101 protein-coding genes are annotated in these 92,940 nt (G+C 62.6%); 41 read left to right on the top strand and 60 right to left on the bottom strand.

All coding sequences use genetic code 11. From position 1 onward, the window contains the following. From MTX36_RS21850 to MTX36_RS21765, 18 genes are all read right to left on the bottom strand, one after another. On the bottom strand, window positions 1-920 hold a 920-nt coding region (locus MTX36_RS21850; protein ID WP_243621736.1), incomplete at its 3' end, for a type IV secretory system conjugative DNA transfer family protein. Between the two features lie 88 nt (window positions 921-1,008). Next, window positions 1,009-1,269, bottom strand: a complete 261-nt coding sequence (locus MTX36_RS21845) for a hypothetical protein (protein WP_156779027.1) — start codon at window positions 1,267-1,269, stop codon at window positions 1,009-1,011. A 24-nt stretch (window positions 1,270-1,293) separates the two neighbouring features. After that, window positions 1,294-1,545: a hypothetical protein gene (locus MTX36_RS21840; protein ID WP_065353077.1), complete on the bottom strand. Its 252-nt coding sequence runs from the start codon at window positions 1,543-1,545 to the stop codon at window positions 1,294-1,296. Beyond that, entirely contained in the window at window positions 1,546-1,848 is a 303-nt protein-coding gene (locus MTX36_RS21835) for a hypothetical protein (protein WP_219468676.1), read from the bottom strand. After that, window positions 1,845-3,575, bottom strand: a complete 1,731-nt coding sequence (locus MTX36_RS21830) for a hypothetical protein (RefSeq protein ID WP_219468679.1) — start codon at window positions 3,573-3,575, stop codon at window positions 1,845-1,847. Before MTX36_RS21830 ends, MTX36_RS21835 begins: the two co-directional genes overlap by 4 nt. 31 nt (window positions 3,576-3,606) lie before the next feature. After that, window positions 3,607-5,097, bottom strand: a complete 1,491-nt coding sequence (locus MTX36_RS21825) for an SCO6880 family protein (RefSeq protein ID WP_042925332.1) — start codon at window positions 5,095-5,097, stop codon at window positions 3,607-3,609. 55 nt (window positions 5,098-5,152) lie between these two features. After that, the gene (locus tag MTX36_RS21820; protein ID WP_219468681.1) at window positions 5,153-6,700 is read right to left on the bottom strand and encodes a hypothetical protein; all 1,548 of its coding nucleotides are present in this window, start codon (window positions 6,698-6,700) and stop codon (window positions 5,153-5,155) included. Beyond that, window positions 6,694-7,548 (bottom strand): hypothetical protein, encoded by an 855-nt coding sequence (locus MTX36_RS21815; RefSeq protein ID WP_065353074.1) that lies wholly within the window; start codon window positions 7,546-7,548, stop codon window positions 6,694-6,696. The genes MTX36_RS21820 and MTX36_RS21815 overlap by 7 nt, the downstream gene beginning before the upstream one ends. Window positions 7,549-7,576: 28 nt before the next feature. Then, the gene (locus tag MTX36_RS21810; RefSeq protein WP_166813051.1) at window positions 7,577-8,227 is read right to left on the bottom strand and encodes a hypothetical protein; all 651 of its coding nucleotides are present in this window, start codon (window positions 8,225-8,227) and stop codon (window positions 7,577-7,579) included. Between the two features lie 44 nt (window positions 8,228-8,271). After that, entirely contained in the window at window positions 8,272-8,538 is a 267-nt protein-coding gene (locus MTX36_RS21805; RefSeq protein ID WP_064075286.1) for a hypothetical protein, read from the bottom strand. Next, window positions 8,535-8,858 (bottom strand): hypothetical protein, encoded by a 324-nt coding sequence (locus MTX36_RS21800; RefSeq protein WP_019750045.1) that lies wholly within the window; start codon window positions 8,856-8,858, stop codon window positions 8,535-8,537. The genes MTX36_RS21805 and MTX36_RS21800 overlap by 4 nt, the downstream gene beginning before the upstream one ends. A gap of 18 nt (window positions 8,859-8,876) precedes the next feature. Further along, window positions 8,877-9,566 (bottom strand): hypothetical protein, encoded by a 690-nt coding sequence (locus tag MTX36_RS21795; RefSeq protein WP_219468684.1) that lies wholly within the window; start codon window positions 9,564-9,566, stop codon window positions 8,877-8,879. Next, window positions 9,563-10,150, bottom strand: a complete 588-nt coding sequence (locus MTX36_RS21790; protein WP_243621735.1) for a hypothetical protein — start codon at window positions 10,148-10,150, stop codon at window positions 9,563-9,565. The genes MTX36_RS21795 and MTX36_RS21790 overlap by 4 nt, the downstream gene beginning before the upstream one ends. Further along, complete coding sequence (locus tag MTX36_RS21785) at window positions 10,147-11,844, bottom strand: peptidoglycan DD-metalloendopeptidase family protein (RefSeq protein ID WP_083197738.1); 1,698 nt, start codon at window positions 11,842-11,844, stop codon at window positions 10,147-10,149. The genes MTX36_RS21790 and MTX36_RS21785 overlap by 4 nt, the downstream gene beginning before the upstream one ends. Before the next feature lie 93 nt (window positions 11,845-11,937). Beyond that, window positions 11,938-13,545, bottom strand: a complete 1,608-nt coding sequence (locus MTX36_RS21780) for a cutinase family protein (protein ID WP_243621732.1) — start codon at window positions 13,543-13,545, stop codon at window positions 11,938-11,940. A 26-nt stretch (window positions 13,546-13,571) separates the two neighbouring features. Continuing rightward, on the bottom strand, window positions 13,572-14,429 hold the full coding sequence (locus MTX36_RS21775) for a hypothetical protein (protein ID WP_219468690.1): 858 nt from the start codon (window positions 14,427-14,429) through the stop codon (window positions 13,572-13,574). Continuing rightward, the gene (locus MTX36_RS21770) at window positions 14,426-15,499 is read right to left on the bottom strand and encodes a hypothetical protein (protein WP_219468693.1); all 1,074 of its coding nucleotides are present in this window, start codon (window positions 15,497-15,499) and stop codon (window positions 14,426-14,428) included. Before MTX36_RS21770 ends, MTX36_RS21775 begins: the two co-directional genes overlap by 4 nt. 83 nt (window positions 15,500-15,582) lie before the next feature. Next, a complete protein-coding gene (locus MTX36_RS21765) occupies window positions 15,583-16,794 on the bottom strand; it encodes an insoluble domain protein (protein ID WP_219468696.1) in 1,212 nt (403 codons plus the stop codon). A gap of 682 nt (window positions 16,795-17,476) precedes the next feature. Here MTX36_RS21765 and MTX36_RS21760 point away from each other — a divergent pair. From MTX36_RS21760 to MTX36_RS21720, 9 genes are all read left to right on the top strand, one after another. Beyond that, complete coding sequence (locus MTX36_RS21760; protein WP_099698589.1) at window positions 17,477-17,923, top strand: helix-turn-helix transcriptional regulator; 447 nt, start codon at window positions 17,477-17,479, stop codon at window positions 17,921-17,923. Window positions 17,924-18,094: 171 nt separating this feature from the next. Further along, complete coding sequence (locus MTX36_RS21755) at window positions 18,095-18,535, top strand: helix-turn-helix domain-containing protein (protein WP_054832128.1); 441 nt, start codon at window positions 18,095-18,097, stop codon at window positions 18,533-18,535. Between the two features lie 21 nt (window positions 18,536-18,556). Then, on the top strand, window positions 18,557-19,096 hold the full coding sequence (locus tag MTX36_RS21750) for a hypothetical protein (RefSeq protein WP_219468700.1): 540 nt from the start codon (window positions 18,557-18,559) through the stop codon (window positions 19,094-19,096). Beyond that, window positions 19,093-20,205 (top strand): MAB_1171c family putative transporter, encoded by a 1,113-nt coding sequence (locus MTX36_RS21745; RefSeq protein ID WP_308124371.1) that lies wholly within the window; start codon window positions 19,093-19,095, stop codon window positions 20,203-20,205. The genes MTX36_RS21750 and MTX36_RS21745 overlap by 4 nt, the downstream gene beginning before the upstream one ends. Further along, window positions 20,202-21,254: an NAD(P)/FAD-dependent oxidoreductase gene (locus MTX36_RS21740; RefSeq protein ID WP_243621731.1), complete on the top strand. Its 1,053-nt coding sequence runs from the start codon at window positions 20,202-20,204 to the stop codon at window positions 21,252-21,254. Before MTX36_RS21745 ends, MTX36_RS21740 begins: the two co-directional genes overlap by 4 nt. 158 nt (window positions 21,255-21,412) lie before the next feature. Further along, window positions 21,413-21,607 carry a hypothetical protein gene (locus tag MTX36_RS21735; protein WP_042925531.1) on the top strand — a complete coding sequence of 65 codons (195 nt, stop codon included), beginning with the start codon at window positions 21,413-21,415 and terminating at the stop codon, window positions 21,605-21,607. A 192-nt stretch (window positions 21,608-21,799) separates the two neighbouring features. After that, window positions 21,800-23,683 carry a hypothetical protein gene (locus tag MTX36_RS21730; protein ID WP_243621730.1) on the top strand — a complete coding sequence of 628 codons (1,884 nt, stop codon included), beginning with the start codon at window positions 21,800-21,802 and terminating at the stop codon, window positions 23,681-23,683. A 315-nt stretch (window positions 23,684-23,998) separates the two neighbouring features. Next, window positions 23,999-24,772 (top strand): ParA family protein, encoded by a 774-nt coding sequence (locus tag MTX36_RS21725; RefSeq protein ID WP_182262794.1) that lies wholly within the window; start codon window positions 23,999-24,001, stop codon window positions 24,770-24,772. Window positions 24,773-24,901: 129 nt separating this feature from the next. Then, window positions 24,902-25,189 carry a hypothetical protein gene (locus MTX36_RS21720; protein WP_099698583.1) on the top strand — a complete coding sequence of 96 codons (288 nt, stop codon included), beginning with the start codon at window positions 24,902-24,904 and terminating at the stop codon, window positions 25,187-25,189. Between the two features lie 105 nt (window positions 25,190-25,294). Here MTX36_RS21720 and MTX36_RS21715 read toward each other — a convergent pair whose 3' ends face one another. Next, the gene (locus MTX36_RS21715) at window positions 25,295-26,524 is read right to left on the bottom strand and encodes an IS110 family transposase (RefSeq protein ID WP_064113750.1); all 1,230 of its coding nucleotides are present in this window, start codon (window positions 26,522-26,524) and stop codon (window positions 25,295-25,297) included. Between the two features lie 373 nt (window positions 26,525-26,897). On the opposite strand from MTX36_RS21715, the gene MTX36_RS21710 reads away from it, so the two are divergent. The 3 genes from MTX36_RS21710 to MTX36_RS21700 all read left to right on the top strand — a co-directional run bounded on the left by MTX36_RS21710 (window position 26,898) and on the right by MTX36_RS21700 (window position 29,424). Then, window positions 26,898-27,992, top strand: coding sequence for a DUF2637 domain-containing protein (locus MTX36_RS21710; RefSeq protein ID WP_219469766.1), 1,095 nt, complete (start codon window positions 26,898-26,900; stop codon window positions 27,990-27,992). 83 nt (window positions 27,993-28,075) lie between these two features. Continuing rightward, entirely contained in the window at window positions 28,076-28,738 is a 663-nt protein-coding gene (locus MTX36_RS21705; protein WP_219469771.1) for a TetR/AcrR family transcriptional regulator, read from the top strand. Further along, a complete protein-coding gene (locus MTX36_RS21700) occupies window positions 28,735-29,424 on the top strand; it encodes a TetR/AcrR family transcriptional regulator (protein WP_219469768.1) in 690 nt (229 codons plus the stop codon). The genes MTX36_RS21705 and MTX36_RS21700 overlap by 4 nt, the downstream gene beginning before the upstream one ends. A 483-nt stretch (window positions 29,425-29,907) precedes the next feature. Here MTX36_RS21700 and istB read toward each other — a convergent pair whose 3' ends face one another. From istB to MTX36_RS21680, 4 genes are all read right to left on the bottom strand, one after another. Then, entirely contained in the window at window positions 29,908-30,699 is a 792-nt protein-coding gene (gene istB / locus MTX36_RS21695) for an IS21-like element IS1415 family helper ATPase IstB (protein ID WP_003944771.1), read from the bottom strand. After that, window positions 30,699-32,240, bottom strand: coding sequence for an IS21-like element IS1415 family transposase (gene istA, locus MTX36_RS21690; protein ID WP_243621729.1), 1,542 nt, complete (start codon window positions 32,238-32,240; stop codon window positions 30,699-30,701). Before istA ends, istB begins: the two co-directional genes overlap by 1 nt. Before the next feature lie 417 nt (window positions 32,241-32,657). Further along, complete coding sequence (locus MTX36_RS21685) at window positions 32,658-33,614, bottom strand: zeta toxin family protein (protein ID WP_155277952.1); 957 nt, start codon at window positions 33,612-33,614, stop codon at window positions 32,658-32,660. Between the two features lies 1 nt (window position 33,615). Further along, window positions 33,616-34,077, bottom strand: a complete 462-nt coding sequence (locus tag MTX36_RS21680; protein WP_155277951.1) for a helix-turn-helix domain-containing protein — start codon at window positions 34,075-34,077, stop codon at window positions 33,616-33,618. 235 nt (window positions 34,078-34,312) lie between these two features. Here MTX36_RS21680 and MTX36_RS21675 point away from each other — a divergent pair, with 235 nt between their 5' ends. Next, window positions 34,313-34,879 carry a DUF5710 domain-containing protein gene (locus MTX36_RS21675; protein WP_080712812.1) on the top strand — a complete coding sequence of 189 codons (567 nt, stop codon included), beginning with the start codon at window positions 34,313-34,315 and terminating at the stop codon, window positions 34,877-34,879. A gap of 49 nt (window positions 34,880-34,928) precedes the next feature. Here MTX36_RS21675 and MTX36_RS21670 read toward each other — a convergent pair whose 3' ends face one another. The 8 genes from MTX36_RS21670 to MTX36_RS21635 form a co-directional block, all read right to left on the bottom strand. Then, window positions 34,929-35,432 (bottom strand): recombinase family protein, encoded by a 504-nt coding sequence (locus tag MTX36_RS21670; RefSeq protein WP_243621728.1) that lies wholly within the window; start codon window positions 35,430-35,432, stop codon window positions 34,929-34,931. Window positions 35,433-35,593: 161 nt separating this feature from the next. Beyond that, window positions 35,594-36,181: an SMI1/KNR4 family protein gene (locus MTX36_RS21665; protein WP_166503098.1), complete on the bottom strand. Its 588-nt coding sequence runs from the start codon at window positions 36,179-36,181 to the stop codon at window positions 35,594-35,596. 96 nt (window positions 36,182-36,277) lie between these two features. Next, complete coding sequence (locus MTX36_RS21660; RefSeq protein WP_243621726.1) at window positions 36,278-37,357, bottom strand: recombinase; 1,080 nt, start codon at window positions 37,355-37,357, stop codon at window positions 36,278-36,280. Then, on the bottom strand, window positions 37,354-38,520 hold the full coding sequence (locus tag MTX36_RS21655) for a site-specific integrase (protein ID WP_219468567.1): 1,167 nt from the start codon (window positions 38,518-38,520) through the stop codon (window positions 37,354-37,356). Before MTX36_RS21655 ends, MTX36_RS21660 begins: the two co-directional genes overlap by 4 nt. 171 nt (window positions 38,521-38,691) lie before the next feature. After that, entirely contained in the window at window positions 38,692-39,921 is a 1,230-nt protein-coding gene (locus MTX36_RS21650; protein ID WP_095972675.1) for a TniQ family protein, read from the bottom strand. Then, window positions 39,918-40,826, bottom strand: coding sequence for a TniB family NTP-binding protein (locus MTX36_RS21645; protein ID WP_095972676.1), 909 nt, complete (start codon window positions 40,824-40,826; stop codon window positions 39,918-39,920). The genes MTX36_RS21650 and MTX36_RS21645 overlap by 4 nt, the downstream gene beginning before the upstream one ends. 4 nt (window positions 40,827-40,830) lie before the next feature. Next, on the bottom strand, window positions 40,831-42,534 hold the full coding sequence (locus tag MTX36_RS21640) for a Mu transposase C-terminal domain-containing protein (RefSeq protein ID WP_219468712.1): 1,704 nt from the start codon (window positions 42,532-42,534) through the stop codon (window positions 40,831-40,833). 263 nt (window positions 42,535-42,797) lie between these two features. Further along, window positions 42,798-43,502 (bottom strand): TetR/AcrR family transcriptional regulator, encoded by a 705-nt coding sequence (locus MTX36_RS21635; RefSeq protein WP_019749804.1) that lies wholly within the window; start codon window positions 43,500-43,502, stop codon window positions 42,798-42,800. Between the two features lie 204 nt (window positions 43,503-43,706). Here MTX36_RS21635 and MTX36_RS21630 point away from each other — a divergent pair, with 204 nt between their 5' ends. Further along, a complete protein-coding gene (locus MTX36_RS21630; protein ID WP_371827903.1) occupies window positions 43,707-45,182 on the top strand; it encodes an MFS transporter in 1,476 nt (491 codons plus the stop codon). A 16-nt stretch (window positions 45,183-45,198) separates the two neighbouring features. Here MTX36_RS21630 and MTX36_RS21625 read toward each other — a convergent pair whose 3' ends face one another. From MTX36_RS21625 to MTX36_RS21570, 12 genes are all read right to left on the bottom strand, one after another. Continuing rightward, window positions 45,199-45,753 carry a PaaI family thioesterase gene (locus MTX36_RS21625; protein ID WP_219468569.1) on the bottom strand — a complete coding sequence of 185 codons (555 nt, stop codon included), beginning with the start codon at window positions 45,751-45,753 and terminating at the stop codon, window positions 45,199-45,201. Between the two features lie 487 nt (window positions 45,754-46,240). Continuing rightward, the gene (locus tag MTX36_RS21620; RefSeq protein WP_003942419.1) at window positions 46,241-47,455 is read right to left on the bottom strand and encodes a cytochrome P450; all 1,215 of its coding nucleotides are present in this window, start codon (window positions 47,453-47,455) and stop codon (window positions 46,241-46,243) included. Further along, window positions 47,452-47,985, bottom strand: coding sequence for a PaaI family thioesterase (locus MTX36_RS21615; RefSeq protein ID WP_219468572.1), 534 nt, complete (start codon window positions 47,983-47,985; stop codon window positions 47,452-47,454). The genes MTX36_RS21620 and MTX36_RS21615 overlap by 4 nt, the downstream gene beginning before the upstream one ends. A gap of 273 nt (window positions 47,986-48,258) precedes the next feature. Further along, complete coding sequence (locus tag MTX36_RS21610) at window positions 48,259-49,890, bottom strand: fatty acid--CoA ligase (protein WP_219468575.1); 1,632 nt, start codon at window positions 49,888-49,890, stop codon at window positions 48,259-48,261. 83 nt (window positions 49,891-49,973) lie between these two features. Continuing rightward, complete coding sequence (locus tag MTX36_RS21605) at window positions 49,974-51,041, bottom strand: BtrH N-terminal domain-containing protein (protein ID WP_003942427.1); 1,068 nt, start codon at window positions 51,039-51,041, stop codon at window positions 49,974-49,976. 38 nt (window positions 51,042-51,079) lie between these two features. Continuing rightward, the gene (locus tag MTX36_RS21600) at window positions 51,080-51,916 is read right to left on the bottom strand and encodes an SDR family oxidoreductase (RefSeq protein ID WP_064074907.1); all 837 of its coding nucleotides are present in this window, start codon (window positions 51,914-51,916) and stop codon (window positions 51,080-51,082) included. Further along, window positions 51,913-53,442, bottom strand: coding sequence for an aldehyde dehydrogenase family protein (locus MTX36_RS21595; RefSeq protein ID WP_003942430.1), 1,530 nt, complete (start codon window positions 53,440-53,442; stop codon window positions 51,913-51,915). The genes MTX36_RS21600 and MTX36_RS21595 overlap by 4 nt, the downstream gene beginning before the upstream one ends. Continuing rightward, window positions 53,439-54,164 carry a transglutaminase family protein gene (locus tag MTX36_RS21590; protein ID WP_219468578.1) on the bottom strand — a complete coding sequence of 242 codons (726 nt, stop codon included), beginning with the start codon at window positions 54,162-54,164 and terminating at the stop codon, window positions 53,439-53,441. The genes MTX36_RS21595 and MTX36_RS21590 overlap by 4 nt, the downstream gene beginning before the upstream one ends. Continuing rightward, complete coding sequence (locus tag MTX36_RS21585) at window positions 54,161-55,624, bottom strand: cytochrome P450 (protein ID WP_019750067.1); 1,464 nt, start codon at window positions 55,622-55,624, stop codon at window positions 54,161-54,163. The genes MTX36_RS21590 and MTX36_RS21585 overlap by 4 nt, the downstream gene beginning before the upstream one ends. A 67-nt stretch (window positions 55,625-55,691) precedes the next feature. Beyond that, on the bottom strand, window positions 55,692-56,894 hold the full coding sequence (locus tag MTX36_RS21580; protein WP_003942429.1) for an NAD(P)/FAD-dependent oxidoreductase: 1,203 nt from the start codon (window positions 56,892-56,894) through the stop codon (window positions 55,692-55,694). Further along, window positions 56,891-58,279, bottom strand: coding sequence for a cytochrome P450 (locus MTX36_RS21575; protein WP_003942426.1), 1,389 nt, complete (start codon window positions 58,277-58,279; stop codon window positions 56,891-56,893). The genes MTX36_RS21580 and MTX36_RS21575 overlap by 4 nt, the downstream gene beginning before the upstream one ends. A 24-nt stretch (window positions 58,280-58,303) precedes the next feature. Then, complete coding sequence (locus MTX36_RS21570; protein WP_003942421.1) at window positions 58,304-58,624, bottom strand: 2Fe-2S iron-sulfur cluster-binding protein; 321 nt, start codon at window positions 58,622-58,624, stop codon at window positions 58,304-58,306. 127 nt (window positions 58,625-58,751) lie between these two features. Here MTX36_RS21570 and MTX36_RS21565 point away from each other — a divergent pair, with 127 nt between their 5' ends. The 6 genes from MTX36_RS21565 to MTX36_RS21540 all read left to right on the top strand — a co-directional run bounded on the left by MTX36_RS21565 (window position 58,752) and on the right by MTX36_RS21540 (window position 63,889). Further along, window positions 58,752-59,753 carry an AraC family transcriptional regulator gene (locus MTX36_RS21565; protein ID WP_003942428.1) on the top strand — a complete coding sequence of 334 codons (1,002 nt, stop codon included), beginning with the start codon at window positions 58,752-58,754 and terminating at the stop codon, window positions 59,751-59,753. Between the two features lie 702 nt (window positions 59,754-60,455). Continuing rightward, window positions 60,456-61,979 (top strand): MFS transporter, encoded by a 1,524-nt coding sequence (locus MTX36_RS21560; protein WP_257899358.1) that lies wholly within the window; start codon window positions 60,456-60,458, stop codon window positions 61,977-61,979. A 13-nt stretch (window positions 61,980-61,992) separates the two neighbouring features. After that, window positions 61,993-62,439 carry a universal stress protein gene (locus MTX36_RS21555; protein ID WP_219468581.1) on the top strand — a complete coding sequence of 149 codons (447 nt, stop codon included), beginning with the start codon at window positions 61,993-61,995 and terminating at the stop codon, window positions 62,437-62,439. Further along, the gene (locus tag MTX36_RS21550) at window positions 62,436-63,029 is read left to right on the top strand and encodes a PaaI family thioesterase (protein ID WP_019750071.1); all 594 of its coding nucleotides are present in this window, start codon (window positions 62,436-62,438) and stop codon (window positions 63,027-63,029) included. The genes MTX36_RS21555 and MTX36_RS21550 overlap by 4 nt, the downstream gene beginning before the upstream one ends. 369 nt (window positions 63,030-63,398) lie before the next feature. Next, window positions 63,399-63,602, top strand: coding sequence for a three-helix bundle dimerization domain-containing protein (locus tag MTX36_RS21545; RefSeq protein ID WP_019750074.1), 204 nt, complete (start codon window positions 63,399-63,401; stop codon window positions 63,600-63,602). Next, a complete protein-coding gene (locus MTX36_RS21540; RefSeq protein ID WP_219468582.1) occupies window positions 63,602-63,889 on the top strand; it encodes a hypothetical protein in 288 nt (95 codons plus the stop codon). The genes MTX36_RS21545 and MTX36_RS21540 overlap by 1 nt, the downstream gene beginning before the upstream one ends. Window positions 63,890-64,246: 357 nt before the next feature. Here MTX36_RS21540 and MTX36_RS21535 read toward each other — a convergent pair whose 3' ends face one another. The 4 genes from MTX36_RS21535 to MTX36_RS21520 form a co-directional block, all read right to left on the bottom strand. Continuing rightward, the gene (locus tag MTX36_RS21535) at window positions 64,247-64,594 is read right to left on the bottom strand and encodes a hypothetical protein (protein WP_223304650.1); all 348 of its coding nucleotides are present in this window, start codon (window positions 64,592-64,594) and stop codon (window positions 64,247-64,249) included. A gap of 517 nt (window positions 64,595-65,111) precedes the next feature. Then, window positions 65,112-65,735, bottom strand: a complete 624-nt coding sequence (locus tag MTX36_RS21530) for a hypothetical protein (protein WP_219468587.1) — start codon at window positions 65,733-65,735, stop codon at window positions 65,112-65,114. 180 nt (window positions 65,736-65,915) lie between these two features. Then, entirely contained in the window at window positions 65,916-66,770 is an 855-nt protein-coding gene (locus MTX36_RS21525; RefSeq protein WP_243621724.1) for a DUF4062 domain-containing protein, read from the bottom strand. A 287-nt stretch (window positions 66,771-67,057) separates the two neighbouring features. Beyond that, complete coding sequence (locus MTX36_RS21520) at window positions 67,058-67,660, bottom strand: TIR domain-containing protein (protein ID WP_219468592.1); 603 nt, start codon at window positions 67,658-67,660, stop codon at window positions 67,058-67,060. 99 nt (window positions 67,661-67,759) lie between these two features. On the opposite strand from MTX36_RS21520, the gene MTX36_RS21515 reads away from it, so the two are divergent. Further along, entirely contained in the window at window positions 67,760-68,635 is an 876-nt protein-coding gene (locus tag MTX36_RS21515) for a DUF4231 domain-containing protein (protein WP_243621722.1), read from the top strand. 10 nt (window positions 68,636-68,645) lie between these two features. Here MTX36_RS21515 and MTX36_RS21510 read toward each other — a convergent pair whose 3' ends face one another. Further along, entirely contained in the window at window positions 68,646-69,563 is a 918-nt protein-coding gene (locus MTX36_RS21510) for a toll/interleukin-1 receptor domain-containing protein (protein ID WP_219468598.1), read from the bottom strand. A 1,008-nt stretch (window positions 69,564-70,571) separates the two neighbouring features. On the opposite strand from MTX36_RS21510, the gene MTX36_RS21505 reads away from it, so the two are divergent. The 6 genes from MTX36_RS21505 (at window position 70,572) to nrdH (ending at window position 73,934) form a co-directional block, all read left to right on the top strand. Further along, on the top strand, window positions 70,572-70,712 hold the full coding sequence (locus MTX36_RS21505; protein ID WP_219468601.1) for a hypothetical protein: 141 nt from the start codon (window positions 70,572-70,574) through the stop codon (window positions 70,710-70,712). Between the two features lie 34 nt (window positions 70,713-70,746). After that, window positions 70,747-70,956: a hypothetical protein gene (locus MTX36_RS21500; protein ID WP_219468604.1), complete on the top strand. Its 210-nt coding sequence runs from the start codon at window positions 70,747-70,749 to the stop codon at window positions 70,954-70,956. 76 nt (window positions 70,957-71,032) lie between these two features. Then, window positions 71,033-71,194: a hypothetical protein gene (locus MTX36_RS21495; RefSeq protein ID WP_219468606.1), complete on the top strand. Its 162-nt coding sequence runs from the start codon at window positions 71,033-71,035 to the stop codon at window positions 71,192-71,194. A 33-nt stretch (window positions 71,195-71,227) separates the two neighbouring features. Continuing rightward, the gene (locus tag MTX36_RS21490) at window positions 71,228-71,482 is read left to right on the top strand and encodes a hypothetical protein (protein WP_219468608.1); all 255 of its coding nucleotides are present in this window, start codon (window positions 71,228-71,230) and stop codon (window positions 71,480-71,482) included. 86 nt (window positions 71,483-71,568) lie between these two features. Continuing rightward, the gene (locus MTX36_RS21485) at window positions 71,569-73,134 is read left to right on the top strand and encodes a ParB N-terminal domain-containing protein (RefSeq protein ID WP_219468611.1); all 1,566 of its coding nucleotides are present in this window, start codon (window positions 71,569-71,571) and stop codon (window positions 73,132-73,134) included. 569 nt (window positions 73,135-73,703) lie between these two features. Beyond that, the gene (gene nrdH, locus MTX36_RS21480) at window positions 73,704-73,934 is read left to right on the top strand and encodes a glutaredoxin-like protein NrdH (protein WP_042925377.1); all 231 of its coding nucleotides are present in this window, start codon (window positions 73,704-73,706) and stop codon (window positions 73,932-73,934) included. A gap of 40 nt (window positions 73,935-73,974) precedes the next feature. On the opposite strand, the gene MTX36_RS21475 is transcribed toward nrdH, so the two are convergent. Then, complete coding sequence (locus tag MTX36_RS21475; protein WP_065353057.1) at window positions 73,975-75,177, bottom strand: IS110 family transposase; 1,203 nt, start codon at window positions 75,175-75,177, stop codon at window positions 73,975-73,977. Between the two features lie 203 nt (window positions 75,178-75,380). On the opposite strand from MTX36_RS21475, the gene MTX36_RS21470 reads away from it, so the two are divergent. The 8 genes from MTX36_RS21470 (at window position 75,381) to MTX36_RS21435 (ending at window position 78,519) form a co-directional block, all read left to right on the top strand. Beyond that, a complete protein-coding gene (locus MTX36_RS21470) occupies window positions 75,381-75,701 on the top strand; it encodes a hypothetical protein (protein WP_219468614.1) in 321 nt (106 codons plus the stop codon). Window positions 75,702-75,706: 5 nt separating this feature from the next. After that, window positions 75,707-76,282, top strand: coding sequence for a DnaB-like helicase N-terminal domain-containing protein (locus MTX36_RS21465; RefSeq protein ID WP_219468616.1), 576 nt, complete (start codon window positions 75,707-75,709; stop codon window positions 76,280-76,282). Further along, window positions 76,279-76,473 carry a hypothetical protein gene (locus MTX36_RS21460; protein WP_219468620.1) on the top strand — a complete coding sequence of 65 codons (195 nt, stop codon included), beginning with the start codon at window positions 76,279-76,281 and terminating at the stop codon, window positions 76,471-76,473. The genes MTX36_RS21465 and MTX36_RS21460 overlap by 4 nt, the downstream gene beginning before the upstream one ends. Then, entirely contained in the window at window positions 76,470-76,808 is a 339-nt protein-coding gene (locus tag MTX36_RS21455; protein WP_219468622.1) for a hypothetical protein, read from the top strand. Before MTX36_RS21460 ends, MTX36_RS21455 begins: the two co-directional genes overlap by 4 nt. Next, a complete protein-coding gene (locus MTX36_RS21450) occupies window positions 76,805-76,972 on the top strand; it encodes a hypothetical protein (protein WP_219468625.1) in 168 nt (55 codons plus the stop codon). The genes MTX36_RS21455 and MTX36_RS21450 overlap by 4 nt, the downstream gene beginning before the upstream one ends. 67 nt (window positions 76,973-77,039) lie before the next feature. Next, window positions 77,040-77,258, top strand: a complete 219-nt coding sequence (locus tag MTX36_RS21445) for a hypothetical protein (RefSeq protein ID WP_219468629.1) — start codon at window positions 77,040-77,042, stop codon at window positions 77,256-77,258. 197 nt (window positions 77,259-77,455) lie between these two features. Then, window positions 77,456-77,677: an antitoxin VbhA family protein gene (locus MTX36_RS21440; protein ID WP_219468632.1), complete on the top strand. Its 222-nt coding sequence runs from the start codon at window positions 77,456-77,458 to the stop codon at window positions 77,675-77,677. Next, on the top strand, window positions 77,674-78,519 hold the full coding sequence (locus MTX36_RS21435; protein WP_243621721.1) for a Fic family protein: 846 nt from the start codon (window positions 77,674-77,676) through the stop codon (window positions 78,517-78,519). Before MTX36_RS21440 ends, MTX36_RS21435 begins: the two co-directional genes overlap by 4 nt. A 52-nt stretch (window positions 78,520-78,571) precedes the next feature. On the opposite strand, the gene MTX36_RS21430 is transcribed toward MTX36_RS21435, so the two are convergent. Together MTX36_RS21430 and MTX36_RS21425 are read right to left on the bottom strand one after the other, a co-directional pair. Continuing rightward, window positions 78,572-78,931, bottom strand: a complete 360-nt coding sequence (locus MTX36_RS21430; RefSeq protein WP_219468634.1) for a hypothetical protein — start codon at window positions 78,929-78,931, stop codon at window positions 78,572-78,574. Between the two features lie 219 nt (window positions 78,932-79,150). Next, complete coding sequence (locus MTX36_RS21425) at window positions 79,151-79,429, bottom strand: hypothetical protein (RefSeq protein WP_243621720.1); 279 nt, start codon at window positions 79,427-79,429, stop codon at window positions 79,151-79,153. 890 nt (window positions 79,430-80,319) lie between these two features. Here MTX36_RS21425 and MTX36_RS21420 point away from each other — a divergent pair. The 4 genes from MTX36_RS21420 (at window position 80,320) to MTX36_RS21405 (ending at window position 83,300) form a co-directional block, all read left to right on the top strand. Then, window positions 80,320-81,222, top strand: coding sequence for an ArdC-like ssDNA-binding domain-containing protein (locus tag MTX36_RS21420; RefSeq protein ID WP_219468637.1), 903 nt, complete (start codon window positions 80,320-80,322; stop codon window positions 81,220-81,222). Window positions 81,223-81,309: 87 nt separating this feature from the next. Further along, window positions 81,310-81,648: a hypothetical protein gene (locus MTX36_RS21415; RefSeq protein ID WP_219468642.1), complete on the top strand. Its 339-nt coding sequence runs from the start codon at window positions 81,310-81,312 to the stop codon at window positions 81,646-81,648. Beyond that, the gene (locus tag MTX36_RS21410) at window positions 81,645-81,959 is read left to right on the top strand and encodes a hypothetical protein (protein WP_243621718.1); all 315 of its coding nucleotides are present in this window, start codon (window positions 81,645-81,647) and stop codon (window positions 81,957-81,959) included. Before MTX36_RS21415 ends, MTX36_RS21410 begins: the two co-directional genes overlap by 4 nt. Window positions 81,960-82,277: 318 nt before the next feature. Then, window positions 82,278-83,300: a DUF4192 family protein gene (locus tag MTX36_RS21405; RefSeq protein ID WP_243621717.1), complete on the top strand. Its 1,023-nt coding sequence runs from the start codon at window positions 82,278-82,280 to the stop codon at window positions 83,298-83,300. Between the two features lie 137 nt (window positions 83,301-83,437). Here the strand turns inward: MTX36_RS21405 and MTX36_RS21400 are convergent, their stop codons facing one another. The 3 genes from MTX36_RS21400 to MTX36_RS21390 form a co-directional block, all read right to left on the bottom strand. Next, window positions 83,438-83,632, bottom strand: coding sequence for a hypothetical protein (locus MTX36_RS21400; protein ID WP_219468651.1), 195 nt, complete (start codon window positions 83,630-83,632; stop codon window positions 83,438-83,440). 63 nt (window positions 83,633-83,695) lie between these two features. Beyond that, complete coding sequence (locus MTX36_RS30295) at window positions 83,696-84,574, bottom strand: CPBP family intramembrane glutamic endopeptidase (protein ID WP_243621715.1); 879 nt, start codon at window positions 84,572-84,574, stop codon at window positions 83,696-83,698. Further along, window positions 84,571-84,918 (bottom strand): hypothetical protein, encoded by a 348-nt coding sequence (locus tag MTX36_RS21390; RefSeq protein WP_219468657.1) that lies wholly within the window; start codon window positions 84,916-84,918, stop codon window positions 84,571-84,573. Before MTX36_RS21390 ends, MTX36_RS30295 begins: the two co-directional genes overlap by 4 nt. Window positions 84,919-85,506: 588 nt before the next feature. Here MTX36_RS21390 and mobC point away from each other — a divergent pair. Both mobC and MTX36_RS21380 read left to right on the top strand, forming a co-directional pair. Next, window positions 85,507-85,905 carry a plasmid mobilization relaxosome protein MobC gene (gene mobC / locus MTX36_RS21385; RefSeq protein WP_243621712.1) on the top strand — a complete coding sequence of 133 codons (399 nt, stop codon included), beginning with the start codon at window positions 85,507-85,509 and terminating at the stop codon, window positions 85,903-85,905. Further along, the gene (locus tag MTX36_RS21380) at window positions 85,902-87,662 is read left to right on the top strand and encodes a relaxase/mobilization nuclease domain-containing protein (protein WP_219468659.1); all 1,761 of its coding nucleotides are present in this window, start codon (window positions 85,902-85,904) and stop codon (window positions 87,660-87,662) included. Before mobC ends, MTX36_RS21380 begins: the two co-directional genes overlap by 4 nt. Before the next feature lie 40 nt (window positions 87,663-87,702). Here MTX36_RS21380 and MTX36_RS21375 read toward each other — a convergent pair whose 3' ends face one another. The 6 genes from MTX36_RS21375 to MTX36_RS21350 all read right to left on the bottom strand — a co-directional run. Beyond that, window positions 87,703-88,533, bottom strand: coding sequence for a hypothetical protein (locus tag MTX36_RS21375; protein ID WP_219468662.1), 831 nt, complete (start codon window positions 88,531-88,533; stop codon window positions 87,703-87,705). Window positions 88,534-88,734: 201 nt separating this feature from the next. Next, window positions 88,735-89,490 (bottom strand): Shedu anti-phage system protein SduA domain-containing protein, encoded by a 756-nt coding sequence (locus MTX36_RS21370; protein WP_065353053.1) that lies wholly within the window; start codon window positions 89,488-89,490, stop codon window positions 88,735-88,737. 211 nt (window positions 89,491-89,701) lie between these two features. Beyond that, window positions 89,702-90,178: a hypothetical protein gene (locus MTX36_RS21365; protein ID WP_219468665.1), complete on the bottom strand. Its 477-nt coding sequence runs from the start codon at window positions 90,176-90,178 to the stop codon at window positions 89,702-89,704. Window positions 90,179-90,333: 155 nt separating this feature from the next. Beyond that, complete coding sequence (locus tag MTX36_RS21360; RefSeq protein WP_219468667.1) at window positions 90,334-91,146, bottom strand: hypothetical protein; 813 nt, start codon at window positions 91,144-91,146, stop codon at window positions 90,334-90,336. Further along, window positions 91,146-91,910, bottom strand: a complete 765-nt coding sequence (locus MTX36_RS21355) for a DUF4913 domain-containing protein (RefSeq protein WP_243621710.1) — start codon at window positions 91,908-91,910, stop codon at window positions 91,146-91,148. The genes MTX36_RS21360 and MTX36_RS21355 overlap by 1 nt, the downstream gene beginning before the upstream one ends. Next, window positions 91,907-92,940, bottom strand: a 1,034-nt coding sequence (locus MTX36_RS21350) for a type IV secretory system conjugative DNA transfer family protein (RefSeq protein WP_243621708.1), incomplete at its 5' end; no start/stop codon positions are given. The genes MTX36_RS21355 and MTX36_RS21350, both read right to left, overlap by 4 nt.

Below are 92,940 nucleotides of genomic sequence, written 5' to 3'. Positions count from 1 at the left end.
ATCTTCACCGCTTCCTGGTTCTGCACGTCCGTGACCCACGTATATGCCTGTGTGATCGGGCGGCGATCGAGTGCCGCAGCCAGGAACAGTGCCGCCAACAGATCCTTTCCTTCCGGATCGAAGAATGCGTCCGTCTTCGCTTCGAGTCCGTCGTCACCGGAGGCGAAATGATCGGCCAGGTCGGCGGCCCTGACTTCGTCGGTCACCCACGTGAGCGGATTCCACCACCAACTCGGTTCCTCATTGGCGACCCTCTGCGGATCGAACACCCAGACTTGCGAGCCCATTGCCTCTCGAACGTCGCGGGTCGCGTCGACGACATCGCGTTTGTTCGACGTCGTCAGGACTGCGCCGGGAGCATCGAGAACTGCGGGGATGACGCGACTGGTCGACTTACCGGTGCGAGGACCCCAAATATCGACGTGCAGGTCCTCCCAGCTGCCGCGCAACATCGGGGCCGACCCGAACACCGGCTTGCTCGGCAGCAACAGGTACCCGAGCTGGATGCCGACAACGTCATCGGGACGGAGCCGCACCTGCAAGGATTCGGCTTTTGCCCGGCATGCCTGTTCCGTCAACGAAGCGATGTCGCGACCGCGGCCCATGTACTTGGCCAGCTCGTCGACGCGGGTGCTGTCCCGCTTGCGCAGGATCAACAACCACATGCCCACTGCGACCAGCACGATCAACGCCAAGGCGAAGGCAATCGCCACTACGCTCGCACCGGACTCCCACACGAGATCGCCCTTGATCAGGCCCGCGACCATCGCCATCGGATTGACCGGAACATCCTGCTCGGTGCCGAACTGCATCGCGACGGAGGCGCCGACGACGCCGGCAACCGCGATCCCGGCGCACACACCGAGCACCTCGAACGCCACGTCACCTTGACTGGGATCACGCACGGAACCCTTACTCATGATTTACCTCCTGCGGTGTCGGAAACTGTTTACAGAGAAGAACTTCGGCGGAAAATTGTTGGGCATAGCTGTGGGTTGATTACTCCGGTCAGGACATGAGGCGCAGAAGGACGACGAGGGCGACTGCGGTCAGTGAAAAGACGATCAGGCGGGGGCCGTTGACGTTCGGTGATATGCGCGGTTTCCGGCCGGTCTTGCGGACGTACGTTGCGTCGGCGATCGCGGCTAGTCCGAACAGCACACTGACTGCTGCGATCACGAAAACGGCTATGGTCAGGCCGGTGATGGCGCTCTCCAAAAGCGCACCAGCTTGTCCGTCACTCGATCCACTCGCGAATCGTCCAAACATGATGTTGTTTCCCAACTGTCGGATTTACGTGTTGTCCGTCGGTATCTCGACGACGGTGGTCAAAGTGACGGCGTAACCGGCACGTGGTCTGCCCGTCAACGATGTTCCCGTTACTTGAGCGGGGATGACGGTGTGCGAATGGCCCTGTACTGCAACGAATCGGTGTTTCGTTTCGAGGTCGGCAACCAGGTCGTGCATCTTCTGTACGGCGCTTTGCAGCGCAGCGGACGGCTCACCGGCTTCGGTGGCGGTGCTGTAAAGGAAGATATGCGTCATCTACAGGCCTCTGTTCGCGGCGATCAGTTCACGGTTCACTTCGCGTAGTGCTTCGAGTTCGACGCGGAGGGAATGTATTTCGGAATCCGGGGCGCACGGTTGCGGTTTCACGGCGTCTGCGCCTTCCCGCTGCCGCCACCATGCCCGCACGGTGGAGGTGTGGATGCCGGTATCGGCGGAGACACGCTCAATCGTTGCCCACAGAGACGGATACTGAGGGCGCAGCTTGTCGACCAAAGCGACTGTGGCACTGCGCACCTCTGCTCCGTAGCGGTTGCCGCGGGTGCTGCGTTTGCCGCTCATGCCGCGTTGTCCTTCGCTGTCTGTGCCGCGTGTCCGGCGTCGGTGGCGTCGACGAACCGACTGTCGGTGTCGTGCCACTGGTATTTCAGCTCCGTGGGGGTCAGGACGGTCTCGAAACGGTGCCCTGGAATGCGTTCGGTGCCCTGTTTGAGCAGGAAAAACCCTCGGCCTGGGGGTGGTCCTGGCTTTTCGAGTTGGGCGTCGTAGCCGGCTGGGGACGACAGCGCGGAGACCCATGCCTTGTCTGCGCGGGTGAACGGAATGATGGAGTCGAGTTTGTCCATTTCGTCCGAGGTCAAGGCGCCCACGATCAACGCTCCGGCGCGTTCGATGAAGCCCTTGGCCTTCATGATGTCGAAGTCCATTTCGAGTGATTCGAGGTCCTTGACGGTGTGGGTGATCATCACCAGCGCCGTTCCGACGGTGCGGGTCAGGCGGGTGAGGGCGTCGACGCGGCTGACCATTCCGGGGCCGGCGAGGACTCGCCAGAATTCGTCGAGCACCGCCAGGAAGAGCAACCGGTCGCGAAGTCCGCAATCGGCGAGGACGTGTGCGGCTTCGATGGCGCCGAATCCGTCCTCCCAGCATGCGGCCATCACCGCAGCTTCGAGCTTGGTGTCACCGTGGCTGAGCGCTGAAATGTCCACGCACACACCGGTCGGTCGATCCTCGCCGGTGAAGTCGATCGGGGTGGTCGTCTGCTGGGAGAACACCTCACCGAGATCGCCGTCGAGCAGCGCGGACAGCGTCTCGAGGAGGGATTCGACCTTGGCGAGGTACTTGTCCTTGTCGCGGGTGTACGCCTTGCGCATCAACTCTTCCGGCGGGTTCTCGATCAACGTGAGCAGATCCGAGATCAGCGGCGGATTGTCGTACCCGAAACGGGGGTCCTTTTCGAGTAGGCGCAGCGCCGCGGTGATGATGTTGCGTTCGGCCTGTGTCAGCGCTGTTCCGCGCTCAATCTCGCACAGCGACTGCATCACTCGCTTGCGGCGTTGGTGAACCTGCTTGATCACTTTCTTCTGCAAGTCGGGGAAGTCCGCGAGCAGCGGAATCACCGACCCGAGAGCTCCGATCGCGAGCGGGTTGAGGTACCCCTCGCCGTGTCCCAGGCGCACGATCTTGCCGCGATCGCCGCAGATGATTTCGATTTCCTTGGTGAAGTCGGGTTTGGTGTCGGCGAACACGAACGGGATGTGACCTTGGGCGACGGCGCCGCTGACGAGTTTGCGGCCCACCGTGGACTTGCCGTTACTGGGGAGGGCGAGCATGAACACGCTGGGGGTGTTCTGTCGGCGTGAACGGTAGGTGGCGGTGATCGGGTCGTAGTGGAACGAGATGCCGTCGGGATCTTTCCCGAGCGGGGTTCCGACCATCGGATAGGTGCTACCTACTACCCACGGGGAGAGCCCACATGCCTGCACACTGGTGCCGCGGAACTCCGGCGGCTTGGGTACGACGCCCATCTTGCCGCCGCCGTGGCCGGCGAAACCGCGGTCGGTGAGTTTGGGGGCGCGGCGCCATTTCGGTTCGGTTCGGGAAGGGTCGCGTGCGAGTTCGGCGGCTTTCGCCGCTGCCTTCTCGTCTGCGATGCGTTGTTTTTCCTCTGCCTGGCGGCGTTTGCGTGCCGCTGCCATCGGATCGCGTAGGGAAGCATTCTGCTTCTTGCGTCCGGGTTCGTACGTGCCGGTCAGGTCTGCGATCCGGCGGCGCAACATCACACTCATCGTTTTCTCCTGTCGGTGGTGGTCGGCCGGTTCAGGCCTGCAAGGTTTTCGCCGTCGTTGCGTGGTCTTGGAGATAGACCCCGACTCCGACGCCCGAGAGAAATGCCGCTGCCTGGTATCGCCATGCGGGCCGTACCTTCGTCGAGCACCCGGCGACCAGGGATTCGATCGTGTCGGCCTGAATGTCGAGCTGGGCTTCGGTACTTGCCGACGCGGTGACGATCAGCGAGACCGCTGTCGCGCCGGCACCGTTGCCGACCTCGACGCGAGTACGGTCTGCTGCCTTGACCTTGAGGTCTGCGCGGACCGACCCGATACCGCGTTGGGCATTGCGTTCACCGACTGCGTAGACGTAGCCGCTCTCGACTGCGTTCACGGCGTCGGCCGGGGACATCGGCCGGTGAATCAGTGTCACGCGCTTGCGCGGGACGTCGCCGTGGCCTTCGAGAAGTGCTTTGAGGATCCGTTCGTTGCGGGCACCGGACGGGGGTGCGTTCATCACCCAGGTCCGCGAGGCCGCTCCCTCGTGGAAGTAGGTGTTTTTGGTTTCCTCGGCCGTCATCGGGCCGGCATCGAGCCAGTCGACGTACATCTCTCCGCTGCGCAGTGACGATTCCACCTCGGCTTCGACAACCGGGCGGGGATCGTATGCGCGGCGCACGACTGCGGAGATTTCGTGATCGGACATCGGGACAGCGGTCACGCGGAATGTGCCGAGGTTCGCGCAGATCGACGGAAGACGTTCTGCCAGATCGGCAATCATCGCCATCGGATCCTTGCGTTTGGCTTCCGTGTTCGCGGTGAAGGTGAGCGCCATGTGGGTGTGCAACTGGATTCCGTGACGCACGCCGGTCCCCGATTCGCGGACCACCGCTTGTGCGAGTTCAGAGGTGCCGGGTTTGCACAGTCGCGTGATTTCCGCGTCTTGCCGCGCGCCTGTCTCCGGGAGGGTTTCGATGATGGTGGCGATCGCTTCGATGTCCGGCGTCTGTCCGCTGAGGTTGATGAACTCGCCCCAGTTGGCGACGTCGAGGTCGACCTGACCCTGTTCGACACCCTTGTATCCGGGCACAGAGCAACGCAGCCTGATCGTGTACTGATGCAGTTTCGGTAGATGACTCATTCCGAATCGTCGGCCCAGTTTGTCGATTCCCCACCACATTTCGATCGGAGCGCCGATTCCCGGGACTCGGGTTCGGCCTCCGGGCGCATTCGAGAGAGAACCAGCGCGCAGGATGTGCTGGCCGCGCCGACGCTGCTTGCGCCACCCGGTGAGTTCAGTGGCGAATTCGTACCCTGACTTGCCGCCGATGCGTGCAGCGAGCGGCGCCCAGGTCAGCACCACTACGCCGAGGATCACCGCTCCGGAGACGAAAAACCCCGCGAGCAGTGCAACGATGCCGGCCACGATGCCCGACGCGAAGACGTAAAACATTTTCTTCGACACACCGAACAGGTACGTCGAGGGGGCTTCGTGAAGACCACCGTAGGTGTTCGGGCGGGCCGGTGCTTCGGTGCTCATAGCTGCTCCTTGAGGATGGAATCAATGAGGTCAAACGGTGCGGTGCGGTGTGCGCTCATCCGGACCGCCCACCTTGCGGCTCGTCCGGAACGTCCGCGCCCCCACTTGCTCCGGCGGCGCTGTCGCCGATCGTCGACGCGACGGCGCCCATAGCGCTGCCGATCCGGTCGGAGACTTCCTGCCCGACGGCGACGGCCGCACCGACAGGACCAGCGGCCGCGGCCGCGCCGGAAGCTGCACCGCCGGATGCTGCTCCGGATGCGCCACCGGATGCTGCTCCGGACGAACCGCTCGCGGTCGCTGCCCCAGAGGGACCGCTCGATGCAGCTTCCGTGCCACCGCCCGAGGGCGCCGGTGAGCTCGACCCGGATGAGGGGGTGCTGGAGCCGGTCGGTTCCGTACTCGGGCCGCCCTGAACGCTCGACGACGAAGAGGACCCGGAATCCTGTTCAGCCGAGGAGGACATCGACTGGATCATCGAAGCGCCCATACTCGCGCCGGTCGCGGCGAGCATTCCGCCCAGCACCGCGCCGCCGTTGCCGCCGGCCATCGAACCCATCGCAGGAACGATCAGCCTCGCCAACGCCGGCATCGTCAGGCACGAGAGTGTCAGCAGGATCATTCCGGCAAAGACACCTTGTGCGTCGGTAGCACCGGCGGCCGAGAGGAAAGCGATCCCGTACACGCTGGAAGCGACGAACGGGAACAGTGCGAACACCACCGCCCAATTCCGTAGCTTCGTCCAGGCCTGCATTCCGGCGCTGCCGATTCCTGATGCGGCGGCCGCGATCGGCGCCCATCCGAGGACGAGGCGCAGCATCGCGATCTGCATCATGATGAACACCGCTTGCACGGCGGTTCCGACGATGCCCAAGATCGCGAAGACGAAAATCAAGCCCGGACCCAGGAGAGGGCCGACTTCGGCGACGGCGAGGAGTTTGTTCGCCGCTTCGTCGATGTTCTCTCCGACCATCGCTTGAACCAGCCACACACCCGCTGCTCGGGAGAGTTCGTCACCGGCGAGGATGAGCGGAACCAGAGTCCAGGACGCGAACACTGTGCGGGTCAACATCATTGCCGTTTCTTCGGCATGTTGCTGTGCCAGACGCGATTTGGCCCAGGCGAGTTTGAGTGCGGAGATCCCGACCGAGATCATGAACGCCGCTATCTGGAATATTCGCAAGAATTGGTGCACTTGCCAGACGGTGTTCTCGGTGTCACTGTTTCCGACCGCGCCGGTGACCGAGTTGGTCATCCACCACGTCAGCATGAAAGTGATGCCCTTTTTCCAACCGTCGAGGAACACTTCGGCGGCCTTGCCGACGCCCGATTTCCACATCCCGTCGGCGAACTCGCCGGCCGCGTCCTGTGGATTGGCCACAGCAGTGCCCAAGTCGCAGAACCGCTCGAGGAACCCACCGACGACCGGTACGGAATCACCGACGTCGCGGCAACCGGCATACATGTCGTCGTCAGCCGGCGGTTGCCCGGTTTCCGAAGTGCCCGGATCATCTGCCGGGGGCTGGGCATGCCCGAGCGCGACTGGCCCGAAGACCAGCACAGCCAGGAGCAGAGCCGCGATCGCAGCCAGACGCTTCACCATTGGGTCCACCCCGTCAGCGAAGTGATCGTCTGCGGCGGCAGCTGGGTGGACGGGCGACGGATCTTCCAATCACCGTCCTGCCAGACGACCTCGAAGCGAGTGGTGAACCAGGAGCCCGGAGTCTTGTCGCGGGCCGCGACCTCCACGACCGCGAACGAGTTGTCAGCACTCCAACCGGAAATCTTGAATGCCGCCGGGATGTACTGAGGGGGCAGCTGGCTCCAGTCGATCCACTTCTTCGGCGCCCACGACGCCTTGTTCCCACGTGTCGAGGGTTCGATCTGGTTGTCGAAGACCTCATCGAGTGATTCCTGGTCCATGACCGTCCGCATGCTGATCTGCCAGGCAGCGAGCGCAGCGCCCTGAGGGGTGCGAGCGAAACCCGTGGCCAATGGGCCATCTACTCGAGTGGGACCGTCGGAGGTCGAGAACGGCAGGATGAACGGACCGACTTGCTGCCACATCAACCCCTCCGGAGCGGGGACCGGGTCACCTTCCTTGAACGAGGGGCGATCTGCCGGCGACTGCGGCAACGCCTGACCACGCGGGTTGACGGGGTTGGCGATCACGCGGCCGAACAGATCCGCCGACGGAACGCCGAATGCAGTGCCGCTGTCGGGTTTTGCTGGTGCCGTCGCGGGCGGCTGGGTGGCAGTGGGGGCGCCGGCGCCGGCGGAATCGTCGTCGCGGGTGACGGCGATGAACACGGCCACGGCCACGACCACCGAGAGAAGCGCGCAGAACACGGCAGCGGCAATCCCGGTCGTGCGGCTGGTCGCCAACCACTCGCCGGTGCGGCGAAGGCGCGATCCTTCTGTCGTCTCGCGGGGTTCGGTGCGGTTACTCACGGGTGGCTCCTGAAAAGTCGGGGGAAGATCAGTCGGCGTAGGAGAAGGCGGTGTATCCGTCGAGCGAGGTCAACGGCACTGGATCGGTGGGCGCAGCTTCGGAGGTCTCGGGCTGCGGATCAGGGAGAGTGATCTTCCAATCGCCGTTTTGCCAGATCAGCGAGGTCGGCGACGCAGACAGCGCAGCGTCCGGCATCCGTGTGGCCAGCCACACCACGGCTTGGTCTGGGCTGTAGTCCTCGATGCGGAATCCGGCGAACTGGGCTGTCTGAGCAGGATCGGCTTCGGTGGTGATGGAGGTCATCACCCGCGCCACGGCGTACGCGTCACGGCCCCGGCCAGGGGCGGTCAGCAGTTGTGCGGTCTGCGCCCAGGTCTCGTCCGGTGCGAGTGCGAGACGGCTCTGGCCCTGAATGGCGGCCATCACCACCCCTTGGGGTGTTCGGCTGTATCCGAACGGGATCTTCGCCGAAACGCTCGTCGGTCCGTCGACAGCGGAGACAGGGACAGCGACACCGCGGTAGCTCTCCCACTGCACCTGCTGCGGCGCTGCGCTGGTGTCGACCGCCGCGGTGCCGGTTCCGGGGTCCTCCTGCGACGATCCGCACGCGGTGGCCACCGACAGCGCGAGAGCTGCGGCGACGAGGGCGCCGACGAGGCGGTAACGGTGAATTGCCATGATTTCCTTCTTTTTCGCAAAGTGAGTAGTGGAATCGAGACGGGCTAGATGAGGAGCCATCCCGCCCACGTGATTGCGGAGGCGGTGACGATGGCGCCGATGGCGATCGCGATCAACCGCCGGATTCCGGGGCCGGTGACTTCGCCGTCGTCGAAGCGGTGCGCGACTTCGACACCGGCGCGCATCGCGGCGACGATCAGACCGGCTGCGACGAACCACAGGAACACCCCGAGCATCTGCCCGAGCGGGACCAGGACGTCTTCGCCGGGCATCTTGATGCCGCCGCCTGCGGCCAGTATCGAAGTACTCACTCCATGAACCAGGTGACGTACGAGGCGGCGGAGGACGTGATGATCGCGCCGACGGCGACACCGACCACCATCATCTTTTCGCCGCGTCCGGCGGTGCCGTCGGCGAACGACTGGGCGAACTTGACGCCGGCCATCATTCCCAGTCCGATCAGGAAAGCTGTTGCCGCCCACAGGCCGACGCCGAGCAGGATCTGAAACTTGTCGCCTGACGGCGGAGTGGTCATCTGAACGTCGATCACGTCCCCGCCCTGTCCAGGCGAGGGGAAGGGCGCGGGCTGCTGAGCGAGGATGTAGGTGTTGATGGTGTGGAGTGCGTTCATGAGAAGGTGCCTTTCGAGTTATGTTGCGGAAGAACTGATTTCCTTCACCCGAGCTGCTGCTGCGACTCGGATCTGGTCGTGGAGAGCGATCACCGGGGCGACGGGGTATTTCGTCGGGTCACGCGCCGCTTTCTTGTCGGCCGGCAACGTCGAGGACGGAGACCACTCGGGAAGCTCACGAGGAGGCATGACCCGCCAAGGTTCGAGCCACGGCACGTCCCAGCAGTGCCCGGCCAGCGAGCGCGCCAGCGACTCGACGACGGCTAGACGGTTCCGGACCGGCTTGGACAGTGGGCGATCACTGTCGGCGACGGACACGACGCCGAGGATGTGTGTTCCTTCCGGCGTGCCACCGGCGGCGTGTTGCAGAAGCAGTGAATGAGCACGCTCTACGCCGTGCATCGTCGTGCGAAAAACGAGCACCACCAGCGGCGAGTCCGCGCCCGGTAGGTCACCGATGTATCCGGGCCAGCCGCGCTGGCAGTCCCCCGCGTATGCGAGGGAACGCGTCAGCGAGGAGACTCCGGCACCTCCGGTAGCTCCGAGAAACCAGACAAGCGGCCGGGCCGGGGTCAGAGCCTCACGTTCGATTGGGCCTTCCCAGATCGGAGCGGATTCATCGATCCCGGGCATCACAGCCCCCGCGATGCGTGGACCGCTCGGCATCGGAGCACCGCGGCGCGGAACATCGGCATATGCGCTGGTCATCGGACCATCACCGCGCTCACGCGCCACACACCGAGCTTGGTGGCGGTCATGTACGCCGCGAACGGAACCCGATCAATCTCCCGGCCGCCGGCATCGACGGCGGTCACCGTCACTGCCACGACTCGTGAGACCTTTGCGGGCTTGTCCTCGGGGTGATTGTCGGCGGTCACCGTCGCCGTGGCCGTGGCCACCGCGTTCTGCTCACGCCAGGACTCCCATTGGCGGCCGGTGATCGGTGCCAGAGCAATGAAGGACGACGCGTTGTCGGTGTAGTACCGCTCGTCGAGCAACGGTGCTGCCCGGTTCGCGGCGTCGATCTGGTTGGTGTCCGCCCCGGGGGTGTACGAGAACAGAGCTTGCGCGGCCGCGACCATCACGGCTTCCGGATCGCTTTGATCGACCGAGGAAAACGGTTCCGGCAGAGTTGGATCGGCGGGAACAGTCAATGATTGGGTGGGGCCGCCCTCATCCATCGGGTGGTCGTGGTCATTGCTGCGGCCGCATCCGACAAGTGCGAGAACAGCGAAGGTCATGGCTGCGAATGCGGTCAACCTCATCGGTCTGCGGTCAGTCCGGTGTGTCATCGTGCCTCCTGCGGTTGCGGTTGTGATGCGCCGAAGCGGCGGACGTGCATTTGTTCTCCCGACATCCCTGACAACGGAGCGATGGTGACGGTCTGGCCTTCGGTCGGAGCGTGAAGCAACATTTCTTCGCCGTTCTCGAGGCCGTAGTAGATGCCGACGTGGTGCGTGTTCGAGGCGGGGCCGAAGAAGATCAGGTCGCCGGGTTGTTTCTGGTCGATGGGGACTTCTGCGCCGCGTGAGTCGTAGAGCTGTCCGGGATCTGCGGTCGATCCGGTGAAGTGCGGCAGGCTGATTCGTCCGCCGGATGCCTGGTAGACCGCGTACAGCGTCAGACCTGAGCAGTCGAATCCGCCGCCGGTGGGGCCGTTCGTGTCGCCACCGCCCCAGACGTACGGGGTACCGATCCAGCGCGAGGCAGCCAGGATGACGGCTCGTCCGAACTCGCTGGCTGGACCCTCGCCGCCGCCGCTACCGGGTGCGGGCTGCTGATCGTTGCAGGCAGCGCTGCCGCCGTCGGCGACGGCGATGGCTCCACCAGCTGCGATGGATGCGAGGTCGGCTTCGGACATGTTCGCCCCGGCGCCCTTGAACTTGGCCGCCAACGTGGTGGCGATCGGCTCGTCGTCGGCGTACGCGTCCGGGTACAGCGATCCTTGAACGTTCTGTGCTGCGACGGTGATCGGTAGCGATTCCCACCCGCTCTGCTTGGCCAGCGCTTCGTAGAATTTGCGTGATGCAGTGGCAGAGTTCATCAGTTCTTCGAGCGTTCCCCACCACGGGTACTGCTGCTGAAACTGATTGACGGAGCCGTGATCTCGTCCGACAGCATCGTGTGGGAAGTCCAGGGATCGGCCCACGTCCTTCTGATCGGCTTCGAGGCGAGGATCGGTGCCGTCATTGGCGTACATGCGAAAGCCGGATTCCTGGCTTGCGGTTGCGAGCGCGACGACGACGCCGCGATCTGGAATGCCCATGACTTCACCGACCGCGACGATCTGCTTCGCGATCGCCAACTGTCGGCCGTCCAAACCTCCGAACCCGGAACCTTCATCGCCCGCATCGCCCGAGCCCGGGGAAGTCGGTGCCGGCGCAGCGGGAGCCTCGCCGGGTTCGGCGGCCTTGTCGATCCACGGTTGCGGATCCACCGCGGTACCGGCGCCGTCGGGTAGACGACCCCCGTCCCACACCTCGAAATGAAGGTGCGGCCCGGTCGAGCCGCCGGCATTGCCGATCGCCCCGATCTGCTGACCGCCGCGGACCTGCTCTCCGGCGCGGACCATCACACCGTCGTCGAACATGTGCCCGTAGACGCTGCTGTATACGTGGCCCTCGATTTCGTGATCGACGATGATCCAGTTCCCGAAGCCGTCAGCGGGACCGGCTTCCCGAATGCGGCCGTCGGTGAACGCGTAGATCGGGGTACCGACCGGACCTGCACGGTCGAGTCCTTTGTGTTCGGTGCCCCATCGCGGACCGAACGGAGAGGTGTCCGTTGTTTCGGACGACTTGGTGGGCTTGACCAGCGAACCAGCAGCGGCGACCTGGCCGCCCCCGTTTTCGACGGGAGCGCACTCTTCGTCCTCGGAAACGAGAACGACCACCACGGCCATGATCATCAGAAGGAACGCGACGGCTGCGGCACCGACAACGGCGATGGTGCCGCCGACGCCTCCGCTGCTGCTGTCATCTGACACGAGATGGTCCCTTCGGTTGGAGTGGGACGTCAGTGCGTCCCGGGGTTTGCTGGGCGGCGGCGCAGCAGAGGAGTTCCGTGCGCCGCCGACCGATCACTGCGCGGGCGGTGCGGCGGCCGGCGCCTGGGTGGGAGTCGGGATCTGGGCAGGCGCGAACGCTCCGCCCGGCCCGACGATTTCGGGAGAAACCGCCGAGGTCGTGGCGAACACCGAGCTGGTCAGCGGCGTCGAGGGGGCCGCAGAGGGCGTCCCGCTCGGACGAGTCGTCGGCGAGGCTGTTTTCGTGGTGCTCGCCCCGGCCGACGTGGATCCGGACGAGAGTTCTTTCGCGAGGGTGGAGAACCACTCGACGGTGAACTTCGCCGGGGTCTGTCCCTGTCCTCCCACGGGAATCGAGTCGTAGGTGCCGTGGTTGCGGGCCGTGTCCCAGTATTTGACCTGCGTTGCCATCTTCAGCAGGTCCTTGTTGTCGGAAATGCCGCGCTGGACTTCGTTGTAGATGTACTTCTGGATTTGGGTGCCGGTGGACGGCGGGAACAGACTCATTGCCGCGTCCCCGACTTTCGCTGCCAAGATGCCCAGTGCAGCAGGGGGATTGGCCATGCCGACGGTGGCGAGGGTGCCGATCGTGTCCAGTGTGAGGACTTTCTTCGCGACCGCGATGCCCGCTTGCAATCCCATGACACCGGTTTTGATGACTGCCCGGATGACATCGGCGTCCGCGTCCGGAGTGGCGGAGCGCGGATCGGAATTCGTGGACAGGCGCCCGAGGATGGTCTTTCCGGAAGACTGCACGGTGAACCGGCCGTTGGAGAAGTTGATGTCGTCGTTGACGACGTCGGCGGCGGTACGAATTGTCGCCCCACCCAATGCGCCCGCGAGGTCGAGGAGAGTTTTCTGCGGATCCTGCTGCTCGAGGTGCAGCTGCCCAGCGATATTGGTGACCGTGCGGGCCAGCGTCGCATCTTGTGGTGTCGCGCATGCGAGGTCGCCGTCGGTGCAGAACGAAGCGACACGGCCGGCAACAGAGCCGTACCCGGACGAGGCGGCGTAGTTCGGGGCTATGCCGCCGCCGTCAGCAGGGGTCGGGGTGGTCACCGTCAGATCCGACAAGGCAGAGGTGGCAACGCCCTTGGGTGGTGTCGGTGAACTCTGCCCGGACGAGCCGCCGGGGAAGGTACTGGCACCTTGCGGGCGATTCGGGGACGAGAACAATGCGCCGGCGGCGAGCTTGTCCGCTGTGATCGGGCCTTTGCCGCTGCCGATATTGCGGATGACGGTGTCCGCTATCTGCGCGCCTTGCGAATATCCGGTCACCGCGATCATCGACGAGGGGCACCTATCGGCGTAATCGGCGATCGCTTGGCTGGTCTTGTCGACCCCCTCGGTCATCGACTGCTCGTACGTCGCTCCCCGCCAACCGAAGTCGGCGGCGTACGGGACGAGCATCCGTGAGACCTCACCGGCAGCGGACTGGAGCAAGGGCACCATCACCGACATGCCGAGGAAGCCGCTGTCGATGGTGGGGTCGGCATCCGGCGCGGACTGGTTGGTCCCCTGAACACCGAAGACTCCCAGAGCGGTGCAGGGCATCGGTGCGGAGTCGCCTGAGGTGGGTGCGGCGTTCGCCAGACTGGTTCCTGCCAGTGCGAGGACGACCGTGGCCGTCACCGCTGTGGTGATCCCTCTCGCATATCTCATGCGGATTTCCCTTCGGATGTGTTTGTTCACTGCGTCGGCGCGGCTGCACCGAGGTTTCGTACGTCGGCGGCGAGAGCGGTGAAGTCCTGCTCGACACCGCTGCCCATCGCCGAGGTCGCGATCGGTCCTCCTGCGGCCAACGACCGGTCGTGACCGATCAGGCGCACCGCTCCGATCCGGCCCGCCATATGGGCACTGAGGTGATCGGCCACCGGCGTCGAACCGGGACGGACCTCGACGACGGCCACGACGACCGATGCCAACGTGTGTGCGCCGAGGGTGCTCTCGATCCATTCCAGGACGGAGGGAAGACGGTTTACGGAGTCGCCGCGACTGGACACCACCAGGACGATCACGACCGACGCATCGGCCAGGAGCGGAGCGAGATGCTGTGCACGCAAGGGGTTTCCGGCGTCGTAGATCGGAAAATGACCGGACGCGGTCAGGAGTGAGTGAACGGACTCGAGCGCCGCAGCGTCGCCGCTCAGCTCCCCGAGCGTGCGGCGACCCCACAGCACCCCGTGCTCGGAGACCCATTGGCCGGGGTTCAGCTCGCGCCCGCAGCCACGGCCGGACAGGTCACCGCCGGCGGGGGTCGTATCCACGGCGGCAGCAGTGACGAGTTCGGTGTGCAGTGCACTCGCCAGGCCGACCGCTGTCGTGGTGGCTCCGACTCCACCGGCAACCCCGGCGATCAGCACAGCAGAAGGCGGTGCCAGCGGAATCAGTGCATCTTCTGGCTCGGGCACTTCATCGACCGGGGCTTCTGCCTCGGATCCGGGCACGAGCGGCGGTGCGGTGTCGTCGACCGGTGCCGACGGCTTCTCGTCGGATTCGTTGTTTTCTGTCGGCTCGCCGCCCAGCCAGTCCCCTGCCCACGTCACGGCGTGCCTACGCTCTCGTTGATGGCCGCGATCAGCGTCTTTCCGTCACGCACGGTCGTGCTGATGGTTTGCGCGTATCGCACGATCGCGCCGTCCGCGGCTTTTTGGACCATCTCTACGGCGAAGACACCCGGCTGACCGGACGGGCGGATCAGAACGCAATGCTCGGTGCCGACCGGGACGCCGTCGTCGATGCCGGCTTGCAAGGTCGCCAGTTGGGTGGCCGCAGCTTCCGGAGTGGCGAAGCCTCGCGCTTTGTCCGCATTGCGATCGACGTAGAAGGCGTGCTGAAATCCGAGGATCGCATCAGGGCCAGATCCGGTACCGCCAGGGCCATTCCCGCTGATGACGTCACCCTTGACGCTGCTCGGGCACCAGGACGAGGCGGCCTGCGCCCCGGCGACAGACGTCCCCGCCGCTGGCGGGGCCGTAGTGGTTCCAGGTACTTCGAGGGAGGCTGGAGCGTCCGGTTCGTCGGAACCGGAGGCCAGCGCGATTGCGGTTCCGCCGACGAGGACGGCCAGCACGGCCGCAGCGGCTCCCCCGACAGCGGCTTTCGTGCGGCGGGTCCGGCCACGCGACCGGTCGGATCCAGGGAGAGGTTCGGGGATACCGATCCGCTCCCCCGCATCCGGGGCGGTCGGTGTCGGTTCCGGATCGGTGGCCGGCAGCTCCCATTCCGATGCCCAATCCGGTTGTGTATTCAGATCACTGACAGCGAGAGTGACGACCGGGAGCGTGCGGACAACACCGACGGACCCGGCGATCGGATCGGTCGCCGGTCCGGTCTTGTCCTCATCTGCGAGTTCGAATGTGGGAGTGAGGTGTTGGGTAGGTCGGCTCACCGCAGCGACAACGGTCTCGTCTGCCGAGGAAGCGTTGCCGGTGGAAACCGGTTCGCTCTCAACAGTTTCGGCATGGTCGAGTAGGGAGTCGGGTTCTGATTCCTCATCGGGGTTTTCGGACTCGGGCTCGGAATGTACGTCGGCGTCTGGGGTTTGCTCTCCCGTGTCCACTTCGTCGGCGAACTCGGTCGGGTCCAACGGTGGAAACCAGTTCTGACCTGACATGTCGATATTTCCTCTCGTGCAAAGAAAAAGAACTTCGACTAACACCGCCGGGGCCGAAGCCCCGACCCCGGCGGCGGTAGTGATTACGCGGGGGTCGCTCCAGCGGCAGCAGCGCCGAGGGCTTGGCCGATCAGATCGGCGGTAGGTCCGAAGGCGTAATTCGCTTCGACGGCCGCGTTGTCGAGTGCGGCGATGACCTGATCGCCACCGGGCTGAGCGAGGACGGTTTCACGTGCAGTAGTGAGCTGCGCGTTGACGTTCTCGGTGATCTGCGGAACGGACGCCACAGCATCGGTGACGACCTGCGCGATCTGCGGGGCCTGCGCCGCCAGCGCGTCACTGGTCTGGGAGGTGATCGCAGGTGCGTCCGGCTCAGGAAGGTTCGGCACGTCGATGTGGCGAGGCTCGGCATCGGTGTCACCGGCACCGATTGCTCCCGCCGTCAGACCGCCCACCACAGCTCCAGCCGCGGCACTGGGAATCCCGAGAAGCAATCCACCTGCACCGGCACCGATCGCCGTGCCGACGACGCCTGTCGTCGCTTCCGGCAGCGGCGGCGGGAGCGGAACCAGACCGCCCATACCGGCCCCGATCAAACCGCCCACTGTGCCGCCACCCAATGCGCCCACTGTGAACCCTGCGGTTCCGGCAGCCAAGGCACCTGCTGCGGCTCCGCCGAAGGTTGCAGCCGAGACACGCTGTGAACGATCGACGTCGACGCCGACACTGGACCAGAATGTCGCGAACTGTGAAACACCGACAGATGCAGTGTTATTGGTGCGTTCGAGATACTCGTCGGACATCCAATTGGGCTTCGGCCCGACGTAATCACCCAGCTGCAACATCTGGGGCGGTGCTTCGATCGGAGCGATGATCTCGACTTCGGTCGGGAGATGGAGTGTCCCCACGTCGATCGGGTCGCCGTAATACGCCGGCGCAACGTAGTTCCCGCTGCTATCGCCTGCATTGTTCGGGGACGACTGCTGCGTCGACGGCGAAGGCTTCCACTGAATGTTGTCGTACTCAGCCGGAGGCGGAGTCCAGTACGAACGATCGGACGTCGGCGCAGGAACCTCAGGGGCAGTAGTAATACCCGGCTGCTCAGACGCAGGTGGAGGCGTCGTAATGCCCGGCTGCGACGGAGCGGTAATGCCCGGCTGGGTCGGCGCTGCGATCGCAACTCCGGCATTGACGAAGGCGGCTCCGACCATCGCCGCCAACGTCACGGCTGCGACCGCACCCGTCGACGGTGACCGGTGGCGGCCACCGGACCGTGGTTTCTTGAACTGCTTCATGACATCCCTTCAAACTTGTTGTGGTTCAACAACTAACGGAACATTGGACGTGCTTGGCCGCACAAAATGCGAGAGTTACGCGGCCTTCGATCCCGACGCAACAGCGCCGGGAAGTTCGATGGAGCGTGAAAAATGCGCCATAACGAGGGAGCCCGCAGGAATCAATGAATGTCCGACCGGGCAGAGTCGTGCGCCGACCACGAGGGCGGGTACACATGTGTGACCGACGGCCCGGCCTGCGCACAACACAGGTTCGATAACGCGATATGAGGCAACGACGAAGTATTCAGCCGAGGTCGGACGATCGGAAATGCCGGCGGGAATTAAACCGCGGGGATCAGATTCAATGGAAAGGCTGGAGATCTTTTCCATGGTTGCCTCCGGATGGTTGCGTATTCAACGACGCCGCCTAGACTCGAAGACCTGTGAAGTCATCCAGCTGGGTGATGCCGCAGTGGGACCCCGGGGAGTGTTCGGACGCCAATCAGAGTCACGCCCTGGGGTTTTCTTTGTTCAGCTACTTCGTTCAGTAACCATATGAATCACATGCTTTTTCATCCCCTAGCATAGCGCGTTATACCCGCGCAGCCAATGGGCGCATGGTGCCCGCTATGAAACTCCGCGCGTTGTGACTTCCGGTTACTAGGTTGGAAGAATGAACAACCGTGGACGAAGGCAAAGCGTGAGCAGGCGAATCCTGCGTAACTTCGTCCCTGACGCTCTCAAGAAGCGCAGGGAATCGCTGGGAATGTCCCGACCTGACCTTGCGCGATTCGCCGATGTCAGCGTGACTGCTATCGCGGACTGGGAGAAGGGGCGCCGAACTCCTGGGATCGACACGCTCGTGCAAGTTGCAAAGGCGCTGAAATGTGAAATCACGGACCTTGTCGATGTGCCGGACGGTGTTCGCAGTCTTGCTGATCTCCGGATACTTGCAGGCCTCACTCAGCCGCAGCTCGGGCGCGTCACCAACATCAGTACGACAGCGATCGGGGCGCTGGAGCGGGCGGAAGTGCGCCTGACCGACGAGCGTGCTGCTGTTCTGGCTGAAGCACTTGGGGTGGACGCTGAGGCCGTGAGAGCTGGCTACGACAAGGCGCGCAACCGCGGAATCGGGGAGAGCCCATGATTTCGTCTGCGGGTCCATGCTCGGTCCTTGTGGGGGTGTGGCGTCTCGGTAACGCAAGTTCTCATCGTTTCGATAACTATCGTATGGTTCGGCAGTACGATAGCACTGGAATCCGACAGGTGTGTGCTCGAAATGTCGTGATCCCGAAAAACGGTGAGGAGTCGGTGCGCAATGGAGCAGCCTGCTGAAGATTCCAGCGTGTTCGCTGAGCGGCTCGAACAGCTCTTCGCCGGTGTGCCAAATGCAGACGGCAAGCGTTACACCTTGGGACAACTGGCCCGCCGCTCTACCGAGATGGGATACCCCATCAGTGAGACCTACCTATCCCACCTTCGAACAGGTCGGGCGAAGTCCCCTAGTTTGAAGACGGCAGCAGGTATAGCCGCAGCCTTCGGAGTGGATGTCCGCTATTTCCTCGACGAGGAAACTGCCACACGAACCAAGACCGAACTCGACTACGCGCGACTGCGGGCGGATACGAATGTCCATGCTGTCGCCTTCCGGCTGGCGGGGTTGGACAGCGGCGATCTTGAGGTCGTCAACGACCTGATCCGCTCCTTTCGTAAGCGGCGTGGTCTACCACTCGATCCACCTGACCTGCCGGAAGAGTAGCTAGCAAATTACGCTGGCCCTATGAAGCCAGTTGCATACCCCGCGCTCATCGAAGTGCCACCGGAGGACGCAGCGTTCCGGCACCTCCGACTTGTGCACCGCACGCGAAAATTCCTGCGTGGCCTCGACGTCCAAGCTGTCGACCCCTATAAGCAAGCGCCACTGATTCTTTCGGGAATTTCAGAGCTCATCGGATCCCCTATTGACCTTGAGGCTCGTTCGCTGTCGCCGCGTGGACCGTTTGCGGCCACGCTCCTCGATGACCAGGGAATCGTGATCTATTTCGAACAAGCCGCGACCCTCGTGCATCAGGTACACAACGTCGCACACGAGCTGGGTCACCTGGTCTGTGGCTCTCTGATGGAGAACCCCGACGAGGAACTCTTCGACGCACATCGGAGAGGGGACTACACCAACGTCATCGAGCATGATGCAGAAGTCGTAGCGTCCCTCGTCATGAGCTGGGTAAACCTCGCATACGCGATAGCTCCAGTTGTACAGAGCAGTGCACAGGGGCGTCACCTCGCGACGGCATTGCAGGACAGGATTCAGTCGATATGATCTGGTTTCTCATAATCGCACGTACTTTGATCATTTTCGGAGTGGCCCTATGGCGTGCGTGGGCATTGTGGAGACGGCCCAGTAAGTCATCTGAATGGATGGTCGTATGGGCAATCGCACTGCTCGGAATCTCGGCTCTTCTGGAGATCGCGTCCAAAGTCGATGTGATAAATGGCGGACTGCACACCTATCTGTTCGCCTGGTTGCAGTCGATGTTCCTCATGCTCGCTATCCTCAGCACTGCTCTGTACTTCATTTACTATTGGGGGAATCCAAAGGCGCGACATGCCTATGCAGCTGTAGCCGTAACGACCTTTCTGGCATCCGTCCTCGGTGGCCTGTACTTCACATGGGTAGTGCCAGCAGGGACGGAAGTATTCGAATTCGACTCCGCCGGCGTCGTCGGATTCTATTTCTCCTCCAAGATCTTCTTTCCAATCGGATTCCTCGTTATTTCGATGCTCTCGTTCCGCGCAGCCAAGATATCCAAAGGAGCACTATCGCGGGGCCTGAAAGTGCTGTCGATTGGATCATTTGTCCTCGTAGCAGCCGAACTCATTCTGACGCTGCAACTCGTTTACCTGGCCAAAGACGGATACATGCCGCACAGTTTGAGGGTACTCGGTCGTGCCGGGATGTCGCTGGGGATACTGCTATTTATCCTGGGTATCTGCATTCCTGCGATATTACAGCGCAAGGCTCAGTTGGCGCTACGAAGAAAATACAAAAAGGATATTGCGGCGATGACCGCCCTCTGGGACGACTTGTCCAACAAATTCCCTAGGCATGAGTTGAAAAAGCGTTCAGGCCCCCTGGTGTCGATACTTCCAAGACGCACTTCTTTGATGATTCGTCACTATAGAATGTTCATAGAGATCAGGGACGGATTGATCCGTCTGAGTTCTAGTATCGTTCCCGAGGACTACGCCGCAGCCGGCGCAACCGCGAACGCTAGAGAAATTCGTAAACTTCTGGAAAGCCCTGACGAGTTAGAGATCATCGTCCCCGTTCACCTGATTGTTGCCCCGGATGGTGATTCCTTCGATGAAGATGTGAAATCCATCGTCGAATTCTCCCTGCTCTATTCCGCAGCCGAAGGAAAAGCATGAACCAGATAGTAATCGTAGGTGCCGGAATCGCGGGACTAACTCTGGCCACAGCACTCAGACAGAGAAATATCGAAGTGCTTGTCTTGGAGAGACGGACCGACCTGAGTTCGCAGGGAGGGGCGTACCTGACAATCTCGGGACAGGCGATCGACCAACTGATCTCGATTGGAGTCAGCGAAGAACTTCGTCACGTTGGCGTAGCCGTCAAGAAAATCGTTCGAGCGGGATCAGGAAAGTCATCCGGCGCACCACTGCCTGTCACGGATTCAGGCACTGAGTTCAGACACCTGTGGAGAGCCGACCTGATCGACTACCTGGCGCAATCAGCGACCGAGGCCGGCGCCAAGATCGAGACGGGTGTGGACGTTGTCTCGGTCGTATCCAATGGGGACCGCGCAACAGTGTCCGCCGGTGGGCGAGACATCCACGCTCAATTCGTTTTCGGCTGTGACGGTGTCGGGTCGACGGTGCGCTTGAGCAACCCCCTGACCGGCCCTGACGCTTCTTATCAGGGGCAGACAGTGATCTACGCCCACATTCCAACCGCTAACGCAGTCGAAGAAGCAGGCGTTCTGTCCTTTTTGAAGGAGAAGTTCGACGGAGGCCTTGGCGACGATACCTTGGGATATCTGAACGGTGACGACGGTCAAGGGCTCTTCTGGTTCGCGAGGCTAGCCGCAGAGGGGGCACTCCCGAAGAGCGAATGCGGGCGGCAGCCCGTCGAGAACTGGTCAGGCGTTCTTACTCAGAGACTCGGTTTCGCAGAACTCACGCCATCATTGCTGGAGCGCACGAGCGAAGTGTTCGTAGCGAATGCGACAGCCCACGACAACATGCCTAGCTGGAGAAGTGGGCGGACGATGGTTATCGGGGACGCAGCACACGCAGCCTCCCCAGCATCTGGAAGCGGCGCCACGGAGGCGATCGGCGATGCGCTGGCTGTAGCAACCGCCCTCGCTGCTGGTCTGGAACGTGGAAGCTCGCCGGAGGCTTCTCTGGACGAAGTCGCGCAGGCGCGCACAGCCGCCTTGGCCAATCGCAGAAGATAACGAAGACTCTCCCGCTGATCCTCAGATCGTGCAGCTAAAATCTACGATGATAGATTTTGTTGATACGTCTACGGCGTGTCGAACCCCCAGCGGGGCGTGAGTGCTGCACCATCGTAACTGTCCCAGAAAACGAAGTGTCTGGCGGAAGGAAGATTGCGATGGGTCGCAGAAGCAAGGGCGAGCGCGGTGAGTACAAAGCACGCGTCCCGGCTCGCGTTGACGTCGAGGCGCTCGCTGCCGCACGCGGTTGTTCCTCAGTGAGCGTCTACATATCCGATCTCATTTGCTTGGACGCTGGACGTCCCGAACTCGCCGAAGAGCTTCGCCAGGGGGTGCTGCCGATCTCTGCATAAAAGCGCCCGTGATCAGACCTCACCAAGTCTGACTCACTGACTGCCACAACCTCTGTGGTGCCGCTTATTAGCTGAGAATTGAAAAACCCCCGGCGAGCTAGGCCGAGGGTTGATCGAAGTTAGTGAGATTCGAGTTACCAGCTCGTTTCTCAGCGGTGCTGCTAATCCCCGGAGGGACTTGTCTTGGAGGACATGTCTCAGGGTAACTCATGCCCTGATCAAATTTCTACGATCAATCTGCGTGTCGTCGATCATGACGACGCGCTCCTGACGAACCTGTACGCGGCTGCGATGTGGATGTCACCGCGGACTCGCCTTCGTATCGACCCGACCAGCACCCACGACTACAGCGCAACAGTCGTCGCACCGACGGCGCCGCCGAATGTTCCATGGGCGCTTCACCTGGCCGATTCGAACAATCAATACAAGCTTCTGGCATTCGATTTCGATACCGCCACGCACGGTCCGGGCGTGGCACTTGCAGACGCCGACCGCCTGGCACACGAACTGACCGAACTCGGAGTACGACACCTCCGCACGACGTCGGGACCGACTGGCGGACAACATCTCTGGGTTTCCCTCAGCGAGGCGACCCAACCGGGCGACGTGAAGACGCTTGCCCACGCGCTGAGCGCGCACTATCCCAGTCTCGACATCAGCCCGCTGTGCAATCCGGTCACAGGTGCGGTCCGAGGACCAGGTGCTCCACACAGAGCAGGAGGGTATGCACTCCCCTCCCTACGTGGTCACGCGCTCTCCGAGGCGCTGGCAGCCATGCGCCCCGGAACCCCCTCCGATGTCATCGGTTGGCTCCTAGCCAGGCACCCCCACTCCACTGCTCTATCCGGCGCCGCTAACCGGTCGACACCGATCCGGATCATCGAGTCCGCCGATGGGCCTCGTCTGGACCGTCCAAGGCGCTCGCTGTCAGCGCGGACGAGGCTTCTCATGGCAACCCCGCTCAGCAACGACCGCGACCGCAGCACCGTTGCCTTCAGCATTCTCCTCGGGATGGCTCGCGCCGGCCGCACCCTTAAAGACGTCGAGGCAGCCCTGACCGCACCAGGGCTGATCCGCCTCCATGAAGACAAGAACGCCGGTCACAGCTTCACACTTGCCAAACATTGGTCTCGTGCAATCGAAGCGGCCGCGGTGTTCGCTCCTTCAGTGGTCAACGTCGATTCGGCCGCGTGGGACGAGCTCGATGCTCAGCTGGACACGATCGTGGACACCCTGCACCGGCACTCGGCGGCGTTCGCGCGTCCAGGTGGCCCGAGCGACGAACGGATTCTCCATGCATTGGTTCAGCTCGCGCGCACAGCCCGGACCACGACCCTGGACATTGACTGCCGGCGACTAGCCCATGCCACAGGCTTGGACGCATCGACCATTTCCAGAAGGATGAGGGCACTCGAAGCGGCAGCGTGGGTCAGTCAGGTCCAGGCAGGTTCTGGAACCGCCGGTGCAACATGGAAGCTCAATCCACCCCCCGCTGAGTACTGCACAGGTGCAACACAAGTGGAACACGCCCCCGGCCCGCCCCCGTCGGACACGCTCCTCGCTCACCACGCCCACGACCTCTGGACACCTGCCCCCGGATTAGGCCCTGCCTACGCTCGAATCCACCTGCACCTGATCTCTGGGATTGACGACACACCTGGTCTTGCGGCAGCTACCGGGTACTCACACAGGACAGTGGAAGCGGCAAAGAAGGCGTTTGCGCGGCTCCACCTACTCCCGACATCGCGGTCCACAGCCCAGACTCGTCGGCTTCAACTCCACACAGCGGCTCAGCAAATAGGCGTCTCAGGGGTGCTTGCAACCCGAGCCTTACGTCACGTGACGGAGCGCGAGCTATTCGCCTGGTGGACCGACGAGCTGGAGTGGCGGCGTAGCCGTGGAAAGAAACGTAGCGGTCCCCGAAGGTACGCATCCGGATCCGTCGCCCTGCCAATCGAAACAACACCGCGAGGGCGCTACGGCCGCTTCCCCACCATCGGCGGCCGCGCCGACTACGCCGCAGCTCGACGCATCGTCACCGATTACCAGTCGCCGAAGAGTGTGCTTGCAGCTTGATTTCCTGGGTCTACGCGATGCTGAGTGGGCGGTGCTCAATGTCCCCTGGCGGCGGCGGCGAGGAACGTCGTCCCTGTCGCGTGCAAGGCTAAATGTAGTGCGGGAAGACAAAGCTAGGGAACCTCGACATTTTGCGCTTTTTGCGTCTCTGCCTGGAATTACAGTCTTGTGGGAACAGAAGTGCGGCGTGCCGCAAAACTCTCTCACCAGCGGTGTTGCCGTAATCGAACCAAGTTGACGACGATTCATTAATTAATGCATGCATGCACTCATTAACTACAGACAGAGTTAACGCATTAGTGCTAGCATTCATGCATGACGACAATCATGGTGTACAGCGAGGCCGGCGGCGTCACCAAGACGACAACCGCGGTCTCCCTTGCGATGGTGGCTGCCCTCTCCGGGGTCAAGACCACTCTCATCGACCTAGATCCCCGAGGTGCGGCCACTAAATGGATCGGCAGCTATCCCGAGGAATCGTGGCAGCACGTGGGCGCGATCCTGGCCGACGAAAACCCGGAAGGGTGGGCCGAAGATCTCGCCATCGACAGCGGGTGGGACGACAATCTGCGCATCATTCCGTCCTCGAGGTCACTGTCGAACCGTGAGAGGGACTATGAAGATCACGCCGAACTGAGGCTCGCAACGGCATTGGAAGGGCACACAGCGGAAATCCGCATCATCGACTGCCCTAACCGCCAAGGCGGAACGCTCACGCAAAATGCGCTCGCCGCCAGCGACAAGGTCATCTACGCCGCAACCGCGAATCAAGACGGCATCGACGGTGTCGAAGGCGCGCAAGAGTCCGTCGCAAAGTTCCGCAAAAGCCGCGAAGCGATTGGTGCCCCCTGCCGTCTCACCGAGGCAGGCATTGTCGTCGGCGCCGTCAAGGAGACGGTGATGACGAAAGTGTCAGTGAAAGCGCTGGAGCGACTGAGGGAAACGGGCCTCGTTCTCACACCAATCATTCCGAATCGCACCATCGTCGACCAGTCGCGAATGACCGGCGAGTGGTACGGAAAATTCGACAAGGGTGAGCCGGTTTTGGCCGCTTACCAGCAGATATTTTCCGCATTCATTAACGCATGAGTGCACGAGTTGACTTAATTAATTCATGCACGCGTGCAATAATGAGTGAATGCACTAACTCATGCGTGAGTTACGTAACGAATGCAGCAATGCATGAACTCATGAGTTACCGAACGAAGGAATGAACTAATGAGCACAGAACCTGACCTCAGTGCCCCACGGAGAGGGCCGCGTCCGGCCGTCGACGAGGCTGTCGATTCGGCAGAGGTTCCAGCCGCACGCCGGCCGGTAGGGCGCCCGAAGAAGGAAAAGGCCGAACCCGTCATCCAGTTCTCGACCAGGCTCGGCTTGAGCTTCCGGGAAACTATCGACGCCGTCGAAGACGAAACTGGGCACAGCATCCGTTCGATCATCGAGCAGGCAATTCAGTCGACCTACCCCGAACACTACAAAAAGCACGGACGCAGCACCCGATAACGAGCGCGCAGATTGATCTGAAACGCAAAGGGAGCCCCGCCGGATGCACCCGACGAGGCTCCAGACCGGGAACCCCGCTGAAAGACATCTCACGGGGTGTAGGAGTCAAGCCGCGATCGGTAGGGGAGGTGGGAATGCGTGCAGTTCGTCGAAGAGTTCGCGGGTGGTGAGGCAGTGGTGGAGTTGGCCGAGGAATCGGTTGAACAGATGTCGTTGAGCTTGATGGTTCCAATCTCCGCCAGCGCGGCGAGCGTCGAAATGCCGTCTGGCTCCGGGGGATGCTTGGAGGGCGCTGAATGCCCAGATTGTTCCCGCTGCAGCCAGTCTCCGGTTCTTGACGTGCCGGTGCAGGACGAAGGTTTTCTTCCCGCTGGCGCGGGTGATCGGGGCGGCGCCGGCGTACGCCTTGAGGCCGCGGGCGGTGACGAATCGGGTGCGGTCGTCACCGATCTCGGCGAGTACTCGGGCTCCGGCGAGTGTGCCGAGCCCGGGGAAGCTGGTGATGATCTTCGCATCCGGGTGCTCGGCGAAGAGCACGCTGACGTGTTCGGCGAGGGTCTCGGCAGCTGCGCAGGCGGCATCGAATTGCTGCAGCAACGTCATCAGGCTGATTCCCATCGCCGCTTCGATTTGCGGTGGCTGGCGAAGCTCCGGGGCGCGCATGATGCCCCGCAACCGTTCGACGTCGCGGTCGATGTATCGGGAACGTCCGGCCCTCTTGAGCGCCGCCCGAAGTTGGGGCCGGGTCAACGCGGCAGCTGCGGTCGGAGTCGGAGCGGCAGCGAGCACGCTGCGGGCATCGGGGCGGGTCAATCCGTCTTCGAGAGACTGAAACGCGACCAGAGCTGCTGGGTAGTACTCCTTGAGGAGCGAGCGGATCTCGTTTTGGAAGCGTTGCCGAGACCAGACGGCGTCCTGTTGGGCGCGGGCAAGAACCCGAATGGCCAGCGCAGTGTCGGTGTCGGCCGGCAACGGACGGTGTGCGCCGGCGTCGGTGCGCACGATGTTCGCCAGCATGACCGCGTCGGCGGAATCGGATTTCGATCCGGACACCGAATGCCGGGACCGGTACCGCGAGGCGGCCAGCGGATTGATCGGGTAGATGACCCGGCCACTCGCACGGAGCGCGGCGATCCACAGGCCGTGATCGGTTTCGATCCCGACCGGGATCAGATCCTGGGCGGTGTCGCCGGCTTCGGCGAACGCCTCGAGCAGTCGGGCGAACCCGACGGCGTCGTTGCTGACGCGTCCGCGGCGCACGACGTCACCCAGGTCGTCGAGGATCGCGAAGTCGTGATGGTTTTCGGCCCAATCGATTCCGCAGTACAGTCCCACCGCGCCTCCCAATCTCGATGTGCAGGTTGCGAACCCGTGTGGTGCACGCGGCGACCTAATTGCAGGACTCGACGGTCCGTCATCTCACCAGCCGTTCGTGACACCAGCGCACCGCAGGGCACTCGATCTGCCGAAGAGCTCACGGCTCGGGAACACAGAAGAAGAGATCACCCCTGCGGCGGGCTCGTACCACGACATCTCACCACGCCAGAAGGTGCACCGCCCGGCGCTGCCTCTCTTCCAGAAGGCGTCGCATGCGCCGGGAAAACCCTGGAGTCCGCCGGGCAGTGCACCCGCAGAAACACCAGAGCAGCGTGAGCGTTACCGCTCCGTCGGTCCGTGCTTCTACACACCAATTAGGAAAAACCCGATCATGAACGACTTTAGCCTCAGAGCTGCCCGTGTTCAGCTAGGCGCATTGCTTGCTGCACTCGCACTCGCGATCGTCATTGCGCTCGGTATCACCACCGGCGCATTCGTACTTTCCTTCGCCGTGCAACGAGACCTTGCACGGCAAGCGCTGATCCCCGAACACCTGACCTGGATTTTCCCGGCGATCGTCGACAGTGCAATCCTCGGCGCCACCATCGCCATCGTCATCATCAGCAAGCTCAACATGAACAAGCGCGACCGAGGCTTCTACATAGCGCTTGCAGTCAGCGTCGTCGTGATCAGCATTCTCGGAAACGCTTACCACGCCTATCACGCAGCAATCGCCGCACAGGAGTCGATCGACGGTGGGGGAGACCTCGGGTTCATTCCACTGGCGCCGGCCATTGCAGCGGCCATAGCGATCATTCCGCCGGCCCTGGTCTTGGCGTTCACACACGGAATCACGATCTTGGTGAAGGCAGTCGGAATGGCCTACGCCGCCTACCGTGCGATCGTCGAAAGTGCCACCGACAGTGAGGATGCAAAGACTGCTGCATCTGATCTGACCGCAGCCTGGGGGCCGATCCGAAACCCTCGCCTCCGCGATCGGGTTGCCCGAAATATCGCGGAACAACTAGAAGCGGAACGCAACGAGGCCACCGCAACAGCGGAGGCGCAGACCGACCCGCACGACGTTATTGCGGACTTTGCGGAGCCGTTTTCCGTGGACGAAACGATGAACGACCTCGACGAGATCCTCGACCCCCAAGACTCCGCTACGGAGTTCCCAGACCGCCGCAACGCCGAAGAAGCGCAGGGCGACACGGATGCCGACATAGACGACCTCATGGCCTTCATCGCCCGGTCGAATCTCGCGAAGAACGTCAAAGACACAGCGGTCCGCAAGCTGACAAACCCGAACCTCACGTGGGAGACCATCGCTCTGGAATCGAAGCCGCCTGTCGCGACATCGACCGCATGGCGACGGTACGAGAAATTCGATACCGCAGCCCGAGGAGCAGGCTTCGACAGTCCACCATTGCCCGACCTGCGAGCCGCCGAGAACCCGATGCGCAGCGAACTCACCACCGTTTGACCCACACACACCAATAAAAGGGGTGGCCCCGACAGTGCTACGAACACCGTCAGGGCCGATGACCACAGAAAGCACCTGTGACCATGAACAATCATACCGACCGATCCGAAGGCATCGACCACGGTAAAACCGGCCGAGCACCTATGCAGCCACGAGCGAAAATCACCCGAGAAGCGATCCTCGAGGTGTCCGCCACCCTGTTCGGCCAAACCGGGTACGCGGGCACCAGCATCAACGACATCCTGGCGATCTCCGAGACCACCAAAGGCGCGATGTATTTCCACTTCTCGAAGAAAGAATCCATCGCCCAAGAAATGCTGCATCGCTGGGAGAACGTCGTCTCGGAGACAGTGGGGAAGGCCGCAGCGACAGGTCAACCCGCCGATCGGCAAGTGATCATGATCTACCGCGAACTCGCCCGCCGTACCCAAACCGAAGCGATCACCCGAGCTGGACTCATCCTGTCCGTCGACAAATCGCTCAGTGATGCGTGCGCCACCTACGAAGCGTGGACCGACGCGATTACCCCGATCGTCGTCGACGCAATACGTTCCGGAACCCTCGACTGCGCCGAAAGCATGTCCAGGCTCACAGACACTCTCTGCGCCGGATTCGTCGGCGCTGTACAGGTTGCCGCTAGCCTCGACGAAAACGACACCATCACCAAACGAGTCGACGATCTGCTGCTGATGTGGCGCGGAACCGCCCCGGCCGCCGTACGCATGGTCGAAGGAGCATCCCTGTGAACAGCCCCAACGAACCGGCAGCCACTCCGGAAAGCACTGCCGCCACGCCAACCCGACCTCGGATCGGGCGCATCCCCGGCAGCAAGAACTCGGCAATGCAGGACCGCGCAGTGCGAACACGCGAAGCGATCATCACCGTCGCCGCCCGTCATTTCGACACCGACGGATACGGCCACACCAGCATGAACACCATCACCCACACCGGAAAATTCGCCAAAGGCGCGATGTACTACCACTTCCCATCCAAAGAAGCGATCGCCGAACACCTCATCTCGGACTGGAACCACACCCTCGCCGAAACCATCAGCGAAGCATCGTTGCCCGGTTCGAGCAGCACGGCAGGGGAGAAGCTCGCAGCGATCTTCATCTCCCTCGCACGTCAGGTCACCGAGAACACCAACCTGCGAGCCGGCATGAAACTCACCTGCGAACCCACCATCAACAACGGCGCAGCATTCGCACACTGGGTCGACGCCATCAGCGACATCATCGAAACAGCCATCACCGACGGCGAATTTAACGACACCCCCACCACGCACCGCCTCGCATGGACCCTGTGCGCTGGCACCCTCGGAGCTGCCCACGCATCCGCCTCCCTACGCGAAGATATCGACCTCGCAACCCGCATCGAAGACACCGCCACAGCCCATATAAGGGCTGCAACCCATCTTGATTGCGATCTATAGCTCGGAGACAACGCGAAGGGCGCCATCCTGAATGGGACCGCCCTTAAGGAGTTCCGTGTGACAGGAGAGCCGTCTGGTTGAGTTCTTCAATACGGCTCGTGCCGACGCAGGCGACACGGCACCTGATCAGGTCAAAGAGCTCTCGAGTGTCGAATCATTAATAGACTGAATTGCACCCAGTTTCTTACGTAGTCCAGCGCTCTCGGTAATGGAAGCGACCCTGTCAACGATAGTTCTTACATCGAGACCGGCAGCACCTGCACCAGACAAGGGGTCGAGCTATCGGAACACCCAGAGCTTCAGGAGAAGACAATGGGACTACGTCGTAAAGCATTGAGTCTCAGCTCATTCGGAATCTTCCCGTACCGGTGTCAATGGCCACGAAGTTCTCCCCGTTGACGGCCAGTAGTTCTCCCCGCTGGTGGCCACGGGTTCTCCCCGGTGGCGGCCAGTTGTTTTTCCCCACCCGCTTTCTGATTTGGGTTAGCTGAAGGGCTTCACCCCCTTGCCGGTGGTGGCTTCGGTGAGGCGGAAGGAGTCGCCGTCGGTGACGACGACGTGCGCATGGTGCAGGAGCCGGTCAACGGTGGCGGTGGCCAATGTTTTGGGCATGATCTCGTCGAAGCCGGAGGGGTGCAGGTTGCTCGAGACGGCAATCGCTCGGCGTTCGTAGGCAGCGTCGACGAGGCGATAGAATCCTTCGGCGGCGTCTTCAGAGACCGGGAGCAGACCGATGTCGTCGACGATGATCAGGTCGGAGCGGATGATCCTCGTCAGGGCTCGGGCGATGGAGTCGTCGGCACGGTGCCGGCGGACCAGGGCACCGAGGTCTTCGATGGTGAACCAAGACACCGCCAGCCCAGCTTCGACTGCGGCCTGCCCGAGTGCCTCGGTGAAGTGAGACTTGCCAGTTCCCGAAGGCCCGCAGACGCAGAAACATTCACGCCGCCCGACCCACTCCAGGGTGCGGAGCGCGTCCTGGGTGGCGCGGGGAATCGACGATTTCGTTTCGTCCCAGTCGCCGAAGGTCTTGCCGGTAGGGAAACCCGCGCGTTTGCGGCGAGTGTGCAGGTTCGCCCGGTCCCGGCCGGCGGCTTCCTCAGCGAGGAGAACCCGCACGACTTCGGCGGGGTCCCAGCGTTGGGCTTTCGCGGTCGGGATGATATCGCTCAAGGACCTGCGGATATGGGGCAGTTTCAGGCGTTTAGTCAGGTCGATCGCCTCGGCCAACGGGTCGCCGTTAGCGCTGGTAACAGTGCGCAAAGGGGTGCTCATCAGGCGTCATCGCTTTCATCGTCAGTAGTGGCTGGGCTGGCCGGCGCTGGTGTCTGGCCGAAGGTGGACCAGGCGGCGGTGCCCGGTTGCAGAGTGTGGTTCTCGCTGCGACGGACCGGATCAGCGTGTTCGTGGGTGACTTGGTAGTCGAGGATCGAGATCAGGTCCCGATCGGCGAACCGGCCGGTCATCGCTGCCGTCCCCAACGCTCTGTCGACTGCGTCCGGGGAGTGCAGCTTCGAAAGGTCCACGGCCTCGGCCATCTTCGCCCTGATGCGGCGCGCTCCCGCGGCGGCAGCCTCGACCAGCCAGCTGTTGGCACCCTGGCCCAACTGTAGGAAGGCGAGCTCGGCGGCGGTACGAGGCTTGGGCACCCGGTCGGCGGCGTCGCGGTCTGGGCGGGGTGGGTAGTGGTCGTTGTCGAGGACCGGTGAACCGGGTTGGCCGCGGCGGTGCCGCGCGACTTCGACTGCACCGCCATCATTGTCGACGGCGGTCACGATCAGCTCCTCACCATGGAAGCGGGCCCAGACCCGAGTGTCGATCAACGTGTGCGGCACCGAATACCGCACCCCTTCCACCGAGATCGTCGACTCCCAGTTCACCCGCCGGGTGGTGCCGAACACCGCGGTGAACGGAGATTTCGGCAGCGGATGCAGCCGCTGCAACTCTTCGGCCAGCCGCTCGACCGGCCGCCGCCGAGTAGAGCTGTGGACGCGGGTGTTGACGTCGGTGCAGAACTGCCGGCAAGCCGACTCGAGCTCACCGAAAGAGTGATACTGCTCGCGCAGGTTCACCTCCTTCGGCAACAGGTCGGCTTTGGCGATCCGCACCGTCGCCTCACTTCCTCCCTTCGACTCCGGATCAGCAGGTAAACACGTCCGCAGCGTCGTGCCGTAATGCTGTGCCACCTCCACGATCTCCGGATTGCGGACCGCGATCCCGGCCACGTGATCGATCGTCGCGGTCTTCTCGTTGTCGGTGAGGACATAGACCGGAACCCCGCCCAAGCGGCGGAATGTCGCATCCAAACACGCCGCCACCGTCGGCAATGTCTTGTCCCAGATCGGGATCACCACCCGAAATCGCGACCACGCCAACCATGCGCAGAACAACGTCGTCTTCCGGCCGGAAATCGTTGGCCCGTCACCGAAGTCGTACTGTAACCACAGCCCAGGTTCGGTTACCCACGGCCGATACACTCGCCGCCGACCAGCCCGAAACTGGGCCTTCGCCTCCGCGACCGTCCGGCGCGTGGTCCGCTCACCGCCGGTGAACCCCAGCGCGACGATCCGTTCGTGGATGACATCCGCGCGGACCTTGCCCTGCGAGCGGACCACCAACTCCTCGATCTTCGGCAGAAAGTCGTCGATCGCCCGCGCTCGATGCCGCCGGCGGTCCGGCGGCTGCCCCGCAGCGCGCATCTGCACATACCGGGCCACCGTGTGGTGATCACACCCAGCCAGCTCCGCCGCCGCCCGATAACTACCCGTGAGGTCGTACGCCTCCAAAATTTCCATGATCTCCCTGCTCGATTTCATCCACCCAGCGTTGCCGGGACCGAATCTGACTCACAGCAGGTGGGGAACTATCTGGCCGTACGCGGGGAGAAACCATGGCCACAAAATGCGCCATAAATGGCCGCCAGTGGGGAGCTTACGATGGCCGTCGACAACAACGGCTGGCCCAACCGTAATGATGGCCTGGGACGAGCCAATCGTGGTGGCTGGTGGGACTACAGTAACCCGGCCAACAAGGATCGCCGCGGATAAGCGACCAGTGTCTGGCACGCAGAACACGACGAGATGTCGAGCGTTGACCTCTCGTTCCAGTGGCACGTTGAAATCTCGCGCGGCGAGGGCGCACGCTCGACCCCGACTAGATACTCTATTGCCCGCACCCGATCCGGCCGGTCAGACATGTTCCGGCTACGCGTAACCGATTCGCCTTACGGACACTCAAGTGTTCGAGGGCTGGATCGACAAGGTCGCCCAGTCTCCGCTGCCCGTTCTCTTCCAGGACTGTTCGTGCTTCGGCGGTTCCATCAGGGCAGTGGTTCTGTACAGGTCGTACTTCACAACCTCAGGAAATGCGGCGGCAAGCTGATGCGCGTTCGTCTCGCTCGTCGAGCAGCCGGCTACGAGCGGCGTACCTGCCACCTCGGGAGCCGCGGTGAAGAGCCGGGTTACTGCCGAGGCAGGCAACCACCGGCCGCCCATCGCGGCAACCGGATCAGATGGGAAGGCCGTAGCCCTCGCGTAGCCTGCTCGCCAGCGATCGATGACGCGCGCGAGTGCTATCTCTTGCGTTGCCTCGACGTCGATCACGTGGATCTCGTAGCCGAAGTCACCCAGCTGGCCGACTAATTCCGTCGCCCATGGCATGTACCCCAACGTTCCGTCGATGGCTACATTCTCACCAGCCCGCATCGCGGCGATCAACGCACGTGCTTGCAGAATCGTCGACTCGTGATGCACCAAGGCGGAGAGTTCGAGGGGATGAAACTGTTCTTTCTGGTTGCCCCGCAGGGCCTCTGGGAGCAGGGTTGAGATCGAGCCATCGAGTACTGCGGACCGAAGCAGCAGCGTCTTGAAGTCGTCTGCGTCGATCTGGCGGTACTCTGCAAGATCGGTAGCCGGTGCGCCCATCAGAGTGCTTTTACCTGCTGCGGGCGGGCCGGCGAAGAGCGTTGCTTTGCGCTTCCGCCGCGGGGTACGAGCGGTAGATCGCCACTGGTCGAGTAGCAAAGTGTGCATCCTCCGGCGAGATGCAGTAGGCACCCATTCGCGATCCACTTTGCGAAAGTGAGCTTTGACCATGACGGTCGCGTTCGGGGCATCTATGTTGAGCGGACCACCCGGCGTCGACAAGCTCTCCAGCCGCGCCCGGCGGTCCTCTGCTTCTTCGTGTCTCAAGTCAGTCTGCTACTGCCTCAAGGATGCGGTCGTAATCGGTCTCATTGATGAATCGATCGTCCAATGCCCGACCGACCTGCAGATTGAATCCCGCCAAGCTCAGCGGCGGTACGTCGCCCTGGCTGGGCGATGCGCCCTCGGCCGTCTCGTAGATCCACGCTGACAGCTGCCTGAGCATCGTCTCTCGATCGAGCAACTTAGCGGCATAGCGAGCCGCGATCTCGTACGGAGTTCCGCCAGCCATGTCTGGGCGTACGTCTGGCGCATCAATGCGCGACATCTTCAACCACTGCGAAATCGCTGGCTGGCTGACCCCGTTGGCCTCCGCCAATCGTGTTTGAGTCCACTTTTTCTGTTCGTGGAGCTGGCGCACGCTGCGTAAGAACACGATGCGATCGACAACGCCACGTGCCTTAGATGTTGTCATGGTCGTCTCTAGCTGGTGTTCTAAGACATCGGACATGACTACCTCCTCATATATAAGTAACCTTATACCTGCAGCTCAAAGGCGGCAAATCGGCGGTGATGAGAAACATAAGTAGAGTGCGTTGACCTGTTGAGGCCAAGGTCGTTCTTGGCCACGAAAACCGCCGACCGCCCCGACTAGCTCTCCGTGAGCGTAGTTGAGCGGCAGTGCTCGTCGGTAGCATGAGCTACCCGGGAACCTCTGCTGTGAGTAAGCGTGGGGAGGACGTCAAGTGGAAGTGGGAGCGGCGACGATGCAACGGCTATGGCTTGACGTTCCCTACCGGGAGAAGGATTCGGCCAAGGCTTTCGGTGCCCGGTGGGACCCGCAGGCGCGCCGTTGGTATGCGCCACGTTCGGGAATGCGCACGCTCGACCAGTGGATGCCGTCACCCGCACCTACCGCAGCGGCGGTGCCCGTACCGTCATGGTCGAATGACCTGTCGGTCTTGCTCCGAGACGCAACCAGGGGTGAACTCCTGCCGTGGGCGATCCGTGCACCGCATGGTTGGTTCTGCCACATGTGCGACTCGACGTGCCGTGCCGGCGAGATCCAGAGCGCGAGGATCCAGACCCGCTGGCTGCGCAAACCGATGATCGTCACCCACCCGGTCGAGTGGTGGCATAGTCTCCAAAGACGTGAATACATCGATTGGCGGCTTCAGTCCCACATCACTCGAATCCTCGAACAGACCCTCGCGCCGGAAACTGCGATCCGCTGGAACCCTGATACCCAGCGTCTCGACATGATCACCGGTCCCATCATCGATTGGCGCGACGTCCGTGACCGCCGCGCGTGACGCCGCCAATGCCCTTGTGAGTGTCTTTTTGGCCTTGCGACAGGCGAGTTCAGAGTGCCGAAAGCATTCCAGCTTCCCGCTCGGTGCGCGCCAACTCGATATTCGCGTACAACGCTGAGCGCTTCAAACCTGTATTCCTGCACAGTGTTTCGATCTTGAACTGCCCCGTCTCATACGTTTGCAACAGGTATGCCCGCTCTTCCGGTGTGAGCTTGTGTTGACGGCCTTTCATCTTGCCAGCCGCTGCGGCTGCCGCCACGGCGTCCCTGGTCCGACTCCGGATCAGGTCGGACTCGAATTCGGCCATCAACCCGAGGACACCGATGAACATCTTGCCCATCGGATCCGATGGGTCGTAGATCTTCCCGTCGATCGACAACGCAACACCCTTGTCTGCCAGTCGCCCCACTGTCTCGTGAAGATCCTTCGCGGACCGAGAGAGCCGGTCGAGTTTGGTCACACAGAAGACGTCACCTTCCCGGGCAGCGTTGATCGCATTGTCGAGTCCGGGGCGCCGGGTCTGCCGGCTGTCAGTTTCAGAAGACGACTGCATTTTTCAGAAGACGACTGCGCGTTCGGCGGAAGCATCATCACTGAGTCATTCCCTGACTGCTGAACCTCGAGTCGGGGAATTGATCGGGTGTTCCTATCGAAGCCACCGGGTCCATCAATCGTTCGTTGTCGAGACAGTGTCAGGTGAGACATCGTGGAGTCCTAAGGGAATTCCCAGTGCAGCCAGCCCTCGTCGATGCTCGGAACCCAACCGCGACACGGGCGTCCATCCTCGAGTGAAGCAACAACCTCCTCCAGAAGCGAGTCGATGGATGCCCAACTTTCGCCCTGATCGTTGTCTTCTCCCATAAATCCGCGTACGCATCCACTGGAGTGGCCAGCTCGGGTGTCGACGAACAAAAGATCGCCTCGAATGTTGAAGGCGATCGGGATATACGCGGACAAGTAAGTTCCAGAGACCTCCCCCGCAGGCTCGTCGAGCAAACTGAGGCCGCCGACTGCTGCCGTCGTATCTGCCCACATTTCCGTCATCGATGCCCATCGAGATGCGACGAGATCCAACGGTAGCGGTTGGTATTCCGGAAATATCAGGGCGGAGTGCCTTCCGTCCGGGTTCCCGTTCTGGAGACCGAACCATGTCCGTAGTTCGGTCGGCCACTTTCTGCCAGTCAATGCTTCGACCTCGTCCACGAAACTTTGGCCCGCTGGTGGGTCGATCGCCGCGGCCGTTATCGGGGCTTCCCGCAAGCACCAATCGTGAAGCCTCAGCCAGTTCTCTTCCACGCTCATGAACGCACGCTACCCAACGAGCCTTTTCGAGGGTGTCAGTTTCAGAAGACGACTGCACTCTCGGCGAGAGCATCACTACCGCTCATGGATGTCTCTTCACAAGGGACCTTCGATGAGTTCGAGCAGCTCCGCGAGGAGTCGGTCGGCTCGGTCCTCGATTTCGTCGAGGGCCGATGTGACACTGCCGAGGGTGTGGTGTGCGTGTTTGCGGGCAGCGATTCCGTGTTCGTAGTAGTCGTCGCCGAGCGGCTCTATAGCATCCGATTGCGTTGTTGAGCTGTTGTTTTCGGGGCTCTTTCGTTGGGGTGGGTGGATGTGTCGCGGTGCCTGACCGGATAGGTGCGCGGCGGTGATGTCGGCTACTGCGCGAGCGGTGAGCGGCGTGGCGGTCAGTGGGGTGTGGCCCCATCGGTCGATCGGGGTCAGTAGCGGCCGCTGATCGGCCGGGTCGATGCGTCCGTCGTGTCCGGTGAGTTCGTTGCCGTCGCCGGTGTCCATGAGGCCCGCGAGCATGTGGGTGCTGAAATACCGGTCCGAGAATCCGAGAACTTCCATCCACCGCCGATACACCCGCGCCGGGGAGGCCCCGGCTGCTACGAGCCCCGGCGGGATCACCGCTACACGGTCGACCGCGTCGACGTGTAGGGCATCGGTGACAGGATCGGCGGTGACGTCGCAGATACGCAGCGCCGCGATCTGCGTGTACGTCAGTCCGGTAGGAGCGAGGGTGAGGATCATGGCGTCGCGGCGGGCAAACAACGCTGCCGGCCAACCCGTTTCGGGAAGCCGTGAGATCACCTCACCGGTACGGGCGGCGAGATTGTCGAGGCGTGCCCTGCGCGTCGCGTCAAGGGCGGCGCGGATATTGTCGCTGCGCCCCGGCGCCGGGAAGCCATAGCGGTGATGGGCTGTGTCGATGACGGAGATACGCCGGCGCTGCGTGACCGTACCTGCGGGGTGGGCGGAGAGGAACTGGGCCAAAAGTTCCGGCGTTGTCGGCAACGACGGTTGGTCGTGGGCGGCGCACCAGTCCGTGAACAACATCCAGGTGTGCCGATCCCGTGCCGGGAGTTGCGAATCCGGAGGTTGGGGTGCGAGATGGGTAGCACTGGTGGTGTTATCGATGGTGCTCGACTCGGTGGTCATGTCCTCACCTGCATCGACGTGGGTGGTCATAGGCCGAGATCGTTGACGGCATTGCCTATCAAGGGCGCATTTTCTCTCGCGTACACCTCGACCATGGCGGGGGTGGTGTGCCCGGTCTGGCGCATGATGGCGTGGGCGTCGGCGCCGTTGCGGAAGGCTTGGGTGACGAAACCGGCCCGCAAGGAATGCCCACCCAACTGTATGACCACGGCAGGGTCGTAGCCGGCTGCGGTGGCGCGGCGGCGGATCGCGGCATGGACCGCTGCCCCGGACAACGGGGTGTCGGAGAGGTTCCCGTTTTTGCGGATCGACCGGAATAACGGTGCCTGCGCGCTCATCTTGGGGATGGCGCCGCGGCAGACGTGCGCATCGAATGGGCCGGATGTCGTGAGTATTCGGATGACCCCGACACGTCCACCTGTATCGAACGCTGCCACGACCTGCGCCCACCGTGCCCATGCACAGGGCGGGCAGTGCTCGTGGCGGGCGGTGAACGGCAGAGCCCGGACCGCTCCGGTGCCGTCCTGATCGGTTTTCGAGCGCCGCAGCCGAACATGAACACCGTCGAGGCGGTCGAGTTTGACGTCCCCACACTGTAATTCGACGAGTTCACTGCGTCTGAACGCCCCGGCGAAGCCGATCAGGATCAGGGCACTGTCGCGGCGTTCGAGAACCTCGTCCGCCCAACCGGCGACAGAATCTCGGGCGGCGGCGGTGATGGCGGTGATGTCGGCGGTCAACAACGGGGCCCGCGGATTGCGGAGCCGATCACCGGCGGCGGCGTAGTCGCGGCGGATCCCGGCGAGGGTGCCGCGCACGATCTCGTGCGAGGTCGGGGACTCGTGCCCGGTACGTCGGTGGCGGTCGGCGATCGCGGCGACCCACTTGGCGAATGTGGGCGGGGCGTAAGCGCGGGTCCCGGAGGTAGTGAGGGTGTCGGCGGCCGCGACGAGATACGCAGCGACGGTCACCGGATGCGCAGGCAATGAACTGTGACTGTGGGCGGTGCACCAGTGCTCGAAGCGTCGCCACGCCGATTCGTACGCCCGCCGGGTGCCGTCGGAGCGAGCGGATTCCATCGATCGCCCGATCCGGGCGGCGACATCGTCGGGCAGATCCGGGAACACCGCCTCAGTGCCCACCGCAGCAGGGACGGATACGCGGTGGGAGCCGGTGAACTGCTCATTCCTCATAGCCGGAACAGTAGCCACGCCCTCCGACACATCCGTTTAAACGAAAAACTTGCTGAACTGCGCTTTCAATAGAGACGGTGCGGGAACGATATTTCTCGTCGGTCACCGCACACCGACCGTGGGTGACGCGCAGCGATGCCTGCAGACCCCTGTTTCGACGCGGCGATCGTGTCACCGATCTCGGTTGCCGATGTCGATGCCCAGCTCGTTGAACGTGTCGTCGATCTTGCGAATCTGCTGGTCGGTGCGGGCTCCGAGCAGGATGAATGCGTGTAGGGATCGGGCGGTGTCGGCGTTTTCTCGGGCTGCGGCAACAACGGCGTCGATCAGCGCGGGCAACTTTTCCCACGCACTGGATGCGGTGTCCGTGTGCGCCGGCGGCGCTGGTACCGAAGGTGGGAAGGGTATTCCGGCGAAGACTGCATCAGCCGGGTAGGGGCTGAGTAGATCGCCGTGTGTTCCAGCCGCGGTGATCGTGCCGTCCTCTATGAGGGTGATCGCGGCAGCGGCTCCGGCGAGGATCCGACTCTGATCGGCCCGATTCAGATATTCGAACGGGCGAGTGAGTGCACGTGGTGGCCGGTCATCGGCGCATTCCCAGATCAGCCGAAGATCGCGGGCATATGTGCCGGCTTTGCTGAGCGGGATGCAGATCTCGTCGATCAGTGTGCGCAGCATCCGGAACCACAGACCCGCGTGCACACGAGCTCGGGGCAACAGCACGCTGCCTTCTGCCAGGGCAGCGGTGGTGCGGTGATCGAGGGCGGTGACCGTACTGTGCACCGGGGTGGGGCGCAGGTCCTTACCGAGGGCACAGACACTCCTGTCCCAGAATACGATCTGACCAGGTACGACATGACAGGGTTCGAGGCGGCAGCGATGCTCGGGGCAGCTCGCCACTAGCGACAGCTGCCATATCAACTTCACACCGATGACAGTGTCCGCGTCGCCGGCACCGATGCAGACCGGGCATACGCGGTCGTTGGGGGTGTCGGTGACCCACGGCAGCCATCCCGGTTCTGTTGGAGCGCGGCGGGGGCGATCACCCTTCGAAAGTTGCGGTGGGATCAGGACCGAGAGTTGGTGGACGTAAGTGTCGAAGTCGCATTCCTCTGGGTCGGTGCTGTCGAGCAGCCACGGAACCCAGCCCGACAGGCTCATCTGTTGTAGCTGATCGAGCGCAACGGTGCTGCGGGCAGCGAGCATTCGGGCCGCGGCATCGGGGATGTCTCGATCGAGATCCGACCCCGCGCCATCGGGGTGGAGTTCGCTCACGAGCTGGACGATGTTGCTGATCCCGTAGAGGTTTCCGATTCGGCGAAGCCAGGAGGTCAGTGCTTCACCGGTTTGAGGCTGCGGGTGCAGGGGCCATCGCTGCACCTCCTCGACCCCCTTGCTCATGCCAGGTCGCGTTCGAACTGTCGGCGCCGCCCACTGGGGCCGGTGTAGTCGGTGATCGTCAAAACGTGGTGGGTGATCGCTTCTTCGCCGGTCTCGATCGCGGCGACCGCGGCAGCGGTGAGGAGCATCGACAGCTCCCCGATGGTGCCTTCGCTGCGGGCAAGCAGATATCCGGTCATCTCCTCCGACGTCAGGTGTGAGGGCTTGCGCAACGGAAAGCTGGCCGTGAAGCTCGCGAGCAGCGAACGGGTATCGGAATCGTTGCCCCACACCGGAAGAATCGTCGGATGGAATCTGTTCTCGAGTTGCGCGTCGGCCCTGATCGCCAGATAGGCCTCGCGGGTCCCGACACCCACTAGCGGCATTCGTAGTTCGTTGCCGAGGTAGCGCAGCAGGTTCAAGAATTCGCGGCGAACACCGTCGCGGCCGGCCAGGAGGTTGTGCAGTTCGTCGATCACCAGCATCTGCACACCGGTGGCGCGCAGCAACGTCAGTGCCAGTTGCTCAAGCTCGTGGACTCTTCGGTGCGGACGGAGCGGAGCCCCCAACGCCGCCAACAATGCCACGTAGAAGCGGCTGACCGACGGCTCCGAAGGCATCTGCACACACAACACCGGGATCTGCTCGCGGTCGGGGACGCTGACCGGCGGGTGAGCGCGGCGAAACTTCTCGATGATCATCGACTTGCCGTTGTTCGTCGGACCGACGAGCAGCACGTTCGGCATTCGCCCTCGATCGGGCCACGCGAGCAGCACCTCAAGCTGTTCGATCACCGCCAGGGCATGGGGATAGCCGATCCAGCGGTCGGCCCGAACATGCCGAATACGCTGCGCCGCAGGGAGCATCGCCAGCGGTTGTGCCGCGTGATGCAGATGTGTCAGATCATCGTCTGCAGGCTCGGTCATGAAGTCACCACTGTTCGATGTCGTCGAACGCCGCGACGACATCACTGGGAGCGGTGGGATCGTCCGGCGGCGGAGTGCTCATCGCCCCGGATGATGTGGTTGCCGGGACGGGTAGGTGTTGGCGGCGGGCGCGGTTACGCCGCGCGGTGCGGGTCGCCTTCTTCGCCCCGGTCGTGATCTCACGCATCTGCTCGATCATCGAGAACAACGCACTCTCGTCGATCTGTGTGCGGCCCCGCTCACGCAACCGGGCGGCTGCAGCGCGGTGCTCCCACAACGTGACCGCCGGATGCGAGAGCGTCCGGTACGGCACTTCGACATACCCTGCACCATTGTCGGGTTCGAGGACCCAGATTCGGCTTATGTCGCGGGGATCACGCCGAATGACGAATGTACCCAACTGCTCCCGGCGACTGATCCACGGTTTGAGCGTGTTCGAGAAGTACTGGACATGATCGATGGTGAATCCCGTGCGGGTCAATCTCCGGCGAATTACCGGAAGGAAATCGACGACGAACGCAGTCTCGTCCACCACCACAGGCGGAGGGTTCCGCAGTGTGGTGATGCTGTCGGACCACTTCGCTGCCGGGCTCTGACCGAGGCTCGAATGCAGGCTCCCGTGGTACGAGGATGTCGAAATAACCAGCCATCGTTCTAGCTCGGTCAGGGTCAGCACCGCTGCTGCCTGCGAATCGTAGCTGCCCCGAGCAGCGGGATCGGAGAACGTGGTGCCGGGTAGTTCATGCACCCTGAGCATGGCGGTTCCGATGATGCGTTCGACGATGCCGCCGTAATGCGGGCGACCCGGTGGTCGGTATCCGAGATCGATGCCATGCTGCTCGCAGCCCCGACGCAACGCTTCACCTTTGAACTCCGCTGCGTTGTCGAGATAGAGCCGCCGCGGCTTTCCTGCCATCGGCCACTGCACCTGCCCGGCCAACCCCATCGCCTCCAGCCAGCCATTCTTGTCGCAGGCCACCCGGCCCAGACACAACCCGACCGATACCGCGGACGGCGGTTCGAGCGTCACCACGAAACCGAGGACACATCGGCTGAATACGTCGATCGCCATGGTCAGATACGGGCGGCCGATCGGTTCGCGGTCGTGCTCGTCGACGATCATCAGATCCACCACGGTGTGATCGATCTGCACCTGCTCGAGTACCGCTTCCACCGGAGGAGGGACACCGCCGGCGCTTTGGCGCGGCCGCGCAGCATCCTGGCCCCCACGCAACCTGGCTACAGTTCCGGGATGCATCGCTGCGATCCGCGTTGCCACCGTATTGCGCGCCGGCACCCGCAATCCTGATCGATGACAGGCCAACGCAATTCGGCGGTATATCGCCGCGACACTGAGTTTCTGCCGCTTCAAGAACTCCTTCGCGAGATAATCGGCGATCACCTCCTCCACCTCGGCGCTCACTCGGCCCCGGCCGCGGCCACCCGAAGGCGGTGCGATCAGCAGATCGGTGACAGTCCCTGATCCGCAGCGAATCCGATCGATCAGGCTGTATACCTGCCGGCGCGAGAGCTGCAACCGCTCGGCAGCCTCGTCGGCCGCCGCGAAACCGACTGTGTCCACCCCTGCCAACGGCGCCAAGACCGCGAACCTCGACCGGGCCAGCTCCCACTGCTCATCCGACGCTGTCAGTACGCCGCTCTCGACGATGCTGATTCTCTCCGCATCCACGACACGCCTCCGCAGCATGGCCTCGAGCGCAGCTGCCGAGTGCACTGCACTTCTGAACACAGAATGTCAGAAGACAACTGCACGCAAGGCCGAAATCGCAGGACACCGTGCAGTCGACTTCTGAAAATGACATGAATTGTCAGTTTCAGAAGACGGCTGCACGATGTCAGAAGTGCACTGCAGTGCAGCTCCGAGTTCTTGAGCACACGTCCGGCCTTATCCAGTGAGCGCTGCGATCCCTGACTGGATAGCGCATTGATAGTGAAATTTCGCATCAAGTTTTACTGGCCGTCGGTGAGCTGCGGGTCTAGCGTCGCGGCCGGCCGTGGACGGCTGTTGTCGCGCGAAGTGCTCGATCGGACACTTGCGGCATGGGCGGCGAGAAAGTTGTCGACGATTTGGATGCAGTCGTCGGCGTGGATGTGGCGCAGTCCTGTGAGGCGAGCGAACACTATCGGTCCGAGGAGCTGAATGAGGGCGAAGGTGGTGTCGATCTCGCCGAGCACAGTGCGGGCGTCAGGGGCCGTCAGGATCTGATCCAGGGACCTGCGGTATTGCTCTATGACACGGGCCCGAAGCGAGACCACCGCGCCAGGATCGAGATCGCGCCGGCTGGCGTCGCCGCTGTTGACGGGTCCCATTGCCAGCCAGGCCAGCGTGGTCATCTGCACCGGAGCTTGGTCGATGAGGTCGGCCTGGGTGGTGAGCACCGAAATCAGACGTTCGCGTAGCGGACCGGTATCGATATCGGTGTCGACTGGGGGTAGTAGTCGCTCGAAGGTTGCAGCGAGCAGGTCAGTGGTACTTCCGAAGTGTCGGTACAGAGTGGCACGCGCAACCTTCGACATGCGGGTGACCGCCTCCACGGTGACCGCCTCGACACCGCCGGTGGCTAGCAGCTGGCCCGCCGCTTCGAGTAACCGGTTACGTGAGCGCGCCAGCCGGGGGTCGGCCGGGCCCTCGGCCGCAACGAGAGGGTCGACCATGAACGGGCTCCGCTCCATTTTGACTGACAAAACATGTCCTAGCATGACCATTCTGTCACACCCGCAAAGTTATGATACTAATAGTCTCGCACCGAGACGATCAGTCTCAAACTGGGAGGCTGGCCGTTGAACGAACGTAGATCCGACTCTGCCAGCGTCGCTCGATGGAGCGGTGCCCAGTGGTGGATGTTGATTGTGTCGTGCATGGCAGTCGCGTTGGTGGTGGCCGCAATGGCGGCATTGTATTCAGCGTTGCCACAGATCGCGGTCGCGACAGGGGCGACGCAAGCTCAACTGACCTGGATAGTCGACGGTTATACGCTGGTATTGGCGTGCTTCGTTCTGCCTGCCGGTGCGATCGGTGACCGGTACGGTCGCCGGGGGGTGCTCGTGGCGGGGTTGGCGTTGTTCGCTTTCGCGTCGGCATTGCCCTTGTTTCTCGCCGACCCGGCGTGGCTGATCGCTGCTCGCGCGTTGGCTGGGGCGGGTGCGGCGCTGGTCATGCCCTCGACGCTGTCGATACTGACCGCGGGATTTCCACCGGCGCATCGCGGTCGCGCTGTAGGTGTGTGGGCCGGGGTTGCTGGATCCGGGGCGGTCCTGGGCATCCTCGGGGCTGGTGTGCTGCTCGAGCAGTGGTCGTGGACCTCGGTGTTCGTCGGGTTGACCGTCGCCGGAGCGGTTCTGGCCGGGTTGGCATGCAGTATCGCGGAGTCCCGCCAGCAGGAGCATCCACCGGTCGATTGGGTGGGCGCTGTGACCGTAGTTGTCGCGGTCGGGGCGATCGTCTTCGCTGTGATCGAGGTTCCGGCCCGTGGCTGGTCGGATTCGCTCGTCGCCATCAGCACTGCGGTGGGCTTGTTCGCAGTTGTGGTGTTCGTCGTCGTAGAACTACGTTCCTCGGCACCCCTACTCGATGTCCGGTTGTTCGCCCGCCGTGGCTTCGGTGCCGGCGCACTGTCGGTCTGTATCCAATTTTTGGTGACCTTCGGGGTGTTCTTGCTGTTGGTGCAGTATCTGCAGTTGATTCTCGGTTATGGACCGCTCACCGCCGCGTTGGCGTTGACCCCTATGGTCGTGCCGCTCATCGTGATCTCGGTGATTGCACCCTGGCTGTCGAACATTGTTGGGCTGCGGGTGATGACCACTGTAGGTCTGCTCACCATCGCGGCGGGACTGGTGATGGTGAGCAGACTGACCGTCGCGGCAACTTACCCTGACCTGCTGTGGCCCTTGCTCATCATGAGCGCGGGTTTGGGGTTGTGTACCGCCCCTGCGACTTTCGCCATCGTCTCGGACACTCCTGAGGCCAAGCACGGGGTGGCTGCCGCGGTCAACGACGCAGCTCGCGAAATCGGTGCCGCGATTGGGATTGCGGTAGCCGGTAGCGTGCTCGCGGCCGGTTACGTTCAGCACATTCAGCCGGCTCTGCCCCAGCTACCCGAGCCTGCCCGTGGTCCGGTGGCCGATTCTCTGGCCGCCGCGTTGCAGGTCGCCGACCGCGCAGGACCAGCTGGTCAGCCGCTGGCCGAGTTCGCCAGAGCCGCATTCGTACACGGAAGTGGTCAGGCGACGCTGTCGTTGGCGGCGCTGACCGCCGCTGGGGCACTCGTCCTCGCCGTCTTTGCGCCAGGTAGACGCAGCCGTACGACAGCCACCGCGGGTGATGGACGTCGGTGAAGGTCGGTCAGGGTGTCTATTCTTCGGTGTGATTCGTGTCTGTGGCCCGGAGTTGGGCTCGGGCTTGGGACTGCATGAAGTGTTCGACCTCGACTACCACGAACAGGGCAGTAGCGGTGGCTACGGAGCGGCCCTGCGCATCGTCCATCGTGGCCGTGAGATCCAGTTTGCGCCCATCACGAGACCGAACGGCAGCACGCAATACGTATGGAGTGCCGAGCAGAACCGGCGCTAGGTAGTCGAGCTCGAGACGCCGCGTCACGGCGAGCTCACCCACTGTGTAGAGCAGGAAGCCGAACAGATCGTCGAGAACGGTCGCCACCGCGCCGCCGTGTGCTATCCCGGGTGCCCCGACATGACGCTGGTCGAACACATGGTGAGCTACCACGCCGTTCTCGTCACGCTGGACCGACAGGGCGTGGCCGTGCGGGTTCTGCGGCCCACAACCAAGACAGTCGGGGTGGTGGGGCGGTAGATCAGGCGACTCGGAAGTCGTGCTCCAGAACGAGCGCGCCCAGTTCTCGATAGCGGGGCCGGCCGACCCGCTGACCTCGTCTGGAATTCTTTTCATGGTCGGACCTCTCTGTCGTGAAACCGTGCCGAGTCTGTCGCGTCTTCGCGCGCTCGGCCTGCACCGCAGCATCCGGTCGGGCGTTCGTCCGACCGGTCGGCGCGCTCGCCCCCGCCATGATTACCACGAGCGGGAGTCTTCTCACTCAACGCACCTCCCGGCCCGATAGCGCACACGACGCGGCCGTCGAGCCGAAAATGGTGACCGCGAAACATCGAGGGCTTCCGTCGGCGGGCTGAATTGTTGTCGGCGTGGGGCAGGATCAGGGTCTGTTGCCGAGTAACGACACGGCATCGATGCAGCGTCCACCGAGAGGCGTCCGACTGTTCCGTCCGGCAACTCTTCGGTCGTTCGGTGCCTCCGCACGCCTGGGGCGATCCGGCGCGGGCGGCTGCAGCACAGTGCGATGCGCCGTTTACCGCGAGGTGGTTCGGTCGGGTTCAACTCCCGAGACTTCGAGCCCTTCTGGTGGGGGGTAGGGGAGGGCTCATCTGGTTGCCACCTTTAAACTCGATAGCCCGCGGAAGGACAGCCCGGTACGCCAGCGAGGCTGTTCGACGAGCTGGAGACCGGGAAAACGAGCCACCAGGATCGGGAACAGTAGGGATCCTTCGAGCCGGGCCAGCGGCGCGCCGAGACAGAAGTGAATGCCGGCGCCGAACGACAACGGTGGGACTCCGGTTCGGGTGATGTCGAGCTTATCCGGGTCACAAAATCGGTCCGGATCTCTGTTGGCCGCCCCGAGCAAGGTCAATACGATCTGACCGGGATGTAGATCGACTCCTGCCAGCCGTGTCGGCTCGAGCACCGTGCGCCCGTTGGTCTGGACGGGGGAGTCGTAACGCAACAATTCTTCGACGGCATTGCTCGCCAAGTCGGGCCTGGCACCCAGTTCGCGCATTTGGTCGGGGTGAGCGAGCAGCGCGGCGACACCGTTGCCGATGAGGTTTGTGGTGGTTTCGAACCCTGCGGCGAACAACAGAATCGCGGTGCCGACGCATTCGTCGTCATCCAGGATGTCGTCGCCGTGCGCGACGGCGAGTCGGCTGAGTAGGTCATCGGCGGGGCGGGCGCGTTTGACCGCCAACAGGTCAGCGAAATACATGGCAAGTTGGTTCTCGGCTTCACAGGCGGCGGTCAGAGCCTCAACATTGGCTCCGGGTTCCAGTGAGGCGAGCAGGGCACGCACCAATGGCGCGGCAACTGCCCGATCGGCCGCGGGAACTCCCAGAAGTTCGCCTATCACATTCACAGGCAGCGGGAGCGCCAGATCGGTGATGATGTCGACGAAGACCTGTACCTCCATGACGTTAAGTAGGTGATGGATCTGTGTGATGATGCGGCTGCGCAACTCGTCAATGTGTCGAGGGGTGAACACGTCGGCCACCAGTCGACGCAGCCGGTGATGGTCAGGGGGGTTACGGAACAGCATGGTGCGCCGGAATCGATGCATGGCCCGACGTTGCAGCTCGTCAGGGATCTCGGACAAGCCGAAGCCCAGCGACTCGTCGGCCTTGCCGAGTCTGCGGTCGCGGAGCGCCGCCGCGCAATCGTCGTAGCGACTCAATACCAGCACCCCCGATCGCGTAACCAAGACGGGGCGCGTCTCTCGCAGCCGTCGGAACGCTTCGTAAGGTCCGGCTGCGCCGTGATCGGTGAGTAAGGCGTCCAGGAGCAGTTCCCTCTCGGTCGGTACATTCATGCTTGCCTCTTAGTATTCGCCTGTGACTGCAGGAAATGTTCGACGTCGACCAGGATGAACAGGGCGGTCGCCGTGGTGACCGATCGACCCTCTATATCCTCGATCCTGGCCGCGAGATTCAATTTCCGGCCATCGCGAGACCGTGTATCGGCGTGCAGGGTGTAAGGCGTGGCAAGCAGAACCGGCGCGAGGTAGTCGAGTTCGAGATGGCGCGTCACGCCGAGTTCTCCGACCGTGTAGAGCAGGAAACCGAAAAGATCGTCGATTACGGTCGCCACCGCGCCGCCGTGTGCTATCCTGGGCGCCCCTACGTGACGTTGGTCGAAGAGGTGGTGAGCAACGACGCCGTCTCGGCAACGCCGTACCGACAGGTAATGCCCGTGCGGGTTCGTCGGCCCGCACCCAAGACAGTTGGGGTGGTGGGGTGGCAACTCAGGCGAGCTAGATTCTTCCAGCGGCCGGAATGAGCGCACCCAGTCCTCCATGTCTGGGTCGACCGACCCCCCGACCGCATCCGAAGCTTTGCCCATGGTCCGACCTTCCTGTCGATGAAACCGCGCTTAATGCCGGTCTCGAGTGTGACCGTTATGCAAATACACCTGAGCGCACTCCGGAGAGTGCGGTGGCAGCCCTTCGCTCAACTCCACGTTGGTCAGGCGAGGTGTCCCGCCCAACGGGAGATCACGACCCCATCTCCTTCACCAGTGCCGTAGTCTGCGATGGACGCCGGTGTCGTGAAAAACTTCCCGCCCCGCGTTCCATCTGCCTCGTCCTATTCAGAACTCCGGTTGGAAAAAAATTTCCTAGATTTCGATGACAGCGAGCTCTCCTTCGGCGTGCAGGGAGCGTAGGCGCTTCTTGTCGAACTTGCCGACTGAGGTCTTGGGCACCTCGGAGATGAAGCACCAACGCTCGGGCAGCCACCACTTGGCGACCTTGCCGTCGAGGAAGTCGCGCAGATTAGCAGGTGTGGGCTCGCGGCCCTCACGTGGAACGATCACCGCGAGGGGGCGTTCTTGCCACTTCTCGTCCGGCACTCCGATCACAGATGCCTCGAGCACGTCTGGATGACCGGCAAGCAGCAGTTCGAGCTCGACCGAGGAGATCCACTCCCCGCCGGACTTGATCACGTCCTTGGCGCGGTCGGTCAGCGTCACGAAATTGCGTGCATCGATCCGCCCGACGTCGCCGGTGCGTAACCACCCTTCCTGAAACTTCTCACTGTCATGCTCCTCGCCGACGTACGAGCCGGTAATCCAGGGCCCGCGTGCTTGCAACTCACCGACCGCTTCGCCGTCGTGCGGGAGCTTATTGCCCTCGTCGTCGACAATCCTCAGCTCCACCCCTGCAACCGGGCGGCCTTGGGTGGCGCGCAGGCGCCAGCGCTCCTGCACATCGAGCGATACCGGTGGGCGTGCGATGGCGGCCAGCGGCGAGGTTTCGGTCATTCCCCATGCCTGGACGACCTGCACGCCGTACCTCTCCTCGAAGGCCTCCATCAGGTGAAGGGGTACTGCGGAACCACCGCAGGCGACCAGACCGAGAGAGGAGATGTCATAGCTGGAGTTTGCCTCCAAGAAGTTTAAGACGTCATTCCAGATCGTCGGAACTGCGCCCGCGACGGTCGGCCTCTGCGCGTCGATGAGCCGCACCAGCGGCTCAGCCTGCAGGAACCTGTCAGGCATGAGTAGGTCGGCGCCCGACATAAGGGCGGCATAGACTAGTCCCCAAGCGTTGGCGTGGAACATCGGCACGATGGCAAGGATCCGATCATCGCAGCTGACTCGCAGTCCGTCGGCGGCGCAGGCCGCCATCGAATGCAAGTACGTCGACCGGTGGCTGTAGGCGACCCCTTTGGGGTTGCCGGTGGTACCCGAGGTATAACACATAGCGGCTGCGGACTGCTCATCGAGATCAGGCCAGTCGAACGTATCGGACTGAGAGGCGAGGAACTCCTCGTACCCCACGACCCTGACCCCGTCACGGTGCAGCGGGGTAAGGTCCACTTCGCCGGTCACGACGACGGTGTGCACGCTGGTGAGCTGCAGCAGTACAGGGGCCAGCAAGGGCAGCAGGCTTCCATCGAGAATTACGACCTGATCCTCGGCGTGGTTGCCGATGTAGACAAGTTGATCAGGGGTGAGACGTAGGTTCAGGGTGTGCAGCACTGCGCCCATCGAGGGCACCGCACAGTAGGCCTCAACATGCTCCTGGTTGTTCCACATAAAGGTCGCAACACGCTCATCGCCTGTGATCCCGCAACCGCGCAATGCGTTGGCCAACTGTGCGGCTCTCCGTCCGACTTCGGCGAAAGTGCCGACCTTAACGCTCCCGTCGGACTGCAAGGTCCGTACGGTTGCCGAGCTATGCACACTCGAACCGTGGCGCAGAATCGCCGCAGTTGTCAAGGGAAAGTTCATCATCGTGCTCTGCATACCATTCCTTCATTCGATACTGCCTGCGAACGAACAGCGATCCGCAGATCAATTCACCGGGCGTCCTGGTTAACAGCGGGCTGTCAGAGACCTGCAGCCGTAAGTGAGGTTGAAGCCAATTCCAGGGACTCGACCAGGTTCGACTCGAGTTCTGGTAGTCGGCTAGCCGCCGTGACCACCGCCGCTAAGCGAGCGCGCGCATCAATGTCGCGTTGGGTCCCGGCACGTGCAGTTTCGGTCCATGCCTGCGCACAACGGCTGGCGGCGACGGCGAGGTCGGCGGTGGCTAGATCACCGGTCAGGCGTGCGACATCCGCGCAGCCATCGGCGAGCAACCGGCGGAATAGGCCGCCGCCGGTGCCCGCCTTCTCGATGAAAGCGCCCAGACTGAACAGGAAGATCTCAAGATCTCTTGTCGGAAGGTCTGCCCAGGCTCGAAGGTCGGCCGCCAACTGCTCGACTGCAGCTAGCCCCTCGGCCCCGGCCTCCATGGTCGTGAGATCAACGATCCCCGGCTGTGACGGGTGGCGCATGTTGGCCGCGGATTGGCGAAATGCCTCTGCCGCCACTGTTGCCATGTCTGGCAGCGCGCTCGGCCAGGTGATGCGGTATGTACAGTGGCGCGTCGGTTGAGGGAAGGACGTCGAGGAACGCGCCCGAGCCAGCGAATCGAGCGGGACTTCCTGCACCTCGGCGCGATCATTGTCTACGACGAAGGCAATCCCCTTAGCTTCGTCGTAACCGATCACCACGATGTCGTGGCGACTCATCTGCAACTGGACCTGCAGGTACGGTAGCTCGGCTATGTCGCCCCACACCAGGCTGGGTCTGCCTGCGTCGATCTCGTCGAGAACCCAAGACCATCCCTCACTGGGATCGTCGGTGGTGAGAACGTGGACCTGTCCGCCTAGCCGGCGGGGTAGATCGATTTCGAAGTCGGCCCCTCGTCCCACCAAATACAATGGTGGAACCAGGTCATTCGATCGGAGGTACGCTAGCCCCAGCGAGCCGCCGAGTGCGAACACCAGACCTTCATCGGGTGGCCCTTCCCACCCCAGTCCATGCCAGTGCAGAAGATCCCGCATTGCGCCAGAACCACAGTGCCCCCCGATCTGATGGGGGTAGTCCTTGATCAGGATCTTGCGGGGCATGTATCTTCCTTTTTTGGGTGGTGGGTTCGAAGACCAGGTCAGTTGTTCCGAATTCTGTCCAGGTAGGCCTGACGTGCCCCCATGTCCACGTCGTCGAGGAATACAGAGTCTGTGTCCAGGGCCGATCCGAGCCTGGTGGCGAGCCGTTCGGGGACGAACTTCATCGCTGCGACCATGCTCCCGGCGAGGCGAGTGACGCGCACGAAGGGCCGCGGTTTCTCGATCAGTTCGGCTGTCACTCGAGCGATTTCCTCGGGCTCTGCATTGCGCAGTCCCTTGGCTCCTGCTGTCCCAGCAACGAGTTCGGTGTTGGTGAACGTGGGCCGCACTGTGGACAGCCGCACGCCTGACTTGCGGTATTCCAGTCGCGCCGCCTCCGTGAATCCGATGACCGCGAATTTGGTGCCGCAGTAGGTCGCCAGACCGGGGACGGCGAGCTCGCCGGCCAGTGATGCGGTGTTGATGATGTGTCCAGTACGACGAGGGAGCATCCGTTGAAGGGCGAGTTTGGTCCCAAAGATGACTCCCAGGACGTTGATCTCGACCTGCCGCCGGGTCACCGCGTCGTCTTCCTCGTGGGTGTGCCCGGTGGGCATGATGCCCGCGTTGTTGATCAGCACGTCGAGGGGGCCGAGGTCTCCCTCGACTAGGTCGAGAAAGTCTTTGAACGAGTCAGGGTCGGTGACATCGAGGCGGGTGACAACCTTAACCCCCAGTTCGGCGGCGGTCTCCTTAGCACGTGCCTCGTCGATGTCGCCGATGGCCACGCGGTGACCTCGTCGGATCAGCTCCTTCGCGGTCTGGTAGCCGATGCCGCGGGCTCCCCCGGTGATCGCCACTGTTTTCGCGGCGGTATGGGGATTGTGTGTCGTCACTTGCTGTGCTCCTTGTTCAGGCCGAGGCGTTGTCGTAGACCGCGACCGGCTGCTGCACGCAATACTTTTTCGGCGATGGCCGTACGTCGGGAGGTGTACGGGTACCACGTGAGTTCTCGTGTCAGGACAGGGATCCGCGGCTCGGTCACGGACTGGACCCGGCAGTATTTGTGAAGTCCGTAGGCGCCGCCTAGTCGCGCACCGATACCTGAGGCCTTCCATCCACTGTGCGGCAGTGTGGTGGCGAAGAGGTTGCTGAAGACGTCGTTGATGTTGACTGCACCCGCGTCCAGACGTTGTGCGATACGCCGCGCACGAGCATGGTCGCGGGTCCACACTGTGGCAGACAAGCCGAACGCCGAGTCGTTAGCCAGGTGGATGGCCTCGTCCTCGTCCGCGACACGCATCACAGGGATCGTGGGGCCGAAGGTCTCCTCGGTCATGCAGGCCATTGTGTGGTCGACGCCGACCACAACGGTTGGAGCGTAGTAGTTCCCGACCGCGCTTAGGGTTCCGCCGGCCAGTACCTGCGCACCTGCCGCTACTGCCTGGCTGACGTGGCGATCGGCTATCTCGACCTGTCTCGCCGTGACCATCGCACCTACGTCGTCACCTGCCGCGGCACCTTGGGTAAGTGACCGTACTCGTTGAGCCAGCCGGGCCACGAACTCGTCGTAGATCTCAGAGACCACATACACCCGCTCGACTGAGATGCAGACCTGCCCCGCGTTGAACAGACCGCCCCACGCGATCCCCTCCACAGCACGAGCAAGGTCGGCGTCCTCCAGCACGATCGCCGGATCTTTACCGCCTAACTCCAAGCTCACAGGCTTCAATTGCTCGGCACAGCGGATCGCGATTGTCCTCCCGGTGGCTGTCGAGCCCGTGAACTGAACGAAGTCAGCGGCGTCCACGACCGCAGCACCTGCTTCGCTAGCACCCACAACATGCGCCAAAACCGGTGGGGCGCCGATCTCGTGCCAGCCCTCGACGACTCGTGCACAGGTCAGTGGCGTCTCTTCCGAGGACTTCGCCAGGACTGCGCATCCGGCAGCCAGCGCAGGAGCTGCATCCATGAGGAAGAGGGTGATCGGGAAGTTCCACGGTGTGATGAGCCCGACAACCGGGTACGGGTGGTAGGTCTTGGACAACCGTTTCGGCAGACTTAGCAGACCTGCGGATCGGACTTGCTCGTCAGCGAGAAACTTCTCGGCATGGTTTGCGTAGTAGGTGATGAACTCGCACGATGCTGTCGTCTCAACCAGGGCGTCGGGGCGCACCTTGCCTGTTTCGGCTTGCAGCAGATCGGTGAGTTCGTCGGTGTGAGCCAGGATCCAGTCTCGCCAGCGATGCAACCATCGGGAGCGTTGCCGCGGGCTTGCCTGAGCCCACCCGAGCTGAGCGCGGCGGAGATCGGCCGCGATGCTGTTCACGGTCTCGCGGGTATCGATGGGGACGGTTGCGACCAGCCGGCCGTCGGCGGGGTTGCGTACGTCCAGGGCATCCGCTGTGGTCGCCGTGCTCATCGGGCCTCCGGGAGTGAGTGGAGCCCGCGGGCGATCCCGTCGGGCTGGGTGCATCTGTCGGGTGTGTCGGTGAAAGCGTCAGCGAGCACGTGGGTGCGCTCAAAGATTCGCTGTCCATAGGTATGCCGAAGCTCGGTCAAGATCGTGTTCAAAGGCAGGTCGTCGAAGACGCCGCGCTCGCGGACATACTCCATGTGCAGGGCTCCGTCGGCGGCGAAGGCGTGCAGGAGGGCGTCGTGCTCGCCGTCGAAATCCACCGGCGGCACCCCGAAACGGGCACACAACTCGGTGTTGAACGCCGGGGTCGCCTTCATCCACCGGCCGTTGACGTAGAGATGGCTGTAGCCGTGATAGACGAACAGGTCTGTGCCGCCCATGAGCGCTCGCAACGCTTCGGTCTGCAAATGATTTCGGACGTCGGCAAACCCCAGTAGCGCCGGAATCCCTGCCGCACGGCACACCGCGGTCAAGAGCACCGCCTTCGGGACGCAATAGGCGCGCCCGGTCTCGAGGACGAAGCTTGCTCGATAATGGGCGGGATCGTCCGACACCGTGTAGGGGTCGTACCGGATCTGGTCGCGGACGGCGGCGAAGAGGCGCTTCGCCTTGTCCCGGTCGGTGCCCGCATCCCCAACCGCGGCGGCGGTGAACGCCCGGACGGACTCGTGCTCGATGTCGAGGAAGTCGGTCGCCCACGAGTGCGCCAGCGGTGCCTTATTCATCTGCGCTCCAGAGTTATCGGCAACCCGTCGACCGGAATGGGGAGCGAGGTGTTGTCCCACCTCGCTTCATACTGATCGGGGACCGTCCAGGTGTAGGTGCGTAGCATGTGGTGCAGAATCGCCTTGACTTCGAGGGTGCCGAAGTGCAGACCGATGCACTTGTGTACCCCTCCTCCGAAGGGGATCCACCCGAGGCGGTGATTCTGGTCCTCACGCCGCGGTTCGCTGAAGCGGTCAGGGTCAAAGGTGTCGGGGTCGGTCCAGCACGACTCGTCGAAGTGGTTCACCGACGGAGCCACGGCCACCAGGGTGTCCGCCGGGATGTGGTGGCCGGCGATATCCACGTCTTCGACCGTCTTGCGCATCACGATGGGCACGGGCGCCACCAGACGGAGTGTCTCCTTGATCACCAGGTCGAGAGTCTCCAGTGAGTCCAGGTCGTCGATGTCCGGGCGGCGTCCACCGAGTCGGTCGGACTCGGCCCGCGCCCGTTCCTGCCAGGCCGGGTGCTTGGCGAGGAAGTAGGCGGCAGCGGTGGTGGTGATGGTCGATGTGTCGTGGGCCGCCATCATCAAGAAGATCATGTGGCTAACGACGTCCTCATCGGTGAACGCCTCACCGTCGGCCGTGCGCGCATGGCACAGCCCCGCAAAGAGGTCGCCTCCTTGGCCACTTCGAGCCGCCGGCAGGTGCCGGGTGAAGTAGTCCTCCAAGAGCGCGCGCCCACGGACTCCCGCTCGCCAACGAGTCCCCGGTAACGGGAAACGGATGATCGAGCTGGCCGCACGCACGGTGGCCACGAAGGCGTCGTTGATGGCATCGGTATCCTCGCTACCCCCCCGACCTGCCATGAAGACCTTCGTGGCGACGTCGAGAGTTAGTGCCTTCAGCAGCGGGTAGATGCGCGTGGTGGATTGTCCCGCTGTCCACCCTGGGATGCTGGCCTCCAGCGTCGGGCCGAGCTGGTCGACGTAGCCGGCGAGTCGGTCGCGGGTGAACGCCTCCTGCATGATCCGCCGATGCATCCTGTGTTCGTCGAAGCTCATCAACATCAGGCCCCGATGAAAAAAGGCATCGATGAGATAGGTCCACCCGTCCTGGGAGAACGACTTCGCCTTGGTGGTCAGCACCTCCTGTATGGCATCCGGTCCGGCAACCGCCACTATTTTCGTGCCGAAGGCGCCCATCCACGACACAGGTCCTAGCCGCTGGTACCTGGCCCGGGAGAAGTTAGATCCGAACCGGATGTAGTCCAGGGTGTGACCGAGCAGAGGCATGCCAGCGGTCCCTAAGACCGGTTTGAGGCCTGACCCCGCCGGGGGCGGGGCGAGCTCTCGGACAGGCCACCGGTCACTGGCCCCGAGCAGGGCCGCGTCGACCCGACTCGGCAGTGGCACCATGAGGACCGACGAGAGTCGCTCACGACCCTTCGCCAGCGGGAGATGGATAATGTTCGTCACTTGTGTTCCTTTCCGAAACGCAGCCCGCACTCACCATTTCGTACCCATCGCCCGAAGACCCGTCATCTCAGGCGGAGCTGGCAAGCGCCAGTTCAGTTCGGTCGATGGGGAGTTGCTGCGTGATTACCCGCTTGCTGAACATGAAGTCACGGGGGCGGTTGATGCAGTCGGCGCCAATAAGCTCTCCCTCACGGAGGTAGAAGCAGGTGAAGTCGCGGTCTCGGGTCGGGTCTCCGCTGAGGATGACTTCGTCGTAACCGGTGTTCAGACCGGCGATCTGGAGCTTGAGATCATATTGATCCGACCAGAACCATGGAAGCGCCGCTATCTTCTTGGACTTCCCACACACCGTCGCGGCAGCGACCTTGGCTTGCTCGTGCGCGCTCGGCACAGACTCCAGGCGTAGAGGGCGGCTGTAGCGAGCCATGCTGTGGCTTGCGCAATCCCCGGCGGCCACGATGTCGGGGTCGCTGGTCCGGGCCTGGTCGTCGATCACGACGCCGTTATCAATGACCAGACCTGCGGCGGCGGCAAGATCGGTGTTCGGCTCAACGCCGATGCCGACAATGACGAGGTCAGCGGGAATTGACTCGCCACCGGACAGAACTACTTCACGGACCCTGTCCTCGCCGGACAGAACCTCGACCAGCACACCCGTCCGGATTTTCACGCCCTCCTGCCGGTGAATACGGTCGAAGAACGCTGATACTTCGGGGGCAGTGACCCGCTCAAGGACGCGCCCAGTCGCCTCGAGCACGGTGACCTCCAGCCCCAGTGCACGCAACGAGGCAGCCGTCTCCAGTCCGATGTAACCGCCGCCGATGATCACTGCCCGACGTCCTGCGTGGGCGGCCACTCGGATCATCTCGACGTCTGCGACTGTGCGTAAGTAGTAGACTCCGGCCAAGTTGGCTCCCGGGGTGGGGAGTCGCCGAGGGCGGGCGCCAGTGCACAGCGCAAGCTGGTCGTAAGCTAGTGCGCCGCCGGTACTCAGTGAGAGATGACCACCCGAGCGGTCGATCGCCTCCACCGTCGCATTCAGGACTTGGATTCCCTGCTTGCTATAGAAATCGGCATTGCGGATCGCAAGCTCGTCGAGTGTGCTCTTCCCGGCCAGGTACGCCTTCGACAAAGGAGGGCGTTGGTAGGGCAACGTCGACTCATCGCCGATGAGAACGATCTCGCCGGTCCACCCTTCCTGTCGAAGACTGGCCGCGAGTTGGGCTCCGGCATGGCTGGCCCCGACGACGAGGGCCCGATGTAAGGTCATACGTCGGATTTCGGGGTGAGACGGACCATCATCTTGCTGATGCCCCTGACAAAGTTGGACTGCACATACTCGGGCTCGCCGACGACCTCGATCTTTTCGAAGCGAGAAAGCAACTCTTCCCAGAGAATCCGCAGCTGTAATTCCGCCAGTCGGTTGCCCATGCAGCGGTGGACACCGAAGCCGAAGGAGATGTGGTTGCGAGCGTTGGCCCGGTCGATGATGAAGTCGTCGGGCCGATCGAACATCCGCTCATCACGGTTGCCTGAGGCGTACCACATCACTACCTTGTCGCCCTTGCGGATGAACTGCCCGTTCAGCACGGTGTCGGCCTTGGCGATCCGGCGCATGTAGGCCAACGGTGTTTGCCACCGAATGATCTCCGAGACCATATTGGGGATCAGGTCAGGGTTCGCCTTCAGCTTCTCGAACTGGTCAGGGAACCGGTTCAACGCGAGAACACCGCCGCTCATCGAGTTCCGCGTCGTGTCGTTGCCTCCGACGATCAGCAACACAAGGTTGCCCAGGAACTCCATCGGTCGGTCGATCAGATCCTTGGTGTCTTCGTTGCTCTGCAACAGGGTGATCAAGTCGAATCCGGGTTCCTCCCCGGCAGCTGTCCGGGCAGCCTTGTCGCGCCAGAGAGTGCTGAGACCTCGCGCCATGTCGCGCATGCCGCGGAACACCTCGTCATTGTCCGAGGGGCCGCCGTTGGCTTGCTCCATCGAGGATGCGAGATCAGACCAGTAAGCGAGCTTGCGGCGCTGCTCGTAGGGAAAGTCCAGGAGGGTCGCAAGCATCCGAGCGGTCAACTCGACCGAGACGTTCTGGACCCAGTCGAACGGCTGATCCACGGGCAGGTTGTCCAGCACCTCCTGGACGCGCGATCGAATCAGACCCTCCATCTCACGCAGGTTCTTCGGTGCGACCACGCCTTGGACAGCGGCCCGCTGCGCGTCGTGTCGTGGCGGATCCATCGCTATGAACATCTCGATATCAAGAAAACGAGGTGGAACCCCGATGACGATCAACGGCTCGGCGGAGAAGACCTCGTGGTTCTTGTCGACGGCCATTATGTCGGCATGCCTTGTGACGGACCAGAACGGCCCGAACGGACTGTTAGGCTGGTAGTGGACCGGAGCCTCGTTGCGTACGCGCTCGAAGTACGACTGCCAGCGCCCCTGGCGATAGAGGAAAGGGTTGCTGAGGTCGATGTCGGCGAGTTCGACGTCCTCCACAGGAGGGATGGGGCTCTCGATGAAAAGCCTCTCTCCGTTCGCTCCGGTCACCCATCGCCGCGTCTTGTCGTACAGTTGTGCGCCCTGGATCTGCCGCTCCATCGGGATAGTCGACTGAACCTTAGCGGCGATTGCCTCAGAAAACTTCATTGCGTCTTATCGTCTCTCTCGTCGTCACATCTGAAACTCAGGCATTAGGACGGTCAGGCCGTCCCACGCCTCGGAGACCGGAATCTGGCAGGACAGTCGAGAGGTCGGTTGACGCTCAGGGTTCATCGCGAGCATCTCCTCCTCGTCGGAGCCGGAGAGGCCCACCTCCTCGGACCACTGCGGATCGACGATCACATGGCAGGTGCCGCACGCGGCCTCGCCTCCGCAGTCGCCGTCGATGCCGGGCACTGCATTGTTGGTCGCGACCTGCATCAGCGACTGTCCTTCTTGGAAAGGGACCTCGTGCTTCTTGCCGTCGTGTGAGACAAAGGTGACAACTGCCATAACCAACTCCTGATACGTTGTCCTCGCCTTGGGAACTTGATCAAAGTGTCGTCGGGGATGACCGCTACGGCTATGTTCTGCGGAGTCAGAAACTTGTGAATTCGGCTCAAAGGGATCTGGTGAACCAATGATCCTCGATGACGAGGGTGTGCCCCCGCTCCTGTTCGTGCAATTGCTCGAGCGCCAAGCATTCGACCCAGACGCCGTCGCGCGGCTTCGCAACATCATGTCTCGCGAAGGAACCGACGAGGCGACGCTGATTCAGCGCGACGTTCAGGCCCCCATACGGTGGTTTCGGGAGGTCTACCCCGAACTCGACGTCGACCAGGCAACACTGCTCGGCTTTGCGTTCGCTGAACAGGCCCAGTTGACGTCCTTCGGCCCGTTGAGTTCTCCGCTGGTCAGCGCAGGCTCGGTAGCCGAGATCGTGGAGTTGCTCACCTATCTGCCGTTGATCTCGACAGCTCTCAGTCCACAGTTCCATCCAAGTGACCACGGCCTCACCATCGGGTTCACCGCACACACAAGCGATCCGGCCCTGGACTGCCTGGTCGTCGCCTACTGCGGGTCGGCGCTACTGCGACTGCTTGACATGCTCGCCGGCGACATGCCTACCGTCACACTCCACTTGAGTTGGCCGGTGCCGCCCCTCCTGTCCAATCATGAGGACTTAATAGCCGGGCGCCTGTTTTTCGGCGCTCCGATGTCCTTCCTTCATGTTCCCGCGGACACGCTTAACGAGGTTTGCCGGTTCTCCGATCCCCTCACATACCGACTCGCCATCGGCGATCTGCAGCGAACTCTCGACCAGCGGGGCAGGACCACGTCGTTTTCGGAGAAGACGAGACGGCTGCTGGAGAAGGAGCCCGCACAGGGGAGTATCCACTGGGTCGCACGCGAGTTGTCGATATCCGTCAGCACACTCAAGCGGCGCCTCTCCGAAGAGGGGACCACTTTCCGCGAGTTGCGCCAGTCATTCCTGCGCGAGCGTGCGATGCTGCGGCTACTCGACCGATCAATGTCGGTGACTGAGGTCGCCACGGAGCTCGGATACAGTGACCTCACCAACTTCTCACACGCCTTCAAGCGATGGACCGGCCGCTCTCCGAACGAGTTCCGGCATCCATGACGCTGAGCCGCCCGGTCTCCGACGGGTTGAGGGGGCTGGCGGATGCGGTAAATCAGTGTGGGGCCGTTCCCAGTGCATGAGATCAGTGGTACTCCAGGGGCCGACCAAGATTTCGGTCCGACAGGATCTTCCTGAGTCTCGGGGTCACCGCAACGGCGTGATCAGTGGTGGAATCCGCGTCGACGTGGGCACTTTGCAGCCAAAGCGAGGGGTTATGCCTGCTGTGTGGGCATGGGCATGTGCTCGGGCATGATCATCTTTCTCGGAAGTGACAGCTCCGCATGGGAACCTAGATTTTCCGGATTGAAGGCAGGTGCTGCGGCAGTTGTGGCCGCGGGCCGGAGCGCCAGCCGACCACCTTTGTTCGAGAACGCCTGCTTGGGCACGTCAAGACACCCCCGAAGTTGGGCGCGGCCGCGTCGAGTAACCGGTTGCGTGAGCGTGCTAGCCGCGGATCGGCCTGCTCGTCGACTGCGGTGAGTGAGTCGGTCGTGGCGTGGTCCGGGGCGGTCATGGGAGCGCGCTCCTCCGATTCGTCTCGTTCAGCCCTGGGCGTATGTGTCGACTCTATCCCGAGCCCCCACCACTATGATACGAATGGTCTCGTACCGAGACTGTTGGTCTTTGAGTTGGGAGGCGCCGGTGGACACACCTGGGACGGGCGCTGTTGAGATCGACGGGTGGACCAGGGCCGAGTGGTGGATGCTGACGGTGTCGTGCCTGGCGGTGGCGCTGGTGGTCGCGGCCATGGCGGCGTTGTACTCGGCGTTGCCGCAGATCGCGGTCGAGACCGGGGCGACGCAAGCCCAGTTGACCTGGATCGTCGACGGTTACACGCTGGTGCTGGCGTGTCTTGTGCTGCCTGCCGGAGCAATCGGTGACCGTTACGGGCGTCGCGGTGTGCTGGTCACGGGGCTGGCGGTGTTCTCGGTCGCGTCGGCGCTGCCGCTGCTGCTGGCCGACCCGGTGTGGCTGATCGCAGCGCGCGCGCTGGCCGGGGTGGGCGCGGCGCTGGTGATGCCTTCGACGCTGTCGATCCTGACCGCGGGGTTCGCCGCTGCCCATCGTGGCCGGGCGGTGGGGGTGTGGGCCGGAGTTGCGGGGTCAGGGGCAGTGCTGGGCATCCTCGGCGCCGGGGTACTGCTCGAGCGGTGGTCATGGCCTTCGGTGTTCGTCGGGTTGACCGTGGCGGGGGTGGTGCTGGCGGGGTTGGCGTGCACTATCGCCGAGTCCCGAGAGAGCGAGCATCCCCCGGTGGACTGGGTGGGTGCGGCGGTGGTGGCCGTCGCGATCGCGGCGATCGTGTTCGCCGCGATCGAGGTTCCCGCGCGGGGCTGGGCCGACCAGCTCGTCGCCGCTATCGCCGGGGTCGGTCTCCTGGCAGCGGTGGTGTTTGTGATCGTAGAGCTGCGGTCTTCTGCGCCACTGCTGGACGTGCGGTTGTTCGCCCGCCGCGGTTTCGGTGCCGGCTCGCTGTCGGTGACCATCCAGTTCCTGGTTACCTTCGGAGTGTTCCTGCTGTTGGTGCAGTACCTGCAGCTGATCCTCGGCTATGGGCCGCTGGCCTCGGCACTGGCGTTGGCGCCGATGGTGGTGCCGCTGGTCGTGATCTCGGTAATCGCACCGTGGTTGTCGAGCCTCGTCGGGTTGAAAGTGATGACCGTCTCAGGACTGCTTGCCATCGCTGCCGGACTGGTGCTGGTAAGCCGGTTGACCGTGGTCGCGGACTATCCTGGCCTGCTGTGGCCGCTGCTGATCATGAGCGCGGGTCTGGGATTGTGCACCGCCCCGGCGACCTACGCCATCGTCGCCGACACCCCTGCGGCCAAACAGGGGGTCGCCGCCGCGGTCAACGACGCTGCCCGCGAGATCGGCGCCGCGATCGGGATCGCCGTGGCTGGCAGCGTGCTCGCCGCAGGCTATACCCACCACATCCAGCCCGCTCTGCCCCAGCTTCCCGAGCCCGCCCGCGGCCCGGTCGCCGATTCCCTGGCCGCTGCTCTGCAGGTCGCTGACCAGGCCGGACCGGCGGCCCAACCGCTGGCCGAGTTCGCCAAGGCAGCGTTCGTGCACGGCAGCAGCCAGGCCGCGCTCACGCTGGCCGCCCTCACCGCCGCCGGGGCGATCGTGCTGGCAGTCCTCTCTCCCGGCCCCACCACCCGCCGCTCCCGCGCGTCACGCACTCACACGAACACCCCTCCCCGCTCGAACACCCCCTTCTCGTGAAAGAGGCCCCATCATGACGGCCTATCGCACGATCCTCGTCGACACCGACGGATCCGACTACTCCTACCGCGTGGTCGACCACGCCGCCGAGCTGGCTCACGTCACCCACGCCCGACTCCTGATCATCTGCGCCCGTCACGACATCGACGAACGCGCACTCGGTACTGACGTCGACCGGCTGCGAGGTACCACACCCACCGACGCCATCCTGCGCACCGCGCACCAACATGCGATCGCCCACGGCGCCGTCGACATCGAAACTCGCATCCTGCCCGAGCCCACCGTCCGCGCACTGTTTCACCTAGCCGGCCCGACCGCCGACGACCTCATCATCACCGCGAACCCCCACCGGTCACCACAGGCCCGGCTGCTATTCACCTCGCCGGCCGAGCTTGCCCACAAAGCCCACTGCGACATCCTCATTGCTAATGGTGAGGACACCTACGGAAGGCGTCCATGACCGAGCACACACCCAACACCAACACACCCGAGACCGCCGGCCCCGAACCTTTCGAGGCCGAGGACTGGATCCGTACCTTCGCTGTGGCGCCGCCCGAACACGTCGACCTGCCGCCTCACCACCCCCACTGCCTTGGTTGCGGACCGGCTAACCCTCACGGCCACCAGTTGCGCGTCCGACGCGACGCACACGGCGTCTACGCCCACCACAGCTTCGATTCCCGCCATGTCGGCGCCCCAGCGATTGCCCACGGGGGCGCGGTCGCCACCGTCCTCGACGACTTGTTCGGGTTTCTGCTCTACACCGTGGGAGAGCTCGCCGTCACCCGCCACCTCGCTATCGACTACCTCGCCCCGGTCCTGCTCGACACCCCCTACACCCTCCGCTCTCACATCCACTCCCGCGCAGGCCGCAAACTACACCTGCGAGCCACCATCGAAAACAACCACGCCCACGTGGTCACTACCGCCACCGCACTGTTCCTCATCGTCGACATCGACCACTTCCTGACCCCCCGACACAACGCCTCGGCGGCGACCGCGCCCACTACACACGAAGACCAACAAGGCCCTCAGATGGACAGTCCCTGACGTGTCCCTCTAGCCGATCCGCGATCGGCAGAGCGCTGTGCCGTCCGTGGCGGCAGTCGGAGACGTGATCGAACCGGGTAAATATCTCCGGCTGTACACCCCCAACCGGAGGCCGGTGCGCGCCATCAGGTCGCAGAACGCGGCGTTGCGGCCGTGTTCGGTCACGACGACGGGACGGTGCTCATGGTTTCAGGGTGAGAGATTGCGTGAGGATCGCATCCCGGTTCCGCGCACCCGTCGCCGGTGTGGGGCGACCTCGGCGGTCGGTTTCGGCTCGTGGCAGCGCAGCGTGACTAGGTGCTGATCGTTGCGCGTAGTCGATAGTCGTCTCCTGTTGAACTATGGGCAGGTGGGGCGCAGTATTTACCGATGAAAACCGAAGAGGAAGAACGACTGATCGCTCATGCGGTGACGCGGTTGTCGGTGAAGTATCCGTCGATATCGGCTGATGTCGTTGCGGACGCTGTTGCGTCTGCTCATGCTCATTTCGACGGTCACAAGGTGCGTGATTTTGTTCCTCTGCTCGTCGAGCGCATGGCGGGTGAGAAACTTTCCTCGCTGGTCGCTTCATAATGGCTGTGTCCGCGGCAGAAGAGTCCGATGTTGCGCAGGCGAGAGTGTTTCTGGCTCTGTTGAATTCGGAGATCGACGAGTTGTCGGAGCGCATCGAATCCGCGCTGCGGCTGGTGCGGGGTGCGCGTCCGGTCGCACCGGTGTTGGCGTCGGCTGCGCGCACCGATGCGGCGGCTCTGCGCAAGGACCTTCATGGGGTGCACGCTCTGGTTGAGCAACTGGTACGCCGCTTTCCTGCCGTCAACAGTCCTACCGATGTGCCTGCCGCACGTTCTCTCCGCAGCTGATCGGTTTCCCTCGCAGCATTGATCGCGCTGAGTACGCGGTCCGGAGTCTCCCTCTATCCACAGGCAGCAATGTACGGGGACGGTGAGCTGCGGGGATGGAATCGACAACCAGCATCGAGTGCTGCCCCTGCTGTGGTCGTCTGGGCGGCCTATATCGGCGGGGTGTGCCCTAGCGCACATACTCCGGAGAGTGCATTGGATGAGGTTCGGCGCCGTGGCTTGGGGTTCGTGGTCCTGGGTAACAGTCCGGGATCGAGCGTCAGGAGCAGGTGACGGTCAGGGAATAGATCATTTCCAGATTTGTGGGCTCGCCGTTGGCTTGTTCAATTCGCTGCCTGGTGGGGGCGCGAATTGCGCCTACCTGGACGCGTCGTTTCCGGGTTTTCTTGTCGGCACTGCGTAAAGGTCGGTCGTACGTTGTATTGCTCTTCTGCATCTGTCGGCGGTGAGGAGGTATTTTTCGGCGGCGGTGTAGTCGGTGACGGCGGTGCCGTCCGGGCCAAGGGTGTGGGTGATGAGGTCGAGGTAGCGACGCCGGTAGAGGTAGGCATCGGGCTCTGCGAGTAGAAATTCTACGGCGGCCATGACGTCCGGGGGCGGGGCCGTTCGGGTGCGCCGGGCGCGTGCGTTCAGTTGGTGTGCCGGCGGCACCTCGTGACTGTTCGCGGCAGAGTAGAGCCGCGCGATGCGGCGAGGACTGCTCATCGGGGCTCCGCCGCTGCAGGCAGAATGGTCATCGCGTATCCGAGCCGTATGTCGTGGTGGTGCGAGTGGTGGTAGCGGGGCTTTTCCTGCCGGATGTGGTGGGAAGACCTCGGTGTGTAGGCGCGGCGACGCCGGAGGCAGTCATCGAGGCATCACGAACGAGAAAAGGTCCAGCATGTTCATCGGTCTCCTTGTCGTTAGCCGGGCACATGAGATATGTATACCTTTCTGTCCCGCCGGGTCACAGATATCGAAAGTTACAGATTGGAAAACTCGCGCCACGAGCGAACGTGCCGATGTTCTAACGGATCGGGTTCCGGGGCAGCGACCGAATGCCGTCGCCGGCGCTTCGCGTTCGATCGCCAAAGTTGAATGTGCCGGATGTGTTGCGGTCAATAGATTGCCGCCCATACGTTCGCCGATAACTTATATTATGTCACCCAGTTGATGAAATATGTTGCGCTGTAACAGAATACGTTATCCGTAAATGCGCATTGACGATAGCGCGGCAGCGTCGCTACCAGAGTGAGAGCGGACGTCCTGCAGCCTCGGCCGCAGCGATGCGCTCTTCGACCGTGTCGACGTCCAGGTGCTGTTCGATCCCGGTACGGATCGCGGCAGCGATGGCGCGAGTGCGACCCGCGGGTCCTCGAACGTCGGCGAGGGGGCTGGCGATGTTGCGTCGCCGAAGCTCGTATTCGCTGCGGTTGCTGCGATTGGTTCCCAACCGCATGTGTGCCGGGTTGGTGCAGCCGGCGAAGTCGCATTGATGGCACAGCACCGCGTCGTCGGTGTTGGACCAGCCCAACCTCGAGATGACACCGTATTCGAGCTGGTAGGCGAACAAATGCGCCGGCACGGTCCCGCGGCGAGACGGCCCAGGCAGACTCGCCGCGCGGAACGAACCATGCCCGGTCGACGACACCCCGCCGATCCACGGCCAGCACTGATTCCGGCGGCGGTAACGCTTGGACTCGAAGCGAGAAACGACTGCAGGGTCGTCGATCCAGGAACGCCACAGACGTTCGGGAATGCGTACAGGCTGGGGCTGCCCGATCAACGTCATCTGGAACGCCGGTGGAGCGGGCGTGTTGTCGGGCATGCCGGGCAGCGGCAATGAAGCAGCGCTCACGAACGTCATCGCCTGCTCCTGACACTCGATCCGGACTGTTACCCGAGCTGACTGTAGGAGCGCGCACCGACAAGATCATGCTCCACAGTGGTCTAGGACGACGCGGGTAACAGCGCGGGACACAGAGCCACTGGCTGGCTCGTTGTCGATGACGGGGCCACACCTGTGGAACCCGGGCAATTCCCCAAGTTAGATAGTTATCGTCCAACGTTGGGTCTTCGGGTCGCCTGTCTCAGTCCACGACGCATCGATCTGAATCGAACCGCTCGACAGGGGAATTGCAACCCAACTGCGTGAGGAATCCGCTTCGATAGTGACCGGTTCCGATGGCGGAATGACGTGCAGCTCAGTATCTTCAAGACCCGTCACCTCGAAGGTGAGGTCCTCTGCGGCAACATCGCCCGAGTTTGTGACCGCCAGCCGGTTACTGATAGTTCGGTACTTCATTTTCCCGTTCTTATCGAGACCTTGCTGTTCTTTCCGATGATCGTGGTTCCATTTTAACTTTGCTCCAGAGGCCTTAGCAGGTCGATTAGTTGGACCCTCAGACCATCCCGCCTCATCGATGTCGTGTTCGAGCGCTCGGATAACCTGGCCTGCGAGATCTGCTGGATCGTCGTAGTCGCCGAGCAGGCCCTCTGCCTCAAGTTCGTCATGGAACGCGCGAAGGGCTACTTGCTGGTCCAGGTCGGCGTCCCGCGGAATCGGCTCGTTCGAAAAGTAGACATGTACCCGCTTTCCGAGTTGGTGTGCGCGCCGGATCTCCTCTGCAGTCCCCGATACATCGACGCCAGTTGCAGTGCCGAGACGACTGTCGAAGAATGCGATCACAACGTCTGAGCGATCAACGGCCTGCGCGTTGATAATGGACTGTGGACGCCCGCCGAGGGACGGTACAGCGCTGCGCTCGTACAGCCAAGGTAGAAGCGCAATACCCGCGCGCCGGCCATTGTTGATGTTCCAGTCGTTAATCTGATCGCGCACAGCTGCCCGCTCTTCGGAGGTGTCGCCTGGCGACGCGATCACTACCAGAACTCCGGTCATCAGCTGTGTCATCTGAATAGTTTGCCTGACCTGATCAGGGATCAGGTTCCCCTTGTCCCGCGTGTCGCCCTCTGGCTCTTAGTCGGCCTCAAGAAGAGTCGCGAGTCGGAATCGATGTGTAAAGGCTAAGCATCACATTCGAAACTGAAGTGGTCGTCGACAACGGTGACCGGTCAACGCAACGCGCATTGCAGTCGACAACGGTCGTCTTGGTCGTTGTCGCAACCAGGTGATCCCTGCGCTGGGTGGTGCGGGCATCTCATGCTCTTGATCAAGGCCGCGGTGAACTAACTGCAGCTGGCACTTCTGAGCCTGCGGGCGCGGGCATTCTCGATCAAATGATTCCGACTCGTGCGAGCGCTGAATGCGTCGCTAATCCAGCCTCGAAGAGATTGCGTACTGGTCGGGTAACTTTTGTACCGCGCGTATCCGATGTCCACGTTGCTGCCATCGCGAATAACGTTGTCGCTAGCCCGATTTGGGAGCCTACCACCGGCAGTAGCCGCGCTGGGAAGTTGGATAGCGAGCAACCCATTCACTTTGCTGTGCTTGCTGTCTCGCAATGATGAGTAGATTTCCCAGTCAACGTACCTACGAGCCCACGTGCACTGGCCGACCAGGAGAATCGTCACGGATGAATCGCCAAGATATTTGGTCCGGATTTGGTCCATTACGTATCCGGTGTCATCGCTGTCGATGAAGTCGTCTTCGTCTGTTACACCTATGGTTTTTGCGATGAACTCGGTGCCGAAGTTGTCGAGGAATGTGGCAACTTCGGCGGTATCCTCGGCGTGGTACGAGATGAAGCACTTGTGGCGGGTCGAGTCGAACTTTCTCGAGGCTGCCCGTGCCGCTAGAGTTTCGAGTTTTCTCTGCTCGTAATGCCCCATGTCGAATACTCTCCGTAGTTGTAGCGACACGCCAGAGGTCAAAAGACGGCATTCGGACGTGTCAACATTGATCATGCAGGTATGACGACTGTAGACGTAGTGGCCGACACTGATATGCCACAGCTATTCCAGGCTGCAGATCAGGCTTCATTGGAAGCGCAGAAGGCGTATGTCGGCGGCACACGAAACCGTCTTCTGCTGCTTGGAGCAGCCGCACTACTGGGAATCTTTACGTGGCGTGTTGGCGTTGCTCGAATTGATGTCTTTGCACTCGTCGGCATGGGAATTTTCGTGGCCGCGCTCTTGATCGACAGCAACTTGTGGCGTGAGCGTCCAGATAAGGCCTGGTACGACGGGCGGGCGGTGGCCGAATCGACCAAGACGCTCGCTTGGAAGTTCGCAGTTTGCGGGCTACCCTTCCCTGCTGATCTCTCAGGCGAAGACGCGGCCCAAGCCTTGTTAGAGCGGATGCACTCTGTGCGAGAACAATTCCGCGACCTTCAGCTCACACCGCTAGATGTCCCGTTGATCTCGGAGTGGATGGTTCTCCAACGTGATTCCACGCTGGAGGATCGACGGCAAAGTTATCTGACTGCCCGCATCAGTGACCAGAAGGGCTGGTACGCACGCAAAGCCTCTTACAACAGGAGCCGCGCCAAACGGTGGCGGTCCACACTCGTCACACTTGAGCTTGCAGGTGTGGCTTCATCTCTGTGGGCAGCCTTTTCTGAAAGTGTAACGGCGTTGGCGCCAGCGATTGCGGCGCTTGTTGTTGGAGTGGTTGCGTGGACCGAGACCAAGCAGCACGACGCGAATGCGCGTGCCTATGCAGCTGCAGTTGCAGATCTTGCCAGCGCCGAGGCGAAGCTCCAGCTTGCGGTTACTGAGGAATCTTGGGCGAGGGAGGTCGACGACGCTGAGGAAGCGATCAGCCGAGAACACGTGATTTGGCTTGCAACAAGGTCGCGTCTCTGATCTCTACCCGTTAGGGTCGCGCCTCCTCATCTGGTTTTAGAGGCGGCCAGGACCGCCCGTTCCTTAAGTAGTACGGCTTCATCACCCGTGTGGGGAGGACACCGCCGTGGAGTTGATCGTTGCTCCACCAAATACGATCTAACTCGTTAAACTGTAGGTCGCTTAGACGATCAAGCGTTACCAGGCGTTTCGCAGCTGCTTCGGCACTGTAGTAATCTCCGACTTCGCTGAGGGCGCTGAGCAGGCCGTCCACAACTGAATCGCCCAATTTCTCCAGACCGGCAACCCAAGAACTGATTAAGGCCGCGACTTTCTTCGGTTCATTTCCATCGGTGTAGGGCCACTGGTGACTCCCGATGAATCCCGCAGGATCAGTACCAATGCGTATTGCGAATCGCGGAATTCGACGTCCGTAAGCCCATCCGACTTCCTGCTGACACCATGTGCTAGCGTTAAATTCAGGGTGCACTAAAGCGACAAACGCCTGCATCGAGCGCAGCGCATGTTCGATTTGAGTCTGCCATGGCTTGCTTACCGCCATTGAGTCGTGCGCGACGAATCCGTGGATTCCCATGACAGCTAGTTCGTCGGCTACATCTCCGACGAACTTTCTATGCGCGGCGGAGTGCGAGAGAAATAACCGCAGGTAACCGGGCTTCCAGTTGCCTGTATTGACGTTTGTTTCGACGATGTCGGTCACTTCAGCGGGTTCCAGATCCAAGACGATCGAATACGCTTCGACAAGTGTGGAGTCTGGCATTGTTGCCACTATTTCAGCAATGGAAGGCCCGTCGTACCGTTCGTCGAGATGCTTAACTTTGAAATCTTGAAGAAGCAAATTTATTCTCTCGTATGACCAGCTATCCCCCTTCAGAGCTTCTACGAGCTGTGTCCTGAGTCGAAACCGATCCCTACGTGACATCGTCATTTCGCAAAGATAATCGATGTTTGAGATGGCAACTAAGGGGGCGCGGAGTCGGAGGCTTTGCTTGCCTTCAGGGCAGGGGTTAGGTGATGCTCATCTTTGGGAAGCATAATCTGCGGATCCGAGCAGTACATAGCTCGTCCGGATCCGCAGCCTCGGCCCTGGGTCAGCCCCAACTCATGCAACAAGGGCTCTGGGCCAGCCCTGTGACCCAACTTATGGAACAAGACTGCATTCGCGTACCGAATATCAATGACCCGCGGCGTCAACTCACGCAAATGAATGACCATCTCGTCGGTCTCCCAAAATACATTGCAGGAGAACCCAAGCCCGAATTCGCTACATCCGCGGTGCGCAACGCACTGAACGAAACCCGCGATGACCCGGTTGCCCCACCACCTAACCCATAAGTTCACGAGTGCAACCCTGTTGCTCTACCTCGTCGCAGTCGTGGCGCAACTGTTGACTTGGGCCGATCTTAGCGGCGCCGAACGCAGCACACGGGTTGTCGGATTCCTGCTCTGCGGAGCACTGCTGACGGCAGTCCTGAGCTTGGGGGGGGGCTTGCGCGACAAGAACACCCCAGATAGCAAGAAGTCCTAGAAGAACCCTGGTCGGCGGACCGGGGTTCTGACCGCAGTTAGGCGGTCGGTGTTTGCGATTGCACGCGGCGGTGGAAAGCTGACGCCTGCCCGGCGGCCCGGCCACCTCCGGTGTCCCCCCCGAAGAGAACTCCGCTGCGCTCCGTTCTGTGAAAAACATTGATTTGTTTCTCCTTCTGGCCTTCCGATTTTGACCGGCGGTGACCTGCGCGCAACCGCTGACTCCGCTTCGCTCCGGCCTTCGGCTCGAAAGACTTTTTCAACCCGCACTCGCACGCTCGCAGAAAAACTCTTCCGCTCACCAGTTGCACTCCGGCCCCCTAATGCCGGTCCAACTCTCCTATGCCAGAAGGCGAAAAAAATTGGCGGGGCACGGGTTTGGTCCCCAGCCACGAACGAAAGGTCACCGATGAGCGAGGACTACGACTACACCGAGGGCGACGACTACAGCGCGGCAACCATCCACTACGCCGGACTCAGTTGCGGGTGCGGTGACTACTCCTGCCCTCGCATGCACAACGACGCCGCACAGTGCGTCAACGCCGAGTAACGACAACCAGCCCACCACCACAAAGGAGAGCCACATGAGCACCGAAACCCCGACCCTCACGCCCGCACTGGTCGCCGTTGTCGAGGCAACCGCTGCCCTGGATGCAGCGATGTTCGACCGAAGCCGCGAAGGGTTCACCGACATCACAGCCCTGGTGGACGCCTTCGCCGCAGCTCGTGCCGCAGCCCGCGACGCCGGACACCCCGAGGAGGACATCGACGCCGCCGCCACTCCCACCAACTGACGACCACCAGTTACCAGCAAAGGAACACCGGCATGAGCACCGCAATCATCAACCTCGAGGAAACTGCCCCCGCCAGTTGAGCGACGAGGAACGCAACGAGCAGGTTCGCCGTCTGGCGACCTGGGCCGCAGCGGAAATCGCACACGCGAAGAGGCTCCCGCACGGCCGCGTCCGCAGCGGGCACCTCGCCAACGCCGAGAACGCCCTCGCAGACGCCTCCGTACTGCTCGCCGCATGACCGGCGACACCAACCCAACCGAAAGGGAAACCCATGTACGGATACGACTTACACAACATCTGCGAGAAAGCGGATGCCTGGGCGAAGTTGTTCGAGACAGCCGAGTATCTCGCCAGCGTCGTCGAGCACAACTGCTGCTCGGAAATCGACGTGTTCGTGGAGTTGCTCATCGCGCTCGACTACCACGGCCACGCCTCCGCCCTGATGGACGCGCACATCGAGGCCGATAGCTGCCGAGACCGTCACCCCACGGCCGATCAAGTGATCTTGGAACCGGCCACCGCTTGAGACCGAAAACCCCACGGAAACAACACAACACCGGGCAGCTGCTATCTGCCCGGTGTCGTGTCCCGAAGTCTACGAGAGGAATCGCGATGACCGCAACACACACCGCCCCCGCCGCAGCACTCGAGGTCGCACAGCTGCACCCCGACGCCCTCGACATCGGCGAGAACGTCCGCGACAGCGTCGATCTGGCGCAGACCCCCGACTTCGTCGAATCCATCCGCGAAAACGGAGTACTCGAAGCGATCAGCGCCGTCCGGACCGCAGACGGAACGATCGTCGTCCGCGACGGCCAGCGCCGCACCCTCGCCGCCCGCGAAACCGGCCTGACCAGCATCCCTGTCGTGATCTACCCCGACACCGCAGGCAGCGACAAGGCCCGCGCCGTCGACCGGATCGGCAAGCAGATCACCGCCAACCGGCACCGCGAAGGGCTGACCGCAGCTCAGCACACCCGAGGGGTTGCGCAGATGCTCGAATTCGGCGCATCCATCACGAAGGTGTCCAAGACCCTCGCGATGGACAAGAAGGATGTGAAAGCCCAGGCAGCGGTAGGGAAAGCGGAGGCAGCCCGCGCCGCCCTCGACGCCGGCCAGCTCGACCTCGCACATGCGGCAGTAGTGGCCGAGTTCGAGGAAGCCGGAGACACCGAAGCCGTCGAAAAGCTCCTGACCACACGGTCTTACGACTTCGACCACGTAGCGGAGCGACTACGCGGGTTGCGCGAAGAACGGGAGGCATACGCCCGCGCCGCAGCCCCGTTCGAGGAGAAGGGATTTACGATCCTTCCGCACGATCACATCAGTTTCGGGGAGGATGTGCCGTCCCCGTCCGACCTGGTCACCACAGACGGCGACGAGGTCACCCCGGACATGATCGACGCAGCCCCGCAGTTCTGGGCAGTGTTCCTGGGATTGAACGACGCCTTTTTCGACAAAGCCACCGGCGAGCGCGTCGATTACGACGACGTCGATTGGGACACCGAGGACGACGATTCCGCCGTACCCGACGAAGGGCTACGGCACGCCAACACTGTCGACTACCGGCCCGAATACCTACCGGAATACTGGTGCATCGACCAGGAAGGCGCAGGACTCGAGCCGCGTCCGATCATCGACGCGGTTCCCGCCGCCGCAGGTGGCAGCGGAAACGGCCCCGCCGAGGCAGCTCGGGCAGTGCGCGAGCAGGAAGCGAAGGACAAGCAGGAACGGCGACGAGTTCGCGAGCTGAACAAGCAGGCCGAGGCCGCGACCACCGTCCGCCGCGAGTTCCTGCGCACAACCTTGCTCGCCCGCAAGACCCCACCGAAAACGGCAGCGGCCTACGTCGCGACCACCCTCGCCCGCGATCCCGGGCTGATCTCGGAATACAAGGCAGCGGAATCACTCGGTGAGTTGCTCGGATTCAAGGGCTACTACCCCGGCCGAGAGTTGGCCGAGCAAGTGGCGAAGGCGTCCGAGGCTCGCGCTCAGGTGCTGCTCCTCGCGCTGGTGATCGCCGCGCAAGAGTCCCGCATGGTCAAAGACGCATGGCGATCCAAGCCCAAGAATGCCGACCAGTACCTCAGTTTCCTGATGGAACAGGGCTACACCCTCTCCGCCGTCGAGGAAATCATCACCGGACAGCTCACATTCGACGAGGTCGCGATCGACTGACCCGATGAAGCGGCGATCCCCGGCCCGAAAGGGTTGGGGATCGTCCGCCCTTCCGCCCCGCACCTTCCGCCCCCGGCCGGCGGTAAAGAGCCACCGGCGGACCGGAAGGGCGGAAGGCGGACACCACCACCGACACGCGAGAAAGCACCCGGCCGCGGGCCACGAACCACGACAAAAGCGCAAGGAAAAGGAACCGACCCGCCCCGGTGTGAACATTCTTCTATCCCGACACTCGCGCATCAAGGCCGCTCCAGAAATAATATCCACACGCGCCACTCGCACGCTCGAACAACGGCGCTGCGATATTTTTTCCTACACTCACCTTGACCCGCTCCCGCCGAGACCAGAATATCGGCACATACCGGGGGAGGGGAGAAAATGCTGGTAGGGCGCATGCAAGTAGCTGTGTACATCACGGTTTGGATTAGTGAAAGAATGCGGAAAATGATTGAAGATGTCATTAGCTAACGCGGAAACTAATCGAAGAAATGCCCGCTAAAGTATTGGCTTATATCGCATTGTTCGATAGAATGAAATCAATAAAGAATCACCGACAAGGGGGAATGACAATGGCGATCACCGTATATACCAAACCCGCATGTGTGCAATGCAATGCCACGTACCGCGCACTCGACAAAGCGGGAATCGAATACGACGTCATCGACATCACCGAAAACGCACAGGCCCGCGATTACGTCATGAGTCTCGGATACCTGCAAGCCCCCGTCGTCGTCGCAGGAGAAAACCACTGGAGTGGATTCCGTCCCGACGAAATCTCCAAGCTCACCCCGGCCGCCTGACCACACACTTTCACCAGCGAAGCGAGTTTCAATGAGGAAATCAAGCAGTTCGGACGGCGGGTGCATCAACGACGAACAGTCGGTTGTCGCGCAACAATGCCCAGATCACGCTCACTCGTCGACGGGCCAAGGCGATCACCGCTTGAACGTGTCTCATTCCTTCACTTCGTTTCTTGAGGTAGAACTCGCGGTTCGGTCCATCTTTGATGATGGAGGTTTGAGCGGAGAGGTAGAAGACGCGCCGCAGTCGCCGGCTGTAGCGTTTGGGTCGGTGCATGTTGCCGGTTCGGCGGCCGGAATCGCGGGGGACCGGAACCAACCCCGCTGCCGAGGCGAGGTGACCGGCATCGGAGTACGCCGACATATCACCGGCAGCGACAACGAATTCCGCGCCGAGGATCGGACCGATACCGGGCATGGATTCGATGACCGCAGCCTGTGGATGGCGGCGGAAGGTCTCACCGATCTGCGCGTCGAGACGAGCAAGCTGGACGTCCACTGCGAGGACTCTGTCGGCGATATCGGCCACCAACTGCGCCGCAACAGCCTCACCAGGCAGGACCACATTCTGCGCGGACGCCGCTTCCCACGCAATCTCGGCGACACCGTCCGCCCCGCGTACCCCACGTTTACCGAGCCACAAGCTCAAACGAACGCGTCCGCGTCGCCGAATGGCGCGCGGCGTCTGGAAACCGGTCAACAACACCAACGCGCCCTTGTGACGCCCGAAGTCGAAAGCCCGCTCGAGCGCAGGAAAGACACCGGTGAGAGTGTCACGCAGACGGTTGATCAGCCGGACTCGGTCAGCGACGAGATCGGTCCGATGCGAGGTCAAAAGCGCGAGTTCCGCGGCCAGCTGGGCCGGTGGAATCAACACAGACAGATCGCGTCGGTGTCGAGCAGTTTCCGCGATCACATAGGCATCGCGGGCATCGGTTTTCGCCTCCCCTCGATACGCGCCGGACATCCTGTTGACGGTGCGACCAGGGACGTAAACCGCATTCTGTCCGTGCGCGGCGAGAAGAGCAAGCAACAACGTCGAGGAGGTACCGGAAATATCTACCGCCCAATGGAGTTCGTCGGCCAAGGCCAGAATTTCGCTCAGCGCGTGCAATATCGCGGTCTCGTCGTTGATGATCTTGTGCGACCACACGATCAACCCTGCTTCGTCGACCACTGCCGCCCAATGATGGCCCTTGCCGGCGTCGATTCCAACCCATGCGTGGGTGTGAGTTTCTCTCATCGCTCCTCCATGTCGCCTACTCATGTCAGGCCCGAGGAACACCCCACCGTCATCTCCGTAAACAGCACTCGAAGCACATTTTTCAATCAGCAGCCAGGGCGTCCCGAAGCGCTGGGCGGCCACTCGTTTCGAGCCACATAAGGCAGGACACCATCAGCCACACCCAGCACTTCCGGACCATCCAACAACTTACGGAGGACACCATGACCGCAGCAGCATTCACCTTCACTCCCGATGCAGACTTCGTCGACCGCGCACTCGACGCCGAGCTCCGCTGCGACAGCGAATCCGTCGACCGCAAACTCCGCACCATGCTCGCCGCCCTCGACGATTCCCTCGCCGGAATCAGTGATGCACGCGAAGAGCTGCACACCCTCTACACCGCCCCTGACGCGGACACCGCCGAAGACGTTGCCGCCCATGACCAGGACATCGCAACTCATCTCGCCGAGGCTGCCCGCAACCTCCGCGCGGCCACCGAGATCCTGCGCAGTCACCGGCAACTCACCTCACCGCGACCCTGACTCCTATGCCCACCGGCGACAGCAAGGACCCCGACGTGACACTCTCACTGGCCACCGTCCCCGACTTCGACGACCTCACCAGCGAAAGCGACGAGATCGACGAGTACAGCACCGCTCTCGACGTCGAAGCTCAGCTCCTGTGCTCGCTGCTCTGGGCGCCGGCCGAGAGTGCGAAGCGTGCCGTCGCAGCTCTGACCAGCGCAGACTTCTACCGACCCGTGAACGCGGCACTGTTCACCGCCATCTCCGAACTCGCTCTGGCCGGCAAACCTCACAACAGTGCCCATGTCTTCACCACCTTGCAGCAGGAAGGCCGCACCAGCGGGCACCTCGGGAAACAACTCACCAAAGCACTCACCGACATCACCACCATCGGCGTCCCGTCCGCTGAACTCGAGCACAACATCGCCGCAGTTCTCACCCAGGCATACCGCCGCGGATTCCGCGAAGCAGCACGATCCCTCGCCCAAGCCGCCGAAGAGCTCCCCGAAGACCAACTGTTCGAGCACCTGCTCGGCATCGGCCGTGAACGCCGCGCAGCCTCCCAACGCCTCGCAGCCATCCGCGAAGGCCGAGCATGACCAACAAGCCAGGTGTGGTGAAACACAGCATCTTCGGAGTCCTCGCGCTCGCCGTTGCGGCCCTGGACTTCACGATCGGCACCAAACACGTGATCACCGCCGGAATCATCGCCCTCACCGCCTCCGTTTACAGCTTCGCCAAAGCCGCCAGCCGCCGGAAACCTTTAGACGCCAAGGAGAATCGAACATGACCGAAGCGAACGGTAAGGACCTGATGCCCGACGAGGCCGTTCTCTGGTTTGAACGCCGGAAAGCGGAACCAGGACGGCGGGTGAGTCTGGCCGAACGCCAGCACTGGATCAATGACTATCCGTCAGCGGTCAACGCACTCGGCCCGATGTGCCACTCGATCACTTTCTGGCGTCAACCTTCGTACCGACTTCGTGTCACACTGCGAGGCTCACAACTCGCCAACATCACCCGCATAGACAACGTGCTCAGCGATCGCGGATGGACGCGAGATCTCACCCCTCCGCCAGCAAGTTTCGACCAGCGGCCGCCGGAGACAGGGTTAACGCCATCATGAGCGACGACGAACACGACGCCTGGCAACTGCACCACCACGGAGCCAGCTGGGACGACATCGGCACCGAAATGGGATGCAGCCCCACCGCCGCACAAACCCTCGCAACCGCCTACGAGAAACGCACCGACAACGCCGCAGCACAAACCCAAAACACTCTGTTCTGAACACCCGTCCGTAGGTCCGTGTCGGACCTACCAGGCACAATCGCCGGAAACGACAGAAAGGAACGCCATGAACAACGAGATCGCCACCATCGTTGCCCCAGTCGCAAAAGCAGGAGCCGCGTCAGCAGTAGCCGGATTCGTACTCGGAACACTGATCGGCTGGCTGTTCTTTCCCGACGCAATGAAGCCGTGGCAATTCGGCATGATCCTCGCCCTGGTCACGCTGTTGCTGGTTCTCGTCGCCGCCACCCCCTACGTATGGCGCCGGTACAGCGGGCAAAGCTAGCAGTGCAACCCCTCGCAGACGCCCCCCTCGAGGAGCGCACCGACAAGGCCGCCGCACAAAACCGAAACACCCTGTTCAGGCACCGCTCCACAACCGTTGTTGACCGCAGGAAACAGGCAATGATCAGGTAGAATAGACAACGGTGCGCAGCTCCCCTGCGCACCACCACACTCGCCCGAGTCGACGAAGGAGCACCGGTGACCACTGCACGCAACGCACAGTCGCACATGACCGAAGCCCAGATCGACCGAGCCATCGCCGCCGCCACAGCCGGACACCGCATGGCCGGCATGGAACCCAGCGCCACCGACGTCGAAATCGGCCGCCGGCAACTACGCGGAGAAATCACCGGCGACAAAGCCGTTGAACTCGCAGTCGCCGCAGCACTCGCCGAATACGAGGCAGCACAGCCCGAGTGAACGACCCCTACGAGTACGAGATCGCCCCAGGCGTCCTCAAAAACAAATACGGCATCACCGACCCCGCGAAACTCGCAGTAGTCGAACGAGCAGCCGCCTACCAGCGAATCCTGCAACTCGAAACACAGCCCATACCAGGCAATTTCGACTTCGACCACCTCAAAAAGATCCACCAATTCATCCTGCAAGACGTCTACGACTGGGCCGGCACCCTCCGCACCCGCGACACCGGCGCCGTCGGCATGAACCTCCCACACTGCCGACCCGAACACATCGAAAATCAAGCAGCGTTCATCTTCCGCGGAATCGCCAAAGACAACTTCCCCCAAGGACTCCCGAAAGACCGCGCCGTCGACCGACTCGCCTACCACTGGGGCGAAACCACCGTCCTGCACCCATTCCGAGACGGCAACTCCCGAACACAACGAGTCTTCTTCGACGAACTCCTCAAATCCTCCGGCTGGACCATCGACTGGCAAAAAGTCCACGCCTCCGCAGTACAAGCAGCCCGCTACGTCGCCATGGAAGCAACCCACACACCACTCCGCGACGTCCTAACCCCCGGCGTACACCGCAACAACACCGAACCACCCACACTCGCCAGCACCCAAGGCAACGTCATCCACCTCGAGGTGGCCGAGCACCACAAAGCGATGATCGAGCATCTACGCAGCGGAAACCGCGAACCCTACAACCCCAACGAACTCAGCGACCTCATACGCAGCCGCCTACTCGACTACCCGTCACAGCCACCGACGGGTTCACGGGAATCAGGGACGACCGGGCCGGAAACCTCGCGGACCCAGACACCGAAACGCGCCCACGACCTCGGCCGCGACTGAAACTCCAAACAAAAGCGGACTGACCAGCACAAATGCGGCCCGTGAATTGCTCCTACTGAAACTTTTCGGCGGGATCACTCAACAGCCGAGCAAGAGCCCGAACCGTTTTCGGGTCAGTCATATCGCCGCCCCGCGCGCAACCGATCCTCGCACCGGACGCCGCCTCCGCAGCCTGCAACTCCCGATATGCCTCAACAAGCTCAGCACTGGGATTCGCCATCAGCTCCGCTTGACGCTTCTGCTCAGCGTCGCGAGCAACGCGTATCCGCGCCGAAAACTGCTCCTCGCGCCAGATTCCGAAACGGCGACGTTTCCACAGCCCACGAACGTCCGCGCCGGCCATCCATGCCGCGAACTGCTCCTTTTCTCGCTCCCACTTCCGCGGCCGAAAATCCGGACTCCAACTATCCATCAACTTTTCCCCCACCTCGCATCAACCTGTGGACACGCCCAAATTAGCAGCGTTCAACCACCAAGCGCCGCCGACGAAGATCCGAAACGCACGTCCGACCAGCCGAAACGCGACCAAGCCTCGACCCCCGACGGACAACCCCCGGACAGAGAAATGGCCCGACTCAGGGTCGGACCATCCTCATCTCCATTTGCGATTAAGGGCCTACGAACAGCGCCCTCACGCTCTTCGTACCCATCGAACCAACCAGCCCACCAGAATCAGCGGCAACGCCAACGCCACAATCAACACCCGACGCACCAAACCTTTGAATCCAGGGATCCAAACTGCCGACTTCACAAATTCAAGCGCAGCGGGATCCCCAAAAGGAACCTCATACCCCAGCCAGCCTACGACGCGAATCAGCAGGAAAACCACGCTGATCAGACCCCAAACGGCATCCGCTGCCTTGCCGATCACCTGCATGGACCGATCGCCGCGCCACACCTGCGTTGCCAAAGACTCATCCGACCACCAACGAGATCGAGTCCTTTGTCCAGATGCATTCTCTCGACTAGATCCGTTTTCCTCATGTAACTCATTACTTCTATTCATGTGAGTGTCCTTTCGTATCAATTCACATATGTCCCCTTTGAATCAGAATTTCCACACACTTCTGGTGCACTTCCGTTCTTTCTGGGATTCCTGGCCTTCCCGATTTTTCGAGAAGGTAGAGCAATCGTACCAGGTCACACCGACAATCTGCGAGCTTCCCGGAGTCGCGAGACTGAATTGATACACCCGGCAAGAATTGGCTCTCAGCTGCCCGTACAGACACGATAATAATGCTCCGGCACTCCAAGCTGGGTGCATCGTGGCGTATTTACTAACAAGGGCTAAAAGATATCCCCTCTTAGAATACGAGCGAGTTTAAATAGGCCGTTTCTCTTCAGGGAACTCACCGCGAGAGCAGAGCTACCGCGACACCACACGTGGCCGGCCTCCGTCGCTCCCGCACAATCACCCCGCCAGCGCACCGAGTGGGAGGTGCGAACGCCAGGCCCGTTGCGGCGGTGTGTTGGCGCCTGCCCAGCGGCCGGCCACCTTCGGTGTCCTCCGAATTGAGCTCCGCTGCGCTCCGCACCAGCGAAAAGCGTTGATTTGTTTGTCCTTCTGGCCTTCCGATTCTCGTCGGCGGTGACCTGCGCGCAACCCCTGGCGGCGATGCCGGCCCGAGGGCTCCGAGAAATTTTCTCAACCCGCACTCGCACGCTCGCAGAGAAATTTTCCCGGCCCAGGGGTGGCACTCCGGCCCCCTCATGCCGACGCGATTCTCCTTTGCCAGCAGGGCAAAAAAATTGGCGGCCACCGAGCAGGGGGACGCCACCGGATCAGCGGAGGTTCCAGTTATGAGCGCACAGGCGAAGACCACGGCGGACAAGAGCGCAGCGCGCCGCGAGCAGGCCGCCGCACTGCACGAGAGCATCACCGCGAAGGTTGCCCAGCTCACCGACACCGATGCATGGGCCGCCTACCTGACCGCCGCAGCAGCGTTCCACGCGTACAGCTTCAACAACGTGATGTTGATTTTCTCGCAGGCGCCGGACGCGAGCCAGGTCGCCGGATTCCGCAAGTGGCAGGAACTCGGACGCCAGGTCCGCAAGGGCGAAAAGTCGATCAAGATTTTCGGCTACTCGACCAAGAAGATCACCGAAACCGACACCGAGACCGGCGAGGAAACCACTCGCCGAGCAGCACGGTTCCCGATCCTGTCCGTGTTCGACATCGCCCAGACCGATCCGATCGAAGGGCACCCCGCAGCAGCAGCCGAGACCATCACCACCCGACTGCAAGGCGAAGACCCCGCCGCCATCTACACCCGCATCGCACAGGTGATGACGGAACAGGGATGGACCGTCACCCGCGAGCACATCGCCGGAGAATCGAACGGCCGCACCAGCCTCGACGGATCACGCCGCATCATCGTCGACGACACGATCAGCGACGCACAAGCCGCGAAAACGATGATTCACGAAGCCGCTCACGCGCTCATGCACGCCAGCGGAGACATCGAGCCCGCCGAGCTGCACCGAGGCCGCGCCGAAGTGGAAGCCGAATCCGTCGCCTACGTCCTGGCCGGATTACTCGGACTGGATACCACCGATTACAGCATCGGCTACATCGCCGGATGGGGAAACGGAGACCTCGAGGTCATCACCGACACAGCCCGCGCAGTCCTGGCGACCGTCCACACCCTCGCCGAGGCACTCGAACCCCGCGCCGACGAAGCCGAGGACACCGCAGCCGCATAGACGGCAGCACCCCGCAAACGCAGTGCGACACCGGGCGGTAAGAGGCCGCCCGGTGTCGCACCCGAAAGTCTACGAAAGGGCAACGACATGAGCACCACCACCGACGAGCTGCGCGCCGACACGATGTACAGCAACACCATCGACGCCGCGTACCCCGCGATTACACCCTCAGGAATGGCGGCCGCCGAGATCCTCGAGACACTGACCGCAAAGATCACCGCCGCCACGAGCGCGGTAGGGATGCAAGCCGAAATCGGGTGGCTCACCCTCGCGCACGAAGTGAGCGCCCGCGAAGCCGTCGCCCTGCTCGCCGTCGCGACCCGCCGCGCCTACGACGCCGGACAGATCGCACCCTCACGCGTGAATCGGGTTTACGGCCGAGTCGAGCGCGCCGCCGCACCGCACGGAATCCGGTTCCGGTGGTGAGCGCCCCGAAGGCAGAGGCGATGGTGGATCCGCAGATGTTCACCGGATGCGTTCTCGCGGGATGCTCGAACATCGTGGCCGAGGACGGAGAAATCTGCTCGCAGTGCCGTCGCATCTTCGGCGACATGATCAGGCCCGTATCCGAGCGAGAGCGCGCCGAGACCACCGAACCCCCACGGCCCGCCGCGACCGGACCGCAGCAGTTGACCCGACGCAATCAACGATGCTGGCTGTGCGAGCAACGCCGCACCTGTACCCGGGTCGGTGGTCAGTGGGAGTGCTGCGACTGCGCGCGGCCGGCGCAAAGGTGACGCCTGCCCGGCGGCCGGCCACCTTCGGCGTCCCCCGAAATGAACTCCGCTGCGCTACGTCCTGATGAAGAACATCTTTTTGTTCTCCTTCTGGCCTTCCGATTCTCGTCGGCGGTGACCTGCGCGCAACCCCTGGCGGCGCAAGCGCCGGCCGATGGCTCCGAGAAATTTTCGTCACTCGCAAGCTCCCGCCGAAATTTTCTCGGCCCAGGGGTGGCACTCCGGCCCCCTCATGCCGACGCGATTCTCCTTTGCCAGCAGGCGAAAAAAATTGGCGGGGCACCCGGCCCGGTCACTTTCATCAGCGAGGGGAACGACATGCAGCGCATCCGTTTGAACACCGCCACCGAGGTACTCGCCTCCATCCCCACCATGCTCGGATTCATCCCGACCGCATCGGTCATCGTGATCATGCTCAAAGACGAAATCGTCGACGGCCGAACCACCAAACAGATTGCCCTTGTCACGCGCACCGACGCCGCCACCGGCGAGGGTGCCGAATTCGATCCCGCACCGTACCTCCAAGCCGCCGCACGCGCCGAGACCACCGCCACGATCTGCGTTGCCGTCGCCGAAGACGCCGCCGCAGTCATCGCGCTCGACCAGATCGCGATCCTGCGCCAGGGATTCCGTGACGCCGGAATCCACGACATGCTCGCCCTGCACGTCACCGCGCTCGAAGCCGGAGCGTTGTGGACCGACCTCGACACGTACGCGACCGGACTCACCGAAGACCCGAACGCCTCAACGTTGAGCATTCACAACGCCGTCGAAGAGGGCCGCAGCACCGCAGCCTCACGCGAGGACATCGCCGCCCGCTACGCCGTCACCGTCGAAGCGGACACCGCACCCGCACACGCAGCGCTGCACGCACAGGGACCGGACTTCGTTCGCCACACCGTCACCGAACTCGTGACACTCATCCGCACACGCGGCAACCCGGACGCCGAGCTGGCCGGCCGTGTCGGACTGTGCGCCACGATCAGCCCCACCGCACGTGATGCCCTGCTGTTCACCGCCAACGGAAACGAGCACGCAGCCGCCCATGCGTTCGCGACCATCGCCCGCCAGGTACGCGGCAACGCTCGAATTCAGATTCTCACCGTCGCGGCGTACTGCTCATACATCAGCGGCGACGGACCCAGTACCGGTATCGCGCTGGAGGCTGCGCAAGCCGCAGTGATCGAAGGCAACGGCGAGCACGACACCCCGCTGCGTAACTTGCTCGACTTTGCACTCGAGCACGCGGTCTCGCCCGCCGCAGTCACCACGCAGCTGCACGCGATCAGCGCGGAGGCAGCGCGATCCTTCGGCGTCGGCGTCGACAACCTCGACAGCTGAAAAACGGCAGCGGCCCCGACTTCGCGAAGAAGTCGGGGCCGCTCCCGTATGCGGTGGCGCTTGTTCGGGCATCGAGCCCGAACAAGCGCTGCGCCAGTATCTCGGTACGCCACCATTGCAGCGCGGCGCACCGGATGTCAGTTGAACAAATGCTCCGTGTTCCCCGGTGGTGGAAACGCAATGTCGATCGGCACTGCCGATTCAGATTCAACGGTGTGACCGTCGACGACGGCCGCGAGATCCGCAGCAGTGATCACACGCAGATGCTTCGTTGCCTGATACAGCGTCGACTCCAATGCAGAGCGGGTACTGATGGTGTGCTCCTCAGCCATACTCAGATCCTTTCGATTCGTTTTCGGTCGTACATCAAACTCCACGTGAAGATCGGGCAGTAGTCACATCGTCAGATAGTTCCCGACCATGATGATCGCGTTGTAGACGCCGTGCGTTGCGATCGCCGGCCATAACGAGCGCGTGTAGAGCGCGATGGCCGTAAACGCTATTGCGTTCACACCAGCGTTGACGACGTTGCCGGTACCGAAGTCTGAATGAACGAGCGCAAAAGCCACCACGGTCAGCAGTGAGATCCCTGTCAGGAGGACCCAGTTCCGGGGTCGCGCACGCTGCACCGCCAACACGACTGACCGGAATATGACTTCCTCCGCGAGTGCCGCACCGATGAACGCTGTAGCCAGTGCTGTGAGGATTCCTCCTCGCAGGTACTGATCACGTCGCTGCTGTCTCGCCGCAATCTGTTCGGGATCGGTCACAGTGAACAGCTCAGGATCGAGGGACCCGATCGCGAACCACATCAGAAACAAGCCCAAACCGAGAAGCGAAGGGAGGAGCACACCCCACACAGCTACTCGCACCCACACTGGAGAGCGCGAAGACGGTCGGGGAACCACGAACCCGAGCCACTTCAGAGATCTCCGAACCCCGACCCACATCCAGCGGCCTGTTCGAGACCATTCACCACGATCAAACTTCGGTCGTCGGGATCCAGACTTTCGCGACTCCCAGACGAGAACAGTGAATACGACGCCGCTCAGGGGCAGCAGGATCATGATGTCGATCTTCGGATTGGCGACAGCGGTAGCGGACAGCGCAATCGTCACGCCGAGCGCGACACCAATAAAACAGCGATCGAAGACACGCCCGGGAAGTACTCGCTCCTGCCAGAGATGTAGCGCCATACGGCGCGACGGCCGCGGGGGCATCGAACTGCGAGAGCCAACCTCATCTTCGGCGACTCTCGGCAGTCCGCCTGTCACTCGTTGCTCTTCGGGCTGACTGCCGGTGCCGCGACCGCCGAATCGGCAGACTTCTTCGACGAAACCCTCTTCGTGCTCGACCGCCTTCCGGCAGTCTTACGGTCACCAGTGACACGCCACTGCTTAATCGAGGCTTCGGTGAATCCGACGCGCAGCGCTTCGGTCAAGGCCGCATCGAGTTTCCCCGTATTCGCGGCGTCCTTGCGGGCGAACTCCTCGCGCGTATCGAGCAGTTCCTTGTGTGCGGTCGCCACCACACGGATGATCTTCATCTTCTCTTCGGCTTCCGCCTTGATAGCTGCATCGAGTGCGTCGAAGTCTGGTGTGTTCGGTGTCGTGTTCATGCGCTACATCGTAGGAGAAATCTCGCCCGCCTGTGCACCACTGAACGTGCGCTAAGCGCAACTCGCCGAGACTCGTCCCGTTGTCCACGGGTGGGTGTCCGGGGCGGCGTTGTGTGCACACCAGACGCGGAGCGGAGGAATCTGGTGTGTGCCCAATGCCGAGAACCCCGGTGCCTACCTGTGGGCAACATCAACTACCCGAACTGCGTATCGACGCGCTCCGCGCGGCGCATCTTCTTTTCTCCGAGATTCGACCACAGATCGGGACTGCTCCGATCCTCATGTGGATGCCCGAGATTTCCCTCTCCGCTCCGCTGCGTCTCAGGCACCCACAATCGGGACCAGCCCCCAAATGGGGACGAATTCGAGACCGGAGGAACTCGCAGGCTCGTCCTGGCGCTTTTGAGATTTCGGGGACGAGACTCAGGACGGAAGTGACCCCTAAATCTAAGCACCGGCAGAGCAAGATAGCAACTTAGGTGCCCTAAGTTGGTTCAGGTCTTGCCGCTGCGCTCTGGACCTGAGACACTGGCGTGTAGCCCCACGTGGTGGGGGCGCTGCGCTGGGCCGAAGGGAGGCACGACGGACATGAGTGAAGACGAGGTCAATCGACCCCGCCGGTTCCGTCGTGAACGCCGGGAGAATGTGCCGGGCGGTCGAGCTGGCCGGCACGTGGTGAAGGTGACTCCCGAGGAGGAGTCCGAGTTGCTGCGCCGTGCGCAGGAAGCGCGCATCACTGTGGCGCGGTTGATGGTCGAGTCCGCCCTGTCCGACTCCGGGGAAACTGCCACCGATCGGCGCGATCTTGCCGCGGAGTTGTTCTCCGCGTTTCGGTTGCTGTCGGCGATTTCGATCAACATCAACCAGATAGCGAAAGCTACCAACGCAACCGGAGAGATCCCGGCCGAACTGAACGGCGCACTGGTCAGCGTGCGGCGTTTGGCGGACCGAATTCACGGCACCCTCGACGAGATGTCCGCGCCGTGATCGTCAAGATTTCCCGCGGCGCCAAAGTCACCGGACTGATGTCGTACCTCGCTGGTCCGGGCAAGAGCAACGAGCACACCGACCCGCACCTGGTCGCCGGTGACTACGCGATCATGGCGTGGCACGACGACAACGAACTCAGCGGCGTCGACGCTCTCGCGATCGGCAAGCAGATCGACCAGCCACGCAAAGTGTTCGGCACCGAAATCAAGATCCCGAACTACCTACGCGACGATGCCGGCCAGGACGTCCGTGACAGTCACGGCAAGAAGGTCCGCGACCCGATCGACCCGTACCGCGACGGCAATGTCTGGCATTGCTCGCTCTCGCTCAAGGCCGCCGAAGGCGAGCTGACGGACGAGCAGTGGAACAAGATCGCCACTGAGTTCATGGACGAAATGGGGTTCACCGACACCTCCGGGCGCAGCCCCGCGAGGTGGGTCGCCGTCCGACACGGGGTGTCCGCGAAAGGTAACGACCACATCCACATCGCCGCCTCCGCCGTGCGCGAAGACGGAACGAAGGTCAACCTCTACCGTGACTGGAAACGAGCGAGCGACGCGGCCGCACGTATCGAACGCGAACACGGCCTCGCTGTCATCGAATCCCGTCAGAGCAAGACCGGCGAACGCGGCTACCACCGCGCCGAGAATGCACGCGCAGTACGCAACGGGCAGACCGAACTCGACCGCGATCTCCTCGCACGGCGCGTGCGTGCTTGCGCGACATCGTCGAAGTCCGAAGCGGAGTTCGTACGCCGGCTTCGCGGGCAAGGTTTGATCGTTCGTCCTCGCTTCGCCTCCGGACGCGATGACGTCGTAGTCGGATACAAGGTCGCCGTCAGACCCGACCGCGATGCAACCGGAGCCGATGCCAAACCGATCTTCTACGGCGGCGGGCACCTGGCTAAAGACTTGACCCTCCCGCGGCTCCGCAAGGAATGGGAAGACACCCCTGCGGCATCATCGGAAGCCGTCGACGAATGGCGCAGCGCACGGCGCGAGCGTCCCGCCGCGCGCCCCGGACGTGAAGCGAAAATGCTCGACCCGAAGCTATTGGAGCGAGCTGCCCGCGACATCGCAGCCTGGAACAAATACCTTGCTTCGATTCCTGCCACCGACCGAGCGCAATGGGCACGCGCGGCAGGCCGCACCGCCGGCGTTTTCGACGCATGGTCAGTCCGCACCGAGGCCACACCCGGACCCCTTGCCCACGCTGCGAAGCAACTAGCCCGATCCTCACAGATCCCTGCACATCAGCATGCACCGAAGAAGGCGGGCGTCGTCTCCGCCGGGGGTGCGGCGCTGATCTTGATGCAAACAAGCCCACAGCTCGGCAAGGCAGCGTCGTACGCGCTGCTGATGCGTCAACTGATCAAGTCAGTTGAAGCGATCGCCGCCGCACATCGCGCAGCCGGCGACTTGAGCCGGGCGCGTGACCTCGAGATGACCTCGCGCTTGGAACTCGAAGCGATCCACCGGCAGATGCCGCAGTCTCGTTCGGAGGTCGAGCACGTCGCGACCGAAGGTAGCGTTACGGTCCTCGAACGACCGATTGCAGAAGTCGAGATCACGACGGAGACACCCACTCTGCCGGAACCGACCGCCGATGACGCGGCAACACTCGCAGCTGGCGACTTCCCTGTCTCAGCACGGGAAGCCGCGAAGCGAGGTCCATCACCGATTGCTCCCCGACTCGATCCTCAACGAGAACAAGCCCGAGCGGGAAAGAACCGGGACCACGGCACCGAGCGTTAGCGCGAAAAGAGATCAGGAGGCGGACGGATCCAGGCGCCCTTTAGTCACCGGTTGGGACTCGAGTCGGTGCTGTCGAGAGCGCCGCAATGACACGATCGGGTGCAGTGAGAAGTTCAGCGACACGGCAGAAAGTTTCGTTCCAGTCTGTAGCGCTGTCGAACTTTTTGGACTGAAGAGCACCAACGAACATGGTTCGTACGGGCGCCGCTATTCCTGCAAGATAGGAATCCTCTAACGCTTTAGAAAACTGCGCAAAGGCCTGCGACGAGGCATCGTCGCAGGCCTTTGCAGCGTGAGCGATAGCGGCCACCTTCGGGTCCTTGGCGGTCTTAGGGAATCGCCGCTCGAGCCTTCCGATTCCAGATGTGTCCGGACGTGCAGCCTCGATCGCGGCGCATTCGGACGCATACGCGATTGCTGCTTGTGCCGCGGCCGCACACGGACGATCGCACGTCGCAAATGGGATGGCGACCGTCTGCACTGTCGCGATCACCGCGGGGACGACAGCGAGCGAGATCGACCCCTTGTGCTCATGGCGGTTGATATACCGCAGCACACGATGGCCGTTCGCTCGCACTACCGACTGAGCGGTGAGACCGACCCAGTTGCTGGCCTCCCCACGCACATCTGTCACGTCTTTGGGATCGACGCAAAGCGTGACTCTGTGAAGGTGGAACTGGGAGTCAGCATCTGACTCGTTACGCATCCGTCGCAACATGTTTTCGATAGCGGCCTCGTAGGTTCCAAGATGGATCGCCGAGTCCGTCGGTTCGTCGTTCATCGGAGGCCACTCGCGGTACGTGGAGGTGTGGTACCAAGCCACACCCGACAGAGCGCTCGGATCGAGAGCGACATCGTCAGGCGCTGACACTGCCAGATCGTGCTCGTCCTCCGTTGTAACCGTGTCACCACAGTGAACGCAACGTACTCGCTCACCGGTGACGTACTGCTCAAAGGTCAGCCGAGTTCTATCCCTGCAGGAAGGACAGATGATCCAGCAGTGTTCATACCCGAAATCAACTCTTCGGTCGGCAACCACTATCGACTCCTTGGCTTGTTATGGCCTTCGGGCTTAATCCGATTCCTCGGCCCTTCTCCTACGCCCGCCCTCCAGCTCATCTGAGCGCATTTGAGCGCGTTCGACGAGCCAATCCCACGAGTGGATGTCGACATTGCGAGTGGCGGCGAGCCTCCGTCGGGTTGCGTTCGTACGCGGAGGCGTCTCGTGGCGACGACCGATGATCACAAGGCCACGCACATTGGAATGGATGTCGACGAGCCCGAGGCCATCCTTGTGCCGAGGATTTCTTACATACTGGAGGTTGCTCTCCATGAATCCGCGCCAGTCGTCGATCTGTTGGAGGGCATGGAGAAGCCATGTGTTGGGGCGGCCATCCTTGTTGAACATCTTGCGTTGCGGGCCTTCGAGCTCCACCGCGAGCCACTCAAACCCCAGTGAACTGTTCTCCGCGATCATGTAGTCGCTTCTGAAATGATCGCCGAATTTCTTCTCTGGAATGACCCATCTCCCGTGGCCACCGGCTAGCGGTTGCACCAGCAGGTGGGGTCGGGAGGACAAGAATTTCTGCATATCCCGTTCGTCTTTCGCGTCGTGGAGCGCGCGGCGAAATTCGTCGACGTCGTCGGGCGTGATGGTGTCCCACGTGACGGAAAATTCAGTAAGCGATAGTTCTGCCTCTGCTTGTCGCGCTTTGCGCGCTTCGTAATCTTTGTGGTCTTGGAGAATCGCTGCCCACTCGTCTTCGTCCAGTGAAACGTCATCGACGTTCGGTTCGTCGCAAGGGTCCTCGGGAATGATCTCTGACATGCAATTTCTCCTCGCACTTAGTGAAGTTTCCGTGACTCTACGGACAAATCTGATTGTTCAGCGGTGAGACGTGCAAACCGTGTCGATTAGTAGTTACGGCCTTCCTCTAACGCGCCGATGGCAGCAGCTGAGGTCGGTCGACGGGCAAAGCTTCGGGATCCGCGCTTGTGCACGGATCCCGAAGTCGGAGTCATGAAGGGGTGGAGGAATCTCAGGGTTCTGTCCTCAGGTCCTCGAGATATGTCAGCGTCATCGGTGACGTTTCGAGCTCCGTCAATGCGAACTCGCCTTGTCGGGCGTCACCGAATTGCACGACGACCAGCGCACGTTCGGGAATAAAGTCGTCACCGGAAGGAGCCGGCGGGAACATCGTCTCGACCCATTCACGGTCGAACGGTTCCTCCCCGGCAACCACGAATCGCCACACGTCGCCGTGCGAGATGGTCAGCAGGTCGTCGGCCCAGAGTCGAAGGACGCGCTCAGCGGGCGGGTCGATCCAGCCACCGAAGCCGTACTCGGGGTGGGCGAAGTCGAAACCGGAGCCTGGGGGCACTGACAAGGTGATGGCAGGTACTCGTACTGCGGTGTCGCCATGCGGGTACATGACCGCGTGATTGAACGTGCCGATCATCAAAGTCAGCCCGACCTCCTCAGTAAGGAATCGGCCGTACGTGTCCGGGGCCGCCAAGCGTGGCCACCTCGATGGCCCCGAGACAGGTCGGGGCTCCGGGGCCACTGGCGGCGGGCTCGTTTCGGATGATGGTGTGTCGATCTTCTGCTGCACTGTTCGTCGCTTGAACGGCCACATCGGTCGGTCTCCTTCGTAGATCGCGGGGTGGTCGGCTATCGGCCGGCGTGTTGGCGTTCCTGGCTGCGGCCCTTGCTCGGACGTCCTTTCCTTGCGACCGGCGGTTTACCGGTCCCGGTCTGCACCGCTCCTCGGGGATGCTTAGCCTGGTCGAGGTCGGCCGTCATCCGGGCCCCGATCGTTTCCTTGTCCACTCCTCCGGCGTTCATGTCGGCGGCGAGGGCATCGCGCCGTTCAGCCGAGTCGTACTCGGCTTCCGCAGCCGCCCGATGAGCGTCTGCGTCTTCGGCGATTTCAGTTTCGGCCGGCGTACCTTCGGCCTCTGTCGCCGTCTTGTCGAGCCGATCGGCCTCAGCCATCAGCTCTGAGGCCTTCACGTTCTCGCGTTCGGCGAGTTCCTGTTCGGCGGCAGCGGCCCGCTTGGCTTCTTCGGCGGCCTGGAGCAGGTTCTCTATTTCTCGCGGGTCGATCCCGGGGGCGGCCGCATCTATTCCGTACCGTGTCTGGACTTCCTTGCGGATGCGATCTGCGGCATCGGCCGCGGGCTGCGAGTGGTCCTGCCAGCCGCGGGCCTGCTGCCAGCTGTCGGCGATCTGCGCATGGGAAGCGTCCTCCCACCAGCGGTCCGTCATCACCGGACGTAGCTGCGCCTCGATCGCACTGCGCTCAGCGACGAGCCGCTCACGCAGTTCACGGGCAGCCTGCACGCTTTTGGCTTCGGCGTCGCGGATCTGCTTCTCACGTGCGCGACCCATCTGCTCTGCGAGACGGGACGCAGACTGCAAACCGACCCGGAACATGCGCGTGAGCTCTTGATTAACCTCACCGATTTCGTCGTGCTCTGACATCAGTTGTTGCCTTCCTTGTGGGGTGACGCCGCTGTGGGCGCGGATTCAGGGGAGAGACGCAGGTCGGGGAACATCGACGACGGTGCGGGTTCAATCGGCAAGGGCACGATCGCGAAGTCGCCGCCGGCATGACCGCTGCGGACCGAGCACGCTTTGAACGTGCCCTCTGGATCGAAAAGCTGCGCCATGTGGTGGTCGGCGTGATCGCGCCACCACACACTCATCCCGGTCGAGGGATCCAGGCGCAGACGCTCCCATGCGCGCCACAGGGCTTCCAACCGGGAGATAGCTTCGGCATGTTTCCACCACTGCGTGCACCAGTTCCTTGACGACCCCTCGATCACCTCACGCCGATAGACAGGGGCGATCCGTTCGCGCACGAACTCCTCCACAGATCCGAACACCAGCTCCGGCTCTGCCGGCTGCTCCGACTCCGGTTCCGGATCGGCGAGCGAAATCTCGAGCTGCGCCAGCAACCGCGCCGCCGCCGCGGCTTCGAGTCGCGCGTACAGCTCCGGAGTGAGGATTTCCGACCACTTCGCTTCAGCGATCGCGTCGGCTTCCTTCTGGATGCGCTTGAGAACTGCCTTGCCGACCATCGCCTCGAGGTTCTCGCTCAGCGGCGCTTCGACATTTGGTTCATCTCCCCCGCCGAGGGGCGTGTACGCGGATGGGGGTGGATAGTCCGCATCTTCCGGCGGCAGATAGTCAGCCTCGCCCGGATCGAAATCGTCCTCCGGCGGTGGCTCGAACGGCGCGTTCACAGCGACACCGCCTCACACGCAGCCCCCGCGTGGTCTGGCTTGAGCCATTCGGACAGGCCTTCTTCTGCTTCCGCCAACGTCGCCGGGGCTGCCGGATCGTGGGCTTCGATTGACGCCCTGATCTGGTCGGCGTGCGGGCCGGCCATCCACGGCGCCGTCCGTACGATCACAGGCCGGTTACCGGAGGAACGTACGATCGCCCGGCCACGTGGCAGTGCTTCGAGTTCGGATTCGGTGAACGTACGAACTTTGGTGCGCTGCTTGGAAGTGGATCGGCCTTGCGAGGAGGCTGTGACCGACCCGGTGATCTCCCAATGGTCACCGATCGCGGTGGACATGTCCCGAAGGAACACCCCGTCATCGACGGCGACACCACCGCCGTAGACCTTGACGTTCGCCGCCGACCACAGTTTCTTCATCCCGCGTTCGCCCCACACCTCCACGCCCTGTGACCAGGACTGCAAGATCGCCATGATGATGATTCCGCGTGAACCGTAGTGGCTGTAGAGGCTAGGCAGCTTGGACCAGCGCACGACGTTGGCCACCTCGTCGAGAGGAGCGACGAGAGGAACAGGCAGACGTCCCTTCGGCGAGGTGGTCGCGAGTTCTTCGGCTGCGTCGATCACGGCGACGGTCAACGCCGTAACCAGTGGGCCGGCCGAACCGTTGCCCTCGCGGGAAAGGCTGTAGAGCGTGCCTCCGGAACGAACGAATTCACGAGGATCGAAATGCGGCCGCGGATCGGACAAACCGTCCGACGTCACCCAGGGATGAATCGTCCTGATCTTGAGCGAGCGGATCATCTTCTTGGCAGTACCGAACACACCGCCGCGTTGTTTGTCGGGTGCGTTGTACTGCCCGGCCAGGCCGTCCGCCTGCAATCCGTACCCATGTTGGCGAAGGATCTTCACCGCTTCCTGGTTCTGCACGTCCGTGACCCACGTATATGCCTGTGTGATCGGGCGGCGATCGAGTGCCGCAGCCAGGAACAGTGCCGCCAACAGATCCTTTCCTTCCGGATCGAAGAATG

Source organism: Rhodococcus sp. ARC_M6, assembly GCF_022810305.1.
GTDB lineage: Bacteria > Actinomycetota > Actinomycetes > Mycobacteriales > Mycobacteriaceae > Rhodococcus_F.
Note: the sequence above shows the minus strand (reverse complement) of the source record. Positions and strands in the feature narration are given on the sequence as shown.

Coding starts and splice junctions, on each gene's coding strand:
- MTX36_RS21590 (WP_219468578.1), bottom strand. CDS start 54,164: ATGAATAAGGCACCGCTGGCGCACTCGTGGGCGACCGACTTCCTCGAC.
- MTX36_RS21555 (WP_219468581.1), top strand. CDS start 61,993: ATGACGGCCTATCGCACGATCCTCGTCGACACCGACGGATCCGACTAC.
- MTX36_RS21630 (WP_371827903.1), top strand. CDS start 43,707: ATGGCAGTCGCGTTGGTGGTGGCCGCAATGGCGGCATTGTATTCAGCG.
- MTX36_RS21485 (WP_219468611.1), top strand. CDS start 71,569: ATGACCGCAACACACACCGCCCCCGCCGCAGCACTCGAGGTCGCACAG.
- MTX36_RS21475 (WP_065353057.1), bottom strand. CDS start 75,177: ATGAGAGAAACTCACACCCACGCATGGGTTGGAATCGACGCCGGCAAG.
- MTX36_RS21390 (WP_219468657.1), bottom strand. CDS start 84,918: ATGAACACGACACCGAACACACCAGACTTCGACGCACTCGATGCAGCT.
- MTX36_RS21735 (WP_042925531.1), top strand. CDS start 21,413: ATGGGTCGCAGAAGCAAGGGCGAGCGCGGTGAGTACAAAGCACGCGTC.
- MTX36_RS21720 (WP_099698583.1), top strand. CDS start 24,902: ATGAGCACAGAACCTGACCTCAGTGCCCCACGGAGAGGGCCGCGTCCG.
- MTX36_RS21650 (WP_095972675.1), bottom strand. CDS start 39,921: ATGAGCAAGGGGGTCGAGGAGGTGCAGCGATGGCCCCTGCACCCGCAG.
- MTX36_RS21405 (WP_243621717.1), top strand. CDS start 82,278: ATGCAGCGCATCCGTTTGAACACCGCCACCGAGGTACTCGCCTCCATC.
- MTX36_RS21825 (WP_042925332.1), bottom strand. CDS start 5,097: ATGAGCACCGAAGCACCGGCCCGCCCGAACACCTACGGTGGTCTTCAC.
- MTX36_RS21645 (WP_095972676.1), bottom strand. CDS start 40,826: ATGACCGAGCCTGCAGACGATGATCTGACACATCTGCATCACGCGGCA.
- MTX36_RS21605 (WP_003942427.1), bottom strand. CDS start 51,041: ATGCCCCGCAAGATCCTGATCAAGGACTACCCCCATCAGATCGGGGGG.
- MTX36_RS21595 (WP_003942430.1), bottom strand. CDS start 53,442: ATGAGCACGGCGACCACAGCGGATGCCCTGGACGTACGCAACCCCGCC.
- MTX36_RS21780 (WP_243621732.1), bottom strand. CDS start 13,545: ATGAGATATGCGAGAGGGATCACCACAGCGGTGACGGCCACGGTCGTC.
- MTX36_RS21740 (WP_243621731.1), top strand. CDS start 20,202: ATGAACCAGATAGTAATCGTAGGTGCCGGAATCGCGGGACTAACTCTG.
- MTX36_RS21455 (WP_219468622.1), top strand. CDS start 76,470: ATGACCGAAGCGAACGGTAAGGACCTGATGCCCGACGAGGCCGTTCTC.
- MTX36_RS21680 (WP_155277951.1), bottom strand. CDS start 34,077: ATGTCCGATGTCTTAGAACACCAGCTAGAGACGACCATGACAACATCT.
- MTX36_RS21550 (WP_019750071.1), top strand. CDS start 62,436: ATGACCGAGCACACACCCAACACCAACACACCCGAGACCGCCGGCCCC.
- MTX36_RS21400 (WP_219468651.1), bottom strand. CDS start 83,632: ATGGCTGAGGAGCACACCATCAGTACCCGCTCTGCATTGGAGTCGACG.
- MTX36_RS21810 (WP_166813051.1), bottom strand. CDS start 8,227: ATGGCAATTCACCGTTACCGCCTCGTCGGCGCCCTCGTCGCCGCAGCT.
- MTX36_RS21370 (WP_065353053.1), bottom strand. CDS start 89,490: ATGTCAGAGATCATTCCCGAGGACCCTTGCGACGAACCGAACGTCGAT.
- istB (WP_003944771.1), bottom strand. CDS start 30,699: ATGAGCACCCCTTTGCGCACTGTTACCAGCGCTAACGGCGACCCGTTG.
- MTX36_RS21770 (WP_219468693.1), bottom strand. CDS start 15,499: ATGTCAGGTCAGAACTGGTTTCCACCGTTGGACCCGACCGAGTTCGCC.
- MTX36_RS21845 (WP_156779027.1), bottom strand. CDS start 1,269: ATGTTTGGACGATTCGCGAGTGGATCGAGTGACGGACAAGCTGGTGCG.
- MTX36_RS21660 (WP_243621726.1), bottom strand. CDS start 37,357: ATGACCACCCACGTCGATGCAGGTGAGGACATGACCACCGAGTCGAGC.
- MTX36_RS21575 (WP_003942426.1), bottom strand. CDS start 58,279: ATGAAGTTTTCTGAGGCAATCGCCGCTAAGGTTCAGTCGACTATCCCG.
- MTX36_RS21710 (WP_219469766.1), top strand. CDS start 26,898: ATGAACGACTTTAGCCTCAGAGCTGCCCGTGTTCAGCTAGGCGCATTG.
- MTX36_RS21535 (WP_223304650.1), bottom strand. CDS start 64,594: ATGAGCAGTCCTCGCCGCATCGCGCGGCTCTACTCTGCCGCGAACAGT.
- MTX36_RS21430 (WP_219468634.1), bottom strand. CDS start 78,931: ATGGATAGTTGGAGTCCGGATTTTCGGCCGCGGAAGTGGGAGCGAGAA.
- MTX36_RS21560 (WP_257899358.1), top strand. CDS start 60,456: ATGCTGACGGTGTCGTGCCTGGCGGTGGCGCTGGTGGTCGCGGCCATG.
- MTX36_RS21640 (WP_219468712.1), bottom strand. CDS start 42,534: ATGCTGCGGAGGCGTGTCGTGGATGCGGAGAGAATCAGCATCGTCGAG.
- MTX36_RS21615 (WP_219468572.1), bottom strand. CDS start 47,985: ATGGGCAAAGCTTCGGATGCGGTCGGGGGGTCGGTCGACCCAGACATG.
- MTX36_RS21565 (WP_003942428.1), top strand. CDS start 58,752: ATGATCCTCGATGACGAGGGTGTGCCCCCGCTCCTGTTCGTGCAATTG.
- MTX36_RS21800 (WP_019750045.1), bottom strand. CDS start 8,858: ATGAACGCACTCCACACCATCAACACCTACATCCTCGCTCAGCAGCCC.
- MTX36_RS21505 (WP_219468601.1), top strand. CDS start 70,572: ATGAGCGAGGACTACGACTACACCGAGGGCGACGACTACAGCGCGGCA.
- MTX36_RS21470 (WP_219468614.1), top strand. CDS start 75,381: ATGACCGCAGCAGCATTCACCTTCACTCCCGATGCAGACTTCGTCGAC.
- MTX36_RS21835 (WP_219468676.1), bottom strand. CDS start 1,848: ATGAGCGGCAAACGCAGCACCCGCGGCAACCGCTACGGAGCAGAGGTG.
- MTX36_RS21500 (WP_219468604.1), top strand. CDS start 70,747: ATGAGCACCGAAACCCCGACCCTCACGCCCGCACTGGTCGCCGTTGTC.
- MTX36_RS21705 (WP_219469771.1), top strand. CDS start 28,076: ATGAACAATCATACCGACCGATCCGAAGGCATCGACCACGGTAAAACC.
- MTX36_RS21415 (WP_219468642.1), top strand. CDS start 81,310: ATGAGCACCACCACCGACGAGCTGCGCGCCGACACGATGTACAGCAAC.
- MTX36_RS21750 (WP_219468700.1), top strand. CDS start 18,557: ATGAAGCCAGTTGCATACCCCGCGCTCATCGAAGTGCCACCGGAGGAC.
- MTX36_RS21795 (WP_219468684.1), bottom strand. CDS start 9,566: ATGACCAGCGCATATGCCGATGTTCCGCGCCGCGGTGCTCCGATGCCG.
- MTX36_RS21745 (WP_308124371.1), top strand. CDS start 19,093: ATGATCTGGTTTCTCATAATCGCACGTACTTTGATCATTTTCGGAGTG.
- MTX36_RS21635 (WP_019749804.1), bottom strand. CDS start 43,502: ATGGTCGACCCTCTCGTTGCGGCCGAGGGCCCGGCCGACCCCCGGCTG.
- MTX36_RS21490 (WP_219468608.1), top strand. CDS start 71,228: ATGTACGGATACGACTTACACAACATCTGCGAGAAAGCGGATGCCTGG.
- MTX36_RS21610 (WP_219468575.1), bottom strand. CDS start 49,890: ATGCAGAGCACGATGATGAACTTTCCCTTGACAACTGCGGCGATTCTG.
- MTX36_RS21460 (WP_219468620.1), top strand. CDS start 76,279: ATGACCAACAAGCCAGGTGTGGTGAAACACAGCATCTTCGGAGTCCTC.
- MTX36_RS21730 (WP_243621730.1), top strand. CDS start 21,800: ATGTCTCAGGGTAACTCATGCCCTGATCAAATTTCTACGATCAATCTG.
- MTX36_RS21820 (WP_219468681.1), bottom strand. CDS start 6,700: ATGGTGAAGCGTCTGGCTGCGATCGCGGCTCTGCTCCTGGCTGTGCTG.
- MTX36_RS21450 (WP_219468625.1), top strand. CDS start 76,805: ATGAGCGACGACGAACACGACGCCTGGCAACTGCACCACCACGGAGCC.
- MTX36_RS21840 (WP_065353077.1), bottom strand. CDS start 1,545: ATGACGCATATCTTCCTTTACAGCACCGCCACCGAAGCCGGTGAGCCG.
- MTX36_RS21360 (WP_219468667.1), bottom strand. CDS start 91,146: ATGTCAGAGCACGACGAAATCGGTGAGGTTAATCAAGAGCTCACGCGC.
- MTX36_RS21790 (WP_243621735.1), bottom strand. CDS start 10,150: ATGACACACCGGACTGACCGCAGACCGATGAGGTTGACCGCATTCGCA.
- mobC (WP_243621712.1), top strand. CDS start 85,507: ATGAGTGAAGACGAGGTCAATCGACCCCGCCGGTTCCGTCGTGAACGC.
- MTX36_RS21570 (WP_003942421.1), bottom strand. CDS start 58,624: ATGGCAGTTGTCACCTTTGTCTCACACGACGGCAAGAAGCACGAGGTC.
- MTX36_RS21510 (WP_219468598.1), bottom strand. CDS start 69,563: ATGACGATGTCACGTAGGGATCGGTTTCGACTCAGGACACAGCTCGTA.
- MTX36_RS21530 (WP_219468587.1), bottom strand. CDS start 65,735: ATGACGTTCGTGAGCGCTGCTTCATTGCCGCTGCCCGGCATGCCCGAC.
- MTX36_RS21830 (WP_219468679.1), bottom strand. CDS start 3,575: ATGAGTGTGATGTTGCGCCGCCGGATCGCAGACCTGACCGGCACGTAC.
- istA (WP_243621729.1), bottom strand. CDS start 32,240: ATGAAATCGAGCAGGGAGATCATGGAAATTTTGGAGGCGTACGACCTC.
- MTX36_RS21755 (WP_054832128.1), top strand. CDS start 18,095: ATGGAGCAGCCTGCTGAAGATTCCAGCGTGTTCGCTGAGCGGCTCGAA.
- MTX36_RS21420 (WP_219468637.1), top strand. CDS start 80,320: ATGAGCGCACAGGCGAAGACCACGGCGGACAAGAGCGCAGCGCGCCGC.
- MTX36_RS21625 (WP_219468569.1), bottom strand. CDS start 45,753: ATGAAAAGAATTCCAGACGAGGTCAGCGGGTCGGCCGGCCCCGCTATC.
- MTX36_RS21580 (WP_003942429.1), bottom strand. CDS start 56,894: ATGACCTTACATCGGGCCCTCGTCGTCGGGGCCAGCCATGCCGGAGCC.
- MTX36_RS21540 (WP_219468582.1), top strand. CDS start 63,602: ATGGCTGTGTCCGCGGCAGAAGAGTCCGATGTTGCGCAGGCGAGAGTG.
- MTX36_RS21665 (WP_166503098.1), bottom strand. CDS start 36,181: ATGAGCGTGGAAGAGAACTGGCTGAGGCTTCACGATTGGTGCTTGCGG.
- MTX36_RS21620 (WP_003942419.1), bottom strand. CDS start 47,455: ATGAATGTACCGACCGAGAGGGAACTGCTCCTGGACGCCTTACTCACC.
- MTX36_RS21545 (WP_019750074.1), top strand. CDS start 63,399: ATGAAAACCGAAGAGGAAGAACGACTGATCGCTCATGCGGTGACGCGG.
- MTX36_RS21520 (WP_219468592.1), bottom strand. CDS start 67,660: ATGGGGCATTACGAGCAGAGAAAACTCGAAACTCTAGCGGCACGGGCA.
- MTX36_RS21465 (WP_219468616.1), top strand. CDS start 75,707: ATGCCCACCGGCGACAGCAAGGACCCCGACGTGACACTCTCACTGGCC.
- MTX36_RS21765 (WP_219468696.1), bottom strand. CDS start 16,794: ATGAAGCAGTTCAAGAAACCACGGTCCGGTGGCCGCCACCGGTCACCG.
- MTX36_RS21725 (WP_182262794.1), top strand. CDS start 23,999: ATGACGACAATCATGGTGTACAGCGAGGCCGGCGGCGTCACCAAGACG.
- MTX36_RS21655 (WP_219468567.1), bottom strand. CDS start 38,520: ATGAGGAATGAGCAGTTCACCGGCTCCCACCGCGTATCCGTCCCTGCT.
- nrdH (WP_042925377.1), top strand. CDS start 73,704: ATGGCGATCACCGTATATACCAAACCCGCATGTGTGCAATGCAATGCC.
- MTX36_RS21670 (WP_243621728.1), bottom strand. CDS start 35,432: ATGCAGTCGTCTTCTGAAACTGACAGCCGGCAGACCCGGCGCCCCGGA.
- MTX36_RS21525 (WP_243621724.1), bottom strand. CDS start 66,770: ATGACCGGAGTTCTGGTAGTGATCGCGTCGCCAGGCGACACCTCCGAA.
- MTX36_RS21445 (WP_219468629.1), top strand. CDS start 77,040: ATGAACAACGAGATCGCCACCATCGTTGCCCCAGTCGCAAAAGCAGGA.